This is a genomic window from Actinoplanes sp. NPDC049548 (genome assembly GCF_040676695.1).
Classification (GTDB): domain Bacteria; phylum Actinomycetota; class Actinomycetes; order Mycobacteriales; family Micromonosporaceae; genus Actinoplanes.
The window spans coordinates 171,901-284,057 of sequence record NZ_JBFAPM010000003.1 but is presented as its reverse complement, the minus strand read 5'-3'; the positions used below and the strand labels follow the sequence as shown (position 1 = coordinate 284,057).

111 protein-coding genes and 4 pseudogenes (2 of these 115 only partly in view) are annotated in these 112,157 nt (G+C 72.2%); 61 read left to right on the top strand and 54 right to left on the bottom strand.

From position 1 onward, the window contains the following. Together sucB and lpdA are read right to left on the bottom strand one after the other, a co-directional pair. Positions 1-598, bottom strand: partial view of a 2-oxoglutarate dehydrogenase, E2 component, dihydrolipoamide succinyltransferase gene (gene sucB / locus AB0J80_RS08505; RefSeq protein ID WP_364701917.1) — the 5' end (the start) only. It extends 1,337 nt beyond the left edge of the window; the window shows 598 of its 1,935 coding nt (coding positions 1-598); the start codon lies at positions 596-598; its stop codon lies beyond the left edge, outside the window. A gap of 83 nt (positions 599-681) precedes the next feature. After that, the gene (gene lpdA / locus AB0J80_RS08500; RefSeq protein WP_364701914.1) at positions 682-2,097 is read right to left on the bottom strand and encodes a dihydrolipoyl dehydrogenase; all 1,416 of its coding nucleotides are present in this window, start codon (positions 2,095-2,097) and stop codon (positions 682-684) included. A 132-nt stretch (positions 2,098-2,229) separates the two neighbouring features. On the opposite strand from lpdA, the gene AB0J80_RS08495 reads away from it, so the two are divergent. Continuing rightward, complete coding sequence (locus AB0J80_RS08495) at positions 2,230-2,550, top strand: hypothetical protein (protein WP_364701911.1); 321 nt, start codon at positions 2,230-2,232, stop codon at positions 2,548-2,550. 210 nt (positions 2,551-2,760) lie between these two features. Here AB0J80_RS08495 and AB0J80_RS08490 read toward each other — a convergent pair whose 3' ends face one another. Then, positions 2,761-4,311, bottom strand: a complete 1,551-nt coding sequence (locus AB0J80_RS08490; RefSeq protein ID WP_364701909.1) for a leucyl aminopeptidase — start codon at positions 4,309-4,311, stop codon at positions 2,761-2,763. A gap of 143 nt (positions 4,312-4,454) precedes the next feature. Between AB0J80_RS08490 and gcvT the strand changes: the two genes are divergently transcribed. Together gcvT and AB0J80_RS08480 are read left to right on the top strand one after the other, a co-directional pair. Continuing rightward, complete coding sequence (gene gcvT / locus AB0J80_RS08485) at positions 4,455-5,558, top strand: glycine cleavage system aminomethyltransferase GcvT (protein ID WP_364701906.1); 1,104 nt, start codon at positions 4,455-4,457, stop codon at positions 5,556-5,558. Between the two features lies 1 nt (position 5,559). After that, positions 5,560-5,928: an MmcQ/YjbR family DNA-binding protein gene (locus AB0J80_RS08480; protein WP_364701904.1), complete on the top strand. Its 369-nt coding sequence runs from the start codon at positions 5,560-5,562 to the stop codon at positions 5,926-5,928. On the opposite strand, the gene AB0J80_RS08475 is transcribed toward AB0J80_RS08480, so the two are convergent. Together AB0J80_RS08475 and AB0J80_RS08470 are read right to left on the bottom strand one after the other, a co-directional pair. Beyond that, the gene (locus AB0J80_RS08475; protein WP_364701901.1) at positions 5,899-6,621 is read right to left on the bottom strand and encodes an adenosylcobinamide-GDP ribazoletransferase; all 723 of its coding nucleotides are present in this window, start codon (positions 6,619-6,621) and stop codon (positions 5,899-5,901) included. The genes AB0J80_RS08480 and AB0J80_RS08475 overlap by 30 nt on opposite strands. Further along, positions 6,614-8,392 (bottom strand): bifunctional adenosylcobinamide kinase/adenosylcobinamide-phosphate guanylyltransferase, encoded by a 1,779-nt coding sequence (locus AB0J80_RS08470; RefSeq protein WP_364701898.1) that lies wholly within the window; start codon positions 8,390-8,392, stop codon positions 6,614-6,616. The genes AB0J80_RS08475 and AB0J80_RS08470 overlap by 8 nt, the downstream gene beginning before the upstream one ends. A gap of 167 nt (positions 8,393-8,559) precedes the next feature. On the opposite strand from AB0J80_RS08470, the gene AB0J80_RS08465 reads away from it, so the two are divergent. After that, positions 8,560-8,757: a hypothetical protein gene (locus tag AB0J80_RS08465; protein WP_106126848.1), complete on the top strand. Its 198-nt coding sequence runs from the start codon at positions 8,560-8,562 to the stop codon at positions 8,755-8,757. Next, positions 8,754-9,581, top strand: coding sequence for a site-2 protease family protein (locus AB0J80_RS08460; RefSeq protein ID WP_364701895.1), 828 nt, complete (start codon positions 8,754-8,756; stop codon positions 9,579-9,581). The genes AB0J80_RS08465 and AB0J80_RS08460 overlap by 4 nt, the downstream gene beginning before the upstream one ends. Before the next feature lie 3 nt (positions 9,582-9,584). Here the strand turns inward: AB0J80_RS08460 and AB0J80_RS08455 are convergent, their stop codons facing one another. Both AB0J80_RS08455 and AB0J80_RS08450 read right to left on the bottom strand, forming a co-directional pair. Then, positions 9,585-10,583: an aldo/keto reductase family protein gene (locus AB0J80_RS08455; RefSeq protein WP_364701892.1), complete on the bottom strand. Its 999-nt coding sequence runs from the start codon at positions 10,581-10,583 to the stop codon at positions 9,585-9,587. Between the two features lie 4 nt (positions 10,584-10,587). Further along, positions 10,588-13,059: a WG repeat-containing protein gene (locus tag AB0J80_RS08450; RefSeq protein ID WP_364701890.1), complete on the bottom strand. Its 2,472-nt coding sequence runs from the start codon at positions 13,057-13,059 to the stop codon at positions 10,588-10,590. A gap of 637 nt (positions 13,060-13,696) precedes the next feature. On the opposite strand from AB0J80_RS08450, the gene AB0J80_RS08445 reads away from it, so the two are divergent. Further along, entirely contained in the window at positions 13,697-13,843 is a 147-nt protein-coding gene (locus AB0J80_RS08445; RefSeq protein ID WP_364701888.1) for a hypothetical protein, read from the top strand. A gap of 2,223 nt (positions 13,844-16,066) precedes the next feature. On the opposite strand, the gene AB0J80_RS08440 is transcribed toward AB0J80_RS08445, so the two are convergent. Continuing rightward, positions 16,067-16,624: an XRE family transcriptional regulator gene (locus AB0J80_RS08440; RefSeq protein WP_364701885.1), complete on the bottom strand. Its 558-nt coding sequence runs from the start codon at positions 16,622-16,624 to the stop codon at positions 16,067-16,069. Between the two features lie 66 nt (positions 16,625-16,690). Here AB0J80_RS08440 and AB0J80_RS08435 point away from each other — a divergent pair, with 66 nt between their 5' ends. Both AB0J80_RS08435 and AB0J80_RS08430 read left to right on the top strand, forming a co-directional pair. Next, the gene (locus AB0J80_RS08435) at positions 16,691-17,398 is read left to right on the top strand and encodes an AzlC family ABC transporter permease (RefSeq protein WP_364701882.1); all 708 of its coding nucleotides are present in this window, start codon (positions 16,691-16,693) and stop codon (positions 17,396-17,398) included. Then, on the top strand, positions 17,392-17,700 hold the full coding sequence (locus AB0J80_RS08430; RefSeq protein WP_364701879.1) for an AzlD domain-containing protein: 309 nt from the start codon (positions 17,392-17,394) through the stop codon (positions 17,698-17,700). Before AB0J80_RS08435 ends, AB0J80_RS08430 begins: the two co-directional genes overlap by 7 nt. A 5-nt stretch (positions 17,701-17,705) precedes the next feature. Here AB0J80_RS08430 and AB0J80_RS08425 read toward each other — a convergent pair whose 3' ends face one another. From AB0J80_RS08425 to AB0J80_RS08410, 4 genes are all read right to left on the bottom strand, one after another. Continuing rightward, a complete protein-coding gene (locus tag AB0J80_RS08425) occupies positions 17,706-18,338 on the bottom strand; it encodes a DUF3043 domain-containing protein (protein WP_364701876.1) in 633 nt (210 codons plus the stop codon). A gap of 119 nt (positions 18,339-18,457) precedes the next feature. Beyond that, the gene (gene murA, locus AB0J80_RS08420; protein WP_364701873.1) at positions 18,458-19,813 is read right to left on the bottom strand and encodes a UDP-N-acetylglucosamine 1-carboxyvinyltransferase; all 1,356 of its coding nucleotides are present in this window, start codon (positions 19,811-19,813) and stop codon (positions 18,458-18,460) included. Between the two features lie 217 nt (positions 19,814-20,030). Further along, positions 20,031-21,209, bottom strand: coding sequence for a quinolinate synthase NadA (nadA, locus tag AB0J80_RS08415; protein WP_364701871.1), 1,179 nt, complete (start codon positions 21,207-21,209; stop codon positions 20,031-20,033). A gap of 53 nt (positions 21,210-21,262) precedes the next feature. Next, positions 21,263-21,412: a hypothetical protein gene (locus AB0J80_RS08410; protein ID WP_364701868.1), complete on the bottom strand. Its 150-nt coding sequence runs from the start codon at positions 21,410-21,412 to the stop codon at positions 21,263-21,265. Between AB0J80_RS08410 and AB0J80_RS08405 the strand changes: the two genes are divergently transcribed. The 4 genes from AB0J80_RS08405 to AB0J80_RS08390 all read left to right on the top strand — a co-directional run bounded on the left by AB0J80_RS08405 (position 21,411) and on the right by AB0J80_RS08390 (position 24,667). After that, positions 21,411-22,574: a glycerate kinase gene (locus AB0J80_RS08405; protein WP_364701865.1), complete on the top strand. Its 1,164-nt coding sequence runs from the start codon at positions 21,411-21,413 to the stop codon at positions 22,572-22,574. The two genes, AB0J80_RS08410 and AB0J80_RS08405, sit on opposite strands and share 2 nt — an antisense overlap. Positions 22,575-22,676: 102 nt before the next feature. Beyond that, positions 22,677-23,051, top strand: a complete 375-nt coding sequence (gene erpA / locus AB0J80_RS08400) for an iron-sulfur cluster insertion protein ErpA (RefSeq protein ID WP_364701862.1) — start codon at positions 22,677-22,679, stop codon at positions 23,049-23,051. A gap of 135 nt (positions 23,052-23,186) precedes the next feature. After that, entirely contained in the window at positions 23,187-24,164 is a 978-nt protein-coding gene (locus AB0J80_RS08395; RefSeq protein WP_364701860.1) for a carbohydrate kinase family protein, read from the top strand. Between the two features lie 2 nt (positions 24,165-24,166). Further along, a complete protein-coding gene (locus tag AB0J80_RS08390) occupies positions 24,167-24,667 on the top strand; it encodes an ATP-binding protein (RefSeq protein ID WP_364701857.1) in 501 nt (166 codons plus the stop codon). Here AB0J80_RS08390 and AB0J80_RS08385 read toward each other — a convergent pair. Together AB0J80_RS08385 and AB0J80_RS08380 are read right to left on the bottom strand one after the other, a co-directional pair. Beyond that, positions 24,660-24,872, bottom strand: coding sequence for a sulfurtransferase TusA family protein (locus AB0J80_RS08385; protein WP_364701854.1), 213 nt, complete (start codon positions 24,870-24,872; stop codon positions 24,660-24,662). The genes AB0J80_RS08390 and AB0J80_RS08385 overlap by 8 nt on opposite strands. Next, the gene (locus AB0J80_RS08380) at positions 24,869-26,017 is read right to left on the bottom strand and encodes an aminotransferase class V-fold PLP-dependent enzyme (protein WP_364701851.1); all 1,149 of its coding nucleotides are present in this window, start codon (positions 26,015-26,017) and stop codon (positions 24,869-24,871) included. Before AB0J80_RS08380 ends, AB0J80_RS08385 begins: the two co-directional genes overlap by 4 nt. 240 nt (positions 26,018-26,257) lie before the next feature. On the opposite strand from AB0J80_RS08380, the gene coxB reads away from it, so the two are divergent. Both coxB and AB0J80_RS08370 read left to right on the top strand, forming a co-directional pair. Then, positions 26,258-27,124: a cytochrome c oxidase subunit II gene (coxB, locus tag AB0J80_RS08375; RefSeq protein WP_364702619.1), complete on the top strand. Its 867-nt coding sequence runs from the start codon at positions 26,258-26,260 to the stop codon at positions 27,122-27,124. 10 nt (positions 27,125-27,134) lie between these two features. Beyond that, positions 27,135-27,560, top strand: a complete 426-nt coding sequence (locus tag AB0J80_RS08370; RefSeq protein WP_364701848.1) for a cytochrome c oxidase subunit 4 — start codon at positions 27,135-27,137, stop codon at positions 27,558-27,560. Between the two features lie 152 nt (positions 27,561-27,712). Here AB0J80_RS08370 and AB0J80_RS08365 read toward each other — a convergent pair whose 3' ends face one another. The 4 genes from AB0J80_RS08365 to AB0J80_RS08350 form a co-directional block, all read right to left on the bottom strand. Beyond that, entirely contained in the window at positions 27,713-27,919 is a 207-nt protein-coding gene (locus AB0J80_RS08365) for a hypothetical protein (protein WP_364701845.1), read from the bottom strand. Between the two features lie 170 nt (positions 27,920-28,089). Continuing rightward, a complete protein-coding gene (trpD, locus tag AB0J80_RS08360; RefSeq protein ID WP_364701843.1) occupies positions 28,090-29,154 on the bottom strand; it encodes an anthranilate phosphoribosyltransferase in 1,065 nt (354 codons plus the stop codon). A gap of 46 nt (positions 29,155-29,200) precedes the next feature. Next, entirely contained in the window at positions 29,201-29,647 is a 447-nt protein-coding gene (locus AB0J80_RS08355; protein ID WP_364701840.1) for a hypothetical protein, read from the bottom strand. A 138-nt stretch (positions 29,648-29,785) separates the two neighbouring features. Beyond that, positions 29,786-30,772, bottom strand: a complete 987-nt coding sequence (locus AB0J80_RS08350) for a cytochrome c oxidase assembly protein (RefSeq protein WP_364701838.1) — start codon at positions 30,770-30,772, stop codon at positions 29,786-29,788. A gap of 106 nt (positions 30,773-30,878) precedes the next feature. Between AB0J80_RS08350 and AB0J80_RS08345 the strand changes: the two genes are divergently transcribed. From AB0J80_RS08345 to AB0J80_RS08320, 6 genes and pseudogenes are all read left to right on the top strand, one after another. Next, the gene (locus AB0J80_RS08345; protein ID WP_364701835.1) at positions 30,879-31,475 is read left to right on the top strand and encodes a heme-copper oxidase subunit III; all 597 of its coding nucleotides are present in this window, start codon (positions 30,879-30,881) and stop codon (positions 31,473-31,475) included. A gap of 51 nt (positions 31,476-31,526) precedes the next feature. Further along, positions 31,527-32,375 (top strand): c-type cytochrome, encoded by an 849-nt coding sequence (locus AB0J80_RS08340; protein ID WP_364701833.1) that lies wholly within the window; start codon positions 31,527-31,529, stop codon positions 32,373-32,375. Next, positions 32,372-33,475 (top strand): Rieske 2Fe-2S domain-containing protein, encoded by a 1,104-nt coding sequence (locus AB0J80_RS08335; protein ID WP_364701831.1) that lies wholly within the window; start codon positions 32,372-32,374, stop codon positions 33,473-33,475. The genes AB0J80_RS08340 and AB0J80_RS08335 overlap by 4 nt, the downstream gene beginning before the upstream one ends. Beyond that, complete coding sequence (locus AB0J80_RS08330; protein ID WP_364701828.1) at positions 33,472-35,091, top strand: ubiquinol-cytochrome c reductase cytochrome b subunit; 1,620 nt, start codon at positions 33,472-33,474, stop codon at positions 35,089-35,091. The genes AB0J80_RS08335 and AB0J80_RS08330 overlap by 4 nt, the downstream gene beginning before the upstream one ends. A gap of 107 nt (positions 35,092-35,198) precedes the next feature. Further along, positions 35,199-35,408 (top strand): annotated as a pseudogene (locus AB0J80_RS08325) (helix-turn-helix transcriptional regulator); the annotation flags it as partial. A gap of 202 nt (positions 35,409-35,610) precedes the next feature. Further along, positions 35,611-35,718: pseudogene (locus AB0J80_RS08320) on the top strand (hypothetical protein); the annotation flags it as partial. A 74-nt stretch (positions 35,719-35,792) separates the two neighbouring features. Here the strand turns inward: AB0J80_RS08320 and AB0J80_RS08315 are convergent. The 5 genes from AB0J80_RS08315 to AB0J80_RS08295 all read right to left on the bottom strand — a co-directional run bounded on the left by AB0J80_RS08315 (position 35,793) and on the right by AB0J80_RS08295 (position 41,194). Further along, positions 35,793-36,080 carry an Lrp/AsnC ligand binding domain-containing protein gene (locus tag AB0J80_RS08315; protein WP_364701825.1) on the bottom strand — a complete coding sequence of 96 codons (288 nt, stop codon included), beginning with the start codon at positions 36,078-36,080 and terminating at the stop codon, positions 35,793-35,795. A gap of 58 nt (positions 36,081-36,138) precedes the next feature. Beyond that, positions 36,139-36,990, bottom strand: a complete 852-nt coding sequence (locus AB0J80_RS08310; protein WP_364701823.1) for an NTP transferase domain-containing protein — start codon at positions 36,988-36,990, stop codon at positions 36,139-36,141. Next, on the bottom strand, positions 36,987-37,502 hold the full coding sequence (locus AB0J80_RS08305; RefSeq protein ID WP_364701820.1) for an NUDIX domain-containing protein: 516 nt from the start codon (positions 37,500-37,502) through the stop codon (positions 36,987-36,989). The genes AB0J80_RS08310 and AB0J80_RS08305 overlap by 4 nt, the downstream gene beginning before the upstream one ends. Positions 37,503-37,543: 41 nt before the next feature. Next, entirely contained in the window at positions 37,544-39,319 is a 1,776-nt protein-coding gene (locus tag AB0J80_RS08300; RefSeq protein WP_364701818.1) for an HD domain-containing protein, read from the bottom strand. Between the two features lie 75 nt (positions 39,320-39,394). Then, on the bottom strand, positions 39,395-41,194 hold the full coding sequence (locus AB0J80_RS08295) for a DEDD exonuclease domain-containing protein (protein WP_364701815.1): 1,800 nt from the start codon (positions 41,192-41,194) through the stop codon (positions 39,395-39,397). A 104-nt stretch (positions 41,195-41,298) separates the two neighbouring features. Between AB0J80_RS08295 and AB0J80_RS08290 the strand changes: the two genes are divergently transcribed. From AB0J80_RS08290 to AB0J80_RS08260, 7 genes are all read left to right on the top strand, one after another. Then, a complete protein-coding gene (locus AB0J80_RS08290) occupies positions 41,299-42,771 on the top strand; it encodes an NYN domain-containing protein (RefSeq protein WP_364701812.1) in 1,473 nt (490 codons plus the stop codon). Positions 42,772-42,880: 109 nt separating this feature from the next. Next, a complete protein-coding gene (locus tag AB0J80_RS08285) occupies positions 42,881-43,102 on the top strand; it encodes a hypothetical protein (RefSeq protein ID WP_364701809.1) in 222 nt (73 codons plus the stop codon). An 84-nt stretch (positions 43,103-43,186) separates the two neighbouring features. Beyond that, positions 43,187-44,443, top strand: a complete 1,257-nt coding sequence (locus tag AB0J80_RS08280; protein ID WP_364701806.1) for a M48 family metallopeptidase — start codon at positions 43,187-43,189, stop codon at positions 44,441-44,443. A gap of 7 nt (positions 44,444-44,450) precedes the next feature. Then, the gene (locus tag AB0J80_RS08275; RefSeq protein WP_364701803.1) at positions 44,451-45,575 is read left to right on the top strand and encodes a glycosyltransferase family 4 protein; all 1,125 of its coding nucleotides are present in this window, start codon (positions 44,451-44,453) and stop codon (positions 45,573-45,575) included. A gap of 83 nt (positions 45,576-45,658) precedes the next feature. Continuing rightward, a complete protein-coding gene (locus AB0J80_RS08270; protein ID WP_364701800.1) occupies positions 45,659-47,569 on the top strand; it encodes an ATP-binding cassette domain-containing protein in 1,911 nt (636 codons plus the stop codon). Between the two features lie 41 nt (positions 47,570-47,610). Continuing rightward, a complete protein-coding gene (locus AB0J80_RS08265) occupies positions 47,611-48,060 on the top strand; it encodes a thioredoxin family protein (protein ID WP_364701797.1) in 450 nt (149 codons plus the stop codon). A 75-nt stretch (positions 48,061-48,135) separates the two neighbouring features. After that, on the top strand, positions 48,136-48,543 hold the full coding sequence (locus tag AB0J80_RS08260) for a DUF4395 domain-containing protein (RefSeq protein ID WP_364701794.1): 408 nt from the start codon (positions 48,136-48,138) through the stop codon (positions 48,541-48,543). Between the two features lie 87 nt (positions 48,544-48,630). Here AB0J80_RS08260 and AB0J80_RS08255 read toward each other — a convergent pair whose 3' ends face one another. After that, a complete protein-coding gene (locus tag AB0J80_RS08255) occupies positions 48,631-49,299 on the bottom strand; it encodes a response regulator transcription factor (protein ID WP_023359837.1) in 669 nt (222 codons plus the stop codon). Positions 49,300-49,306: 7 nt separating this feature from the next. Next, on the bottom strand, positions 49,307-50,935 hold the full coding sequence (locus AB0J80_RS08250) for a sensor histidine kinase (RefSeq protein ID WP_364702617.1): 1,629 nt from the start codon (positions 50,933-50,935) through the stop codon (positions 49,307-49,309). Positions 50,936-51,211: 276 nt separating this feature from the next. Here AB0J80_RS08250 and AB0J80_RS08245 point away from each other — a divergent pair, with 276 nt between their 5' ends. From AB0J80_RS08245 to AB0J80_RS08210, 8 genes are all read left to right on the top strand, one after another. Continuing rightward, the gene (locus AB0J80_RS08245) at positions 51,212-51,664 is read left to right on the top strand and encodes an SRPBCC family protein (protein ID WP_364701791.1); all 453 of its coding nucleotides are present in this window, start codon (positions 51,212-51,214) and stop codon (positions 51,662-51,664) included. A gap of 37 nt (positions 51,665-51,701) precedes the next feature. Further along, positions 51,702-52,964 (top strand): hypothetical protein, encoded by a 1,263-nt coding sequence (locus tag AB0J80_RS08240; protein WP_364701788.1) that lies wholly within the window; start codon positions 51,702-51,704, stop codon positions 52,962-52,964. Between the two features lie 306 nt (positions 52,965-53,270). Then, positions 53,271-54,221, top strand: a complete 951-nt coding sequence (locus AB0J80_RS08235; protein WP_364701785.1) for an ROK family glucokinase — start codon at positions 53,271-53,273, stop codon at positions 54,219-54,221. Between the two features lie 10 nt (positions 54,222-54,231). Further along, the gene (locus tag AB0J80_RS08230; protein ID WP_364701782.1) at positions 54,232-54,915 is read left to right on the top strand and encodes an endonuclease/exonuclease/phosphatase family protein; all 684 of its coding nucleotides are present in this window, start codon (positions 54,232-54,234) and stop codon (positions 54,913-54,915) included. A 27-nt stretch (positions 54,916-54,942) separates the two neighbouring features. Further along, the gene (locus AB0J80_RS08225; RefSeq protein ID WP_364701779.1) at positions 54,943-56,289 is read left to right on the top strand and encodes an NAD(P)-binding domain-containing protein; all 1,347 of its coding nucleotides are present in this window, start codon (positions 54,943-54,945) and stop codon (positions 56,287-56,289) included. Beyond that, positions 56,286-57,068: an alpha/beta fold hydrolase gene (locus AB0J80_RS08220; RefSeq protein ID WP_364701776.1), complete on the top strand. Its 783-nt coding sequence runs from the start codon at positions 56,286-56,288 to the stop codon at positions 57,066-57,068. Before AB0J80_RS08225 ends, AB0J80_RS08220 begins: the two co-directional genes overlap by 4 nt. A 111-nt stretch (positions 57,069-57,179) precedes the next feature. After that, positions 57,180-58,928, top strand: a complete 1,749-nt coding sequence (locus AB0J80_RS08215) for a hypothetical protein (RefSeq protein WP_364701773.1) — start codon at positions 57,180-57,182, stop codon at positions 58,926-58,928. A 42-nt stretch (positions 58,929-58,970) separates the two neighbouring features. Next, positions 58,971-59,630, top strand: coding sequence for a response regulator transcription factor (locus AB0J80_RS08210; RefSeq protein ID WP_364701770.1), 660 nt, complete (start codon positions 58,971-58,973; stop codon positions 59,628-59,630). Here the strand turns inward: AB0J80_RS08210 and AB0J80_RS08205 are convergent. After that, positions 59,627-61,081 (bottom strand): trehalose-6-phosphate synthase, encoded by a 1,455-nt coding sequence (locus AB0J80_RS08205; RefSeq protein ID WP_364701767.1) that lies wholly within the window; start codon positions 61,079-61,081, stop codon positions 59,627-59,629. The genes AB0J80_RS08210 and AB0J80_RS08205 overlap by 4 nt on opposite strands. 70 nt (positions 61,082-61,151) lie before the next feature. Then, positions 61,152-61,988, bottom strand: a complete 837-nt coding sequence (locus AB0J80_RS08200) for a DUF308 domain-containing protein (RefSeq protein WP_364701765.1) — start codon at positions 61,986-61,988, stop codon at positions 61,152-61,154. A gap of 149 nt (positions 61,989-62,137) precedes the next feature. Here AB0J80_RS08200 and AB0J80_RS08195 point away from each other — a divergent pair, with 149 nt between their 5' ends. Together AB0J80_RS08195 and AB0J80_RS08190 are read left to right on the top strand one after the other, a co-directional pair. Next, positions 62,138-62,875, top strand: coding sequence for a lysophospholipid acyltransferase family protein (locus tag AB0J80_RS08195; RefSeq protein ID WP_364701762.1), 738 nt, complete (start codon positions 62,138-62,140; stop codon positions 62,873-62,875). Between the two features lie 11 nt (positions 62,876-62,886). Continuing rightward, entirely contained in the window at positions 62,887-63,288 is a 402-nt protein-coding gene (locus tag AB0J80_RS08190) for a ChaB family protein (RefSeq protein ID WP_364701760.1), read from the top strand. Positions 63,289-63,301: 13 nt separating this feature from the next. Here AB0J80_RS08190 and AB0J80_RS08185 read toward each other — a convergent pair whose 3' ends face one another. The 3 genes from AB0J80_RS08185 to AB0J80_RS08175 are packed head-to-tail and all read right to left on the bottom strand — an operon-like array spanning position 63,302 to position 64,939. Continuing rightward, the gene (locus tag AB0J80_RS08185; protein WP_364701757.1) at positions 63,302-63,529 is read right to left on the bottom strand and encodes a PLD nuclease N-terminal domain-containing protein; all 228 of its coding nucleotides are present in this window, start codon (positions 63,527-63,529) and stop codon (positions 63,302-63,304) included. Positions 63,530-63,534: 5 nt separating this feature from the next. Further along, entirely contained in the window at positions 63,535-64,041 is a 507-nt protein-coding gene (locus AB0J80_RS08180; RefSeq protein WP_364701755.1) for a polyadenylate-specific 3'-exoribonuclease AS, read from the bottom strand. Positions 64,042-64,057: 16 nt separating this feature from the next. After that, positions 64,058-64,939 (bottom strand): phosphotransferase, encoded by an 882-nt coding sequence (locus AB0J80_RS08175; protein WP_364701752.1) that lies wholly within the window; start codon positions 64,937-64,939, stop codon positions 64,058-64,060. Positions 64,940-65,206: 267 nt separating this feature from the next. On the opposite strand from AB0J80_RS08175, the gene AB0J80_RS08170 reads away from it, so the two are divergent. From AB0J80_RS08170 to AB0J80_RS08145, 6 genes are all read left to right on the top strand, one after another. Beyond that, a complete protein-coding gene (locus AB0J80_RS08170; protein WP_015620001.1) occupies positions 65,207-65,899 on the top strand; it encodes a Crp/Fnr family transcriptional regulator in 693 nt (230 codons plus the stop codon). A 67-nt stretch (positions 65,900-65,966) separates the two neighbouring features. Next, a complete protein-coding gene (locus tag AB0J80_RS08165) occupies positions 65,967-66,467 on the top strand; it encodes a pyridoxamine 5'-phosphate oxidase family protein (protein ID WP_364701749.1) in 501 nt (166 codons plus the stop codon). Positions 66,468-66,602: 135 nt separating this feature from the next. After that, positions 66,603-67,631, top strand: coding sequence for a 6-phosphofructokinase (locus AB0J80_RS08160; protein ID WP_364701746.1), 1,029 nt, complete (start codon positions 66,603-66,605; stop codon positions 67,629-67,631). Between the two features lie 76 nt (positions 67,632-67,707). After that, positions 67,708-68,514, top strand: a complete 807-nt coding sequence (proC, locus tag AB0J80_RS08155; protein WP_364701743.1) for a pyrroline-5-carboxylate reductase — start codon at positions 67,708-67,710, stop codon at positions 68,512-68,514. Positions 68,515-68,771: 257 nt separating this feature from the next. Continuing rightward, a complete protein-coding gene (locus AB0J80_RS08150; protein WP_364701740.1) occupies positions 68,772-70,181 on the top strand; it encodes a hypothetical protein in 1,410 nt (469 codons plus the stop codon). Between the two features lie 73 nt (positions 70,182-70,254). After that, on the top strand, positions 70,255-70,845 hold the full coding sequence (locus AB0J80_RS08145) for a hypothetical protein (RefSeq protein WP_364701738.1): 591 nt from the start codon (positions 70,255-70,257) through the stop codon (positions 70,843-70,845). Positions 70,846-70,854: 9 nt separating this feature from the next. On the opposite strand, the gene AB0J80_RS08140 is transcribed toward AB0J80_RS08145, so the two are convergent. After that, the gene (locus AB0J80_RS08140) at positions 70,855-71,532 is read right to left on the bottom strand and encodes a DUF429 domain-containing protein (protein WP_364701736.1); all 678 of its coding nucleotides are present in this window, start codon (positions 71,530-71,532) and stop codon (positions 70,855-70,857) included. 7 nt (positions 71,533-71,539) lie between these two features. Further along, on the bottom strand, positions 71,540-72,010 hold the full coding sequence (locus tag AB0J80_RS08135) for a glutathione peroxidase (protein WP_364701734.1): 471 nt from the start codon (positions 72,008-72,010) through the stop codon (positions 71,540-71,542). Between the two features lie 170 nt (positions 72,011-72,180). Between AB0J80_RS08135 and AB0J80_RS08130 the strand changes: the two genes are divergently transcribed. The 4 genes from AB0J80_RS08130 to AB0J80_RS08115 all read left to right on the top strand — a co-directional run bounded on the left by AB0J80_RS08130 (position 72,181) and on the right by AB0J80_RS08115 (position 76,589). Then, positions 72,181-73,644, top strand: coding sequence for a glycosyl hydrolase family 18 protein (locus AB0J80_RS08130; RefSeq protein WP_364701732.1), 1,464 nt, complete (start codon positions 72,181-72,183; stop codon positions 73,642-73,644). A 72-nt stretch (positions 73,645-73,716) separates the two neighbouring features. Further along, entirely contained in the window at positions 73,717-75,123 is a 1,407-nt protein-coding gene (locus tag AB0J80_RS08125) for a class II 3-deoxy-7-phosphoheptulonate synthase (RefSeq protein WP_364701730.1), read from the top strand. Then, positions 75,116-76,135, top strand: a complete 1,020-nt coding sequence (locus tag AB0J80_RS08120) for a GntG family PLP-dependent aldolase (RefSeq protein ID WP_364701728.1) — start codon at positions 75,116-75,118, stop codon at positions 76,133-76,135. The genes AB0J80_RS08125 and AB0J80_RS08120 overlap by 8 nt, the downstream gene beginning before the upstream one ends. Before the next feature lie 64 nt (positions 76,136-76,199). Continuing rightward, positions 76,200-76,589 carry a DUF3224 domain-containing protein gene (locus AB0J80_RS08115; RefSeq protein ID WP_364701726.1) on the top strand — a complete coding sequence of 130 codons (390 nt, stop codon included), beginning with the start codon at positions 76,200-76,202 and terminating at the stop codon, positions 76,587-76,589. Here the strand turns inward: AB0J80_RS08115 and AB0J80_RS08110 are convergent. The 3 genes from AB0J80_RS08110 to AB0J80_RS08100 form a co-directional block, all read right to left on the bottom strand. Beyond that, positions 76,576-77,427: a deoxyribonuclease IV gene (locus AB0J80_RS08110; protein ID WP_364702614.1), complete on the bottom strand. Its 852-nt coding sequence runs from the start codon at positions 77,425-77,427 to the stop codon at positions 76,576-76,578. The genes AB0J80_RS08115 and AB0J80_RS08110 overlap by 14 nt on opposite strands. A 53-nt stretch (positions 77,428-77,480) precedes the next feature. After that, entirely contained in the window at positions 77,481-79,439 is a 1,959-nt protein-coding gene (gene pknB / locus AB0J80_RS08105; protein WP_364701724.1) for a Stk1 family PASTA domain-containing Ser/Thr kinase, read from the bottom strand. A 153-nt stretch (positions 79,440-79,592) separates the two neighbouring features. After that, positions 79,593-80,366, bottom strand: a complete 774-nt coding sequence (locus tag AB0J80_RS08100; RefSeq protein ID WP_364701722.1) for a hypothetical protein — start codon at positions 80,364-80,366, stop codon at positions 79,593-79,595. 96 nt (positions 80,367-80,462) lie between these two features. Here AB0J80_RS08100 and AB0J80_RS08095 point away from each other — a divergent pair, with 96 nt between their 5' ends. The 3 genes from AB0J80_RS08095 to AB0J80_RS08085 are packed head-to-tail and all read left to right on the top strand — an operon-like array spanning position 80,463 to position 81,523. Continuing rightward, positions 80,463-80,837 carry an Rv2175c family DNA-binding protein gene (locus tag AB0J80_RS08095; protein WP_364701720.1) on the top strand — a complete coding sequence of 125 codons (375 nt, stop codon included), beginning with the start codon at positions 80,463-80,465 and terminating at the stop codon, positions 80,835-80,837. Positions 80,838-80,843: 6 nt separating this feature from the next. Further along, complete coding sequence (locus tag AB0J80_RS08090) at positions 80,844-81,176, top strand: lycopene cyclase domain-containing protein (protein WP_364701717.1); 333 nt, start codon at positions 80,844-80,846, stop codon at positions 81,174-81,176. Beyond that, positions 81,173-81,523 carry a lycopene cyclase domain-containing protein gene (locus AB0J80_RS08085; protein WP_364701714.1) on the top strand — a complete coding sequence of 117 codons (351 nt, stop codon included), beginning with the start codon at positions 81,173-81,175 and terminating at the stop codon, positions 81,521-81,523. The genes AB0J80_RS08090 and AB0J80_RS08085 overlap by 4 nt, the downstream gene beginning before the upstream one ends. 4 nt (positions 81,524-81,527) lie before the next feature. Here the strand turns inward: AB0J80_RS08085 and AB0J80_RS08080 are convergent, their stop codons facing one another. Continuing rightward, the gene (locus AB0J80_RS08080) at positions 81,528-82,583 is read right to left on the bottom strand and encodes a polyprenyl synthetase family protein (RefSeq protein ID WP_364702611.1); all 1,056 of its coding nucleotides are present in this window, start codon (positions 82,581-82,583) and stop codon (positions 81,528-81,530) included. Positions 82,584-82,648: 65 nt separating this feature from the next. Here AB0J80_RS08080 and metF point away from each other — a divergent pair, with 65 nt between their 5' ends. The 3 genes from metF to AB0J80_RS08065 all read left to right on the top strand — a co-directional run bounded on the left by metF (position 82,649) and on the right by AB0J80_RS08065 (position 84,884). Further along, entirely contained in the window at positions 82,649-83,575 is a 927-nt protein-coding gene (gene metF, locus AB0J80_RS08075; RefSeq protein ID WP_364701711.1) for a methylenetetrahydrofolate reductase [NAD(P)H], read from the top strand. A 3-nt stretch (positions 83,576-83,578) separates the two neighbouring features. Next, positions 83,579-84,229: a CDP-alcohol phosphatidyltransferase family protein gene (locus tag AB0J80_RS08070; protein WP_364701708.1), complete on the top strand. Its 651-nt coding sequence runs from the start codon at positions 83,579-83,581 to the stop codon at positions 84,227-84,229. A 211-nt stretch (positions 84,230-84,440) separates the two neighbouring features. Continuing rightward, complete coding sequence (locus AB0J80_RS08065) at positions 84,441-84,884, top strand: HNH endonuclease (RefSeq protein WP_364701705.1); 444 nt, start codon at positions 84,441-84,443, stop codon at positions 84,882-84,884. 46 nt (positions 84,885-84,930) lie between these two features. Here AB0J80_RS08065 and AB0J80_RS08060 read toward each other — a convergent pair whose 3' ends face one another. Then, entirely contained in the window at positions 84,931-85,656 is a 726-nt protein-coding gene (locus AB0J80_RS08060) for a DUF2306 domain-containing protein (protein WP_364701702.1), read from the bottom strand. 59 nt (positions 85,657-85,715) lie between these two features. On the opposite strand from AB0J80_RS08060, the gene AB0J80_RS08055 reads away from it, so the two are divergent. Beyond that, entirely contained in the window at positions 85,716-86,408 is a 693-nt protein-coding gene (locus AB0J80_RS08055) for a TetR/AcrR family transcriptional regulator (RefSeq protein WP_364701699.1), read from the top strand. A gap of 133 nt (positions 86,409-86,541) precedes the next feature. Here AB0J80_RS08055 and AB0J80_RS08050 read toward each other — a convergent pair. From AB0J80_RS08050 to AB0J80_RS08025, 6 genes and pseudogenes are all read right to left on the bottom strand, one after another. Further along, positions 86,542-86,647 (bottom strand): annotated as a pseudogene (locus AB0J80_RS08050) (FAD-dependent monooxygenase); the annotation flags it as partial. A 171-nt stretch (positions 86,648-86,818) separates the two neighbouring features. Further along, entirely contained in the window at positions 86,819-87,166 is a 348-nt protein-coding gene (locus tag AB0J80_RS08045; protein ID WP_364701696.1) for a hypothetical protein, read from the bottom strand. A gap of 5 nt (positions 87,167-87,171) precedes the next feature. Continuing rightward, positions 87,172-87,762: a cadmium resistance transporter gene (locus AB0J80_RS08040; RefSeq protein WP_364701693.1), complete on the bottom strand. Its 591-nt coding sequence runs from the start codon at positions 87,760-87,762 to the stop codon at positions 87,172-87,174. A 79-nt stretch (positions 87,763-87,841) separates the two neighbouring features. Then, positions 87,842-88,585, bottom strand: a complete 744-nt coding sequence (locus AB0J80_RS08035; RefSeq protein WP_364701690.1) for a succinate dehydrogenase/fumarate reductase iron-sulfur subunit — start codon at positions 88,583-88,585, stop codon at positions 87,842-87,844. Further along, positions 88,585-90,522, bottom strand: coding sequence for a fumarate reductase/succinate dehydrogenase flavoprotein subunit (locus AB0J80_RS08030; RefSeq protein WP_364701687.1), 1,938 nt, complete (start codon positions 90,520-90,522; stop codon positions 88,585-88,587). Before AB0J80_RS08030 ends, AB0J80_RS08035 begins: the two co-directional genes overlap by 1 nt. A 1-nt stretch (position 90,523) precedes the next feature. Then, positions 90,524-91,186: a succinate dehydrogenase cytochrome b subunit gene (locus AB0J80_RS08025; RefSeq protein WP_364702608.1), complete on the bottom strand. Its 663-nt coding sequence runs from the start codon at positions 91,184-91,186 to the stop codon at positions 90,524-90,526. 169 nt (positions 91,187-91,355) lie between these two features. On the opposite strand from AB0J80_RS08025, the gene AB0J80_RS08020 reads away from it, so the two are divergent. Both AB0J80_RS08020 and AB0J80_RS08015 read left to right on the top strand, forming a co-directional pair. Then, positions 91,356-92,279: a LysR substrate-binding domain-containing protein gene (locus AB0J80_RS08020; protein WP_364701684.1), complete on the top strand. Its 924-nt coding sequence runs from the start codon at positions 91,356-91,358 to the stop codon at positions 92,277-92,279. Positions 92,280-92,290: 11 nt separating this feature from the next. Next, complete coding sequence (locus tag AB0J80_RS08015) at positions 92,291-92,896, top strand: LysE family translocator (RefSeq protein ID WP_364701681.1); 606 nt, start codon at positions 92,291-92,293, stop codon at positions 92,894-92,896. Here the strand turns inward: AB0J80_RS08015 and crtI are convergent. Genes crtI through AB0J80_RS07980 form a run of 7 tightly spaced genes read right to left on the bottom strand, consistent with a single transcriptional unit; the run spans position 92,883 to position 99,518 of the window. Beyond that, positions 92,883-94,385, bottom strand: a complete 1,503-nt coding sequence (gene crtI / locus AB0J80_RS08010; protein WP_364701678.1) for a phytoene desaturase family protein — start codon at positions 94,383-94,385, stop codon at positions 92,883-92,885. The genes AB0J80_RS08015 and crtI overlap by 14 nt on opposite strands. Next, positions 94,382-95,476: a glycosyltransferase family 2 protein gene (locus AB0J80_RS08005; RefSeq protein ID WP_364701675.1), complete on the bottom strand. Its 1,095-nt coding sequence runs from the start codon at positions 95,474-95,476 to the stop codon at positions 94,382-94,384. Before AB0J80_RS08005 ends, crtI begins: the two co-directional genes overlap by 4 nt. Then, positions 95,473-96,216 carry a carotenoid biosynthesis protein gene (locus tag AB0J80_RS08000; protein WP_364701672.1) on the bottom strand — a complete coding sequence of 248 codons (744 nt, stop codon included), beginning with the start codon at positions 96,214-96,216 and terminating at the stop codon, positions 95,473-95,475. The genes AB0J80_RS08005 and AB0J80_RS08000 overlap by 4 nt, the downstream gene beginning before the upstream one ends. A 19-nt stretch (positions 96,217-96,235) precedes the next feature. Next, positions 96,236-96,817, bottom strand: coding sequence for a GNAT family N-acetyltransferase (locus tag AB0J80_RS07995; protein ID WP_364701669.1), 582 nt, complete (start codon positions 96,815-96,817; stop codon positions 96,236-96,238). Beyond that, positions 96,814-97,515 (bottom strand): monooxygenase, encoded by a 702-nt coding sequence (locus AB0J80_RS07990; protein ID WP_364701666.1) that lies wholly within the window; start codon positions 97,513-97,515, stop codon positions 96,814-96,816. Before AB0J80_RS07990 ends, AB0J80_RS07995 begins: the two co-directional genes overlap by 4 nt. Before the next feature lie 9 nt (positions 97,516-97,524). After that, on the bottom strand, positions 97,525-98,979 hold the full coding sequence (locus AB0J80_RS07985) for a glycosyltransferase family 39 protein (protein ID WP_364701663.1): 1,455 nt from the start codon (positions 98,977-98,979) through the stop codon (positions 97,525-97,527). A 50-nt stretch (positions 98,980-99,029) separates the two neighbouring features. Beyond that, complete coding sequence (locus AB0J80_RS07980; RefSeq protein ID WP_364701660.1) at positions 99,030-99,518, bottom strand: YbaK/EbsC family protein; 489 nt, start codon at positions 99,516-99,518, stop codon at positions 99,030-99,032. A gap of 25 nt (positions 99,519-99,543) precedes the next feature. Between AB0J80_RS07980 and AB0J80_RS07975 the strand changes: the two genes are divergently transcribed. Beyond that, positions 99,544-100,326, top strand: a complete 783-nt coding sequence (locus AB0J80_RS07975; RefSeq protein ID WP_364701657.1) for an inositol monophosphatase family protein — start codon at positions 99,544-99,546, stop codon at positions 100,324-100,326. Between the two features lies 1 nt (position 100,327). Here the strand turns inward: AB0J80_RS07975 and AB0J80_RS07970 are convergent, their stop codons facing one another. Together AB0J80_RS07970 and AB0J80_RS07965 are read right to left on the bottom strand one after the other, a co-directional pair. Then, complete coding sequence (locus tag AB0J80_RS07970; RefSeq protein WP_364701654.1) at positions 100,328-101,653, bottom strand: ferredoxin reductase family protein; 1,326 nt, start codon at positions 101,651-101,653, stop codon at positions 100,328-100,330. Between the two features lie 75 nt (positions 101,654-101,728). Next, positions 101,729-102,538 carry an SDR family NAD(P)-dependent oxidoreductase gene (locus tag AB0J80_RS07965; RefSeq protein WP_364701651.1) on the bottom strand — a complete coding sequence of 270 codons (810 nt, stop codon included), beginning with the start codon at positions 102,536-102,538 and terminating at the stop codon, positions 101,729-101,731. Between the two features lie 59 nt (positions 102,539-102,597). On the opposite strand from AB0J80_RS07965, the gene AB0J80_RS07960 reads away from it, so the two are divergent. Continuing rightward, positions 102,598-104,562: an amino acid transporter gene (locus AB0J80_RS07960; RefSeq protein ID WP_364701648.1), complete on the top strand. Its 1,965-nt coding sequence runs from the start codon at positions 102,598-102,600 to the stop codon at positions 104,560-104,562. Here AB0J80_RS07960 and AB0J80_RS07955 read toward each other — a convergent pair. After that, positions 104,507-106,078 (bottom strand): MDR family MFS transporter, encoded by a 1,572-nt coding sequence (locus AB0J80_RS07955; RefSeq protein ID WP_364701645.1) that lies wholly within the window; start codon positions 106,076-106,078, stop codon positions 104,507-104,509. The two genes, AB0J80_RS07960 and AB0J80_RS07955, sit on opposite strands and share 56 nt — an antisense overlap. Next, positions 106,075-108,279 carry an RNA polymerase recycling motor ATPase HelR gene (gene helR, locus AB0J80_RS07950; protein WP_364701642.1) on the bottom strand — a complete coding sequence of 735 codons (2,205 nt, stop codon included), beginning with the start codon at positions 108,277-108,279 and terminating at the stop codon, positions 106,075-106,077. The genes AB0J80_RS07955 and helR overlap by 4 nt, the downstream gene beginning before the upstream one ends. Before the next feature lie 872 nt (positions 108,280-109,151). Between helR and AB0J80_RS07945 the strand changes: the two genes are divergently transcribed. The 3 genes and pseudogenes from AB0J80_RS07945 to AB0J80_RS07935 form a co-directional block, all read left to right on the top strand. Beyond that, positions 109,152-109,658, top strand: coding sequence for an SAV_6107 family HEPN domain-containing protein (locus AB0J80_RS07945; RefSeq protein WP_364702605.1), 507 nt, complete (start codon positions 109,152-109,154; stop codon positions 109,656-109,658). A gap of 929 nt (positions 109,659-110,587) precedes the next feature. Next, positions 110,588-111,043, top strand: a pseudogene (locus AB0J80_RS07940) (hypothetical protein); the annotation flags it as partial. 233 nt (positions 111,044-111,276) lie between these two features. Continuing rightward, positions 111,277-112,157: the 5' portion of a DNA polymerase Y family protein gene (locus AB0J80_RS07935; protein WP_364701639.1), read on the top strand. The gene runs 877 nt beyond the window's last position; the window shows 881 of its 1,758 coding nt (coding positions 1-881); the start codon lies at positions 111,277-111,279; its stop codon lies off the right edge, out of view.

Here is a 112,157-nt window from a genome sequence, read left to right as displayed (position 1 = left end):
TGCCCGCGACCGGCGAGGGGATCTCCGTGTCGACCTTGTCGGTGGAGACCTCGAGCAGCGGCTCGTCGACGTCGACGCTCTCGCCGACCTGCTTGAGCCAGCGGGTGACCGTACCCTCGGTGACGCTCTCACCCAGGGCCGGCATCTTCACGGCGGTGCCCTCGCCGCCCGTGGCCTGGCCGGTCTGCGGCGCGGGCGCCTCCTCCTCGACCGGCTTCTCAGTGGAGGGGGTGTTCAGGGCGGCCGGCTCGGGGTCGGGCTGCTGCTCGGGCGCGGCCGGCTGCTCGGCCGGTGCCTGCTGGGCCTGCTCGGCGGGCGCCTCCTGCTGCGCGGCGGGGGCGGACGACTCCGCCTCCTCGCCGTCGCCCGCGATGACCGCGAGCTCGCTGCCGACGTCGGCCGTCTCGTCCTCGCCGACGACGATGCGCGAGAGCACGCCGGCGGCCGGCGACGGGATCTCCGTGTCGACCTTGTCGGTGGAGACCTCGAGCAGCGGCTCGTCGGCCTCGACCCGCTCGCCCTCCTGCTTGAGCCAGCGCGTGACGGTGCCCTCGGTGACGCTCTCACCCAGCCGCGGCATGGTGACCGATACCGGCATGTCTTCGAACTCCTTAACCGCGTGTGTGATCGGGCCTTTAGTCCGGTCAGGGGTGGTGGTGGGGTGGTCGGATGGGGGTCAGATCAGGCGTGTGCGTGCAGGGGCTTGCCCGCGAGCGCCAGGAAGGCCTCGCCGAGCGCCTCGTTCTGGGTCGGGTGGGCGTGCACGAGCTGCGCCACCTCCGCCGGGAAGGCCTCCCAGTTGTAGATCAGCTGGGCCTCGCCGACGAGCTCGCCCATCCGGGCGCCGACCATGTGCACGCCGACGACCGGGCCGTCCTCGACCCGCACCAGCTTCACGAAGCCCTGGGTCTTGAGGATCTGGCTCTTGCCGTTGCCGCCGAGGTTGTAGTTGTACGTCGAGACCTTGTCGGCGCCGTACTGCTCCTTGGCCTTGGCCTCGGTGAGGCCGACCGAGGCGACCTCGGGGTCGGAGTAGGTGACGCGCGGGATGCCGGCCTCGTCGATGACCGCCGGGCGCAGGCCCGCGATCTCCTCGGCGACGAAGATGCCCTGCTGGAAGCCGCGGTGCGCGAGCTGCAGGCCCGGGACGATGTCGCCGACCGCGTAGATGTTGCCGACGCCGGTGTGCAGCCGCTCGTTGGTGATCACGAAGCCGCGGTCCAGCGTGACGCCCTGCTCCTCGTAGCCCAGGCCCTGGGTCGTCGGGCCGCGGCCGACCGCCACCAGCAGGATCTCGGCCTCGACGGTCTCGCCGCCGGCGATCGTGGCGCGCACGCCGTTCTCGGTGTGCTCCACCTTCTCGAACGGCTTGCCGACCTTGAAGTTGATCTTCCGCTTGCGGAACGCCCGCTCGACGGCCTTCGAGACCTCCTCGTCCTCGGCGGCGACGAGCCGGGGCAGCGCCTCCAGGATCGTCACGTCCGCGCCGAAGGACTTCCACACGCTGGCGAACTCGACGCCGATGACGCCACCGCCCAGCACGATCGCCGAGCTCGGCACCCGGTCGAGCCTGAGCGCGTGCTCACTGGTCAGCACCCGCTTGCCGTCGACCTCCAGGCCGGGCAGCGAGCGCGAGTAGGAGCCGGTCGCCAGGATGACGTTGCGGCCGGTGTAGCGCTTGCCGTCGACCTCGACGGTGCCCTTGGCGACGAGCTTGCCGGCGCCCTGCACCACCGTGATCTTGTCGTTCTTGAGCAGGCCCTGCAGGCCCTTGTACAGGCGGGCGACGACGCCGTCCTTGTACGCGTTGACGCCGGCCATGTCGATGCCGACGAGGTCCGCCTTGACGCCGAACTGCTCGCTCTCGCGGGTCTGGTCGGCCAGCTCCGCGGCGTGCAGCAACGCCTTCGTCGGGATACAGCCGCGGTGCAGGCAGGTGCCGCCCAGCTCCGCCTTGTCGATCAGCGCCACCGAGAGGTCGAGCTCGGCCGCACGCAGGGCGGCCGCATACCCGCCGCTGCCCGCGCCGAGGATCACGATGTCGAAGGTTCCGCCAGGCTGGCTCACGTCTACTCCCAGATCGCGTCGTTGCCACATGGGTCACATGGTGGAAACGGTCACAGCTGTCCAGCTCATCTTGTCACTTGACGAACCGATGGATGCAGCCAGGTGCTCAACGACACGTGCGTACGAAGTACTCTTGCCGCAACTTACCCGAAGGAGTCCTCCGTGGCCTGGTTCCGGCGACGCAGGGAGCAGACCCGTACCAGCGGGCGCGCCGCGGACCGGGCCGACCTCGAGTATCTGGCCGAGTTCGTCCGGTCGCGCCGCGGCGTGGAAGCCTTCATCGAGCCCCGCACCACGGTCACGGAGACGACGATCCTCCTGATCGCCCACGACGGCGAGTGGACCCGGCGCCGCATCGAGTCGCCGGAGGCGGCCCGCCGCTTCGCCCACCAGCTCGCGATGCCCATCTACGACATCCGGCTGATGGGCTACCCCCAGCGCATGCGCGACTACAACGCCCGCCAGAAACGCCGCCCCGCCTGACCCACCGCGGGCGAGGGCAGGCGGCGGAAAGGCGGCGCGACCGGGCGGCCCTGAGCAACGAGCGGGGCCCATTCCGCCCCGCGGAAGCGGGCGGGGTGACCATCCACTTCCGCCCGGCGGCCGCGTGATCAGGCCGGGTTGGCAGGCGCGCGGCGTGTGCCAGCTGAGCCTGCTGTGCCCGTAGTCATCAAAAGCTGTTCAGTGAAAAGCTCAGCCGTTGGCAGCCACGTCGTCGATCAGGGTGAGGAAGGTCCGGACCGGGACGCCCGTGCCGCCCTTCGTCCAGTACCCCGTCGCCTCGCCGGTGTGGTACGACGGCCCGGCGATGTCGATGTGGGCCCACTCGACGCCCTCCGCGACGAACTCGCGCAGGAAGACGCCGCCCTGCAGCATGTGCCCGGCGCGGTCCATGCCGGCGTTGACCTGGCTGATGTCGGCGATCTCCGACTCCATGCCCTTGCGCACGTCGTCCGGCAGCGGCATCGGCCAGGCCGGCTCGCCGACCGCGTCGCCCGCCGCCTTGACGCGTTCGCAGGTTTCCGGGGTGCCCATGACGCCGGCGATGCGCTTGCCGAGCGCGACCACCTGGCCGCCGGTGAGCGTCGATGTCTCGAAGATGTAGTCGGTGCCGTCGGCGCAGGCGCGGGCGATGGCGTCGGCCAGGACCATGCGGCCCTCGGCGTCGGTGTTGAGGACCTCGACGCGCTTGCCGTTGAACATCGTGATGACGTCGCCCGGGCGGTAGGCGGTGCCGGACGGCATGTTCTCCGCCATGGCGAGGTAGCCGGTGACCGCCACCGGGGGCTTGAGGGCCGCGACCGCCAGCAGGGTGGCGCCGACCGCGGCGGCTCCGGCCATGTCCGACTTCATCTCCCACATGCCGGCGGTCGGCTTGATGCTGATGCCGCCGGTGTCGAAGGTGATGCCCTTGCCGACCAGGGCCACCCGCTTCGGGTTCTCGACGCCTTGGGGGGTGTAGGTGAGCTTGACCAGCCGCGGCGGGGCCTCCGAGCCCTGGCCGACCGCGATGATGCCGCCGTAGCCGCCCGCCTTCAGCTGGTCGGCGTCGAGCACCTCGACCTCGAGGCCGGTGCCCTCGGCGGCCGCCACCACCGCGTCGGCGAAGGCCGGCGGGCGCAGGTTGTTGGGGGCGGTGTTGACCCAGTCGCGGGTCAGCCGGACCGCCTTGGCGACGGCCTCGGCGCGGGCGACCTCGGACTGCGCGGCGGCGTCGGCGGCGTCCGGGACGACGACCTGCAGGGCCTTGACCGGGTCGCGGCGGGTCGGCTGCGGCTTGGTCTTGTAGCCGGCGAAACGGTACGAGCCCAGCAGCGCCCCCTCCACAATGCCGCGCAGCACCGAGGGCGCGTCGGCGTCGTCGGGCACCGGCAGGGCCAGCGCGACGGTCTCGCTGCCCGCGAGGGCGCGTACGGCGGCGCCGGTGCCGCGGCGCAGCGTCTCGGTGGCGGGCGCGGACCCCGACGGCTCGTCGCCGAGGCCGACCGCGACGACGAGCGGCGCCGCGACCGTGCCCAGCGTGGCCAGCTTGGTCACCTCACCGGGAGCGCCGGTCGCACCCAGCAGGGCCAGCGTCGCGGTCAGCTTGCCGTCGAAGGCGGCGGCGATGCTCTCCGCGCCGGCGGCCGGCAGCAGCGCGCCGCCCTCGTCCGGCTGGCTGTGCAGGCCGATGACGAGCGCATCGACGGCCAGCTCGGCGGGGTCGCTGTCGACCAGGCTCAAAGAGGGGACGGGGTGGGTCACTCGGGCTCTCCGCGGTCGACTGGGGCCGGCGCTCCCTCGTGGGCCGCTCCGGCAGCGTGGTCCGTGCGGCGCGGGTCGCGCCGCACGGCGGTGGTGTCCCGCCGATGCTAACCACATGCAAGGTCACGGGTAAGTTGCCACTCATGTCCACCGACACCACGCCCCTGCTCCGTTCACCCCTGCACGAGCGTCACCTCGCTCTGGGTGCCAAGTTCGCCGCCTTCGGCGGCTGGGAGATGCCGCTGGAGTACGCGGGAGGCGGTGTCCTGCGCGAACATGCCGCCGTCCGGGAGGCCGTGGGCGTCTTCGACGTCTCGCACCTGGGCAAGGCGCGGGTGACCGGCCCGGGCGCGGCGGAGTTCGTCAACTCCTGCCTCACCAACGACCTCGGTCGCATCGCTCCCGGCAAGGCGCAGTACACGCTCTGCTGCGACGACGCGACGGGCGGGGTGGTCGACGACCTGATCGCGTACCTGATCGGGCCGGACGAGGTCTTCCTCATCCCGAACGCGGCCAACACCGCCGAGGTCGTCCGCCGGCTGGTCGCCGCGGCGCCCTCCTCGCTGGTGATCACCGACCAGCATCGCGACTACGCCGTGCTCGCCGTGCAGGGCCCGCAGTCGGCCGAGACCGTCAAGGCGCTGGGGCTGCCGGTCGAGCACGAGTACATGTCGTTCTCCACGGCGACCCTCGACGGCGTCGAGCTGATCGTGTGCCGCACCGGGTACACCGGCGAGCACGGCTACGAGCTGGTGGTGCCGTGGGACGACGCGACGCGGGTGTGGGACGCGCTGGTCGCGGCCGGGGTGCGGCCCTGCGGGCTGGGTGCGCGCGACACGCTGCGTACCGAGATGGGCTATCCGCTGCACGGCCAGGAGCTGTCTCTGGAGATCACCCCGGTGCAGGCCCGCTCCGGCTGGGCGGTCGGGTGGTCGAAGCCGGCGTTCTGGGGCCGCGACGTGCTGCTCGCGGAGAAGGCGTCGGGCCCCCGGCGGTCGCTGCGCGGCCTGGAGCTGACGGGCCGCGGCATCCCGCGGGGTCACATGCAGGTGTACGCGGGCAGCACGCTCGTCGGCGAGACGACCAGCGGCACGTTCTCACCCACCAAGAAGGTCGGCATCGCCCTGGCCCTGCTGGACACCGCCGCCGGTCTGGCCGAAGGGGACACGGTGGAGATCGACATCCGGGGGCGGCGCACCGAGGCGCGCGTGGTGAAGCCGCCGTTCGTGCAGACCTCCGTCCGCTGACATGGCGGTCACCTGGGCGGACCTGCGCGAGTGGGTCCTGGCCCTGCCCGGCGGCCAGGAGGCGTACGTCGAGAACTGGGGCGACTGGACCCTCCGGTGCGGTGACAAGATGTTCGTCGTCGGCCGGCCTGACGCGTCCACCTGCACGGTCAAGGCGTCCAAGGAGGACCAGGCCGAGCTGATGAGTGCCGCCCCGGAGGTCTACTCGGCGGCGCCGTACGTCGGCCGGTTCGGGTGGGTCCGGGTCGAGCTGGGCAGGGCGGACCCGGGTGAGCTGCGGCAGGTCGTGACCGAGGCGTGGCGGCGTACGGCGCCGAAGAAGCTGGTGCGGGAGTACGACTCAGGCCAGGGCGAGGGCGACCAGGGATAGGGTCGTCGCCAGTTCGGCGGTCGCGCCGAGGACGTCGCCGGTGATGCCGCCGAAGCGCCGGACCGCGTGGCGCAGGAGCAGGGCGACGACCGCGACGACACCGGCCACCGTCGCCGGGCCTGCCCACGGCCGGTCCGGCACCGCCCAGATCGCCCCTGCGGCGACGGCTGCGGCGAGCGTGGCCACCACGGGCGTGGGCACGGTGGAGGCCACGAGGGCGCCGAGGCCGTCGGGGCGTGCGGCGGGGATGCCGCGGCGGCAGGCCAGCGTGACGGCCAGCCGCCCGGTGGCCCAGGCGGCCACGATCGCCCACGGGCCGGCCTCGGCCACGGCGGCGGTCTGCAGGAGCAGGGTCAGCGCGATGGCAGCCACGCCGAACGGCCCGATGTCCGGCTTTTTCATGATTTCTAGGGCCTTGTCGCCGGACCGGTACGAGCCCAGCGCGTCGACCGTGTCCGCCAAGCCGTCGAGGTGGAGTCCGCGGGTGAGAAGCACGCCCACGGTCACGGTGACAGCGGCGCCGAGCACCCCGGCCGGCAGCAGCTCGTGCACACCGGCGAGGGCCAGGCCGAGCAGGGCACCGACGAGCGGGGCGACACCCATGGCCACCGCCGCGGACCGGCGGTCGATCCGTCCCGCCCGTACCGGCAGGACGGTGAACGTGGTCAGCGCCAGGCGGAGCCCGTCAAGCACTCGCCGGGCCGGGGCCGTGCGGTTCAGGCTCGGCGAAGGAGGCGTCCTCGTCGCTCAGCCCCGCGTCGCCGGGTGCCGCGAGCAGCACCGGGTGCACCGGGAGCGCGCCCGCCAGGGCGATCGCCGAGCGCAGTAGCGGCAGCGCGACCAGGGCGTTCGCGCCCTCGCCGAGGTCGAGGCCCAGTTCGAGCACGGGGGTCAGGCCCAGCACGTCCGCGCCCTGGCGGACCAGCTGGTGGCGGCCCGCGTCGGCGAGCAGGCACCAGTGGCGGCTCTGCGAGGCCAGATCCCGGGCGACGAGGCCCGCCGCGATGCCCAGCGGGCCGTCGAGAAGCACCGGCATCCGACGCGCGGCCGCGCCGAGCAGCGCGCCGGTGGCCACGGCCAGGTCCGCGCCGCCGAGCTGGGCCAGGATGTCCTTGGCGCCGCGCGGCTCCTGACGGATGCGGTGCATGGCGTCGCGGACCGCCGCGCAGCGCCGCATCCACGCCTCGTCGTCGTAGCGGGCGCCGGGCACCAGCACCCGCGGCAGGATCGCGACCGGTTCTGCGCCGGTGGTCGCGGCGATCACGGCGGTGGCGACGGCGTCCGTACCGGTGCCGCACGCGCCGATGACGAGCGCCTCCCGGCCGTCCGCGGCGGCCGCGCCGGCGAGCTCCCAGCCCTGCCGCAGCCCCGCGTCGACGGCCGCCTCGTCCAGCACGGGACCGTCCTCCATCGCCCCGGACGCCGGAACCCGCACCACGGTGATGTCGGCGTCCGCGGTCGCGGCGAGCCGCGCGAGGGGGCCCTCGCCGGTCTCGGCCTCGGCGGCCCGGCGGTCGGACTCGGCGGGATCCGCCCCGGCCGCGGCGCCGCCGGCGTGCCGGCCGTCGAGCAGGAGCACGCGTACGGGACCCCACGGCCGTGGTGTGGCGGTGCCCTGGGTGCCGGCCGCGAACTCGACGGCTTCGAGCAGGACGCCGATGCCGGCGCCGGGGAGGTCCACGCGTTCGAGGCGGTCCCGGGCGTCCGGGCCGGCGTCGCTGTCGGGCAGCGGCAGGTCCATCCCGGCCTCGATGACCGTGCCGGGGTCGACCTCGGCGAAGGCGGCGCTCGGTTCGGTGGAAGCGGTCAGCGGGGCGGCCGCCGCGGCCGCGGTGACCCGCGCCTGCGGGGCCGCGCCTACGGGCTGCGGAGCCGTGCCCTGTTCCGCCTCGACATCGGTGACGATGCCGGCCTCGTCGGCGCCCGCCTTCAACCACGTCGGCCGGCCGGCGACCACGAACGCCACCCGGTCGCAGGCGGCGGCCAGGGCCTGGTTGGCGGTGCCGAGCGCGTCGGCGAACGCCCGCCCCACCGGCGTCGCGGGCACCAGCGACAGACCGACCTCCGGGCTGACCAGCACGACCCGCGCGGCGCAGGCGCGGACCGCCTCGGCCAGTGCGGTCACCGTCGCCACGTCGTCGTTGGGCTGGTTCGCCGGGTCGAGCAGGGTGGCCACCCAGCCGCCCAGGTCGTCGACGAGCAGCGTCTCGTCCGGTTTCGCCTCGGCCAGCACGGCAGCCAGCCGCCCCGGATCGGCGCCGGTCTCCTCGGTCGTCCAGGACTGCGGCCGGCGGCGCTGGTGCGCCTCGATCCGGCCGCGCCATTCCGGGTCGTCCTCGCCACCGGCGGCGGTGGCGACGTACCGCACGGAGGGCGCGCCGGCCACCAGGGCCTCGGCGAACGCGGACTTGCCGGACCGGATCCCGCCGAGCACCAGGACCGAACTCCACCCGTCAGCAGACATGCCCCGTACCTTAGATCCGCGCCCGGCGATCATGCGGCCCGACCCGGCCGGTACGCGCGCGGTTGTCGGCGTGGGTCGATCGGTTCGCGCGCGCCCGGGCGAGCGTCCGCGCGTGAACACCGTAGGGTGGGACGCAAGCACAGTCGGACACCGAGGAGGGCGACCGCATGCCGTGGAGTTGGCGGTACGAGGGCGTCGACGGGCAGCCAGTGGCCGGCCCGGCCGAGACGTTCAGCAGCCAGGCCGATGCCGAGTCGTGGATCGGCCAGGCGTGGCGTGAGCTGGCCGCCGCCGGGGTCACCCAGGTCACCCTGGTCGAGGACGACCGGGTCGACTACAAGATGAGTCTGCTGCCGGCCGAGTGAGCAGCTTCCAGCTCAGCCGCGGCACCCCGCGCAGCGCCTTCCTGCCGAGCCCGGTCTTCGTCGGCATCCTGGCGCTCGTCGCGGTCAGCGGGTGGATGACGTGGACCGGCTACGGCAACGTCCGGGTCGACGTCTTCCTGCTGGTCATCTCCGGCTGGGTGCTGTCGCTGTGCCTGCACGAGTACGCCCACGCGCTGGTCGCGTACTTCTCCGGCGACCGCGGTGTGGCCGACCGCGGCTACCTGCGTCTCAACCCGCTGAAGTACACGCACCCGGTGCTGTCGATCGTCCTGCCGCTGGTCGCCGTCGTGCTGGGCGGCATCGGCCTGCCCGGCGGCGCGGTCTGGGTGGACCACGCGCACGTCCGCAGCAAGCTCAAGGAGTCGCTGATCAGCGCGGCCGGCCCGGCCACCAACGTGCTGTTCGCCGTGCTGCTGGCCGTACCGTTCGCGTTCGGGGCCGGCGACGACGTCGGCTTCTACCGGGACGACTCCGGCCAGATCAGCGTCGCCGGGGCCCACGGCGCGTTCTGGCTGGCCCTCGGCGCATTGGCGTTCCTGCAGGTCACGGCCAGCGTGCTCAACCTGCTGCCGGTGCCGGGGCTGGACGGCGGCAACATCGTCCAGCCCTGGCTCAGCCCGCCGTACCAGCGCGCGTACAACCTGTTCGCGCCGTACGGCTTCATCCTGCTGTTCGTCCTGCTCTGGCAGTCGAAGATCAACGTGCTGTTCTTCGACCTCGTGGGATGGATCGCCGGGATTCTGGGCGTCCCCGACATCGGCCAGGGCGGCCTGTTCTACATGCGCTTCTGGTCGGACCTGTGAGCGTCAGGGCCGGCGCGCCGGGCTGACCGTCTTGGCGGGATCCCGCTCGGCGATGCCGCCGATGACCTCGTCGATCGCCTTGACCAGGTCCGCGTCGAGCCGCACCCCGGAGGCCTTGGCGTTGTCGTGGACCTGCTCCGGACGCGAGGCGCCGACGATCGCGGCCGAGACGTTCGGGTTCTGCAGCACCCAGGCGACGGCGAGCTGCGCCATCGAGAGCCCGGCCTGCTCGGCGAGCGGCTTGAGCCGCTGCACCGCACCGAGCACCTCGTCGGTCATCAGCCGCTGGATGAACTGCGCACCCGACTTCTCGTCGGTGGCCCGCGAACCGGCCGGCGGCTGCTTGCCCGGCTCGTACTTGCCGGTCAGCACGCCCTGGGCGATCGGTGAGAAGACCACCTGACCCAGGCCCAGCTCCTCGCACGTCGGCACGACCTCGGACTCGATGACCCGCCACAGCATCGAGTACTGCGGCTGGTTGGACACGAGCTGGATCTTCAGCTCCCGGGCGAGCTCCCACCCGGCCCGGATCTCCGCCGCCGTCCACTCGGACACCCCGATGTAGAGCGCCTTGCCGGAGTGCACGATGTCGGCGAACGCCTGCATCGTCTCCTCGAGCGGCGTCGAGTAGTCGTAGCGGTGCGCCTGGTAGAGGTCGACGTAGTCCAGCTGCAGCCGGCGCAGCGAACCGTTGATCGACTCCATGATGTGCTTGCGGGACAGGCTCCGGTCGTTGGGACCCGGACCGGTCGGCCAGAAGACCTTCGTGAAGATCTCCAGCCCCTCCCGCCGCTGCCCCTTGAGCGCGCGGCCGAGGACCTCCTCGGCGCGGGTTCCCGCGTAGACGTCTGCGGTGTCGAAGGTGGTGATCCCCACGTCGAGCGCGGCCTTGACGCATGCGTCGGCGGCCTCCTCCTCGACCTGGGAACCGTGGGTGATCCAGTTGCCGTACGCGATCTCACTGATCATGAGGCCGGAACGGCCGAGGTGACGGAACTCCATACCCTCACAGTACGGGCCGGGTGTCCGAGGACAGCCGGTCGATGTCCCGCACCACGTCCGCGGGCTTCGGGTGGGCCAGGTCGACGAGCGGTTCGCCCTGGCGGTCCAGCGCACCCCAGCGGCCCTGCTCGTCCCGGACCACGTACGCCGCCGGGTGGATGAGCAGCTCGGCGTGCACCGGCGGCACGAGCAGCCGCCCCGTACGGTCGACGACCCCGAACCGCCCGCCCGCGTCGACGACGGCGAGCCCCTCCTCGGTGAACCCGTCGACCGCCCCGCCGCCGGTCAGCACGGTGGCGAACCCCCGGTACTTCAGCTGCACCACGATCCGCCCGTGCCGGTCCAGGGCCCCCCAGCCGTTACGCCGCACCGCGGCCACACCCCGCCGGAACGGCCGCACCTCCTCGAACCCACCCGGCACGATCACCCGGTTGTGCCAGTCCACGGCGAACCACCCGCCGGCCGGCTCCCGTGACACCCACGCCAGCCCGTCCTCGAACGGCAGTGCCTGCAGGTAGGCGGACGAGTCGTCGAGCAGCTGCGTCCCCGACTCGTCGATCAGCTCCCACGCGGCGGCCTGCGGGCGGCGTACCCAGGCGGCGCCCTCCCGGAACGGCTGGGCCTCGGCGTAGACCTCGGGGATGACCACGTCGCCGTTGCTGTCGGCGTACCCGAAAAGGCCCGTGTCATGGTCCTGAGCCGGCTGCGGCGGACGGCTCTGCTGCAGAATCTCCTCCCGCGTCCGCGGATAGGGACCCCACCCGGTCTCCTGAACCCGCGCCATCACGGCATCGAGCGCCGCCTCCGTGCGCGCGACCAGATCGGGATCCTCGACCCGCCGCAACTCCAGCGCCAGCTCGAAATGGTTGCAGGCCTCGAGATACCGCCCCTGCTCGTAGCACGACCTCCCGGCATGGACGTGCATCTCGGCCCGCAACCGCCCGGGCAGCTCGACGGAGTTCGCCTCCTCGTACAGCCGGTCGGCCTCGGCGTAGTCACCCCGCCACTGCTGCACGTGCGCCAGCCGCGCCTGCACGACGGCGATCAGCCGCAGCTCCCCGGTCGCCTCGGCATGCCGCAGCGCCTCCCGCCCGTCGGCCACGGCCCGGCCGTACTCACCGAGCACCCGGCTCACCACGGCCCGCAGGCTCAGCAGCCGGGCCCGGACGGCGTCCCGCTCGGCGTACTCCAGCTTGTCGGTCAGCCGGTCCCGCACAGCCCGCAGCGGCTCCAGCTCCCCGGCGGTCTCCCGCAGGGTGACCGGATCGACCTTCCACGGGTACGCCGAAAGCACGTGTTCCGGATCGGCGAGGCGGCGTTCGGGCTCGAGCTCCGGCTCCGGCGGAGGAGCGACGGAGACGGTGGGCAGCTGCATGCTGGGAGCCCGGACCGCTTTTTCGGTACGCACGGAAGCAGCGTCCTGAACCGGCTGCTCAAGCGCTGGGAGCGTGGTGAGGGTCGTCGCCGCCTCGTCGGCAGTAACTGCTCCGGTCGGCGTCGGGTCTTCCTCGGCCGGCGTCTGGCTTTGCTCGGCCGGTATCGGGTCTTGCTCGGCCGGCGTCGGGTCTTCCTCGGCCGGCGTCTGGCTTTGCTCGGCCGGTGTCGGGCCTTCCTCAGCCGGTGTCGGGTCTTTCTTGGCCGGCGTCTGGTCGGTGGTCTCGTGTGGCGGCTCGGCCTCCGGTGAGGGCGCGGTGCGTGGCTCGACGACCCCGGTCTCCATGGAGGGCGAGAACCAGTCGGTCCGCACCGGGGCGGCGCCGCTCACCGGGGCGTCCGCGCCGGCCGGTGGGCTGACCGGAACCTCCGCTGCCGGCGAGACGGGAACCGGGTCCGGCTCCGGGGTGACGGCGCCCAGGCCGCTCATCGACAGCAGCCAGCCGAGGCCGCGGCCCTCCTCAGTGCCCTGCTGCGTGGCGACCTCGCTGCTTTCGGCGGTTTCTCCTTTTTCGGTCTCCTCGACGACTTCGACGTCCAGAGGCTGCTCGACGGCGGTCGGCTCGGCGTCCGTGCCGAGCTGCTCGTCGACCTCCCCCTCCACGACGTCGACGCTTGCCTCCACAGGCTGCACACTGATCGGCGCGCCGACGATCACGTCCGCGACGATCGGCGCGCTGTCAGCAGGTTCGGCGTCAACGGGCTCCGGGCCGCCTGCGTCAGCGCGGTCTCCGGGATCGAGTGCCTCTCCTACTGCGGCCACACTGTCGGTTGCTGCGGCCTTGGCCTGGTCCACATCCGCGGTGACGACCGGGTTCTGCGCCTCGGGAGGGAGGTCGTCCGCCACCTCGGGAAGCGCGGGTGGAGGACCGTTGACGACGGCGACCTCGGCCGGCTCCGGAACGATGCCGGCCGCCGGCTCGAGCGCGGGAAGGGCGGAAGGCTGGTCGGCAGCCGGCTCGACGGCCTCCACGTCGTCGCGGATGACGCGGGCGCCAACCGGGGGCGCAGCCGGCTCACTGCCGACCACGTCCGACGACATCTTCGCGTCATGGACGGACGCTGCCGGCTTAGCTTCGACTTCCGCGTCCGGCGCACGTTCAGGCGTGCCGGAATCCGCTTGCGCCGTAGCCCCGCTGGGCGCGTCGGCCTCCTGAGTGACTTCCGGGTCGGCGGGTTCCTCCTCGACTGTCCACGACGTGCGCGCATCGGGTTCCTCAGAGGAAGCCTGGTCGCTCCCGGCGGCTTCGTCGTGCGGGGTCGCGGCGGGGACGGACTCGTTCCGCGGCGGTGCAGCGAGGGCGGCCTCGTCCTGTGGCGATGTAGCCGGGAAGGCCTCAGCGGAGACGCGTTCGTCGTTCGGGGAGCTACCTGGGACGGGCTCGTCGCGCGAGGGTCCAACGGGGACGCGTTCGTCGTGTACCGGCGCAACGGCGACAGGCTCGTCATGCGGAGGCGCGGAAGGAACCGGCGCCTCGACAGCCGGAGGCAGCGATACGGGTGCCGCGAACGCAGCGACCGCGGGCGACGAGGTCTCCTCCGGCGGGATCGCGGGTGTCACCGGCGCCGTTGGTGACACGGCCGGCCGCGGCTCGTAGGGATAGGTGGGCGGAGCCGCGCGGTAGAGCGCCGGCTGAGCGGACGTCGGCCGGACAACGGGTGGCACGGGCTGGACCGACATGGGACGCACAACCGGCGCAGGAGGCTGCTGCGCGGCAAGCGGCGGCGTCGGCGACACCGACTGCGACGGCACGATCCGCTCGGGCGGGGCGGGCCGCGACGACACGACAGGCTCCGATGCTGCCGGGGGAGTGGAGGTCGGCTGAGCCCAAGGCTGCGCCACCTGGGGAGCCGGGGTCGGCTGTGCCCATGACGGCGGAGTCGGTGTCGGCTGGGCCCACGACGGCGAAGCAGCGGCGGCGGGATGGGGCCGAGCCCACGACGGCGACGCAGGCTCCGGCTGAGCCGACGATGGCGCGGTGGACGGAGCCGGTGTCGGCGGGGCCCACGGCGACGCGTGCGATGCCGCAGCTGGCGACGGGTGCCCGGGGGCCGCGTAGGGCGGCGGAGGCAGCGGCTGGGTGGTCTCCGGACGCTGTCCGGCCGCCTGGGAAGGTTCAGGTTGCCGAACGGGATGAGAAGTGCGTCGCCCGTCCGGCACGGCCTGCAGCGGCGCCGGGAAGCGGGGATCCGTCGGCGGCTCGGCGCTGTGGCTTCCGCGGGCGGGTGCGGCGCGGCGCTCGTCCGGGGGCGAGGCCGGAAATGCCGGCTGGTGCGGGCCTGCGGGGTGACGCGGCTCCGGTTGGACCGAGAAGGGCGCGGCCTGCCGGTTCTCCGCCTGCGGTGAGAACGGCGAGTACCGGCCCTCCGGTCCCTGCGGAATGGACGGCAGGTCCGAGTGGGAAGGCCGCCCGGCCCGCGGAGGCTGCGCAGTATCCGGAGACCGCTCGAAGTGCGCAGCTTGGCCGGGGCGCGGCGACTGTCCGGCGTGCGGGGGTTGGCCGGGGCGCGGCGACTGTCCGGCGTGCGGAGGCGGGCCGGGGCGCGGTGACTGTCCGGCGTGCGGAGGCTGCCCGGCCCGCGGAGGCTGACCTGCACCCAGCGGCTGCTCGGCCCGGCGAGGCTGACCCGGCTGCACATGCTGGTCGGGGCCCGAGGACTGTCCCGAAGGGGCACCCTGACCGGGACGCGCGGGCTGGCCGGAGTGCGGAACCCGCCCCGGGTAGGGCTGGGCCGGATACGCCGCCCCGCGCTGAGACGCGGCCGGCTGCCCCGGATACGGCGGTGAGGGCGGACCCCCCGCGGGGCGCGGCGCGCCGAAGGGCGCTCCCGACCGCGGCGACTCCGGCTGCGAGCCTCGGGTTTCCGGCGGTGTCACCGGCCGGGAGTCCATCGGCGGCGCCCAGGCGGAGTCCGCCGGCATCGGCCGAGGCGTCCGGTAGGGCCCGTCGGGGGCGTCCGGTCGCTGGTCCTGCCAGGAATGATCCCGCCGCTCACTTCCCGGGAGACGGTCCGGCAACGGCACCGGCCGGTTCCATGACGGACCGGGCGTGTCCGACGGCCCGGTCCAGGAGGGAGGCCGCTGCGGCGGACGACTCACGGTGGCCCGGCCCGCGCCCGGGGAGACGGGTCGAGACGGTGTCGAGGAGCGGCCGGAAGCAGGCGACATCGGACGGCCCGACCCGGGCGCCCCGGACACCGGATGACCAGACCCGGACCCGGGATCGAACCCGGACCCGGGACGACCGGACCCGGGATCGAACCCGGACCCGGGACGACCGGACCCGGGCCCGGGCTGACCAGGTCCGAACCCGGGCTGACCAGGTCCGAACCCGGGCTGACCAGGTCCGAACCCGGGATGACCGGGACCGGACACGGAATGAGCAGGCCCGGGCGGCCCCGACACCGGATGACCGTGGGCAGGTGGCCCGGACACCGGATAGCCGGGCGCCGGCGGCCCGGAGACCGGATGACCGGGCGCGGGCGGTGCCGAGATCGGGTTACCAGGTCCGGGCGGGCCGGAAGCCTGGGCGATCGTCTTGAAGTCCGCGTCCCAGGAGGCCGCCGCTTCGGCTGCCGCGGCCGCGTCGTACACCGGGTGGTGGACCGCTCGGCGGCGGCCCGGGTCGCCCGGGTAGCGCTGGCCCGGCTGGGGTTCCCATTCCCAGGTGATCTCGTACACCCATGCCGGTTCGTCGTCCCAGCCGCCCGCGCCGAGGTGCGAGCTCCAGCCGTTCATCGGGCGCCCGGGAGGGGGCCGGATGCAGGGCTACGGTGCGTCACGACGGCTTTCCACCTTGTTCGGAAATTGCTCGTGGCAGGGCGGTACACCGGGGACTGTCGCCCGGCTCCACTGCGGGGTTGTGAGTGGAGATTAACGGCGGGGGTGGGCTCGACGCCAGGGTGCCTGTGATCTCTCCCCGCCGTCCGTTCCGGGACTTCGTCACTACGTTCGGTGCGCTTTCCTCGTCGGGTTTCCGGAGGCACGTGACCTACCGGCAGGCGACCTTAGCCGGATCGTCGGTGGAGATCGTCCGCGGGTTCCGTCGCTAGCGGTGTTCCATCACCAGCACGGCCCAGGTGCCGGGTTCGAGCGCCTCGTAGTGGTGCGGGACGTCTCCCGGGAACGCCACGTAGTCGCCGGGGCCGAGCTCGACGCGTTCGCCGGCCGGTCCTGCGCTGAGCCGTCCGGCGGCGACGACCACGTGCTCGACGCTGCCCGGGATGTGTGCCTCGGCCTCGCGGGGCTGTCCGGGTTCGAGCTCCATGACGTACAGGTCGCGCCGGGCGTGGGTGGAACCGGCGGCGAGCAGGCTGGCCGCGAAGTCGGCTTGGTCGGCCCGCAGCCGGGGTTTGTCGCCGGCCCTGATCACCCGTACGGACGGAGTCGGCGGCTCGACGAGTCGGCTGAACGGCACGCCGAGTGCGACGCCGAGCGACCAGAGCGTCTCGATGCTGGGGTTGCCGGTGCCGTTCTCGAGCTGGGACAGCGTGGACTTGGCCAGGCCGGCGCGCCGGGCGAGCTCGGCGAGGGAGATGCCGGCGCGCTCTCGTTCGCGGCGCAGGGCCGCGGCGATGGTGGCCAGGGGCGAGGCCGGCTGCGACATGTTCGCTCCGTCGGTCGATCCGTTCGGTTTGACGAACGAGGCGCTCGTCGTTCATTATTTTGAACCATGCGTACGCCACGCCGAACACCGGATCGCGCCCTGCTGCGGGACGCGGCCGCGATCGCCGCGGCGATGGTGGCGGTGGGTGCGTCCTTCGGTGCCATCGCGATCGCGTACGGGCTGCCGACCTGGGTCCCGTTCGTCATGTCGACGGTGGTGTTCGCGGGTGGGGCACAGTTCCTCGCCGTGGGGTTGATCGCGGCCGGCAACCCGCTGGCGGCGGTCTTCGCGGGACTGCTGCTCAACGCCCGGCACCTGCCGTTCGGGCTGGCGGTCGCCGCGACGGTCGGTGACCGGTGGCGGGACCGGCTGATCGGCAGCCATCTGATGACCGACGAGGTGGTGGCGTTCACCCTGCGCGAGCGCGACCCGGCCCGCCGCCGGCGCACCTACTGGCTGATCGGGGTCACGCTCTTCACCTCGTGGAACGCGGGGACGGCGCTGGGCGTCCTGCTCGGCGGGGCGACCGGTGACCCGGCGGCTCTGGGGCTCGACGCCGCCTTCCCGGCGGGGCTGATCGCCCTGATCCTGCCGTCCCTGCGCGACCGGGCGACGCGCACGGTGGCCCTCACCGGCGCGGCCCTGGCGGTGCTGGTGACGCCGGTGCTACCGGCAGGCCTGCCAGTGCTCTGCGCGCTGCTGGGTCTGTTCGCGCTGTTCGTGCCGCGCCGGCGTCGCGAGGAGCCGAGGAAGCTGGAGGAGGTCCCGTGCTGATCGCGTCGATCGTGGTGCTGGCCGTCGGTACGTACACGATGCGGCTGAGCGGTGTCCTGCTGCGCGACCGGCTCGAGCTCTCGGACCGCTTACAGCGCCTGCTTCCCATGGCCGCGACCACGCTGCTGGCGGCACTGGCGGCCACCGCCGCGCTGATGGAGGGCGCTGCCTTCGCGGGAGCGGCACGCCCGGCCGGGGTGGCCGTGGGCGCCCTGCTGGCCTGGCGCAAGGCCCCGTTCGTGGTGGTGGTGCTGGCCGCGGCGCTGACCGCCGCCCTCCTGCGCCTCGCCGGCGTGCCGTGAGCGGATCAGACCTTCTCGCCCAGCGCGACCTGGGGCTTCGGTACGCGCATGCGGCGGAAGGTGAGGGCACGCATCATGCCGTACAGGTAGAGCGAGCCCATCCGCTGCGTCGTCTTCGGGAAGCGCTCGGACACGAGCTTCTTGATCCGGCGCGAGATCAGGATGCTGTCGAGGACCACGGCGAACGCCAGGATCGCCCACAGCAGGTTGGCGGCGAGTCGCACCTGCATGGGCATCCCGCCCGTCGAGCCGATGAAGACGATGATGGCGCCGACGAAGAACCAGGTGCCGGCCGTGCGGCGGGAGTCCACGATGTTGCGGACGAGCGCGCGCTCGGGGCCGCGGTCGCGGGCCAGCAGGTAGCGCTCGTCGCCCGCCCGCATGCCGGCCGAGGCCTCGGCGCGTTCGGCCCGCTGCCGTTCGCGCATCTGCTTCATCGCCTCCCGGCGGTTCGCAGGGGCCTGCGCCGTGTCGTGCCGCCGCTGGACGCGCTGCCGTTTCGGGGTCTGGAGGCCGAGCTCCTTCTTCGACGGCGTGTAGCTCTTGGGCTTGGCCGTGGTCGGCTCGGACTCGGGCGTCACCTGCTCGACGGCATCGGCGACGAGATCAGCGGACTTGCGGCGAAACAGCGAGGGCACCCCAGCAGCGTAGCCAAGTGCGCAGCCAAAGCTGAAACCGCGTAGCCGAAGTGCCGCATAAGCGGACCGCGCCGCCGGTCGGGGTCGATCGGCGGCGCGGGTCGTGCGGTCGGCGAGGCTCAGAGGCGTTCGACGTGGGCGCCCAGGGCGGCCAGCTTGCTTTCGAAGTCCTCGTAGCCGCGGTTGATGAGGTCCACGCCGTACACCCGGGAGGTGCCCTCGGCGGCCAGGGCCGCGATGAGGTGGCTGAAGCCCGCCCGCAGGTCCGGGATGACCAGGTCGGCCGCGTGCAGCTTGCTGGGGCCGGCGATCACCGCGGAGTGCTTGAAGTTGCGGCGGCCGAAGCGGCACGGGGTGCCGCCGAGGCAGTCGCGGTAGACCTGGATGGTCGCCCCCATCGAGTTGAGGGCCTCGGTGTAGCCGAGGCGCTGCTCGTACACCGTCTCGTGCATGATCGACAGGCCCCGGGCCTGGGTCAGCGCGACGACGAGGGGCTGCTGCCAGTCGGTCATGAAGCCGGGGTGGACGTCCGTCTCCAGGGCCACGGCCTGCAGCTCGCCGCCCGGGTGCCAGAACTTGATGCCGCCCTCGACGCCGGTGACGCCGGGGCGGGACACCCGGGCGTCGGTGACCTCGAACTGACCGCCGATGGAGCGGAAGACGTTGAGGAACGTCATCATGTCGGCCTGCTGGGCGCCCAGCACCTCGATCTCGCCGCGGGTGGCGAGCGCGGCGGCGGCCCAGCTGGCGGCCTCGATGCGGTCCGGGATCGGCTTGTGGCTGTAGCCGTGCAGCTTCGGTACGCCCAGGATCTCGATGACCCGGTCGGTGTGCACCGTGATGATCGCGCCCATCTTCTGCAGCACGCAGATGAGGTCGATGATCTCCGGCTCGATGGCGGCGTTGCGCAGCTCGGTGACGCCCTCGGCGCGTACGGCGGTGAGCAGCACCTGCTCGGTCGCGCCGACGCTCGGGTACGGCAGCTCGAGCTTGGTGCCGTGCAGACCGTTGGGGGCCGTCAGGTGCATGCCCTCGGGGGTCTTGTCGACGACCGCGCCGAACTGCCGCAGCGCCTGGATGTGGAAGTCGATCGGGCGCGGGCCGATGTGGCAGCCGCCCAGATCGGGGATGAACGCGTGACCGAGGCGGTGCAGCAGGGGACCGCAGAACAGGATCGGGATCCGGGACGAGCCGGCGTGCACGTTGATCTCGTCGCTGCTGGCGCTCTCCACGTTCGTGGGGTCCATCACCAGCTCGCCGTCGTCGGCGCCGTCGGACACCTTGACGCCGTGCAGGCCGAGCAGGCCGCGGACGACCTCCACGTCGCGGATGCGCGGCACGTCGAAGAGACGGCTGGGTGACTCGCCCAGCAGGGCGGCCACCATGGCCTTGGAAACCAGGTTCTTGGCGCCACGGACCCGGATCTGCCCGTGCAGCGGCGCACCGCCGTGTACGGCCAGGACGTCGTCGGTCAACGCAACCTCCAGAGGCGGGCGTCCGGTGCACGCCCGAAGCGAGTGAGGGGAGCTGCAACGGGAGGGGGACCCGCGGCAGCCGCCGGGGAAGCATAGCCCTGCGTGACCATTCCAGAAATCATCACAACGCCCAGGCGGCACGAATTGCTGATGATTAAGGCAACAAAAAGGTACGGCAGAGCTGAGGGCTCAGCGGTAGTCACCCAGAGTGATGAAATTAGGGGAGGGCCAGCATCTGGTCGAGGGCGATGCGGGCGTACTTGGCGGTGTCCTCGTCGACCGTGATCTGGTTGGGCACGCGACCGGCCACGAGCTCCTCGAGCGCCCACACGAGGTGCGGGAGATCGATGCGGTTCATCGTGGAGCAGTAGCAGACGGTCCGGTCGAGGAACATGATCTGCTTGTCCGGGTGGGCCAGCGCCAGGCGGCGTACCAGGTTGAGCTCGGTGCCGACCGCCCAGGCCGAGCCGGCCGGCGCGGCCTCCAGGGCCTTGATGATGTACTCGGTGGAGCCGACCTGGTCGGCGGCCCGCACGACCTCGTGCCGGCACTCCGGGTGGACCAGGACGGTGACGCCGGGCACCCGCTCGCGGACCTCGCGGACGCTGTCGAGGGTGAAGCGCCCGTGCACCGAGCAGTGGCCGCGCCAGAGGATCATCTTGGCGTCGCGCAGCTGCTCGGGAGTGAGCCCGCCGTGCGGCTTGTGCGGGTCGTAGAGCACGCAGTCGTCGAGCGAGAAGCCCATCTCGAGCACCGCGGTGTTGCGGCCGAGGTGCTGGTCGGGCAGGAAGAACACCTTCTGGCCCTGCTCGAACGCCCAGGTCAGGGCCCGCTTGGCGTTGGACGAGGTGCAGACCACGCCGCCGTTGCGGCCGACGAAGCCCTTGATGTCGGCCGAGCTGTTCATGTACGTCACCGGGACGACGTCGTCCGCGATGCCCAGGTCGGTGAAGTGGTCCCAGGCCGTCTCGACCTGGCCCAGCACCGCCATGTCGGCCATCGAGCAACCGGCGGCGAGGTCGGGAAGCACCACCTTCTGGGCGTCGCCGGTCAGGATGTCGGCGCTCTCGGCCATGAAGTGCACGCCGCAGAACACGATGAACTCGGCGTCGGGCCGCGCGGCCGCCTCGCGGGCCAGCTTGAAGGAGTCGCCGGTGACGTCGGCGAACTGGATGACCTCGTCGCGCTGGTAGTGGTGGCCGAGCACGAAGACGCGGTCGCCGAGCGCGGCCTTGGCGGCGGTGGCCCGGGCGACCAGGTCGGGGTCGCTGGGCGCGGGCAGGTCGCCGGGGCAGTCGACGCCGCGCTCGCTGGCGGGGTCGGTGCCCTTGCCGAGCAGCAGCAGCGCGAGGGGGGTGTTCGCGGGTTCGGTCCAGGTCGACGTCACGCCAACCATGTTTCCACAACGTCGCCGCCCGTCAGCGCGGTCGATGCGGTGTTGTGGACCACTCAGCGGCGGCGGTTCTGCACCCGCGTCACCAGCTTGCGCAGCCGCGCCTGGTTCTCCGGCTTGGCGAGCTGACGCTGCCCCTCGCGGATCAACCGTTGTCCCTGGGGGCTGCGCAGGAACTTCTGCAGTCGCTGCATGAGAGTGGCCATGGTTCCAACGTTGCCAGGGGTGCCTGTGCGAAACCTGTACTTTCTCCTCGTGCGCGTACTCATCTGCCCGGACAAGTTCGCCGGAACGCTCACCGCCTCCGAGGTGGCGGCCGCGGTCGCCGAAGGGTGGCACGAGGCCGCCAAGGACGACGAGTGCGTGCTGCGCCCGCTGTCCGACGGCGGCCCCGGCTTCGTCGAGGTCCTGGGCGCGGCGCTGGACGGCCGGCGCATCCCCGTGGCCACCGTCGATCCGCTGGGCCGCCCGGCCCGGGGCGAGGTCCTCCTCGTGGGCACCACGGCCTACGTCGAGAGCGCCCAGGCCTGCGGCCTGCACCTGCTGACGAAGCAGGAGCGCAACCCCAACACCGCCACCTCGTACGGGCTGGGCCTGCTGCTCGCCGCCGCGGTGGAGGCGGGCGCGGCCGAGGTCGTCGTGGGCCTCGGTGGCTCCGCCGTCAACGACGCCGGTGCCGGAATGCTGGCCGCGCTGGGCGCCGGGCCCGTCGACGAGAGCGGGTACGCGCTGCCGTACGGGGGAGCGGTCCTGGGCGCCGCGGCCCGCCTCGAAGGTCCCCCGCAGCTGCGCCAGGTACGCCTGGTCGCCGCCACCGACGTCGACAACCCGCTGCTCGGCCTCCACGGCGCCAGCAACGTGTTCGGCCCGCAGAAGGGCGCGACCAGGGAGGACGTGCTGCGGCTGGACGCCGCCCTGGAGCACTTCACCGGCGTGCTGGAGCGGGCGTTCGGCCTCGAGGGCATCGCCGCGATGCCCGGCGCCGGTGCGGCCGGGGGGATCGGCGCCGCCCTGCTCGCGCTCGGCGGCCGGGTGGTGTCCGGTATCGGCCTGGTCACCGGCCTCACCGGTCTCGAGGAACAGCTCGACCGGGCGGACCTGGTGATCACGGGGGAGGGCTCCTTCGACCACCAGTCGCTGCGGGGCAAGGTGGTGGCCGGGATCGCGAACGGCGCCCGCGACCGGGGCCTGCCCTGCGTGGTCATCGCCGGGCGCAACGAGACCGGCTACCGCGAGGCCGCCAACGCGGGCGTGACCGAGACATACGCCCTGGTCCAGCACTTCGGCTCGGAGGAACGCGCGCTCGCCGAGCCGGCCCGGGGGCTGCGGGAGGTCGCGAGCCGCCTCGCCGGCCAGTGGAGCAGGTGAGGGCGGTGTCGGACATCTCGCCGCACCGAATTGGGAATATGCCCTGGGAGAGCTAGCGTTGGCCGGTACGGCACATCACCGGACCGGCAGGGAGAACCGCACGTGTCTACTGAAGCGCACACCGAGTCGACCGAGGCCGCCCAGGCCGCGCCGACCGGCGTCATTTTGACCGATGTCGCGGCGACCAAGGTCAAGGCCCTGATCGAGCAGGAAGGCCGCGACGACCTGCGCCTGCGCATCGCCGTGCAGCCCGGCGGCTGTTCCGGCCTGCGGTACCAGCTGTTCTTCGACGAGCGCTCGCTCGACGGGGACATCGTCAGCGACTTCGGCGGCGTCGAGGTCGTCGTCGACCGGATGAGCTCGCCCTACCTGGCCGGCGCCACGATCGACTTCGCCGACCGCATCGACGCGCAGGGCTTCACGATCGACAACCCGAACGCGCAGAACTCCTGCGCCTGCGGCGACTCCTTCCACTGAGCCGCCCCGCACGGACTTCGAGGGCCGTCCACCCCTGCCCGGGGTGGGCGGCCCTCGCCCGTGACGCGGGGATGTCCCCGGTGCGGACGGCCGGTAGGCTCCGGGGGTAATCGCACCCGACCCCCGAGGGCCGACATGAAGATCGCCGTCACCGGCTCGATCGCCACCGACCATCTGATGCACTTCCCCGGCAAGTTCGCCGAGCAGCTCATCGCCGACCAGCTCCACAAGGTCTCGCTCTCGTTCCTCGTCGACGACCTCGTGGTCCGCCGCGGCGGCGTGGCGTCGAACATCGCGTACGGCATGGGCAAGCTGGGCCTGCGGCCGATCCTGGTCGGGGCGGTCGGCGTCGACTTCGCCGACTACCGCTCGTGGCTCGAGCGGCACGGGGTCGACTGCGACTCGGTGCACGTCAGCGAGGTCGCGCACACCGCCCGCTTCGTGTGCACCACCGACGACGACCTGAACCAGATCGCGTCGTTCTACGCCGGGGCGATGTCCGAGGCCCGCAACATCGAGCTGGCCCCGGTGGCCGCCCGGGCCGGCGGTCTCGACCTGGTGCTGGTCAGCGCCAACGACCCGGCCGCGATGCTGCGCCACTCCCAGGAGTGCCGCGCCCGCGGCTTCGCCTTCGCCGCCGACCCGTCGCAGCAGCTCGCTCGCATGGACGGCAGCGACGTGATGGCGCTGATCGAGGGCGCGGAATACCTGCTGACCAACGACTACGAGCGCTCGCTGCTGGAGACCAAGGCCGGCCTGAGCGCCGACCAGGTCCTCGAGCACGTCAAGATCCGGGTCACCACGCTGGGCAAGGACGGTGTGGAGATCACGGGGCGCGGCATCGAGCGCATCCACGTACCGGTCGCGCGCGGCGTGGTGCCGGACGACCCGACCGGCGTCGGCGACGGCTTCCGGGCCGGCTTCTTCTCCGCCATCAGCTGGGGGATCGGCCTCGAGCGTGCCGCGCAGGTGGGCTCCCTCGTCGCCGCCCTGGTCCTGGAGACGGTCGGCCCGCAGGAGTACGACGTCCGGACCGACGAGTTCCTCAAGCGCCTCGCCGACTCGTACGGTGACGAGGCCGCCGCCGAGATCCAGCCGTACCTTCCCGCCTGACGATGGTCCTCGCCGTCTTCGCCGGGCTGCCAGGCGTGGGCAAGAGCACGCTCGCGCACAGAGTGGGGGCGGCGCTGCCCGCCGCCGTGCTCGCCGTCGACACCGTCGACTTCACCCTGCAGGCCTACGACGTCACCGAGCCCCGTCCCGGCTACGCCGCGTACGGGGTGGTGGCGGCGCTCGCCGAGACGCAGCTCACCATGGGCCACAGTGTGATCATCGACGCGGTCAACCCGGTGAAGGCGGCAAGGCAGCTGTGGATCGAGCTCGCCGAGCGCCTCGGCGTCCCGCTGCGGGTCGTCGAGGTGGTCTGCGGCGACGACGCCGAGCACCGCCGCCGGGTCGAGGCCCGGTTCGCGGCCCGCGCCCACGACGGCATCCCCGACTGGGTGCGGGTCCTCGAGCGGCAGGGCGAGTACGAGCCCTACCTGGGTCCCCGCCTGGTCGTCGACACGCACCTGGCACAGGACCCGGTCGGGCCGGTCGTCGACTACCTCAGCTGAGCCGGCGCACGTCGTAGGCGTCCGGGGCCGGGCTGCCGACGTACTCCTGGCCCTTCATCCGGCACCAGGCCGGGATGTCGTTGGCCGCCGCCGGATCGTCGGCCAGGACCCGCACCACCTCGCCGACCGGCACGGTCGGCATCCGCTTCGCCAGGTCGATGACCGGCAGCGGGCAGCGCCGGCCGCGGGAGTCCACCTCGATCACATCCCCGCCTCCTTCCGGATCTCCTCGACCACCCCGGGCAGCACCGCCAGGAACCGGTCGATGTCGGCCTCGGTGGTGCCCCGGTGCAGGGAGACCCGCACATTGCCGTGGCTGAGCACCCCCATCGCCTCGAGCACGTGACTGGGCCGCAGCGTCGACGCCGTGCAGGAGCTGCCGGACGACACCGCGAAGCCGTGCCGGTCCAGGGCGTGCAGCAGCGCCTCGCCGTCGGCGTACAGGCAGGAGAACGTCACGAGATGCGGCAGTCGGTTCACCGGGTCGCCGACGATCTCGACGTCGGGCACGGTCGCCGCGACGGTCGCCCGGATGCGGTCGACCAGGGCGGACAGGCGTACGGCCTCGGTCTGCGCCTCGGCCAGCACGGCCCGCAGGCTCGCCGCGGCCGCGACCACCGCGGGCAGGTTCAGCGCGCCCTGGGGGCGCGGTCTGTGAAGATCATCACCAGGGTACGGGGACAGCCAGCGCGTGCCCTTACGAACCACCAGCAGCCCCACCCCGGGCGGCCCGCCCCACTTGCGCGCGCTGGCGGTGAGCAGGGACCAACCCGGCGGCACCGGCGCGTGCCCGACCGACTGGGCGGCGTCCACGTGCAGCGGCACCCCGGCCTCCGCGCAGGCCTCCGCGGCTGCGGCGACCGGTTGGACCGTGCCGACCTCGTGACTGGCGCTGATCAAGCTCGCCAGGGCCACGCCCGGACGGGACACCGCGTCCCGCCAGGCGTCCACGTCGAGGCGGCCCAGACGATCCACACCGACCTCCGCCGACGTGCCGTGCCGGGCCGCCGCGTGCAGCACCGAGGAGTGCTCGATCGCCGAGTGGACGAACGTCTGACCAGCTCGGACACGTCCGGCGAGGCCACCCAGGACGGCGGCGTGCACCGCGGCCGTACCCGAGGAGACGAAGGTCAGCTCGTCCGGGCGTACCCCCAGGGACTGCGCCGCGGCGGCCGTCGCCGCCTCCCTCAGCTGCTGGGCCCGCCGGCCCGCGGCGTAGAGCCGGTCCGGATCGGCCCAACCGTCGTCCAGGGCGGCGACCAGCGCCTGCCGGGCCACCGGGTGCATCGGTGCCGTTCCGGCCGCGTCCAGGTAGGCGGGCGCACCAGCTTGTTCCGCCGTGTATTCCACCTCCGGAACGGTATCGTCCACAGAATCGGGGGTATGCACGCCCAAGTGAAGATCCGACCCCCGGTAACCGGACACCCGGGCCAGGTCGAGTAGTGTGCGACCGTCGGTGACACCTTGCCGCCGGTGTCCGGATTCACTGCACCGGGCGGTGCTCTAGGGAGGCAGGAGCAGGTGGTCTCAAGGAGTTCGGTCGCACGACCCCGCGTCGTTCGGCTCGCCGGGCTCGGTGTCGGCGGTGCCATGCTGCTGGCCCTGCTGTCCGGCTGTTCCGCCAACGCGATCGGCGACAAGCTGGGCGGCTTCGGCTGGCCCCGCCACGGCATCACGCTGCAGGCCCACAAGATGTACGACATGTGGATCGCGTCCACCATCGCGGCCCTGGTCGTCGGGTTCTTCGTGTGGGGCCTGATCTTCTGGTGCGTGATCCGCTACCGCAAGCGCGGCGACAACCTGCCCGTGCAGACGCGGTTCAACATGCCGATGGAGGTCCTCTACACGGTCACTCCCGTGCTGATCGTGGCGGTGCTCTTCTACTACACCGCGATCGTGCAGACCGATGTGGACAAGCTCTCGGCCAAGCCGGACCAGACCGTCGAGGTCGTCGCGTTCAAGTGGAACTGGCAGTTCAACTACCGTGACGCGCCCGGCGAGGACGCGAAGACGGTGGCCTCCACGCTGGGCTCCAGCGACGTCATCCCGCTGCTCGTGCTGCCCACCGGCCGCAAGATCCGCTTCGAGGAGACCAGCCGCGACGTCATCCACTCGTTCTGGGTGCCCGAGATGCTGTTCAAGCGGGACGTCTTCCCCGGCAGTGTGCGCAACACCTTCGAGGTCACGCTCGACCGCGAAGGCCGGTACGTCGGCCGCTGCGCCGAGCTCTGCGGCACGTATCACGCCTTCATGCAGTTCGAGCTCGTGGTGGTCTCGCCGGAGCGGTTCGACCAGTTCCTCAAGGCCAAGCAGGGCGGCGCCAGCACCCAGGACGCGATGGGCGCGATCGGCTACACCGGCGACGAGCGTTTCGCCGTGACGACGCGCCCGTTCGACACGCGCCGCCAGGGCCACTCGTGGAACCAGTCCGGCGACACCCGCAGCGCACAGAAGTAGGGGAACCGAGTTGAGGACCGAATACAAGATCTTCGCGGGCGTCTCCGCCTTCCTCTTCGGCGCCGCGATCGTCTACGGCTTCTACACCCGGGGCACCGGCGTCCACACCGAGTGGGTCGGCACGGTGGCGCTCATCCTGTCCGGCCTGCTGTGCGCGATGTGCGGTGGCTTCTTCTGGTTCGTCGCCCGGCGCATCGACCTGCGCCCGGAGGACCGCGAGGACGGCGAGATCGCCGAGGGCGCCGGCGAGATCGGCTTCTTCAGCCCCGGCAGCTACTGGCCCTTCGGCCTGGCGCTGGCCGCGGCGTTCGCCGCCATGGGCCTGGTGTTCTGGCAGCTGTGGATGATCGGTGGCGGCCTGGTGATGGTGATCTTCGCCGCGTGCGGGCTGCTGTTCGAGTACTACTCGGGTAGCCGGCACCCCGCCGAGCACTGACCCGGCGACTGTCGTCGAAAGGCCCGCACCATCGGTGCGGGCCTTTTCCATGGGCTGAGGGCCCCGCTCCGGGGCGAAGACTGCCGACGCCGGACCCGTGGGACGGTGTGGCGTTCAGCGCCCTGAACGAGTCCTCAGGGGGTTGCCGGCGCTCAGGCGGCGCGGCGCTGCAGCGGGGCGACGCGGTCGCCGCTAGGGCGCAACCAGACCCGGATCTCCAGTGGGGCCAGGATCTCCGCGGCGCCGCAGCGGGTGCAGACCAGCTCGGGGCAGTCCTTGTCGTGCCCGTCGCCGCACGGCGGGACCTCGAACGGCATCTCCGCGTCGCAGATGATGCAGCGCAGCTCTCGTTCCTCCACGGGTGGCTCCTCTTCGTCGGAAGGTGGAATTACCCGAATGTCATTCAAACGTTGTCACGGGTTGGCCGGACAGCGGTGGACGCGCCCCGGCGTGTTGGGACAAAAGCCGGTCACACTTGCGGCGCGGCTTGATGCGGCTCGGGCGCGCTTAGCGGGGCCGCTCGCTCTGCTTATGCCGTCTCGGCGGCTTTGGCGGCCTTCGCGGCTTCGACCCAGCGGCCCAGCAGGGCGGTGGCCGCGCCCGAGTCGACGGTCTCCGCGGCCCGGGCGATGCCGGCCCGCATGGCGTCCGCGAAGTCGCCCGGGAACCTGGCGTGAGCCGCGAACGCCGCCGCCGCGTTGACCAGCACCGCATCGCGGATCGGCCCGCTCTCCCCGGCGAACGTCCGCAGCGCCGCATCGGCGTTGAAAGCCGCGTCGCCGCCACGCAGGTCGCCGGGGTTGCTGCGCGGGATGCCGAAGTCGACGGCGTCCACCACCGACTCGGTGACCGTGCCGTCCTTGACCATCCACACCCGGGTCGGCGCGGCCGTGGTGAACTCGTCCAGGCCGTCCTCGCCGCGCATGACCAGCGCCGAGTCGCCGCGGCGGGCGAAGACCTCGGCCATCACCGGGGCCATGCGCGGGTCGAAGCAGCCGACCGCGGCGGTGCGGGGGCGGGCCGGGTTGGTGAGCGGGCCCAGCACGTTGAAGAACGTGGGGTGGCCCAGCTCACGCCGGGTCACCGCGGCGTGGCGCATGCCGGGGTGGAAGCGGGCGGCGAAGCAGAAGCCGATGCCGGCCTCGGCCACCGTGCGGGCCACGCCCGCCGGGCCCAGATCGAGCGGGATGCCGAAGTGCTCGAGCAGGTCGGCGGTGCCGCAGGCCGAGGAGGCCGCGCGGTTGCCGTGCTTGACCACCTTGACGCCGGCGGCGGCCACGATGATCGCCGCCATCGTGGAGATGTTCACCGTGTGGGCCCGGTCGCCGCCGGTGCCCACCACGTCGACCGCGTCGGCGCGTACCTCGTCCGGGAGGTCCACGACGGTGGCGTTGGCGAGCATCGCCTCGACCAGGCCGGAGAGCTCGGCCGGGGTCTCGCCCTTGGCCCGCAGCGCCACGGCGAAGCCCGCCACCTGGACCGGCGTGGCGTTGCCCGCCATGATCTCGCCCATCGCCCAGGCGGTGTCCTGCGCCGGCAGCTCCTCGCCCCGCAGCAGGGCGCTCAGCAGATCGGGCCAGGTAGGTGCGCCCATGGGGGCCTCCGGGGGGCGAGGGGGTACGTGCGGGGAAGGTGAGCCGTCAGCCCAGCGTGCCGAGGGTGCCCAGCGGAACCGCGCCGTTGCGGCGGGCCCGGAGCATGCCGGCGATGGTCTGGCCCGTGGTCACCGGGTCGAGCGGGTAGACGAGCGTCTGGTCGACCTGGGCGAACGCCGCCAGCCAGCGGTCGGCCGCGCGGGCGATCACCACGCAGGTGGGCGGGGGGTCCGCGTACTCGTCCTTGGTCTGGCGGGCGATGCCGAGGCCGCCGGCGGGGGAGGCCTCGCCGTCGAGGACCATCAGGTCGATCTCGTAGTCGTCGAGCAGGCGCCGGCACTCCTCCCAGGTGGAGGCGTCGACGAACTCGACCGACAGGTCGGCCGCGGGGCGTACGCCGATCGCCAGCCGGATCTTGTCCCGGACCTTGATGTCGTCGCTGTACAGCAGGACCGTGTACTTGTCCGGCTCGCGCTTGGTGACGTCGCTCATGATTACGCCTTTAGTCCGGTCATGGGTGGTGGGTGGGGCGGTCGGATGGGCCTTTGATCCGGTCATGGGTGGTGGGTGGGGCGGTCGGATGGGCCGGGTTCCCACGCTCGTAGGTGCTTGCTGATCGTACCCAACCGGTCATTCGCCGTCGGGCCGTGGGCGTACCGTCGGGATCTCGGTTGTGATCTTGGTCGCGGCCGGCCGGGCCGCGGCGCGTTCCTCGGCCTCCGCCCGGTCCAGGGCGCGGTCGATCCGCTTGGCCTCGCGCTCCGACTGCTTGATCCACTGCAGCACCAGGATGCCGAGCATCGTGACGCTGACGATCTCGCCGCCGGCCCACAGGATGCCCCCGGCCGTGACCTGGTCGTCGAAGGGGTCCATCCAGCTGAGGTGCAGGTTCGGGTACCAGTCGCCGCCGAGCAGGGTCTTGCTCTGCATGATCGTCAGGCCCAGGACCGTGTGGAACGGCACGGACAGCACCATGAGCAGGGCGCGTGCCGGGTACGGCCACCGGTTGGGCAGCGGGTCGAGCCCCAGCAGCGGCCAGAAGAACAGGCATCCGGTCACGATGAAGTGGGCGTGGACGAGCTCGTGCAGCCAGGCGTGCTCGAGCGTCGACCGGTACACGCCGGTGAAGTAGAGGACGAACGGGTTCGCGATGAACAGCCCGAACGCCACCAGCGGAAACGTCACCACGCCCACCACCCGGCTGTGCAGGACGGCGAGCAGGGTCTTGCGGTGGTGCACCGGCAGGGTGCGCAGGGCCAGCGTGACCGGCGCGCCCAGGGCCAGGAAGATCGGTCCCACCATGGACAGCACCATGTGTTGCACCATGTGCACGCTGATCAGCGTCGTGTCGTACGCCTCGATCCCGGTGACCGTGACGGCTGCGATCGATCCGAGGCCGCCCGCCAGGAAGGCCACCGTGCGCCCCGCGGGCCAGTGGTCGCCGCGCTGCTTCAGCCGGTGCACGCCGTACAGGTAGGCGGCCGCGGCGATGAGCAGGAACAGGGCGATCAGGCTGGTCAGCCGGATGTCGGTGAAGATCCGGGCGACGCTGAACGGCGGCGGGACAGTATCCCCCGCCGCGGCGGCGAAGAGGGGCGTTTCGGCGAGCTGCACCATTCGAGGCTAGGCCCATCCCGGGGGCCGGGCCGTCACCGGGCGCCGACACATGCCGGATTAGGCCCCCCGCGACATGTTCAGGTGATCGCGGGGCAATAATGAGCCCGTGACAGCGGCAGCCATCGACAAGAGCCGGATCCACTCGCTGACCCGACCCAACATGGTCAGCGTCGGGACCATCGTGTGGCTCTCCAGCGAACTCATGTTCTTCGCGGCGTTGTTCGCGATGTACTTCGCGATCCGCGCGGCGGACTACAGCATGTGGGAAGAGCACACCGAGGTCCTGAACATCCCGTACGCGACGACGTTCACGGTGATCCTCGTGCTGTCCTCGGTCACCTGCCAGCTCGGCGTGTTCGCGGCGGAGAAGGGTGACGTGTTCGCGCTGCGGCGCTGGTTCACCATCACCTTCGTCATGGGCCTGATCTTCGTGCTCGGCCAGGCGAACGAGTACCGCAACCTGGTCGCCGAGGGCGTCAAGATCAACGGCGACGGCTACGGGTCGATGTTCTACCTGACGACCGGGTTCCACGGCCTGCACGTCACGGGCGGTCTCATCGCCTTCATCGTCTACATGATCCGCACCACCATGGGCCGGTTCACGCCGGCGCAGGCGACCTCGGCGATCGTCGTGTCGTACTACTGGCACTTCGTCGACATCGTCTGGATCGCGCTGTTCGCCATGATCTATTGGCTGCAGTAAGTACGCCGCCGTCCGTGAGTTTCAAGGTCAAGACCCAGAGGGACACAGCCCATGACTTCTGACACCCCCGCCGGACGGCGTCTCCGGGTGTTCAACCGGCGGCGGTCCGCGCCCAGCCGGGCGCGGCGGCGCCTCGGCGCGGCGGTCCGCATGCTCGCCGCGCTCGCGCTCGCCGGCGGCGTCTACACCGCCTTCGCCCCGGGCGCGTCCGCCGAGGACACCCGCCAGCTGTCCACCGCCGCCCAGGAGGGCAAGGCGCTCTTCGACAACAGCTGCATCACCTGCCACGGCCGCAACGCCGAGGGTGTCGAGGGCCGCGGTCCGAGCCTCATCGGCGTCGGCTCCGCCTCGGTGGAGTTCCAGGTCGGTACCGGCCGCATGCCGATGACCCGGCAGGAGGCGCAGGCCGAGCAGAAGCCGCCGCAGTTCGACGAGGCGCAGACCAAGCAGCTGGGCCAGTACATCCAGGAGCTCGGGGGCGGTCCCCAGATCCCCAGCGGCGAGCTGACGGACGACCTGAAGCAGAACCCCGACGCGCTGGCCAAGGGCGGTCAGCTCTTCCGGAAGAACTGCACCTCCTGCCACCAGTACACGGGTGCCGGCGGTGCGCTCTCGTCCGGCAAGTACGCGCCGGCCCTGCACGACGCCACCGAGCAGGAGATCTACGCGGCGATGCTGACCGGCCCGCAGAACATGCCGGTCTTCGGGGACAACGAGATCACCCCGGACGAGAAGCGCGAGATCATCACGTACGTCAAGTACCAGCTCCAGGACGAGAAGGACCCGGGCGGCCTGTTCAACCTCGGCGGATACGGCCCGGTCACCGAGGGCCTGGCCATCTTCCTGGTGGGCATCACGGTCCTGGTGTTCACGGCGCTGTGGATTGCGGGGAAGTCATGACCGTTACGAAGCACGGGGCGCACGGGTCCGGCACCGAGCCGGTCGACGTCAACGACCCCCGGCTGTCCCGCTTCGACATCGTGCGCGAGGGCGCCCGGCGCGACGACATCGAGATCGTCACGTACGAGTCGCAGTTCGAGGGAACGAACTCCAAGGCGGAGAAGCGCATCGTGCGCAACATCGCCCTGCTGTTCATCATCTCCGGGCTGGCCGCCGCGGCGTTCGTCGTCTTCTACATCGTGTGGCCGTTCGAGTTCGAGCTCGGCATCGGGCGCAGCGACTACTACACCCCGATCCTGGGCATCACGCTCGGCATCTCGCTGTTCGCGCTCGGCCTGGCGATCCTGGCCTGGGCCAAGAAGCTGCTGCCGCACGAGGTCTCGATCCAGGACCGGCACAACAGCCCGTCCAGCGACGACGACCGGCTGATCGCCGGGCAGACCCTGGCGTACGTCGCCGACGAGCTGGGCGTGCAGCGCCGGCCGCTGCTCAAGGGTGCGATCGCGCTCGGCATGGCACCGCTGGGTGTCGCCGCGGCGGCGCCGCTCATCGGCGGGCTGATCGAGAACCCGCACAAGGACCCGCAGCCGATGATGTTCCACACCGGCTTCGACCCGGTGCCGAACAACGGCAAGCCGGTGCGGCTCACCCGCGAGGACGGTTCCCCGATCCGGCCCTCCGACGTCAGCGTCGGCGGTCAGATCACGGTGTTCCCCGGGGTTCCGGGCGGCGCCACCAACCAGTACGCGGACTCGCCGACCCTGCTCATCCACCTGCGCGCGGACGACGCGGCCAAGGCCCGCCTGGCCATCGAGTCCGACCCGGTGAACAAGGGCGTGATGTACGGCAACTACGTCGCGTACTCGAAGATCTGCACCCACGCCGGCTGCCCCGCCAGCCTGTACGAGCAGCAGACCAACCGCCTGCTCTGCCCGTGCCACCAGTCGCAGTTCCTGATCATCGACAACGCCCGTCCGATCTTCGGTCCGGCCAGCCGCCGCCTGCCCGCCCTGCCTCTCGAGGTGGACGCGGAGGGCTACTTCGTGGCAGCGTCTGACTACCGGGAGACCATCGGACCCGACTTCTGGGAGCGGCCATGAAGCGCCGAAAGCTGGACCTAGCGCAGGTCCCCGCTGCCGTCGGCAAGGGAGTTGACGACCGTTTCCAGGCCGCCACCCCGCTGCGGGGCCTGCTGAACAAGGTCTTCCCCGACCACTGGTCGTTCCTGCTGGGCGAGATCGCGCTGTTCTCGTTCATCGTGCTGCTGCTCAGCGGGGTGTTCCTGACCCTCTTCTTCGACCCGTCGATGAAGGAGGTCGCCTACGACGGCCCGTACGCCGCACTGCGCGGCGTCGAGATGTCGGCGGCGTACGAGTCCTCGCTGCGCCTGTCGTTCGAGGTCCGCGGCGGCCTCTTCATGCGGCAGATGCACCACTGGGCGGCGCTGCTGTTCATGGCGTCGATCGTCGTGCACATGGCGCGCATCTTCTTCACCGGCGCATTCCGCAAGCCGCGTGAGGCCAACTGGGCGATCGGCGTCGCGCTGTTCCTGCTCGGCTTCCTCGCCGGCTTCACCGGCTACTCGCTCCCCGACGACGGCCTCTCCGGCACGGGCCTGCGCATCGCTTCGGCGATCATGCTGTCCATCCCGGTCGTCGGCTCCTGGCTCTCGTCCTCGGTCTTCGGCGGTGAGTTCCCCGGCGAGCTGATCATCGGCCGCTTCTACATCGCGCACGTCCTGCTCATCCCGGGCGGCCTGCTCGCGCTGATCAGCGTCCACCTGGGCCTGGTCTTCAAGCAGAAGCACACCCAGTGGCCGGGCCCCATGCGGACCAACGACAACGTCGTGGGCGAGCGGATGTTCCCGCGCTACGCGCTCAAGCAGGGCGGCTTCTTCATGGCCGTCTTCGGCGTGATCGCGCTGATGGCCGGCCTGTTCCAGATCAACCCGATCTGGCTCTTCGGGCCGTACCTCGCCTCCGAGGTCTCCGCGGCGAGCCAGCCGGACTGGTACGTCATGTTCATGGACGGCCTGGTCCGCCTCATGCCGGCCTGGCAGATCGACATCCCGATCGGCGACGGCTACGTGATCCCGCCGCTGTTCTGGCCCGCGGTCGTCGGCCTCGGTGCGCTCACGACGGTCCCGATGTTCTACCCGTTCATCGAGGCCCGGCGCCTGAAGGACACGCGGTCGCATCACCTGCTCCAGCGGCCCCGCGACGCACCCGAGCGCACCGGCGTGGGCGCGATGGCCTTCACGTTCTTCATCGTCGCCACGCTCTCCGGCGGCAACGACGTGATCGCCGACAAGTTCCACATCAGTCTCAACGCGATGACCTGGGCGGGCCGCATGGGCCTGGTGATCCTGCCGCCGCTGGCGTACTACATCTCCGTGCGCATCTGCCTGGGCCTGCAGCAGCACGACCGCGAGGTCCTCGCCCACGGTGCGGAGACCGGCATCATCAAGCGCCTGCCCGACGGCCGGTTCGTGGAGGTCCACCAGCCGCTCGGCCCGGTCGACGATCACGGCCACCCGCTGCCGCTGGACTACGCGGGCTGGGTCGTCCCGAAGAAGATGAACCGCCTCGGCGCCCTGGCGCCCGCGGTGAAGGGCTTTTTCTTCCCGGTCGAGAAGCCGGTCGAGGCGCCGGTGTCCCCGGCGGTCGGGCCGCTGACCAGCCGGGAAGACCGCGAGGAGATCACGTCCGGCCGCTGAGCCGAAGCATCGCTGAGCAAAAGAAAGGGGCCCCCTCGGGGGGCCCCTTTCTTTTGCGGATGCAGGCCTGCTCAGCCGCTGAATGACAGGGCGTGGCCGCCCGCCGCATGATCGAGGATGAGCCGGCGGACACGACGCTGGATCGGGATGGCCTGGGGCACTTCCTGTGCGCCCGCCGAGCGGCACTACAGCCGGAGGACGTCGGGCTGCGCCGGCGCACCAGTGGCCTGCGCCGGGAGGAGGCCGCGGAGCTGTGCGACATGTCCGCCGACCACCTCGCACGGCTCGAGCGCGGCAGCGGCTCCCAGCCGTCTGAGCAGATGGTCGCGGCCATCGCCCGCGGGCTGCGCCTCACCCCGGACGAACTCGACCATCTTTTCCTGCTCTCCGGGCACCGCCTGCTGGCCCGGCACCTCCGCGGCGAGCACGTCAGCCCCGGCCTCATGCGCGTGATGGACCGGCCATGCTCGCAGTGCGACGTACCGTTGGTTCACCGATCCCGAGGCCCGCGACCGCTACCTTGCCGAGGACCACGACCTGCACAGCAGGGTCAATGTGGCGCTTCTGCGGACGGCCGCCACCGCGCAGGGCCCACGCTCGCCGGCCGCAGCGATCGTCTCCGCCCTGCACCGCGCCAGCGAGGAGTTCACGGCGCTGTGGGACCGCCAGGAGGTCGGCGTGAGCTGGAGTGCCCGCCGGCCTCAGTCGGCGTCGGGGAGGCCGATCGCGAAGGCGTCCTCGAGGTCGTGCTTCGAGTACGCCCGGAACGCGATGTGCGACTCCGTGTTGAGCACGCCCGGCGTCTTCGAGATCCGCCCGGCGATCACCTCGGCGATGTCGTCGAACTTCGGGACCCGCACGATCGCGATGAGGTCCACGTTCCCGGCGACGGAGTAGACCTCGCTGACCCCGGGCAGCGCGGCCAGCGCCTCGGCGACCTCCGGGATCGAGTCGGTGGCGCAGTCGATGTGCACGATCGCGGTGTTCAAGGAAGCTCCCTCGGGTCGGCGTCGGTTCATGCTAACGATCGCCGGCGGCGGCCCGGGATCAGCTTGCGGGTGTCGGTGCCGGCACGGTCATGTCGGTGCCGGCCCGGATGACGTCGGTCAGGTTCTCGCCGGCTGCCACGCGGGCTCCCGGCCAGATCACGCAGCCGCTCACCCGGCCCTCGACCACGGCTCCGGCACCGATCACCGAACCGTCGGCGTGCCCGGTGACCGTCGCCGCCGGATCGACGAGGCTGCCGCCGGCCGCGTGCAGGTTTGCCGCGAGGTACGTGGCCGGGGTGCCCGTGTCGATGTAGACGCCCTCGTACGGGATCAGCTCCAGGTCACCCGCGGCTTCCGCCGGCCGCCACACCGTACGGACGAGGTCGGAGAACTCCGGGGCGAGGTCGCGCACGTAGCGCCACGGCAGCAGCGAGAAGCCCGCGAAGCGGCGCCCGCTGAAGCCGCCCGTGTCGCCCGGGGGGACGGGCTTGGTCAGCATGCGCACGGTGTCGCCGTTCCAGCCGTCGAGCAGGGCGGCGATGTCCTTGCCGGGCTCCCGCTGCGGGTCGGCCAGGTAGGCGTCGGCGTTGCCGACCAGCGCGCCCCGGCCGTCGATCCAGCCGCGGAGCCGGCCGACGCCGCCCGACGTGCCCAGCGGCCCGTCCGGTTCGTGCGAGACCTGGGCGCGCTCCCCGACGTGGGCGATGACCTGGTCGGCGAGATACGCGGCGTTGACCGCCACGCGGGACGGTCCGCTGAGGCCGAGCCCGGCCACCCGTGCCAGGGCCCGGTCGAGCAGCGCGACGTTCGCGACGGGACAGAGGGCCTTCGGTACGAGCGTCGTCAGCGGCCGCAGCCGTTGCCCCTCGCCCGCGGCGAGGATGAGGGCGGCGACGGAGGTGCCGCTCACGACGCCTGCCGGGTGGCGTGCGGGCCGATGCCGTAGACGCCGAGGACGAGGGACGTGTTCGGGGTCAGGGGCGGGAGGTCGTCGAGCGGGAACCAGTTCGCCTCGAGCACCTCGCCGCCGTCCACGACCAGGTCGGTGGTGGACGCGGGCACCGTACCCATGAAGATGGTGTCCACCCAGCCCTTGGGGTGGACGATGGCGTTCGGGACCGCCGGTGTGAGGTCGGACGGGTCGATGACGACACCGGACTCCTCGCGAAGCTCGCGGGCGGCGCCGACGGCCGGGGACTCGGCCTTCTTGAGCAGGCCGGCGGGCAGGCCCCAGCCGCGGCCCGGCGGCTGGCGCAGCAGCAGGAGGCGCCCGGGCTCGTCCGCCTCGGCGTCGCGCACGATGCAGACCGCACCGACCAGGTATTTCGGGACGATGAGCCGCACGATCCGCCGGCGCACCCGGTGCGGCAGCCGGTAGAACGCCTGATATGCGGCGCCGCGCAGTCGCCGAGGGATTTTCACGCCACCAGGCTAGCGGGACTGCGCCCGGGGCCGTGCCGGGGTCAGTCCGGGTGGTCGACCAGGGCGATGAGCTGCTCCACCACCTGGTCCGGCTCGAGGTTGCGCTCGGTGACCGCCACGAGCATCGTCTCGAGGTCCGGGTAGCCGAGCTCCTCCGCGAGCCGGCGCAGCGGCACCTCGCTCGCCAGTCCCCGGTCGTGCTTGCGCAGCGTCAGGCCGATGGTCGCGCGGCCGAGGCGGACCTTGTCGGCGATGCTGATGCCCGGCGCGTTCTCCTCCGCGAAGTAGCGGTTGATCTGCATCTGGGCCTGCGTCGACTTGACGAAGCCCAGCCACTCCTTGCGCGGGCCGCGCGGGGCGATGTTGGGCTCGACCTCGACGTGCCCGTCGGTCTCGGTGAAGATCTCCACCACGTCGCCGTCGCGGAGCTGGGAGCTGAGCGGTGCCAGGCGGCCGTTGATCGTCGCGGCGAGCGTCTGGTCGCCCTTGTCGGGATTCAGCTCGTACGCGAGGTCGACCGGAGTCGACCCGGCCGGCAGCTCGATGGTGCGGCCCTTGGCGAAGACGGTGATCTGGGCCTCGGCCAGGTCGCAGCGCAGCGAGTCGAGGAACTGGCCCGCATCCGTCGTGTCCTGCTCCCAGTCGAGCACCCGCTTGAGCCAGGTCAGCTGGTCGGTGCCGGGCGCCGTCTCGGAATCCGACTTCGGGTAGCGGTAGCCGGTGGCGACGCCGTACTCGGCGCAGCGGTGCATCGAGACCGTCCGGATCAGCACCTCGACCAGGCGGCCTTCCGGGCCGGTGACCGTCGTGTGCAGGGACCGGTAGAGGTTGTTCTTCGGGGAGGCGATGAAGTCCTTGAAACGGCCGGCCACCGGGCGCCAGTGGCCGTGGATCGCGCCGAGCGCCGCGTAACAGTCGGTCTCCGGGCCGTCGACCACGACGACGATGCGAGGCAGGTCGAACGGTACGGAGTGGCCGCCGGCGACCGTGTCCTTCCAGATCGAGTAGTAGTGCCGGGGCCGCGGCTTCACGTCGGCGCTGACCCGCAGGCGGCGCAGCGCCCGCTGGGCCTGCGCGGACACGGACTGCAGGTATTCGTCCCAGCCGGGCCTGTTCTTCACGTGCTCGTCGATGCGGGCGTACGACTCCGGCTCCAGGTGGTAGAGCACCACGTCGTCGAGGTCGCGCTTGAGGGCCTGGATGCCGAGCCGGTCGCAGAGGGGGACGAGCACGTCCAGCGTGGCCGTCGCGATGCGGGCGCGGGAGGCAGGGGAGCGGGCATCCAGGGTGCGCATGTTGTGCAGCCGGTCGGCCAGCTTGATCACCAGCACCCGGACGTCCTTGCCGGCCGCGACGATCATCTTGCGGATGGTCTCCGCCTCGGCGGCCTTGCCGTAGAACGCCTTGTCGAACTTGGTCACGCCGTCGACGAGGTGGGTCACCTCGGGGCCGAAGTCGCCGTGCAGCGTCTCCAGGGTGTAGCTGGTGTCCTCGACGGTGTCGTGCAGCAGCGCCGCCACCAGCGTGGTGGTGTCCATCCCCAGCTCGGCGCAGATCTGCGCGACCGCGAGCGGGTGGGTGATGTACGGGTCGCCGCTCTTGCGGAACTGGCCCCGGTGCATGTTCTCGGCGACGGCGTAGCTGCGGCGCAGGATGCCGGCGTCGGCGGACGGGTGGATCGCGCGGTGGGTCCGGGTCAGCGTGGTGACCGGGTCGTCGTCGTTGCCCTGGAAGCTGAGGAACGACTTCAGCCGCTGCGACAGCGGCGCAGGAAGGGCACGTCCAAGGGCGGCGCCGTGGCCGGCGTCGACGTCCACTCGGACACCCCCTCACCGATCGACCGCACATTACGCGCGGATCCCACCGATTTCTCGGCTTTGCAGCCGCGTGCCCTACAGCCTAAGCGAGCGAGCGTCATCCGAACGGTCAGTTACCGATGAGCGAACGTACGAGTCTCGTCTCGACGCTGCCGCTTCCGCCCTGGTGAGAAGGGTAGTGAAGCGCGCTGCGCCACGGGCTGGTGACACCCAGTCGCCAGAAGTTTCCACCAGCCGGGTGTCGGGCCGTTCGAGCCACGCCAGGATCCGCTCGGTCTCCTCGGCCGACGCGGCCGGGACGGGGCCCGGTCCGGGTAGGACCGTCTCCGCGGTCGCCCGCGCCATGTCGAGGGTCGGCCGCGGGTGCAGGCGCGGCGGTGACGTGGCGGCCGCGGCGAGCCGGCCGTGCCGCACGACGATGATCTCCCATCCGTACGCGTCGTTGCGCCGCGCCGCCACGAGCTCGCCGAGCCGGGTGAGCGCCCCCAGCTTCTGCATGCGCACGGTGGCACGCAGCAGCGCGACGAGGCGGGACCGGACGACCGCCGCCTCCTCGTAACGCTGCCGGTCCGACAGGGTCTCGATCCTCGCCATGAGGGCTTCCACCAGGGGTTCCGGGTCGCCGTGCATGGCGGTGCGGAAGGGGAGGGCGGCGCTGTGGGCGTACTCGTCGGGGGTGATGCGGTGCTCGCAGGGCGCCGGGCATCTGTCCAGCTCGGCCAGCGCGCAGGCCGGCGTCGTGGTGCGCACGGAGAGCTTGTGGGTGCACTGGCGCAGCGGCACCGCGTCGTAGACCCCGGCCGCGGCCAGCTCGGCCGTGCGCCGCGACGAGAACGGGCCCAGGTAGGCGGCGTCGTCGTCGGCCAGCTGCCGGACCACCGACAGGCGCGGATACGCCTCCGCGGTGAGCTTCAGCCACACCACCCGCTCCGGATACTTCGACCGGCGGTTGTACGGCGGGGCGTGCGAGGCGATGAGCCGCAGCTCGCGCACCTCCGCCTCCAGCGAGTGGGCGCACTCGACCGCCTCCACCCGGGTGGCCGCGGCGATCATCTCCGACATCCGGGCCCGCTTCTCGCTCGCGGTGAAGTAGCTGCGCACCCGGGTGGCGATGTCGACGGAGGTGCCGACGTAGAGCGGCCGGTCGTCGGCGGCGCGGAACACGTAGACGCCGGGGACGTGCGGCAGGTCGTCGGCGAGGTGCCGTTTGCGCCGCTGGGCCGGGGTCACCGCCTTGGCGAACTCGATCGCGTCGCCCAGCGTGTGCACCTTGAAGCTGCCGAGCCGCTCGATCAGCCCGTGCAGCACGTCGACGGTGGCCTTGGCGTCGTCGAGGGCCCGGTGGGTGGGCTGGACCCGGGCGTGGAAGAACTGGGCCAGCGTGCCGAGCTTGCGGTTGGGCACCTCGTCGCGGGTCAGCGCACGGCGGGCCAGGGCGGCGGTGTCGAGCACGCGCAGCTGCGGCCAGACATGCCCGTGCCGGGCGCACGCGGCCTTGAGGAACCCGACGTCGTAGGGCGCGTTGTGGGCGACCAGCACCGAGCCGCGCAGGAACTCCAGCAGGCTCGGGAGGACGGCCTCGATCGGCGGCGCGGGGGCCAGCATCGCCTCGGTGATGCCGGTCAGCACGGTGATGAACGGCGGCAGGCGCTCACCGGGGTTGACCAGGGTGCCGAGCACGCCCAGCTCCTCGCCGCCGCGCACCTTGACCGCACCGATCTCGGTGATGCCGCCGCCGTCCGGCGCCCCGCCGGTCGTCTCCAGGTCGAGGACCACGAACGTCGTGTCCCGCAGCGACAGGGCCGCCGGATCGACGGAGCCGTCGGCGCTCAGGAGGGTGTCCAGAGTGCCTTGGACATATGCCGGTTGTGCCACGGCGGGCAATCTAGGGCGGGGGTACGACATTCTCCGGGTCCGTACCCGAAAAGATCACTTGGCTCCACGGGCCTTTCCGCTGCCCACGGTGGGAGAATAGAAAAATGTCGGCGCCGCACGAGTTCCACGACCGCCCCTCCGAGGAGGCGGCCGTCAGCGTGCCCGGCCCCGACGACCAGGTGAGGGCCGCCGCCGTGGACGGCGGCGCCGATGCCGGCCAGGGCGGTGATGACGGCGCTGACCACGGCGAGGCCGGGACTGACGACGCCGGCGCACCGGAACCGGTGCTGCCGGAGCCGGTCCGGCAGCGGATCACCGCGCTGACCGCGGCAGCCCTCCCGGGCATGCCCGCCGACGAGATCCCCGTCGCCCTGCGTCGCGTCGCCCGCTTCGCACCGAACCGGCGTGCCCGCCTCGGCGGCGCGGCGCTCGCCGCGCAGCTCACCGCCGACCCGCTCTTCCGGCAGCGCATCGGCGGCCGGGTGGTCACCGAGACGGGTGATCTGGGTGCCGCGGTCGCCGCCGGGATGGCACCGGCCGCGGCGGATCCGGTGGAGGTCGCCGCGCTCGCGTATCTCGCCAGGCCGAGCGGCTGGCGGGAGCTGATCGAGGCCGCGGGGGAGTCGGTGCGCGCCGAGGCCGACAGCGCGGCCGTGGTCGGCCAGATCCGGGAGGCCGAGCAGCGTGCCGCCCGTGCCGAGCACGACCGGGCGGTCGCCAAGGTCGAGGCCGACAAGCTGCGCGACGAGCTGGCGCGGGTGCGTGAGGAGCTGGGCCAGCTGCGCGAGGAGGCCCGGACCACCGCGCGCGCCCTGCGCGAGTCGCAGACCGCTCACAAGCGGGCCAGCGACCTGCTGGCCACCGAGAAGGGCCGCGCGGCCAAGGTGGCCGCCGACCATGATGCCGAGGTACGCCGGTTGCGCACGCGCCTGGCGGAGGCGGAGGCGGCCGCGGCCTCGGGGAAGCAGAGCGCGAAGGACGCCCGGGCCGCCGACGACGCCCGCCTCTGGCTGCTGCTGGAGACGATCGGGCAGGCGGCCTCCGGGTTGCGCCGCGAGCTGGCTCTCGGACCCGCCGACAAGCTGCCCGCGGACTTCGTCGCCGACACGTCCGCCGAGCGGCCCGGCGCGCAGGAGCGGTCCCGGCCCCGGGCGCAGGACACCGACGACCCCGGCCGCCTCGACCAGCTCCTGGCACTGCCCCGGGCCCACCTGATCGTCGACGGGTACAACGTCACCAAGCGCGGCTTCGCCGAGATGTCGCTGGAGCAGCAGCGCAAGCGGCTGATCACGGGCCTGGGAGGCATCGCGGCGCAGACGGGCGACGAGGTCACAGTGGTCTTCGACGGCGCGGAGCGCGTGCACGGCCTGCCGCCGGCCCCGCGCGGCGTCCGCGTGCTGTTCTCGCGCAAGGGCGACACCGCCGACGAGCTCATCCGCCAGCTCGTGCGGGCCGAGCCCGCGGGCCGCCCGCTGGTGGTGATCTCGTCGGATCGCGAGGTCGCCGACGGGGTTCGCCGGCACGGGGCGTACCCGATGGGAGCGGACTCACTGCTGCGCCGGCTCGCCCGGTCCTGATTTTTGTCGTACCCCCTCCATAGCGTGACTGTCACCGATGGTGGTCGGTGCGCGACAGGCACTTCCCCCGGATCGCGGCCGCACCACCGTCGGGCACGAGGAGGAAGTGATGATCATCGACTGCGGCCGCTGCCCCGGTAGGGGACGCGGATGCGAGGGATGCCTGATCAAGGCCATGGCGGAGACGCCGGACGGGATCAGCGACCTGACCCCGGGCGAGCTGCGCGCGATCGAGGTGTTCGAGGCGGCCGGCTTCGACGTGGAGCTGCTGGAGACGCCCGAGCCGCCGGTCGTCGTGCCCCTGGTCCGCCGCCGGGGTCACGTGGCGTGATCATGGGAGTGGCGGCCCGCCGGCCTGCGGCGGGCCGGACCTAGGATGGGCGCTCACCACCCAGCAGGACGGAGGAACCGGCGCTTGACACCTCGGCTGTGGGCCGCCTGCACGCTGGCCGTGCTTCTGGTCGCCCTGGTGGTCTACGCCGCCGTCACGATCCCCTGGCAGCGCCCGCCCGCGCCGCGCGCCGACCAGCTCGCCGCCCTGGGGCAGTTCCCCGCCGACCAGGTGGCGCGGGCCCGCGAGTTCCACTCCGCGCTGCGGCCGGGGGCGTATGGCGGGTTGCTCGTCGGCCTGGCCGGTGCGTTGGTGCTGGGGTTCACGCCGCTGGGCTCGCGCCTGGTGGGGTGGGCGGGGCGCCCGTTCGGCGACCATTGGATCGCGCAGGCGGTGCTCGGCGGGCTGCTGGTCGTCCTCGCCGCCGAGGTGCTCACCCTGCCGTTCGCCGCGTGGCGGCACACCGTCGTCGTCCGGTACGGCATCTCGACCCAGACCTGGGGTGCCTGGGCGGTCGACGTCGCCAAGTCGTTCGCCGTGGGGGCGGTGATCGGGGCGCTGGCGCTGCTCGGATTCTTCGCCGTCACGCGCCTGGCACCGCGGTGGTGGTGGGCCTTCGGTGCCGTGGGGGCGGCCGTGCTGGTCGTGCTCCTGTCGTTCGTGCTGCCCGTGGTGGTCGAGCCGATCTTCAACAAGTTCACCCCGATGGCCGCCGGCCCGCTGCGGACGGAGCTCATGGACCTGGCCGCGCGCGACGGCGTACCCGTGAAGGACGTCCTGGTCGCCGACGCCTCCCGCCGGACCAGGGCGGTCAACGCCTACGTCTCGGGTTTCGGGCCGACCCGGCGGATCGTCGTCTACGACACGATGCTCGACGAGGCCACGCCGGACGAGGTGGTGTCCGTGGCGGCGCACGAACTGGGCCACGCCAAGCGCAACGACGTCCTCACCGGAACGATCATCGGTGCGCTCGGGGCGGCCGCGTCCGTGATCGCGCTGTATCTGCTCGGCTCCCTGGGCTGGCTGCTGCGCTGGGCCGGTGCCGACGCGATGGGGGAGCCGAAGGCGATCGCCCTGCTCATCGCCCTGGTCACCCTGGCCGGTCTGGTGGGCGGGCCGGTGCAGGCGCTCGTCTCACGCCGCGTCGAGGCCCGGGCCGACGCCCACGCCCTCGAGCTCACCGGCGACCCTGCCACGTTCGAGGCGATGCAGCGCCGCCTCGGCACCGTCAACCTGTCCGATCCCGACCCGCCGGCCTGGGAGTACGTCATGTCCGCCTCGCATCCGTCCACCGTCGAGCGCATGGCCGCGGCCCGCGCGTGGGCGAGGGGCGAGCGGTGAGGCACTGATGGGACGCACGCTGCTCGTCACCAACGACTTCCCGCCGCGGCCCGGCGGGATCCAGCAGTTCGTGCACAATCTCGCCGTGCGTCAGCCGGCGGACTCCGTCGTGGTCTACGCCTCGACGTGGCGGGACGCCGGCAAGTTCGACGCCGAGCAGCCGTTCGAGGTCGTGCGGGAGCGGGCCGGCGTGCTGCTGCCCACGCCCGCCGTGGCGCGACGGGCCGCGGAGCTCGCACGGGCGTACGAGTGCGACAGCGTCTGGTTCGGAGCCGCCGCCCCGCTGGGGTTGCTGGCCGACGGGCTGCGCCGGCGCACCGGGATCGACCGGGCCGTCGCACTGACCCACGGGCACGAGATCGGGTGGGCCGCCCTGCCCGGCGCCCGGCAGCTGCTGCGGCGGATCGCCCGCGGCAACGACGTGGTGACCTTCCTGACGGAGTTCCAGCGGGTACGCCTCGACCGGGCGCTGCCCGGCCTCACGACGCTGGAGCGGCTGACCCCCGGCGTGGACGTGGACGCGTACCACCCGGACGTGGACGGGTCCGCGGTGCGGGCGAAGCACGGGCTCGGTGACCGGCCGGTGGTGGTGTGCGTGTCGCGGCTCGTCGCGCGCAAGGGCCAGGACATGCTCATCCGGGCGCTGCCCGCCGTCCGGCGGCGGGTTCCGGGGGCAGCGTTGCTGATCGTGGGCGGTGGGCCGTACAGGGACAAGCTGCAGGCGCTGGCCCGGTCGGAAGGGGTGGAGGCCGATGTGGTCTTCACCGGCTCGGTGCCGTGGGAGGAGCTGCCCGCGCACTACGCGGCCGGCGACGTGTATGCGATGCCGTGCCGCACCCGTGGCGCCGGACTCGACGTCGAAGGGCTCGGCATCGTCTACCTCGAGGCGTCGGCCACCGGGCTGCCGGTGCTCGCCGGCGACTCGGGAGGCGCGCCGGACGCGGTCCGCGACGGGGAGACCGGATACGTGGTGGGTGGCCGGGATGTGCCGGCGATCGCGGACCGGCTGGCCGGGCTGCTGTCCGATCCGGAGGCCGCGCGGCGGATGGGCGCAGCCGGCCGGTCCTGGGTGGAGCGGGAGTGGCGCTGGGAGACCAAGGCCGCCCGGCTGACCGAGCTCCTGCATGAGTGAGCAGTCACTCGCGGTATATGCATAGACACCTTCCGTGTCGCGGGGGTAGGAACGGCTGAGAGCCCACGGGACGGGAGCCGTTGATGGACGACGCCACCCCAGAGACCCCGCCCGCTGAAGAGGAGCTCGGCGAGACGGGTGAGCTGGCCCTCCCGTACTGGCTCACCAGCACCGAGGAGGCCGCCAACACCAGCTTCCTGCGGATGTTCCAGCGACTTCCGGGGCTCCTGGGCGCCGCCTGGTCGCTCGCGTGGCGCGCCAGCCCCGGCACCACCACCGCGCTCGTCGTCCTGCAGCTGCTCGGCGGGCTCGCCAGCGCCGCCGGGCTGATCAGCGTCGTCGGGGTGTTCGACGGGCTGCTGCGCGAAGGGCCGACGCCGGAACGGGTGCGGGCCGCCGTGCCGTCGCTGATCCTGCTGGTGTCCGCCGTGGCCGTGCGGGGCGCGCTCACCTCGGCCGCCGCCGCGGCCAACGGCCGCCTGTCGCCCAAGGTCTTCGAGGCCGCCGAGATGCAGTTGCTCGAGCTGACGACCAGCGTGGAGCTGTCCACCTTCGACGATCCCGGGTGGCGCGACGCCATGGAACGCGCCCGGGACCGGGGCATCGACGCCGCCCAGATGCTCGTCGACCGCGCGATCGAGCTGGGCACCAACTTCATCGGGCTGGTCGCCGCGGCCGGGGTGCTCGCCGTGCTGCATCCGGTGCTGCTGCCCCTGCTCGTGCTCGCCGTCGTGCCGATCGCGTGGGCCGCCGTGCGCTCCGCCCGCCTCGGCTACCGGCAGGTGCTGCGCTTCATCGCCGTCTGGCGGCGCCAGCGGATGCTCGCCCAGCTGCTCGCGGCGCGCGAACCCGCCGCCGAGCTGCGGGCGTTCACGGTACGGGGATACCTGCTGGCCGAAATCAAACGCCTGCTGTCGGCCGCCACCCTCGAGGAGATCAGGCTCGCCGAGCGTCAGGTCCGCACCACCCTGGTCGGCAACACGCTCAGCGGCATCGCGACCGGGTTCACCTACGCGGTGCTGCTCTGGCTTTTGTGGACCGGCCGGATGGAGCTGGCGGCCGGGGGCGCTGCCGCGTACGCGATCAGCATGGGAATCTCCAAGCTGACCGAGCTCGCCTACAGCGCCAACCGGGTGTTCGAGCAGGGCCTCTACTTCGCCGACTTCCAGGGCTTCTGTGACCTGTCCCGCGCCCGCGACGAGGGCGCGACGGGACGTGCCGCGCCCGCCGGGTTCACCGAGCTGCGCCTGGAGGACATCACCTTCAGCTATCCGGACGCGGACCGCCCGGCCGTCCGCGACGTCAGCATGACCCTGCGCCGCGGCGAGATCATCGCGCTGGTCGGCGAGAACGGCTCGGGCAAGTCCACCCTGGCCGGCCTGCTCGCCGGCCTCTACCGGCCGCAGTCGGGACGGATCCGCTGGGACGGCCGGGACGTCAGCACCTTCGACCCCGAGTCGGTGCGCCGGCGGGTCGCGGTGGTCATGCAGGAACCCACCCGATGGCCGCTCTCCGCGCGGGTCAACATCACCATCGGACGGTACGAGCGCAGCCCGCACCTGCCCGAGGTGCAGGAGGCGGCCCGGGCCGGCGACGCGCACGACTTCGTGATGGAGCTGCCCCGCGAGTACGAGACGCTGCTGTCCCGCCACTTCACCGACGGCGCGGATCTGTCCGGCGGCCAGTGGCAGCGGCTGGCCGTGAGCCGGGCCTTCTACCGGGACGCGCCCCTGCTGATCTGCGACGAGCCGACGGCCAACCTCGACGCCCGCGCCGAGCACGACGTGTACCTGCGGCTCCGGGAGCTCGCGGCCGGCCGTACGGTCGTCCTGATCACCCACCGGATGGCCAGCGTCCGGGAGGCGGACCGGATCTACGTGCTGGACCACGGCGCGGTGGTGGAGGAGGGGGACCACCGCAGCCTGATGGCGGAGGACGGGATCTACGCCCAGCTGTTCACGCTGCAGGCGAGCGCGTACCAGTCGGCGTCGTAGCTCACATCGCGACGCCGGGGAGCGCGTGCGAGAGTGGGCTCATGGACACCGCCGGGCTGATCACCGCGGGTGCGGTCGTCGCGCTGGGTGTCGTCATCGGGTGGTGGCGCAGCCGGACCGACGGCCGGTTCCGCGCGGCCGCCGAGCCGGAGGTTGCCATGACTTCGCCCGAGCGCATCGATCCCACGCTGCTGACCGCGCTCGGTGTGGGGCCGGCGAAGGCCACGTTGCTGCAGTTCTCCTCGGCGTTCTGCGCACCCTGCCGGGCGGTGCGGCGGATCAGCGGCGAGGTCGCCGGGATGCTGCCGGGCGTGCAGCACGTGGAGGTCGACGCCGAGAGCCACCTCGACGCCGTGCGGGCCCTGGGGATCTGGAAGACGCCGACGCTGCTCGTGCTCGACGCGGACGGGCGCGTGGCGAAGCGGGCCACGGGCGTGCCGGGCAAGCCACAGCTCATCGCCGTGCTGGGCGAGCTGCTGCCGGCCCGCTGACCAGGGAATCTGCACCTCGCCGCCGGTGATGCACAACACCGTCGCGAGACGGCCACGGCGTGCGAGAGTCCAAGCATGCAGCTCGACCCCCGCGGCCCGCGCTTCGCCGCGGCACTGACCAGCGTCGTCCTCGTCGCCGTCCTGGCGACCGGATGGGGCTGGCTCGCGTTCGCGCAGGCGGTCGTCTTCGCGATCACCGCCGCGGACCCGCGCCGCGGCCCGTATGCGCTGGTCTACCGGGCTCTGATCGCCCCACGCCTCGGGCCCCCGGCCGAGCGGGAGGACGCCGCACCGGTGCGCTTCGCCCAGCTGGTGGGCTTCGCCTTCCTGGCCGTGGCGGCGGCCGGCTACCTCAGCGGGGCGACCACCATCGGCGTGGTGTTCGCGGCCTTCGGCCTGCTCGCCGCCTTCCTCAACGCGGCCTTCGGGCTCTGTCTGGGCTGCGAGGCCTATCTGGCGGTCCGCCGCCTGAAGACGCCGTAAGAAATTCTGGTTCCCGAGACGCCGAAATCGCCGGGATGACGCCGAACGCCCGCCGCTCCAGCGGAGCGACGGGCGCGGCGGCTTCGATCAGAACTTCGGTGCGTCGGGCGCCTCGAGCAGGCCCAGCCGCAACGCCGTCATCAGCGCCTGCGCCCGGTTCGCCGCACCGAGCTTCTCGTACAGCTTCGAGATGTGGGTCTTCGCCGTGGACTCCGACACGAAGAGCTGCTTCGCGATCCCGGCGACGCTCATCCCATCCGCGAGCAGGCGCAACACCTGCCCCTCGCGGGGCGACAGCTGCGGGCCCGACGGCGCGAGGCGACGCTTCATCGCCTCGGCCAGGTCGGCCGCCGTGAACGCGCTGGGCGCGGACGCCGCGTGCCGGGCCGCCGCCACCACCTCGTCCGCCGGGGCGGTCTTGGGCACGAACGCGCTCGCCCCCGCCTCCAGGGCGCCGAAGAGCTGGTCGTCGCCCGCGTACATGGTGAGGACCACGATGCCCATGTTGGCGTTGTTCTTGCGCAGCGCGCGAGTGGCCTCGAGGCCGCTGCCGTCGGGCAGGCGCAGGTCCATGATGACCACGTCGGGCTGGAGCGCGCCGGCCTGGCGGACGGCCTCGGCGGCCGTGGCGGCCTCGCCGACCACCTCGAACTGCCGGTCCCGCTCGAACGCGTGCCGCAGCCCCTTACGGATCAGGTCGTGATCGTCGACGAGGAGCACCTTGGTGCGGGTCGTCGGCATCGGACTGGTCGACATGCTCGGGTTACTCCCCTTCTGGTGCGGAAACGCTATCCCGCACGCTATCGCGCCGAGCGGAGGTTCCGAGCACTACCGCAACGGTTGTCCCGCTGGGGTGTCGCGGTCTGATCTCCAGCCGGCCTCGGATACGTTCCGCCCTCTCGGCCATGATCGCAAGGCCGTAGCGCCCGTCCGGGCGGTCGTCGGCGAAGCCCTTGCCGTCGTCGGAGACCTCGATCTCCGCGTACGGCGGGTCGACCGTGCAGGTGACCCACAGGTTGGACGCGCCGGCGTGTTTACGGGCGTTGGTGATCGCCTCCTGGGCGATGCGCAGCAGCTCCGCCTCGGTCGCGGCGGGCAGGCGGGCGGTGGACTCGTCGAACGTGAAGTGCACCCGCAGGCCCGCGGAGGTGCCCAGGGTGCGGGCGTACTCGGCGATCGCCGCCGCCAGGCCGCCGTTGCGGTCCACCTCGGAGCGCAGCTCGAACAGGCTCAGCCGCAGCTCGGTGATGACCCGCGTGACCTCGCCGCGCAGCGTGCGCAGCTCCTCGGCCGTCTCGTCGGCGCCTTCCGGCAGGGTCGCCTGCGCGTTGTCGATGCCGTACCCGACCATCACGAGCTCCTGGGCGACACCGTCGTGGATCTCGCGGGCGAGGCGCTGACGCTCCTCATTGGTCGCCAGCGAGCGCACCTCGTCGAAGAGCAGGGCGGCCTCCAGCCGCAGCGCCGCCGGGCCGGTCACCTCGGTCACCCTGGCGATCACCGCCGACGGGTACGCGCTGGGCACGTCCGCCTCGAGGATCACCAGCCCGATCGTACGGACACCGGCGACCAGCGGCACGACGAGCGACGACGCCTCCCCGCCCTGATGCGAACGGGCCTGCGAGCGAGACGCGGTCTGCGGCTGCTGGGTGGCCCAGGCATCCGCGATCGCCGAGTCGGCGTCGAGCGTGACCTCCCAGTCGACCCGGTCGGCCCCCGTCTGGGCGAGCACCACGAGGCGCCCCCCGCCGCTGGCCGACAGCACCGCCGCCCGGTGCCCGGGGGCGACCACCCGGAGCTCCTCGAGCAGGTGCTCGGAGATGCCGCCCGGGTCGAGGGTGGCGCCGGGCAGGGACCGGGCGACGCTGCGCAGCTGGGTGAGCAGCCGGGTGGCCTCCGCGTACGGCTGGGGCTTGTTCTCGGCCGGAGCCATCAGCTGCCGCATGGTGTCGGCGGCGAAGGTGACGATCGCGCCCAGCACGAGCCACTGCCCGCCGGCGGCAAGATAGCCCGGCTGGGTGATGATCGACTCGCCGTCCTGGACGATCACCCCGCCGATCACCATCGCCACCGCCGCGACCCCCAGCAGGGCTGCCCCCTCGGTCGGCCGCCGGCGCAACGCCGCGGTCAGCAGCGGTACGGCCAGATACGGCAGCACCGCCTCCGCGCCGAACCCGGCGTCGACGGTCCCCGAGATGTTCGCGGCCGCGGCGACGGATCCGGCGGCCAGCCCGGTCACGGCCACCTCGGCGCACCGCCCCAGCGGCGCGGCGATCCGATGGGTCGGGGCGAACAACGCCGGTAGGGCCGCGACCAGCAGCAACGCGATCCAGCGCAGCTCCCCGGCGTCCTGCGTGGCGATCAGAGTGAGCGCCGCGACGAGCGCGAGCATGACGAGACGGGCGGCCACCGCGAGCGGGTGGACGCGCACGGGAGCGCTGGCTGAGGCGGGCACGTGACGGATCGTAGCCGGACGCCCGCGGATCGGCCCATCGCCCTTTGCGCCCGCAGACCCGGCCGACGCGGCCGTCCCGCGATGTGTGCGGGTTGTGCCGGGCTGTCGTCCGGCGGTGTGCGGAAGGCCGGTGCGGCGGCGTGCGGGACCGTTGTCCACAGATGCGGCCGGGGGTCGTCCGGATCGGGCCCCGCACGGGGTAGCCTGCCTGCCATGGCGGACACCTCGACGCAGTCGATCCAGGTCCAGGCGCCCCTCGACCAGGTCGCCGCGGTGATCTGCGACTTCCCCCGCTATCCCGAGTGGGCGGACGCGATGAAACGCGTGGAGGTCCTCGAGGAGTATGAGGACGGCTACGCGGCCCAGGTCCGATTCGTGCTCGACGCCGGGCCGCTCGCGGACGACTACACGCTGGAATACGCGTATGCCGACGACCTGTCGCGCATCGAGTGGCATCTCGTGGCACCGTCGAAGATGCAGAAGACGCTGAACGGCTCGTACGACCTCACCGACGCCGGCGACGGCACGACCACGGTGACGTACACGCTCGAGGTGGAGCTCAACATCGGCATGCTCGGCATGTTCAAGCGCAAGGCCGAGAAGATGATCATGGATACGGCGCTGAAGGAGCTGAAGCGCCGGGTCGAGAGCCTCGCCCGCGCGTGACAGCCGTTCGCACCACGGCGCGGGAAGGGCCCGGACGATGACAGGCACCACGGGAACGGCACGCCAGGAGGCGGAACGGCTCGTCGCCGCCCTGCTCGCCATGGCATCGCAGAGCGGCCGCGACGGCGAGGGCGGCGGCCTCGGCGACATGCTCACCGGAGTCGTCGGCCAGTTCCTCTCCGGTACGGGGTCACGCCCGCACCAGAGCACGACGGGCTGGGCGACCGGCACGGCCGAGTGCTGCGTCTGCCCGATCTGCCGGGCCATAGCCGCGCTGCGCGACCCGACGCCGGAGACCGCCGAACGCCTGGCCACCGGGGCGGGCGATCTCGCCACCGGAGTGGCCAGCATGATGCGCGCCTTCTCCACGATCGCGTCCGCGACCGCCCCCAGACCCAAGCCGAAGACCACCCCGCGTCCCCAGCCGACCCCCGACCAAGCCTGGTCCACCGCCACCCGCGCCCAGACAACCCCGCCCACCCCTCACCAACCCGACCAGGCCACGGACCCCTGGGGCGCCGCCACCCACACCCCACCCCCCACAAACACCGCAGAACCGGCGGCCCCGCCGGCCGCCGACCGGGGGACCGCGCCGGCTGCGGAATGGGCGGATTCGCCGGCCGCGGACCGGGGGACCGCGCCGGCTGCGGAACGGGCGGGCTTGCCGGCTGCGGAACGGGCGTACTCGCCGGCCGCGGAACGAGCGACCCCGCCGGCCGCAGAACCGGCGACCCCGCCCGGCGCTGAGGCTGCGACCTCGCCGTCCGGGGAACCGACGACCCCACCCGCCGCAAGGCGGGAAGCGCCGTCCGTGACCGGCCTGTCGACCCCGACCGCGACCCCGGCGGGCACCGATGCGACGGAGCGCCCGTCCGCCCCGCGCAAGTCGGGTGACAAGGTGGACCCATGGGCAGCCGCGACCTCAGCGGCCGCGGAGCGTCCGGCTGCCCGGCACAAGGCGGACGAGCAGGCCGATCCGTGGACCGCCGCCCCCTCGGGCGGTGCTGGTGCGGCAGAGCGTCCGGCCGCCCGGCGCAGGATGGACGAGCAGGCCGATCCGTGGGCCGCCGCGACCCATACGCCTCCCACCGCCGGACCGGGGAAGGTTGGCGCGACGGGACGCCCGGCCGCTCAGGACAGGGTGGGCGGCGACGCCGACGTCCGGGGTGCCGGCACCGGCTCGGCCCGGCACGAAGCTGAGGCGCGTCCCGGAGCCGGTGATGACGCGGAGGCCGCGTCCACGGGAGGCATCCAGCCCGCCGCTGCGGTTGGCGAACCGGACCCGCGTATCGAAGAATGAAACAACGACCCCCACATCGAAGAACCGACTCCGCGCAGCGAACGGGATGTGGCACAACACACCCCCTATCCGATCCGGACAGCTACACCGTAAAGCGAAGGAATCACTTCTCGGAGTTCCGGGCGGCGGCGGTCGCGAACTACGCAAAGGGGGAGTCGCCGCGCGAAACCGGCGTGGTGGGATCCGGCGGCGTAGATCATGATGTGGCGGCACAAGGGACACCGGCTGCGGCCGAGGACCACGGTAGCCGGACGGGCGACGACGCCCCAGGCGACGTGGTGTGACACAACAGAGGGGGCGGGCAGCGTGACGCTGACCATCGGAGTCGACGTCGGCGGCACGAAGGTGGCCGGCGGGGTGGTGGACGACCAGGGGGCCGTGATCGCGCATGCGCGCCGCGACACCCCGGCGCACGACCCGGCCGGCACGCGGGACACCATCGTGGCGGTTGCCGCCGAGCTGGCGGCCTTGCACCCCGGGGTCAAGGCGGTCGGCATCGGTGCGGCCGCGTGGATCGACGCTGCCGGTGCGACGGTGTTGTTCGCGCCGAACCTGGCGTGGCGGGACGAGCCGGTGCGGGACTACGTGGCCAAGGCGGTCGGGCTGCCGACCGTGCTGGAGAACGACGCGAACGTGGCCGCGTGGGCCGAGTTCCGGTACGGCGCGGCCCGGGACGCCGACGACTCGATGGTGATGATCACCGTGGGGACCGGGATCGGCGGCGGGATCGTGCTCAACGGCGCGCTGTGGCGCGGGGCGAACGGAATCGCCGGTGAGCTGGGGCATATCCAGTCCGTGAACGGCGGCCATCCCTGTGGCTGCGGCCGGCTGGGGTGTCTGGAGCAGTACGCCAGCGGCAACGCGCTCGTGCGTTTCGCGCGGGCGGGTGCGCGGCAGGAGCCGGAGCGGGCGCGGCAGCTGCTGGAGCTGGCCGGCGGTGACCCGGAGCAGATCAGCGGCCGGATGATCACCGAGTCGGCGCAGGCCGGGGACGGGGTGGCCCGGGACGCGTTCGCCCAGATCGGTTACTGGCTCGGGGTCGCGATGGCTGACCTGGCGCAGGCGTTCGACCCGCAGGTGCTCGTGGTGGGCGGTGGTGTCATCGACGCGGGCGAGCTGCTGATGGGACCGACCGAGCGGACCTACCGCGACCAGCTGGCCCAGCGTGGGCGGTTCCCGGTCGCCGAGATCAGGGCCGCCGAGACGGGCAACACCGCCGGGGTGCTCGGCGCAGCGGACCTGGCCCGCCGGATCTGAGGGAGACGACGTGTCCGGGGTCCGGCTGCGGGTGCTGAGCTACAACGTGCACGGGCTGCGCGACGACCGGGCGGCCCTGACCGGCCTGGTCCGCGAGCTCGCCCCGGACGTCGTCATCGTGCAGGAGGCGCCGCGGCGGTTCCGGTGGCGGCAGAAGTGTGCCACTCTCGCCGACGACTTCGGCATGGTGGTCGCGGCGGGCGGCATGCCGTCGCTGGGCAACCTGCTGCTGGTGAGCCTTCGGGTACGGGTGCACGAGACATGGTGCCTGCGGTATCCGCTCACACCCGGCCGGCACCTGCGCGGCGCCGCCTTCGCGCGGTGCTCGGTGCCGGGCGGGCAGTTCACGGTCTCCGGCTCGCACCTCGCCACGGACCCGGCCGAACGGCCCGACCAGGCGGCGATCTGGAAGGAGGCGCTGTCCTCGGTGGAGGGTCCGCTCGTCGCGGGCGGTGACCTCAACGAGGGGCCGGGCGGGGGAGCCTGGCGTACGGTCGCCGACGGCCTGGTCGACACCGCGTCCCACGGCGGCGGCGCGACCCTGACGTTCCCGGCGACGCTGCCGCGCCAGCGCCTCGACGCGCTGTTCGTCTCGCCGGACATCGGCATCGAGCGTTACGAGGTGGTCGAGAACGAGGCGGCCCGCCGGGCCAGTGACCACCTTCCCGTGCTCGCGGAGCTCGCCCTGTCGTAGCGGCCCGCGTTCTGCGAGGATTTGCCGGTGCCCGACACCCCTGACATCGCGGACCGGCACGACGCGGTCTGCGTGATCGGCGCCGGCGGCAGCGGCCTGGCGGCGGTCAAGAACCTGCGCGAGCAGGGCTTCTCCGTCGACTGCTACGAGCGGGAGACGTCCGTCGGCGGGGCGTGGAACTGGCGTCACGACCGCAGCCCGGTCTACGCGAGCACCCATCTGATCTCGTCCCGGCCGCTGACCGAGTTCCCCGACTTCCCGATGCCGGACGACTGGCCCGACTACCCGCACCACAGTCAGGTGCTCGCGTATCTCGAGCGGTATGCGGAGCACTTCGGCCTGCGGACGAGCATCTGGTTCGGCACCGAGGTGGTGGCGGTGACTCCGGTCGGCGACGGCCGCTGGGACGTGACGACGCGCAGCACCGGCGGCGGCGAGGAACGGGTGCAGCGCTATGCCGCCGTCGTCGTGGCGAACGGGCACAACTGGGCGCCGAAGCCGCTGTCGGTGGACACCTCGGCGTTCCGGGGGCGGGTGATGCACGCGTCGGCGTACAAGGATCCGGCGCAGCTGCGGGGCCGGAAGGTCCTGGTGGTCGGCGGCGGCAACACCGGCTGCGACATCGCGGTCGAGGCGGCGCAGCAGGCCGCCACGGTGTGGCACTCGACGCGGCGCGGCTACTGGTACGCCCCCAAGTACGTCCTCGGCCGCCCCGCCGACCAGGTCAACGACAAGCTGCTCCAGCTGCGTCTTCCGCTGCGGCTGCGGCAGTGGCTCTACCACCGCACGGTACGGCTGACCGTCGGCGACGTCACCCGCTTCGGCCTGCCCGCTCCCGACCACCGCCCGTACGAGAGCCACCCGGTGGTCAACAGCCAGCTCGTCTACTACGTGGGCCACGGGCGGATCACCCCGGTCCCGGACGTCGCCCGGCTCGAGGGGTCCACCGTGGAGTTCGCCGACGGCCGGCGCGCCGAGCCGGACCTGGTCATCACGGCCACCGGCTATCTGCCGCGGTTCGAGTTCCTGGCACCGGAGCTGCTCGACATCGACGAGGACGGCAAGCCGGACCTGCACCTGCACGCGTTCGCCCGGCGGCATCCGACGCTGGCGGTGGTGGGGCTGGTGCAGGCCGACGCGGGGCTCTTCCCGCTCGCCCACTGGCAGAGCGTGGCCGTCGCCCGGTGGCTGCGGCTGCGCGCCGGCGACCCGGACCGGGCGGCCGCGGTGCAGCAGAAGGAGTCGGCGCGGCCGTTGCGGTCCTGGACCCGGCTGCGGACCGTCCCGTCGTCGCGGCACTGGTTCGAGGTCAGCCACACCGACTACCTGCGCGCGGTGGAGGACCTGCTGAAGCAGATGGAGCCCGCGGCATGAGCTCGCAGCTGTTGCGTTTCCAGGACTGGACCGACCCGGTTCCTCCGGTACGCCGCGAGGTGCTCAGCGCCCTGCCGCATCCCGACGACGGGCAGCCGCCGCTGCTCTTCGTCCCCGGACTCGGCCACGGCGCCTGGGCGTTCCGCGAGCACTGGCTGGGCCACGTCGCCTCGCGGGGGTTCGCCGGGTACGCCCTCAGCCCCCGCGAGCAGGGGTCGCTGCGCGCGTACGTGCACGACGTGGTGCAGGTGGCCGTCGGCCTGCCGCGGCAGACCGTGCTGGTCGGCCACGGTGTCGGCGCGCTCGTCGTCGCGCACGCGCTGGCCCGCTACCCGGCGCGGGCCGCGGTCCTCGTCGCGCCGGTGCTGCACGGCTGGTCGGCGCTGGGTGCGGCCCTGCGCGCCAACCCGCTGGGCACCCTGCCGGTGTTCTTCGGCGGCGGGCTGAGGCTGGACCGCAGGCAGCTGTTCGGCGCCGAGCTGCCCGCCGCCGACGGGTACGTCGACCGCCTGGTGCGCGCCCCGTCCCGCGTCTACCGGGCGCTGCTGACCGCTCCCGAGCCGGCCGGGCCGGTGGGCGCCCCGCCGACGCTCGTGGTCGGCAGCCCCGACGACCGGGTCGTCACCCGCAAGGCGCTGGACCGCACGGCGGCCCGCTACGGCGGCGCGCCGCTGCTGTTCCCCGGCATGGGTCACGACCTGATGCTGGACGCCGGGTGGCAGGAGCCCATCGACGCGATCCTCGACTGGCTCGTGAAGGAGCTCGCCGACCGCCCGTAGCGGACGCTGAGGTGCCCCTGAGGTCACCCTGGGTGAGGGTTTGAGTGATGTTCGCCTTTTTGCTCAGCCTTTATGCGGGTCTTACTCAGCGACCCTGTACGGTGGCCGGTCATGGTCAACACACCCACTCTGACTCCGGCGCGCCCGGCGGACCCGGCGGACCCGCCCGCGGCCCCGTCGCGGTGGCGCCGCGTCCGCCCGCATCTCTCCGCGGCGGTCGTGTACGTCGGACTGGGACTGCTGGTCATGGGCGGGTACCTGGCCGACCCCGGCAGGACGATCTCGGGGCATCTGGCCGGCGACAATACGTGGTTCCAGTGGCTGCTGTCGCACGGGGCGTACTCGGTGCGGCACCTGTCCAACCCGCTGTTCTCGCAGCAGCAGAACGCCCCCGAGGGCGTGAACATGATCGCCAACACCTCGGTGCTCGGCGTCACGCTGCCGATGGCGCCGGTGACGATGCTGCTCGGGCCGCGGTGGGCGTACCTGATCTGGATGGTCGGGGCCTCCGCGGGCACGGCGTTCAGCGCGTACTGGGTGCTGCAGCGTCACCTCGTGCGCTCCCGGGCGGCGGCGTTCGTCGCGGGCGCGTTCGCGGGCTTCGCGCCAGGCATCATCCACCACGCGAACGGCCAGCCGAACTTCGTCTCGAACTTCGCCCTGCCGCTGATCGTCGCCCGGATCGCCCGGCTCGGCGTGGACGGCCGGTGGCGCCGGGACGGGCTGATCCTGGGCGGGCTCGTCACCTACCAGCTCTTCATCAACGAGGAGCTGCTGCTGATCACGGCCGTCGCCGGGCTGATCCTCACCGGGGTGCACGCGGCGATGCGGCCGGCCGAGGCGCGGCGGCGGGCGGGGGCGTTCCTGCGGGCGATCGGGGTGACCGCGGTCGTGGCGGGGGTGCTGTGCGCGTACCCGATCTGGTTCCAGTTCCACGGGCCGCAGTCGTTCTCGAGCATGCCGTACTTCACCGACTGGGGTGAGGACCCGCTCGCGTACCTGACGTTCGCCCGGGACACGCTCGCGGGCACCCCGGCGTCCGAGGCGACGGTCGGGCACAGCGAGCAGAACAGCTACTGGGGCTGGCCGCTGACGCTGGTCGCGCTGGTGCTCGCGGTCATGCTGTGGCGGCGGTCGGTGGTAGCCCGCGTGGCCGCCGTGACCGCGGTCGTGGGGGCGGTGCTCTCGCTCGGGCCGGTGCTGCGCATCGGCGGGCTGCTCACCGACACCCCGGGCCCGCTGGCCGCCATGCCGGAGGAGATGCCGGTGTTCGGGCTGCTCATGCCGAGCCGGCTGACCTTCATCGTGATCGGTGCCATCGTCGTGCTCCTCGCCGTGGGCTGGGACAAGCTGAAGGCGCCGGCCTGGCGGGCGCTGATGGCGGCGGCGCTGCTGCCGCTCGTGCCCACGCCGGTGCCGGCCATCCCCGATGCTCCGCCGCCGGCGTTCATCACCTCCGGCGCGTGGCGCCCGTACGTCCCGGCCGGGCACACGCTGGTGCCGGTGCCACTGCCGGACTCCATGCGCGGACGCGACGCGCTGAGCTGGAACGCCGCGGCCCTGCACGAGTTCGCGATGCCCCAGGGCTACTTCCTCGGCCCGGACGTCAACGGCAAGGGGCGGATGGGACCCGCATGGGCCACCACCCTCGGCCGGCTGGTCGACGAGACGTACAAGGCCGGGACCGCCCCGCAGGTGAGCGCCGAGGACCAGGTCGCGGTGCGCGGTGAGGTGGCCCGCTGGCGGGGTTCGGTCCTGGTCGTGCGCGCCGACGCCGCGCACGAGCCGCTGCGCGGCCTGGTCGAGCAGATCTTCGGGCCGGCGCGCCAGGACCACGACGTCTGGGTGTGGACGCCGTGATGCTTTACTCCGGTTTTATGCCGCGGACCCGATAGTGACGCCGTGCGCATCCTGGTAGCCGATGACGAGCGCCTGCTCGCGGACACGATCGCGGTCGGACTGCGGCGGGCGGCCATGGCCGTCGACGTCTGCTACGACGGGGACGCCGCCCAGGAGCGGCTGAGCGTCAACCGCTACGACGTGGCGGTCCTCGACCGGGACATGCCTGGGCGTACGGGCGACGACGTGTGCCGCTGGGTGGTCTCGGAGGGCATCGCTACGCGCGTGCTGCTGCTCACCGCCGCCTGCGGGATCTACGACCGGGTCGAAGGGCTGGGGCTGGGCGCCGAGGACTACCTCACCAAGCCGTTCGCGTTCGCGGAGCTGCTGGCCCGGGTGCAGGTGCTGGCCCGGCGTACTGCCCCCGCGCTGCCGCCGGTGCTCGAGCGTGACGGCGTGGTGGTGGACGTGGCGGCGCGTACGGCGACCCGCGACGGCCGCCCGCTGAACCTGACCGTCAAGGAGTTCGGGGTGCTGCACGCCCTGATGCGCGGCCAGGGGCAGGCGGTCACCACCGAGGATCTGCTCGAGCAGGTCTGGGACGAGCACACCGACCCGTTCAGCAACGTCGTCCGGGTCACCGTGATGAACCTGCGCCGCAAGCTCGGCGAGCCGTCGATCGTGCAGACCGTGCCCCGGGCCGGTTACCGGATCGGCGGTTAGGACAAGGTCCTGGCAGCGCGGCCGCGCGAACCCGCGGAGCGGCGCAGGCCGGCCGCCATCCGGCCGGTGCCGTCCAGCGCGGTGAGGTAGGCCCGCGCCCACGCGACGATGTCGTGGCTGCGCAGGTGGGCCCGCATGGCGGCCATCCGGCGGCCGAGGTCCTCCGGGTCGGCCTCCATCGCCTGCAGCAGTGTCTCCTTCAGCCCGTCGACGTCGTGTGGGTTGACCAGGAAGGCGTCCTCGAGCTCCGCGGCGGCGCCGGCGAACTCGCTGAGCACCAGCGCGCCGGAGTTGTCGGCGCGGGCTGCCACGTACTCCTTGGCGACGAGGTTCATACCGTCGCGCAGCGGCGTCACCACCATCACGTCCGCGGTCTGGTAGAGCGCGGCCAGGTCGGCGCGGTCGAACGGCTGGTTGAGGTAGTGGATCGCGGTCTCGCCCACCCGGCCGTACTCGCCGTTGATCCGGCCGACCTCGCCCTCGATGCGGTCGCGCAGGACGCGGTAGCTGTCGACCCGCTCGCGGCTCGGCACGGCGACCTGCACGAGCACCGTGTCGCGGACCTTCACCCGGCCGTCGCGCAGCAGCTCGTCGTACGCCGTCAGCCGGTGCTCGATGCCCTTGGTGTAGTCGAGCCGGTCGACGCTGAGCAGCACCCGCCGCGGGCGGCCGAGGTCGGTGCGCAGCTGCCGGGCGTGGTCGCGGACGTCGGGGCGGGCGGCCAGCGCCTGCATCTCGGCCACGTCGATGGAGACGGGGAACGCGCCGGTGCGGACCGTGCGGCCGGCGACGGTGATCTGGTCGTTGGCCGTCACCTCGGCGCCGAGCAGCTTCACCGCGAGCTGCGCCACGTTGTGCGCCGCCTGCGGACGCTGGAACCCGACGAGGTCCGCGCCGAGCATGCCCCGCAACAGCTCGTTGCGGCGGGGGAGCTGCATGAACAGCTCCGGCGGCGGAAACGGTACGTGCAGGAAGAAGCCGATCAGCACGTCGGGGCGCAGCTCGCGCAGGAGCCCGGGCACGAGCTGGAGGTGGTAGTCCTGGATCCAGACGGCGCCGCCCGGCTCGACGACCTCGGCGGCCGCCTCGGCGAAGCGCCGGTTGACCTCCTGGTAGGTCTCCCACCAGCCGCGGTCGAAGACGGGCTGCTCGACGGCGTCGTGGTAGAGCGGCCAGAGCGTCGAGTTGGCGAAGCCCTCGTAGTAGCCGCGCAGCTCCTTCTCGGACAGTGGCACCGGCCGCAGGCGCAGGCTGCCGATGTCGGGCAGGGTCGGCGCGGCGCCCACCCCGCCGGCCCAGCCCACCCACGTGGCCGGGGTCTGCTTCAGGATGGCGTGCAGGGCGCTGGCGAGGCCGCCGGGGCTGCGTCTCCACTCGCAGGCCCCGTCCGGCGCGGTGCTGTCGTCCAGCGGGAGGCGGTTGGCGACTACCACGAGCGAGCTCTGACGCATTCACGAGAGGTTAGTGGATGGTTACCGAGCGAAACAATGCTGGTGGTCTATGTCATGGTTTGCGGGCGTGTCAGACCACGGCGCCGTCGTCGAACTCGTCATCGTCATCACCGGAGCGCAGCCGCCACACCAGCGTCACCGCGCCGCCCACGATCGCCGCGAAGCCGATCAGCGTGACGAAGTTGCGCTCGATGGGCAGCAGCCACGGGAACAGGAACAGCACGAAGCCGAGCACCACGCCGAGGACGCCGGCGATCGCGTACTTGGAGATGTGCGGCAGCGGGGGCGGGGGCGGCGGCACGTAGCGTTCGTCGTCCTCGTCGTCGTCCAGCCCGGTGCCGAAGGTGTCCAGGCCGTCCAGCACCGAGGGCTCGTCGACCCGGTCGGTGCGGCGCCGGTTGAGCTGGATGCCGGTCAGGTCGGTGGCCGAGGTGAGCTTGTCGCCGGGCTGCGGCGGGGGCGACGGCTGCTCCGGGGCGCGGGTGGGGTCGATGCCCTCGGCGGCCGGCCACGGCGGCGCCGTGGGGTCGACAGAGGTGTGGAAGCCGGCGACGATCTTCGCCCACTCGGCGTCGACGTCGCTCTGGTCGCCGCCGGCGCGGGACTCCGGGCGCGCGGCCGGCGGGAACGGGCCGGTGCCGCCGGTCAGCTTGTGCAGGTGCTCGCGAGCGGTGGCCAGGTGGGTGCGGTCGACGTACAGGCGGTCGGTGGGGCGGGCCGGGAACGTCGTCGCCCGCAGGATGGGGTTGAGGTCGGCCGAGGGCTGCAGGTACGCCGCGATGCCGCCGGCCGCCAGCACGTCGAGCAGGTGCTCACCCACACGCGGATCCACGTCGCCCGCGGCCGCGTAGTCGGCCGCGTCGAGCCCGTTGTCCCGCCGCCCGCGACGGGCGCCACCCGCAGACACCCTGCACACTCCTCGCCCCGCGCTGCACGCGCGCGTGCCTTGAATGGTGACACGACAGGCACCGCTTGCGGGAGTGCGTTGTGGCGTGCCGCTCCCGCTTCGTACGCTTTCCCTGCCCCACGGTCTGCGGTGAGCGGGAAAGGACGTCGGTGTTCTACTGGCTGCTGAAGTACGTGGTTCTCGGACCCGTCCTGAAATGCCTCTTCCGCCCCGATGTGGAGGGATTGCACCACGTCCCCGCGACCGGTCCGGTGATCCTCGCCTGCAACCACCTCTCGTTCTCGGACTCGATCTTCACACCCCTGATCGTGAAGCGGAAGGTGACATTCGTCGCCAAAGCGGAGTACTTCACGGGTAAGGGGATCAAGGGCTGGCTGATGCGCCAGTTCTTCGTCGGCACCGGGACGATCCCGGTCGACCGATCGGGCGGCAAGGCGGCCCGGGCGGCCCTCGACACCCAGCTGCGGGTGCTGCGCTCGGGCAACATCGCCGGCATCTACCCCGAGGGCACCCGCTCGCCCGACGGCCGGCTCTACCGCGGCAAGACCGGCGTCGCCCGGCTCGCCCTGGAGAGCGGCGCCCCCGTCGTCCCGGTCGCCCTGCTCAACACCGACGAGATCCAGCCGACCGGCAAGCTCATACCCAAGATCAAGCGGGTCCGGTTGCGCTTCGGCGCACCCCTCGACTTCTCCCGGTACGCGGACAGAGTCGGCGACCGCTTCGTCGAGCGCGCGGTCACCGACGAGATCATGTACGAGCTGATGACCCTCACCGGCCGCGAGTACGTCGACGTCTACGCCGCCACCCTCAAGACCGCGGTAGTCGCCCCCACCCCGGCGTTTGAGCCGCTGGGGGACCGGGCAGGGAGATCGGCGACACCGACGTGAGGAGGTTCGCCATGCCGGCAAGCAAGGACCTGCCCGGGACCCTGAAGCGATCGCCGAAGAAGGCGCAGCGCACCTACATCAAGGCGCACGACAGCGCGGTGGAGGAGTACGGCGAGGGCGAGCGGGCGCACCGCACGGCCCTGGCCGCCGTCAAACACTCGTTCGAGAAGGTCGGCGACCACTGGGAGGCCAAGGCGAAGAAGGGCCCCAGCGACAAGAAGGCCGCCGGCGGCCGCGCCACGAAGGCCGCCACCAAGGGCGGGGTCGACGCGAACGCCAGCAAGGAACACCTGCTCGCGGTCGCCAAGAAGCTCGACATCAGCGGCCGGTCGAAGATGAAGAAGCCGGAGCTGGTCGACGCCATCCAGAAGGCGAACGCCAAGAGCACCCGCAAGGCGAGCGCCAAGAAGTAGCCGCGCGGCTCGGTCAGGCCCCGGGCCTGGCCGAGCGGCCCCACTTCAGGTAGGCGATCGGCCCCAGCGGCTGCACGAAGATGCCCGCCCACCACAGCGCCTTGGGGCCGCGCACCTGCGCCGACGGGCGCCGGATCAGGTCGATCGCGGCCAGGGTGGTCAGGACGATCTCCGCCGGGGCGACGATCAGCGCGCCGGCCTTCTGCCAGCGGGGCAGGTCACTCCAGTGCTGGTTGGCCACGCCGATCACCCTACCGGGCGGCCCTGCTCCTCCATGACCTTCCAGCGGGCGAGATTGTGCTTCGCGTCGACCAGCGCGTCGTGGCGCCCGTGGGCGGTGGGCAGCGGCGGCCGACCCAGGTCGTCCCAGCGCTGCCGCAGGTCCTTCGTGAAGCGGGGGATCTCCCGGGGCAGCGCCGGCATCGCCCCCCACAGCTGGGCGAGCGCCACGTGGTCGTACGCCGCGTACCAGGCCCAGAGCTCCATCTGCTCGTCGCGGCCTCGCAGCGGCTCGACGAGGAAGGCGTACAGGTCGTCGCGGATGCGTTCCCGGGAGCGCCACGCCGGGTCCGCCGGGGACGGGAGCTTGTCCAGGACGTTGCGGCGCACCCAGGGAGCGGCCCGGGAGTCGTCGAACTGGGTGGACACCGCGTAGAACTCGCGGCCGTACTCGTCGACGACGCCGATCGACACGAGATCGACCGTCCGGCCGTCCTCGATGAACTCGCAGTCGTAGAAATAGCGGTAAACCATCGCCGCCCATCCTCGCCTACCCCGGGTCGGCCGCCGCGACCAGGGCCTCCTGCGCCCGGCGCAGCGCCTCCTGGTTCCCCTCGCCGACCCCGGTGGCGAGCCGCCGGGCCACCCGGTCCGCCTGCACCGCCCACCGGAAGCGCACCATCACCGGCAGGGCCGCCCGCAGCTCGTCCTCGTCCACCGGGCCGGCCGCGAGATAGCCGTCGAGCAGCTCCGCGGCGGTCTCCGGCCCACCCGCGTAGACCACCGCGGCCGCGACGTCGTAGAGCAGCGGACCGGTCCCACTGGCCCCGCAGTCCAGCAGCCCGGCACGGCCGGTGGCCGGGTCGACCAGGAAGACCTCCGGCGCCGGGTCCCCGTGCAGGACGCCGTACGTGAGCCGGTCGGTGACCGTGAGCCGGGTCATCGCGGTGAACGCGCCGGTGACCGCCTCCCGCAGCCACGGTTCGACCGCCAGGTGCGGGGCGTCCGGGTCGAGCAGGTTCCAGCGGCGCAGCCCCGGATGCTGGAACGTCTGCAGCACCCGGTGCACGGCGCCCAGGCGGTCGCCCCAGAACTGCTGGTCGATCGGGTCCCTGCCGTCGAGGGTACGGCCGGGCGCGCGGCGCAGGACGGCCATGGCACCGCACGGCGTCTCCGCGGTCAGCCCGCCGGAGAGGGTGCGGACCGGCTCGCCTGCCTCGACCCCGGTGCTGCGCAGACGCTCGGCCGCCGCCAGCCCGGCCTCGACGGGCTGGCGCGCATCCGGCTCGGCAAGCCGCGCGACGAACCGCTCACCCCCGGCCGTCACATCCCACCCGTGCGACAGCAGCCCACCCGGCAGCGCCGAGATCTCGGTAGGCACAAGGTGCCACTGCTCCCGCAGAGTCGATCGAAGAAGGTCGTGGTCCGGCACGGCCGCGATTATCCAGCAACGGAACGGAATGGGAACGGACACCGTGGGTGATTGTTGCCCATGCTGGTCAGTGGTCAGGATGCATCGTGACTGACGGCATTTGGGGGGTGTACAGGGCGCGACATACGCGAAATGATCGAAAGGCAGGCGCTCGAGGTATCAAATGGCGTTGATGGCGCTCTTCATGCTAAGAGTGATCGTTCGCGTCGAGGGGCCGGCGTCGGACAGGGGTGCCGGCGGTGGCCCCGACCGGGGGAAGGACTGACCGTGGACCATCGGCTGCCGGAGCCGGGTGACGCGCTCACGGGCGTGGAGATGTTCGCCGGGCTGGAGCCCGACGTGCGGCAGCGGGTGATCGCCGCCGCGGTGCCGCGCACGTACCGGAAAGGGCAGATCCTCTTCGTCGAGCACGACCCCGGCGACTCGCTCATAGTGCTGCGTCGCGGGGCGATCGCGGTGTTCCGCACCGCGCCCACCGGCGAGCGGGCGGTGCTGACGGTGGTCCGGCCGCCGGACGTCCTGGGTGAGGTCTCGCTGCTCGACGCGTCGACCCGGTCGGCCAGCGCGGAGGCGATCGAGGACAGCCAGGCGCTGGCGTTGTCCCGGGTCGCCTTCATGGATCTGGTGCACTCCAACCCGCGCATCCTCGACGCGGTGATGCGCTCCGTCGGCGGCCTGATCCGGCGGCTGACCGAGCAGAACGCCGACCACGTCTTCCTGGACCTGCCCGGGCGGGTGGCCAAGACGCTGGTGCGCCTCGCGGGGGACAGCCAGGCGCCGATGATCACCATCGAGCTCAACCAGAGCCAGCTCGCCGAGATGGCCGGCGGCTCGCGGCAGAGCGTCAACCAGGCCATCGGCTCGTTCGCGACGCGCGGCTGGCTGCGTACCGAAGGACGCCGGATCGTGGTCACCGACGTCTCCGCCCTGCGACGCCGGGCCGGCATGGCCGAAAGGTAGGAACCGTTCGTTTCGCCGGTGGGCCCCCGGGAAGTTTCCGGGGAACACCGGACGAAGGGAGCGTGCCATGGCCGAGCACACCGAGCAGGAGAAGCGCGAGAAGCTGAAGGAGCTCGTGAAGGACGCCCGGATCGGGATGCTGACCACGATGACCGCCGACGGGCGCCACGTCAGCCGCCCGATGGCGTTGCAGGACGTCGAGTTCGACGGTGACCTCTGGTTCTTCACGTACTCCGACTCCGACCTGGTCGCGCAGATCAGGGCCAACCCGCAGGTGAACGTCGCGTTCAGTGACGCCAAGCAGCACGCGTGGACCTCGGTCTCCGGCGCCGCGGTGCAGACGGACGACCGGGCGAAGGCCGAGGAGCTGTGGAACCCGGTGCTCAAGGCCTGGTTCCCGGACGGCCTGGAGACGCCGAACCTGACCCTGGTCAAGGTGCACGCCGAGTCGGCCGAGTACTGGGAGTCAGCACACAGCTCGCGGGTCGTCACGCTGCTGGGATACGTCAAAGCGGCCGTGACCGGGACGACTCCGGACGCCGGGGAGAACGAAACCGTGCGCTTGTAGCGGGGCGTTTTGGTCCGGGGTGGCCGCGGCGACTACAGTGCGCATGCGGCCCGCCCTGGACCCGGCAGTGACGCCGGACGACGGATTCCCATGGTGCCGGGCATCTCGCGACCCGATCAGGGAGGACGAGCAATCATGCGTATCGGCGTGCTCACCGGCGGCGGCGACTGCCCCGGTCTCAACGCCGTGATCCGGGCGGTGGTGCGCAAGGGCGTAGCCGTCTACGGTCACGAGTTCGTCGGCTTCCGGGACGGCTGGAAGGGCCCGCTCGAGGGTCTGACGAAGCCGCTCGGCATCGCCGAGGTCCGCGGCATCCTGCCCCGCGGCGGCACCATCCTGGGCTCCTCCCGCACCAACCCGTTCAAGATTGACGGCGGCGTGGAGAAGATCAAGGCCAACCTGGCCGAGCAGGGCGTCGACGCCCTCGTGGCGATCGGCGGCGAGGACACCCTCGGCGTCGCCACCAAGCTCAACGACCTCGGCGTCAAGGTCGTCGGCGTGCCGAAGACCATCGACAACGACCTCAACGCGACCGACTTCACGTTCGGCTTCGACACCGCCGTGAACATCGCCATGGAGGCCATCGACCGGCTGCACACCACGGCCGAGTCGCACCACCGCACCCTGGTGGTCGAGGTCATGGGCCGGCACGCCGGCTGGATCGCGCTGCACGCCGGCCTCGCCGGTGGCGCCAACGTCATCCTGCTGCCGGAGCGCAACTTCGACGTGGAGCAGGTCGCCACGTACGTCACCAAGCGCTTCCAGGTCGAGTACGCGCCCATCGTGGTCGTCGCCGAGGGCGCCCAGCCGCTCGAGGGCCAGATGGTCCTGCACAACCAGGAGCTGGACGCGTTCGGTCACGTCCGGCTCGGCGGCATCGGCCAGTGGCTGGCCGAGCAGCTCGAGGAGAAGACCGGCAAGGAGGCCCGCACGGTCGTCCTCGGTCACATCCAGCGCGGCGGCACCCCGACCGCGTTCGACCGCGTCCTCGCGACCCGCTTCGGCCTGCAGGCCATCGACGCGGTCCACGAGGGCGACTTCGGCAAGATGATGGCGCTGCGCGGCACCGACATCATCCGGGTCCCGCTGATCGAGGGCACCGGCGAGCTGAAGACCGTGCCGATCTCGCGGTACGACGAGGCCGAGGTCTTCTTCGGCAGCTGAGTTCAGTCTGGTTCGGTGAAGGGGCGGGCGTCCGACGCCCGCCCCTTCGTCGTTGCTTCGTCGTCTGGGAGGACGAATGACTGTCGTCGCGGTGCTGGGCGCCGGCAAGATCGGCGAGCTGGTGCTCTCCGGCCTGCTGCGCGCCGGCTGGCCGGCGGGAAAGCTCCTGGTCACCACCCGTCGTGCGGCGAGAGGTGACGAGCTGCGGGAGCGCTACGGCATCCGGGTGGTCGACAACCAGGCCGCGGTGGCCGAGGCGGACGTGCTGGCGGTCGCCGTCAAACCGCAGGACGCCGAAGCCCTGCTCGCCGAGATCGGTCCCAAGATCCCGGCCGACAAGCTGATCATCTCGCTCTGCGCCGGCCTGCCGACCGGCTTCTTCGCCGCCCGCCTGCCCGAAGGCACGCCGGTCGTGCGGGTCATGACGAACACCCCGGCCCTGGTCGACGAGGCGATGACCGCGATCTCCGCGGGCCCGCACGCGACCGGCGAGCACCTGGCGGTCGCGGAGGAGATGTTCAAGCCGCTGGGCGCCACCATCCGGGTGCCGGAGTCGCAGCAGGACGCGGTCACGGCCCTGTCCGGCTCGGGTCCGGCGTACTTCTACCTGCTCGTCGAGGCGATGATCGACGCCGGGATCCTGCTGGGGCTGCCGCGGCAGGTCGCCCACGAGCTGATCGTGCAGACGGCGATCGGCTCGGCGGTCATGCTGCGCGACTCCGGGGAGCATCCGGTCAAGCTCCGGGAGGCGGTGACGTCCCCGGCGGGCACGACCATCTCGGCGATCCGGGAGCTCGAGAACCACGGGGTCCGGGCCGCGTTGCTGGCCGCCCTGGAGGCGGCCCGGGACCGGGCCAGGGAGATCGCGGAGCAGAGCTCCTAGGGCGCTACAAGCTGTCCTGGGAGTCGCTCAGCCGCCCACGCGCCCGAGCGACTCCCAGGCCCTGACCCTGACCCTGACCCTACTGCGGAGGTCTCCGCTCCTCGAGGCCGCGCTGACCGGTGGTTTGGGGGCCTGCGCCTTGCCTGCGGTACAGCCAGACACCACTGGTTGCTCTCTATACGACAGTCACGGTCCTTAAGCCAGTCGCGATGCTCCAATTGATGGATATCAATTAATTGGAGCGGAAGGACTGACGCATGTACAGCAGACGGTTCCGGGACCGCACGATCATGGTCTTGGCGGGCCCCATCGCAGTGATCCTCGCCGCTGCAGGCCCAGCCGTGGCCGATTCTGACTGGCATCTGCCGGAATTGCGTCCCGCCGGAGAGCCCGCTGCTAGCCGCCTGGCGAACGCGGACGAGACGATCGGGAGTATTCCGGGACTGACTACCGAGTCCGCCGCCAGAATGAGACGAGAGCAGCGAGTCGGCCAAGTCGCAGCGCAGATTCGATCGATCCCGACGACACGCAACTCGGGCGTCGCCGGAATGAGACTGGGACCCGACGGCGACCTGCAGGTTTACTGGCACGGTGGTGTGCCGGAGGTCGTTGACAAGCGCATCGGCCAGGCGCGCCTCGAAGGGGTTGCTGTCAAGCTTCTGTCGGCGCCGTACACCGAAGCCGAGCTGCTCTCCGAGGCGGACCGTATCTCGCGACTGCCGCTGCACGACGGCAAGCCGACAGGTCAGCGTGCCTTGCGGGTGTTCCCCAGATTCGACGGCACAGGCTTGGAGGTTGGCCTCGCCGGCCTCCCTGTCGGAGTCGAAGGTGACGCCGCCCGTCGGCTGGTACCGGCGCTGCGAAGCCACGTGCCGTTGAACATCACTGGTATGGGCGGCGCCAAGTTCGCCTACCGCTACATTGATGACGTTCCCTATTTCGGTGGCGCTCTGATGGTCTCCGCCACTCGGGGCAACTCTTGTAGCACAGGCTTCGGCGTCACAGGCCTGAACGGAGCGGCGACCTATCTGATCACGGCGGCGCACTGCGGCGAAGGCAGATGGGACACCGGCACAGTGGTGCTCGCCGACGGCAGTACCTATTCCAGGACTTTCGGTAACACGATCGCCGCAGGGCGCAGCACCGGACGTGATGCCGAGTTGATTCTCACCCCCGGAGGAGCCGGTGCCGGTGTGTACTGGGGCGCATCGATCAATCCGCCGAGTGACCCCGGAAGCAACAGCTATGTCGCAGTCTCCGGCGCCGGCACCAATCTCGTAGATCGTACGATCTGCGCCTCGGGCGCCTTCTCTGGCACGCAATGTGGGGCTACTATCCGGGCTACGAATGTCATCGTCGTCTACGATCCCCCCACGAACGGGGTGGGCCGGGTGACGAATCTGGTATGGGCGCAGAACCTGCCCGCGAACAGCAGCTCTGCGTTCGTCGGACAGGGCGACAGCGGTGGACCGATCACCAGTCTGGCTTCCGGCGGCAGGGTTCAGGCTCAGGGAATCATCAGCGGTATCGAGACCGGATCGGATGGCGCGGACCTGCGAACTTGCAAGGGATACAACTACCCAGGCCGCCAGTGTTCCTACAGCTTTTACTACGCCGACTTGTCCGGGGCGATGAGCGCCGTCGGGGTGCGAATCAACACCCAGTGAGCACACGGGCGCGGAGAATGCATGCTCAGGTGTCTCAGGGAACGTCATCGGTCGCCCGCACGTCGAAGGAGCCATGAGCGTGATGTCACGTTTGCGGTTGCCCATCACTATTGCGATCATGGTGTTACTCGGTGCGATCAGTGGATGTGCCTCCGGCGGCCGATCCGCAGGGGGCAGTCCGCCCGATCCGGACCTCGAGGCCGCGGTTTCCACGTTGGTGCCCGCCCTGGAGAGCTCCTTCGGCACCAAGTACGCGGGATCGCGTATCGATGACGGCACGCTCGTCATCTACCGTGTGCCCGATCCGGATCTGGACGCCTTCGTGGCCGAGAGGGCGGGCCGGGCGAAAGTTGAGCTCCGGGCTGCGGCGTACTCCCTCAGTCAGATGAAAGCGGTCGCCGACTCGATCATCGACGATCGCGACTACTGGGCGGGCCGGGGAGTCTCGGTCAACGGTGCCGTGCCGGCCGTCGATGGTTCCGGTGTGCAGGTCATGGCGACCGGGCAGAAGGCGGATACCGAAGCGCTGCTGCGTCAGCGTTATCCCGCCGTGCCGGTCACCATCGGGCAGGATTCAGGACCCATCGTGCCGTACGCGACGGTGAGCCTTCCACCCATCGAGATGTCGGCCCCTCCGTCTTCGAGTCGGACTCCGGAGAAGTGATCAGGTGAGCTAGTACCAGATGGCGATGCGGGCGCCGTTGTTCTCCTCGGGTGGGCTGGGGTGGCTCTGGGCGGCGCCCGTCGCCATGCGGTGGGCGCTCCAGGCGACGGCGGCCGCGTCGAGGATGTCGTCGGGTGGGGCCTGGCCGGCCGGTCCGAGCTGGTCGGGCAGGACGATGCCGTGCTTGGCCAGCAGCTCCCGGCGGCGGGCCTGACCGGTCCAGGTCTTCTTCGCGTACGCGAGGGGCTCGCCGGCCATCTCCCGGAACGAGACCTCGGGGTGGGCCTCGAAGAGCAGGCCGGGGTGGCGTTCCCAGATGGCGTTCGCCTCGAGCAGCTTGGGGCGCAGCGCCCACGACTGGCGGCTGAGCCCGGCGCCGGTGAGCTCGCGGCAGACCCTGTTGGCCGCCGCGAAGTCGGCCTCCTGCCACACCGCGCGTGGCGGTACCCGGAAGACGCTGCTGCGTCGCGGGCCGAGGTGGTCCGCGGCGACGGCGTCGGCGGCGCGCCAGCGGTCGGGGAGCATGCCGAGGGGGATGTCGACGCCGATGACGGCGGCGCCGGAGCTGCCGGCGACGATCTCGTAGAGGGTGGAGGCGAGCATGGCCCGGCCGAAGTGGCCGTCGCGCAGCTCGACGCCGACCCAGCCGAGGGCGTAAGCGTCGACGCCGATGACGTGAATGCTCATGAGCCGCTCAGCGGGGGAGCAGCTTTTCGATGGCGGCGACGAGGCGTTCGTCCCTGGGTTCGGTGCCCGGGTCGAAGCGTGCCTCCACTGTGCCGTCGGGGGCGACGAGGAACTTCTCGAAGTTCCACTGGATGTCCTCGCCCTCGCCGACGAGCTCGCGGTAGAGCGGGTGCCGGCCGGGGCCGTTGACGTCCACCTTCTCCGTGAGGGGGAACGTGACGCCGTAGTTGACCTCGCAGAACGTCTCGATCTCGGCGGCGGATCCCGGCTCCTGGCCGGCGAACTGGTTGCAGGGCACGCCCAGCACGACGAGGCCGCGGTCGTGGTACGTCCGGTAGAGCTCCTCGAGTCCGGCGTACTGCGGGGTGAGGCCGCACTGGGAGGCGACGTTGACCACGAGGACGACATTGCCGCGGTACTGCCGCAGATCGGCGGATCCGCCCGGAAGTGCGTCGATGGCGACGTCGAAGATGGTCATGACGGCAGACTACGCGTAGTGCCTGTACGAGTGCACGCTGTGGCGCCCAGACTCGAAAAGTTAAGAGGTCCGTTAAACCGCAGAGACCTTCTTGACTGATGTTCATAGATGTGACTACCGTCTCTTCAACTTCCCTTTGGAAAGTTTCCTAACTGTTCTGAGGAGACGCAGTGAAGAAATCCCTCCGTCGCGCCTTGTGGGCCGGGGCGATCGTGGCGGTGGCCTCCGCCGCGGTCCCCATGGTTCAGGCGTCCGCTGCCGCCGCCTGTGCTCCCGCGTGGAGCTCCTCTGCCGTTTACGTCAAGGACAACACCGCTTCACAGAACGGGCACAACTACACGGCCAAGTGGTGGACCCAGAACGAGTCCCCGGCCACGCACAGCGGCCAGTGGGACGTCTGGATCGACAACGGCACCTGCGGCGGGGGCACCGACCCGACGACGCCGCCGACCACGCCTCCTACGACTCCTCCGGACACCCCGCCCACCACGCCGCCCACCACGCCCCCGGGCAACGGTGGCAAGAACGTCGTCGGCTACTTCGCCGAGTGGGGCGTCTACGGCCGCAACTACCACGTCAAGAACATCGTGACGAGCGGCTCCGCCTCCAAGCTGACCCACATCCTGTACGCGTTCGGCAACACCACCGGCGGCCAGTGCTCGATCGGTGACTCGTACGCCGACTACGACCGCGCGTACACCGCCGCGGAGAGCGTCGACGGCGTTGCGGACACCTGGGACACCGGCGCGCTGCGCGGCTCCTTCAACCAGCTGCGCAAGCTCAAGAAGGCGTACCCGAACATCAAGGTGATCTGGTCGTTCGGCGGCTGGACCTGGTCCGGCGGCTTCACCCAGGCCGCGGCGAACCCGACCGGCTTCGCCAACTCCTGCTACAACCTGATCAAGGACTCCCGCTGGTCCGACGTCTTCGACGGCATCGACATCGACTGGGAGTACCCGAACGCCTGTGGCCTGTCCTGCGACGCCAGCGGCCCGGCCTCGTACAACAACGTGATCACCGCGCTGCGCAACAAGTTCGGTCAGAACTTCCTCATCACCTCCGCCATCTCGGCCGACGGCTCGAACGGCGGCAAGCTGGACGCGGCCGACTACGCCTCGGGCATCGCGAAGCTGAACCTGGTCTTCCCGATGACCTACGACTACTACGGCGCGTTCAACCCGCAGGGCCCGACCGCCCCGCACTCGCCGCTGACCTCGTACGCCGGCATCCCGCAGCAGGGCTTCTGGTCCGACGCGGCGATCCAGAAGCTGAAGAGCAAGGGCGTCCCGGCGAACAAGATGCTGCTGGGCATCGGCTTCTACGGCCGCGGCTGGACCGGCGTCACGCAGACCGCCCCGGGCGGCACGGCGACCGGCGCAGCCCCCGGCACCTACGAGGCCGGCATCGAGGACTACAAGGTCCTCAAGAACAGCTGCCCGGCCACCGGCACCATCGGCGGCACCGCGTACGCCAAGTGCGGCAGCAACTGGTGGGGCTACGACACCCCGGCCACCATCGGCGGCAAGATGACGTACGCCAAGCAGCAGGGTCTCGGCGGCGCCTTCTTCTGGGAGTTCTCCGGCGACACCAGCAACGGCGAGCTCATCACCGCGATCAAGAACGGCCTCGGCTGATCGAGTCCTAGCAAGTGGGGCGTCGGGGATCCTCCCGGCGCCCCTTCGCGTTGTCTGGTTAGGCTTCGAACCATGCGCCGAGAGTGGCATCAGCTCAGTCATCCGGGGGTCGGAGCGACGGCCCTGCAGACCTCCCGTCCGTCCACCGACTCCGCCGAGGACTCGGCGCTGGGCCTCGACCGCTGGCGCGAGCTGCCGCGGGTGCAGATGCCGCCGTGGGCGGACCCGGACGAGGTCGCCTCGGTCTGTCAGGTCCTCGACAACGTGCCGTCGATCGTCGCGCCGTACGAGGTCGACCAGCTGCGGCACAAGCTCGCCGAGGTGTGCGAGGGGCGGGCGTTCCTGCTGCAGGGCGGCGACTGCGCCGAGACGTTCGCCGACAACACCGAGAGCCACCTGCTCGCCAACGCGCGCACGCTGCTACAGATGGCGGTGGTGCTGACGTACGGCGCGTCGATGCCGGTCGTGAAGGTGGCGCGGGTCGCCGGGCAGTACACCAAGCCCCGGTCCGCGCCGACGGACTCGCTGGGGCTGCCGGCGTACCGCGGTGACCTGATCAACTCGCTCGAGGCGAACGAGGCCGCCCGGGTCGCCGATCCGCAGCGCATGATCCGCGCGTACGCGAACAGCGCCGCGGCGATGAACATGCTGCGGGCGTACCTGTCGGGCGGTCTTGCCGATCTTGCGGGTCTGCACGACTGGAACAAGGACTTCGTCCGGGCGTCGCCCGCGGGTGAGCGCTACGAGGCCATCGCGCGCGAGATCGACCGGGCGCTCGACTTCATCCGTGCCTGCGGCATGACCGACGACGAGGCGCTGCGCACGGTCAGCCTGTACTGCTCCCACGAGGCGCTCGCGCTGGAGTACGACCGCGCCCTCACCCGGGTCTCGGGCGGTCGCGCCTACGGGCTCTCCGGCCACTTCCTGTGGGTGGGGGAGCGCACCCGCCAGCTCGACCACGCCCACATCGACTTCGTCAGCCGCATCGCCAACCCGATCGGCGTCAAGCTGGGCCCGGGCACGTCCCCGGAGACCGCCATCGAGCTGTGCGAGAAGCTCAACCCGGAGAACGTCCCGGGCCGGCTCACGTTGATCAGCCGGATGGGCAACGGCAAGGTCCGCGACGCGCTGCCGCCGATCGTCGAGAAGGTGACCGCGGCCGGCGCGAAGGTCGTGTGGCAGTGCGACCCGATGCACGGCAACACCCATGAGTCGTCCAACGGCTACAAGACCCGGCACTTCGACCGGATCGTGGACGAGGTGCTCGGCTACTTCGAGGTGCACCGCGGCCTCGGCACCCACCCGGGCGGCATCCACGTGGAGCTGACCGGCGAGGACGTGACCGAGTGCCTCGGCGGCGCGCAGGGCATCGAGGACCTCGACCTGCCCGACCGCTACGAGACCGCGTGCGACCCGCGGCTCAACACCCAGCAGAGCCTCGAGCTCGCCTTCCTGGTGGCGGAGATGCTGCGTGGTTGACCTGCGGTCGGACACGGTCACCCGGCCGACCGCGGCGATGCGCGAGGCGATGGCCACGGCCGAGGTGGGCGACGACGTCTTCGGCGACGACCCGACCGTCAACGCGCTCGAGGCGCGGGTCGCCGCGCTGTTCGGGCACGAGGCGGCGCTGTTCGCCCCGTCCGGCACGATGGCCAACCAGATCGCGCTGCAGGTGCTCGTCCCACCCGGGGAGGAACTGCTCGCCGGGGCCGACGCGCATGTGGTCACGTACGAGGTGGGTGCCGCCGCCGCGGTCGGGGGCATCTCCACCCGTACCTGGCCCTCGGTGGGCGCGGCACTGGACCCCGAGGCGATCGCGGCGATGATCCGGCCCGCCGGCTACCCGTCGCTGCCCACCCGGGCGATCGCGGTCGAGCAGACCCACAACCTCGGCGGCGGAGGCATCGTCCCGCTGGCGACCCTGCGGCGGCTCCGCGAGGCGACGGCCGGGGTGGCCCTGCACTGCGACGGTGCCCGCATCTGGCATGCGCACGTCGCTGACGGGGTGCCGCTGCTCACCTACGGCCAGTTGTTCGACACGCTGTCCGTTTGTCTGTCCAAGGGACTGGGCGCACCCGTCGGGTCGCTGTTCGTGGGTTCGGCGGAGCGCGTCGCCCGGGCCCGGGGCATCCGCAAGCGGATGGGCGGCGGCATGCGCCAGGCGGGCATCCTCGCGGCGGCCGGCCTGCACGCCCTCGACCACCACATCGAGCGGCTCGCCGACGACCACGCCCGGGCCCGCCGCCTCGCCACGGCCCTGGAGCCGTTCGGCGTCGTGGAAGCGGCCGCGGTGCAGACCAACGTCGTGCTCCTCGACCTCGCCAAGACGGCCCTGGACGCGCCGACGCTGGTGGCCCGGGCCGCCGAGCGTGACGTCCGCATCGTGGCGATGCTGCCCCGGACGGCCCGGGTGATCACCCACCTCGACGTCGACGACGCCGGCATCGACCGCGCGGGGCAGGTGTTGTCGGATCTCCTGCGCGCCGCCTGAGCCGGGCGCCCGCCGTCTGGTTACATCGGAGTCCGAGGCCGTCCCGCACCGCTGAGGAGTTCCGATGACCCGCCGCGCCACCGGCACCTTCACCACCGTCTTCGACCCGCTGCCGATCGACGACGACGCGATCGGCCGGATGCGGGTGGACAAGACGATCGAGGGCGACCTGACCGGGACGGGCCGCGCCGAGATGCTCTCGGTCGGCACGCCGATCGACGGCTCGGCGGGCTACGTGGCCATCGACCGCATCACCGGCACGCTGCACGGCCGCAGCGGCAGCTTCGTCCTGCAGCACTACGGGCTGATGGACCGCGGCGCGGGGACGCTCATCGTCCAGGTCGTGCCCGATTCCGGTACGGACGAGCTCACCGGCCTCGTCGGCACGTTCCAGATCGACAACAGCTCAGAGGAGCACCGCTACATCTTCGACTACGACCTCAAGGTGCACTGACGCGAAGGCCCTTGAGCAGCGCGATGTCCGCGGCGTGGCCCTCGTGCTCCTTGGTCGGCGTCTCCACGATCACCGGTACGCCGTCCGTGGCCGGGTGGGCCAGCAGCTCCGCGAACGCCGCGGCGCCGATGCGTCCCGCGCCGATCGTCTCGTGGCGGTCTCGGGTGGAGCCGCACTCGTCCTTCGAGTCGTTGGCGTGGATCAGCATCAGGCGCTCCCGGCCCACCGTCGCCACCAGCGCGTCCAGGGTCTCGGTCATGCCGCCCGGGCGGGCCAGGTCGTGGCCCGCGGCCCAGGCGTGGCAGGTGTCGAAGCAGACGCCCAGCCACGGGTGGTGCTCCACCGCCTCCAGGTACGGCCCGAGGTCCTGCACCTTCGAGGCGAGACTGCGGCCGCCGCCCGCGCTCGGCTCCACGAGCAGCTTCGGCAGGCCCTGGGCGGCCGCCGTGTCCAGCAGCGGCAGCAGGGCTTCCCGGAGCTGGTGCATGGCCTTGTCGTCGTGGGCCGGGTCGACCGAGCTGCCGGCGTGGTAGACCACCGCTGTCGCCCCGATGGCCGCGCCCCGGCGCAGGGCGTGCTCCAGGGTCTCCACCGAGCGGGCGACCGTCAGCTCGGTCGGTGAGCCCAGGTTGACCAGCAGGGACGCGTGAATGTACGCGGGCAGCCCCCGCTCACCGCACCCGTCGCGGAACAGCGTGTCCTGCTTCGGGTCGCCCGGCGGCAGCGCCCAGCCCCGCGAGTTGGACACGTACACCTGGACCGCCTCGGAGCCCGCCGCGTCGGCGTAGGGCAGGGCTGCCTTGGCCAGCCCGCCCGACGTCTTGGTGTGGGAACCGATCGGGCGGCCTTCAGTCCGTTCGTGGGTGGCGGCGGGGTGGTGGGACTGGGGGCTCACAGACAATTGAGCACGACCTCTGTCTGCGTCGGCACGGGCGTGTTGGGCGCCGGGTTCTGCTGGCGTACCAGCCCGTTGGGGTTGAAGTTGAGCCGCGGCGTGAGGCCCATGCCCTGCAGGGTCTGCGCCGCCTGCTGGCACGGCTGGTTGGTCAGGTCCGGGACGGTCACCTGCGGCGGCCCCTTGCTGACCTCGAGCTTGATCTCGTCGTCCTTCTCCGCGCCGGTCTCCGGCCCGGGGGACTGGCCGATGACCGTGTCGGCGGGCTGGTCGCTGTCCTTGTACTGCTCGACGACCACCAGGCCGAGGCCCTGGAGCTGGTTGCGGGCGTCGTTGATGTTCTTGCCCTTGACGTCCGGCACGGTGATCGGGGCCTTGCCCTTGCTGATCACCACGGTGACGGTGGCGCCGGGCTTGAGCGACTCGCCGGCCTTGGGCTCCACGGAGATCACCACGCCCTGCGGCACGTCGTCGCTGTACTTGCCCTCGCCCTCCCTGAACTTGAGCTTCGTACCCTCGATCTCGCCCTTGGCGGCGGCCTTCTCCATGCCGACGACGTCCGGCACCGGGTAGCGCTCGGGACCCAGGGACAGGGTCAGGGTGAGCAGGCCACCCTTGACCAGCCGCTCCTCGGCCGGCGGGTCCTGCCCGAGCACGACGTCCTTGGGGATGTTCTCGTCGTAGCGGCCGTCGTCGAAGGCGAGCGAGAAGCCCTTGGCCTTCGCCTCCTGCTCGGCCTGGACGCGGGTCATGTTGACGAGCTGCGGCGCATCCGTGTAGCGCCCGGCCGTGACCCACCAGGTGCTGAAGACGACGGTCAGCACCATCAGCGCGACGGCGCCGATGATGAACAGGCGGCGCCGGTCGCCGAAGCGGCCGGCCGTCGGGCCGTCCGGGAACGGCGGCGGAGTGCTCCGGCGGCGCTGGGCGCGGGGGTTCTGCTCCGGCAGGCGGGCCCAGGTGGGCCGGTCGGCGGCGGCCGGGAAGACGGAGGTGACGGCCGGCACCAGCGCGGTGGCGTCGGCGGCGGGGTGGCGGGCCGGCACCTGGCGCAGCAGCGCGGTCTCGACGTTGGCGGCGCCCAGGTCGTCGCGGACCACCTGGACCTCGGCGAGCAAGGCGCCGGCGTCGGTGGGTCGCGCGCCCGGGTCGCGGCGGGTGGCCCGGGCCACGAGGTCGTCGAGGACCGACGGCAGGCCCTTGACGATGCTGGACGGGGCCGGCACGTCGTTGTCCACGTGCTGCCAGGCCACCTCGACGGGCTCGCCACCGTCGTACGGGACCCGGCCGGTGAGCATCTCGAACAGCACGATGCCGGCCGAGTAGACGTCGGTGCGGGCGTCGGCGTGCCCGTCGGTGACCAGCTCGGGTGCCACATACGCGACTGTGGCCATCAGCTGGCCGGAGTCGTCGGTGCTGCTCGCCTCGACGGCGCGGGCCAGCCCGAAGTCGGCCACCTTGACCACGCTGTCGACGAGGTTCGCGATGCCGCCGCTGGGCGCCTCCGCGACCAGCACGTTCTCCGGTTTGACGTCGCGGTGGACCAGGCCCGCGCGGTGGGCGGCGGCGATGGCGGCGAGCATCTGCTCGAGGATGGCCAGGGCCTCGACGGGGTTCAGCCGGCGGCGCTGGGTGAGCAGGTCGCGCAGGGTGCGGCCCTGGACGTACTCCATGACGAGGTAGGGCAGGCCCTCGTGGCGGCCCTGGTCGTAGACGGCCACGACGTTGGGGTGGGTGAGCCGGGCGATCGTCTTGGCCTCGTCGGTGAACCGGTCGACGAAGTGGACGTTCGTCGCCTGCGACGGGTGGATGATCTTCAATGCGACCGTACGCTCGAGCCGGTCGTCCACGGCGGTGTAGACGGTCGCCATGCCACCACGGGCGACGCGCCCGGTGATGCGGTAGCGCCCGTCAATCGTCGTGCCGATCAACGTGTCGGCGACAGTCGTGTCCATCGGCGTGAAGTGTATGTGCCCTTCCGGGAAAGGCGGACCAGGATGTCTCAGCTGAGACCTAACGGGTACTGCGGGACGTGCCGACCTGCGCTACAAGGAAGAAATCGGCCCGCGGTGCCGGGCACCGCGGGCGCTATATGGTGACAAATCGGATCAGTGCCCGCCAGCGCGGCGCGCCCTTTCCGTCCTGCCGCCCCCGCTTCCACCGCTGCCCGAACCCGCAGACTCCGACGAAGTGGGCGAGTCGCTCGGCGACGGCTCCGGAGAGTCGTCGGTGGACGCACTGGGTGAGGGTGTAGGGGACGGGCTGTGCGGCGGGGACGGCGCCGCGGTCGGTGTGGGCACCGGAGGCGCCAGGCAGCAGTCGGTGGGATCGGGCTCCGGCGCGGTGCCCGCCACCGTGGTCCGCCGCGGCTTCGGCGCGGTCCGCGTCACGGGCGGCGCGGCCGTCGCCCCGGCGGGGTTGGGCAGCACCCTGATCGTGCCGGCGGTCGGCTCCGGCGCCGGCACGGTCTCCTGCGCCGACCCCCGGCCGAGGCCCTCGTGCGAGAGCTCGCCGTGGTCACCGCCGGGCGCCGCCGCGGCCAATGGGTACGGCTCGGCGCCGCCCTGATCGCTCAGCAGCGCACCGAGCCCGTTGACCACGGCGAAGTAGCTGCCCGTGGCCCCCGCGACCGCGAGCACGCCGAACGCCGTCACGGCGACCAGGCGGCGGGGATGACGGGCCTGGTCGTGGGAGTACGAGGTCCGCAACCCGTCCGTGATCCCCGCCCCGCCGAACGTGCTGAAGCCGGTGGCGGTCACGTCCTGGAACGCGGGCGCGGCACCGGTGTGCGCCGGCTGCGGCTCCGCGTCACGCCGGCCCAGGTCGTAGCGCAGCGATCGCCACGCTCCGGCGACCTCGTTGCGGGTCCTCCGCCAAATCATCGGGTCAGTTCTCCGCTCTCGCAGGACCGGGCCGCTCCCGGCTCCGTCAGGGGTTCCGCGTGGTGGCGTGGCAGCACGGCATGGCACGCTGGTCGGGTGACCGATTCCGTGACAACGAGCCCGCCGGCCGGCCGGCCGACCGGCCCGGCCGAGTGGATCAACCTGCCCGACGTGGCGGACCGGCTCGGTGTGTCGATCAGCAAGGTGCACCAGATGATCCGCGACGGCGCGCTGCTGGCCGTCAAGCGCGACGGCGTCCGGGTGGTGCCCGCTGAGCTGGTGGCCAACAGCACCGTGCTCAAGCACCTCCCCGGCATCCTCACGCTGCTCCACGACGCTGGGTACAACGACGAAGAGGCCCTCGGGTGGCTGTACGAACCCGACGAGACCCTCGGCGGATCGGGCGCCGTGGCCCTCGGCGGCGACCGCGCCCGTGAGGTCAAGCGGCGCGCGCAGGCGCTCGGTTTCTGAGCCCGGATGCGCCACCTGGCCTATCTGGGCGTGCTCGCCGGCTGCCTGGTGTGCGCCCTCTGGCTCGAACCCGTGCTGAAGGTCAACGTCCTGCGCCGGTGGCGGCGCCTGCTGCTGACGCTGCTGCCGGTGGTGGCCGTCTTCGTGCTCTGGGACCTCGGGGCGATCGCGGCGGGCCACTGGACGTTCGACCCGGAGCAGACCACCGGGGTCCTGCTGCCCGGCGGGCTGCCGCTGGACGAGGTGCTGTTCTTCGTGATCGTGCCGGTCTGCGCGGTGCTCGGGTTCGAGGCCGTGCGGGCGGTGCTGGGCCGGCCGGCCGGGGACGGTGACGAGTGACCTACACGGTGGCGGCCCTGCTCGGCGTCGCCGGCGCGATCGTGGTCGACCTCTTCGTGCTGCGGACCCGGCTGGTGCGGCGGGTGGTGTTCTGGGCCACGTACCCGATCATCATCGCCTTCCAGCTGCTGTCCAACGGCATCCTGACCGGGCGGCGGATCGTGGTCTACGACCCGGCCGCGATCCTGGGGTGGCGGATCGCGTACGCGCCGGTCGAGGACCTGCTCTTCGGCTTCGCGATGGTGCTGCTGACGCTCTCCGTCTGGGTGTGGCTGGGGCGGCGCGGGGTGCAGCCGGAGCCGCGGGCGGGCAAGGGCAGCGTGCTGGTGCGCCGCCTGCGCGACTGACCCGTCACACGGTGCGGCGCACCGCCGCGTCGGCGAGCTCGAGCAGCACGCCCCGAGCCTCTGCCTCCAGGTCAGCGGTGTGCAAAGCGGCCAGCGCCTCGTCGGTGAGGGCGGCGATCCGCGCCTCCGTCCGGGCCAGGGCGCCGCTGTCCGTGATGATCTCCCGCAGCCGCCCGACCCGGGCCTCGTCCAGCCCCGCGTCGCCCAGCCCGCGCTCGAGCTCCGCGCGCCCGGCCTCGGACACCGTCTCGTACGCCGCCGCGATGAGGTACGTGCGCTTGCCCTCGCGCAGGTCGTCACCGGCGGGCTTACCGGTGACCACCGGGTCGCCGAAGACGCCGAGCACGTCGTCGCGGAGCTGGAACGCCTCGCCCAGCGGCAGCCCGAAGGCGGAGTAGGAACCGGTCAGGGCCGGCGTCGCGGCGGCCAGCGCGGCGCCGAGCAGCAGCGGCCGCTCGATGGTGTACTTCGCCGACTTGTAGCGGGCGATCTTGCCCGCCCGCTCCAGCGATGTGTCACCGGTCACCGGAGTGAGCACGTCGAGATACTGCCCCGCGGTCACCTCCGTACGCATCCGGTCGAAGACCGGCCGAGCCCGCGCCAGCTCCTCCAGGCCCACCCCGGAGCTGTGCAACAGCTCGTCGGACCAGACCAGCGCCAGGTCGCCGAGCAGCACGGCCGCGTTGTCGCCGAAGGCCTCCGCCGGGCCGCGCCACGCCGCCGCGGCGTGCCGGGCCGCGAACCGCTTGTGCACCGACGGCTCCCCGCGCCGGGTGTCGGAGCGGTCCATGAGGTCGTCGTGGATCAGCGCGCTGGCCTGCACCAGCTCCAGCGCCGAGACGGCCGTGACGACGTGGTCGGAGTCGATGCCCCCGGCGCCGCGGTAGCCCCAGTACGCGAAAGCGGGCCGCAACCTCTTCCCGCCTCGCAGCACGAACGCCTCGAGCGCGTCCGCCACGTCCGCCAGCGCCTCGTCGATCGACAGCAGCCGGGTGCGCTGCGCCGCGAGGAAGGCGGCGAGGGCCTTGTCGACACGCGGGCGCAGCCCGGCGCGTTCCAGCGGGGAGGTCACGGCGCCAAACCTAGCGGGTCGCTCACCGGGCGCCAGCCGGTAGAGTCACCGGTGTGTCTCTCGGCCTTCCTTCCCGTCTCCCGGCGTCCCCGTCGATCGGCGATCTGATCCGCCGTCCGGCGCCGACGTTCTCGTTCGAGTTCATGCCGCCGAAGACCCGCGAGGCCGAGCAGCTGCTGTGGCGCACCATCCGCGAGCTCGAGCCGTTGCGGCCCGACTTCGTGTCGATCACGTACGGCGCCGGCGGCAGCACCCGTGACACGACCGTCGAGGTGACCGAGCGGGTCGCCACCGAGACGACCCTGCTGCCCATGGCGCACCTGACGGCGGTCAACCACTCGGTCGCCGAGCTGCGCAACGTCATCGGGCGGCTGGCCGGCGCCGGCATCCGCAACGTGCTCGCCGTGCGCGGCGACCCGCCCGGCGACCCGAACGGCGAGTGGGTGCGCCACCCGGAGGGTGTGCTCTACGCCGAGGACCTGGTGCGGCTGCTGCGCGAGGCGGGCGACTTCAGCGTCGGCGTGGCCGCGTTCCCGTACAAGCACCCCCGCTCGGACGACATCGAGAGCGACACCCGCAACTTCATCCGCAAGTGCCGGGCCGGTGCCGATTTCGCGATCACCCAGATGTTCTTCGAGGCGGACGAGTATCTGCGGCTGCGCGACCGGGTGGCCGCCGCGGGCTGTGACACGCCGATCGTGCCGGGCGTGATGCCGGTGTTGCGGATGGCGACCATCGCGCGCTCCGCGCAGCTCTCCGGCGCGCCGTTCCCGCCTGCGCTGCTGGCGCGCTTCGAGCGGATCGCCGACGACGAGGCGGGCGTGCGCAAGCTGGGCATCGAGCTGTGCAGCGAGATGTGCCGCAAGCTGCTCGACGAGGGCGTGCCGGGCATCCACTTCATCACCATGAACCGTTCTCCCGCTACGCGCGAGGTGTGGCAGCAGCTGACCGGCGCGACCGCCGCTCCCGCCGCCGCCTGACCGGTGACCTGGGAGCAGTACGCGGCCGCCTGGTCGGCGCTGCACGGCGGTTTCGACCCGCGGACGGCCTCGCCGGTGATCCGCGGCTGGGTCCGCCTGGCCTATCGGGGCGGGAGCCTGCTCGGCCGGCTGCGCGTCGGCCCGATGGCGGTGACCGCCGCCGGTCTGCTGCTGTGCGCCGGGGTGCCGTTCGTGCCGCTGCTCGTCGGCGCCGCGCTGGTGCTGCTGGCCGGTTTCGCCGATGCCCTGGACGGGGCGGTGGCCGTGGTGACCGGGCGCGCCACCCGGCTGGGTTTCGTCTACGACTCGGTGGCGGACCGGCTCGGTGAGCTGGCCTGGCTGGCCGCGTTCTGGATGGCGGGCGCCCCCGGCTGGCTGGTCGTCGCCGGCCTGGCGGTGAGCTGGCTGCACGAGTACGTCCGGGCCCGCGCGGCGGCCGGCGGCATGGACGGGCTGGGCGTCGTCACGGTGGGGGAGCGCCCGACCCGCGTCTCGGTGGCGGTCGCCGGGCTCCTGCTGGGCGGCGTCGCCGGCCTGGTCCACCCCGGGTGGGACCGGACGGTCGTGGTGGGCGCGGTGCTGGTCTGGGTGGCCCTCGGCCTGATCGGCCTCGGCCAGCTGCTGCACGCCGTACGCCGGGCGTTGATCGATTAATTGCGTTGTCCGGTACGGCCCCCGCGCCCTACCTTGTGTCTCGACGACGTGGCCCGGACCGGGCCGAGGGAGATGACATGACGACCTTCCGGCTCGGAAGCAGGGGTCCGCGACACGGTTGACGCAGCTGCGCCGACCGTCGCCGCTCGCCCCGTGCTGTCCGGGGCCGGGCGGCTTTTTCATGCGCAGACCACAGGGGAGGTGACCCGCCATGAGCGTGGTCCTCGTTCTCAATGCCGACTACGGGCCGTTGCACCGGGTCAGCGTCCGGCACGCGATCCGCATGCTCTTCCGCGAGGTCGCCGTGGTGCAGGAGGCCCGCCCGGACGCCCGCATCGGCGTCTTCCCGATCCCGACCGTCGTCCGGCTCGTCAGCTACGTCGTGACGCGCTGGCGGCACAGCCGCGGCCCGGCCTGGTCGCGCGGCGGCGTGCTGACCCGCGACGACCGTCGCTGCTGCTACTGCGGCAAGCCGGCGTCCACCATCGACCACGTCCTGCCGCGTTCGCGGGGCGGGGGCAACACCTGGGAGAACACCGTCGCCGCGTGCGGGCGCTGCAACCAGCGCAAGGGGGACCGAACGCCGGCGGAGGCGCGGATGCCGCTGCGCTGGGCGCCGAAGGCGCCGAGCTGGGCGGATCTGGCCGCGCGGTGAGGACGGCGGCCGGCGGGACCACACGGGGGCCCGCCGGTCGTCCACCTCACCGGTCGCCCGCCACCGGCTGCGGGACGCTCGCCGCGGTGCGCCTTCGGGGTACGGCCGGCGCGGTGCCACGGGGCCGCCGGTCGCGGTCGAGCCACCACTGGGACACCAGGAGCGGCAGGGTCCAGCCGAGCCACGACGCGAACCCGGAGACGATCCACGCGAACAGCATCGGGTCGCCGTGGAAGGTGGTGTCGAGCTGGGGTGCGAGCGTGACGGCCGCGATCGCACCCCAGATCCGGTTGCTGATGATCGAGGCGGTCAGCGCGAAGCTGCGGATCATCCAGCGGCGGTGGTCGGCGTACCGGCGCTGCCGCGCGCGCCGCCAGCCGGTGACCGTGCACCCCAGCCAGAGCAGCGCGAGAAGCACGTTGCTGGCTCGCGTGACCGGTCCGAACGGGGTGAAGGCCCCGACGACCAGCGCGGTCAGCCCGGCCGGCAGCACGCCGCCGAAGACGTAGACCCGGCCCGCCCGGCGGTGCCAGGCCGGATGCCGCTGCCGGAACCACGGCCAGATCTGCAGCACGGCGGTGGCGAGCGCGACGCTGCCGAAGAGCACGTGCGGCACGAGCGTCCAGTAGTGCGCCACCCCGAGGGTGTCCGGCTGCGGGACGCGGGAGCGGCTCGGGTCGAGGCTGAGGTAGGGCGGCAGCGAGAACGCCAGGAAGATCACCACGAGCGCCCCGAGCGGGAAGATCCACGGGCGACGGAATGCGTATGCCATACGCAAAAGCGTACGACATACGCACCAGGGCTGACAGAGGCTGTCCGTACGATGGCCGCGTGACCCGCGAGATTCCCCGTACGCTCCAGATCCTGTGGGGTGAGGCCCCGCGGCCCGGCGGCCGCGGGCTGAACCGGGAGCGGATCGTTGCGGCCGCGATCGAGATCGCCGACGCGGACGGCCTCGCCGCCCTCTCGATGGCCCGGCTGGCCGAGCGGCTGGGCAGCGCTCCGATGTCGCTCTACCGGCACGTGGCGAACAAGGACGAGCTACTGGCGTTCATGCTCGACGCCGCGCCCGGCTCGCCGCCCGAGCTGCCCCGCGGCTGGCGGCCCGGCCTCGAGGCGTGGGCGCGGGCACTGCGCGACGTCTACTACGCGCACCCGTGGATCCTGCAGGTCAGCGACGGCCGCCCGCCGCTGGACCCGGGGCAGCTCGCGTGGCTCGACCGGGGACTCGCCGCGCTGGACGGCACTCCGCTCAGCCAGCGCGACCGGTTCGAGGTGGTCACCGCGGTGCTCTACTTCGTCCGCGGCGAGGCGCAGATCGGTGCGATCCTCATGCGCGGCGGCTCGATGGAGGACTACGCCGGCCTCATCGCCCACTTCGTCCGGCCCGAGCGGCTCCCGGCCCTGGCCGCCGCCTCGGACGCCGGAATCTTCCGGCCCTCCGCCGACGCCGCCGAGTCCTCGTTCGCGTACGGCCTGGCGCGGGTGCTCGACGGAGTCAGCGTCCTGTTGGCAGGCGATTGAAGGGGAGGGAGAGGGCGGCCGGGTCGTCGGCGACACAGCCGAGGTAGTTGTCCGGCCGGACCAGGAAGTAGGACGGGCCGCGGACGTCGTAGGCGCGGTGCGCGTGGCCGTGGGTGTCGACGACGGCGCCGTGCAGCTTCCACCCCAGGTTGTACCTTCAAGCCCTGCCCGCCCGCGGGCGAGTGCACACGGGCGGCATCGCCGGCGAGAAGGACCCGGCCCACCCGGTAGCGCGCCGACGACGTACCGGGCTCGTGCTGGCCACGGCGTTCACCACGCTGGTGCCGTCATTCGCCGCCCTCTGGCAGTCCGGCGGCGGGCCGGCACTGGGCCGGGAGCTTCCCGACGAGGAAGCGATCGAGACGCTGACGTCCTTCATCTACGCCGGCATCGGCGGCTCATGACCGAGCTCAGGAGGCGTGCGGAAGCGCATCCCCCGGGAAGCCGAGACACGCGTGCGCCTCGTACGTGAAGACGCCCGCCTTGACACCCGGATCCTCGTCCATGACCGCCCGGGTTGCCGCCACGTCGAGGTTGAAGATCGCAATGCCGGAGACATCGCTGCCGTCGGTGACCGGGCAGACGATCGCCAGGACACCCTCGGCCCGCAACCCGAAGTTCCGCCGGCCGTGCTCCCACACGATCGACCCGGCGTCGGGCGACCCGCGGTTCGGGCCGGCCTTGAGGATCACCGCGGTGAAGGGACGAGTCGTGGGCAGCAGGGCCCGCATCTCGTCGTCGGAGATGTGTGTCGTCACGGCGGTCAGAGTAGCCGCCCCAGCACCCCGGACTCGATCACGATGACGAGGCCGATCGCGACGAAGACCAGTGGGACGAGCCAGTGCCCGTACCGCTCGGCGACCGCGATGACCTGCCGATGCGACCCCAGCCACGCCGCCGCCGCGCACCAGACGGCCACGAGGGCCGCGAAGACGACGACCGTGACCACGCTGCCGCCGATCCCGAGGGTGCGGAAGACCGGGGTGTAGACGGCTATGTTGTCTGCCCCATTGGCCACCGTCACGCCGGCGACCGCGAACGCGTTCCCGGCGGCCACCGTCTCCGGTGCGCCGTCGTCGCTTCTCCCGGCGGCGACCAGTCCCCTCACCCCCAGGGCGATCGGGACGAGGCCGAGCAGCCCGGTCCAAGGGTCGGGCACGATCGTCAGCCCGAGAGCCGCCAGCGCCGAAACGGCCACGAGGACGGCGATGCCCGCGTACTGGCCGGCCCAGATCTGCCAGGGCCGCGGCCGCCCGGTGGCGCGGGCGGCGAGGAACAGGACGGTGAGCACGATGATGTCGTCGACATTCGTGCCCGCGAAGATCCCTGCCGCGGCCAGAACGATCTCACCCATGAGAGCCGAGGGTACGGCCGCCGGAAAAGACAGACGGCGGCGCGCCCGAAAGGACGGCCGCCGTCGTGGTCGGTCGGCGTCAGTTGTTGCGGAGGGCCTTGCGGTAGTCGTTGTTGAGGCGGCCGATGAGCGTCAGCGGGATGCCCTTCGGGCAGACCGTGGTGCACTCGCCCATGTTCGTGCAGCCGCCGAAGCCCGCCTCGTCCTGGGCCTCCAGCATGTCGACCACCCGGCTGTCGCGCTCCGGCTGGCCCTGCGGCAGCAGGCCGAGGTGGGCCACCTTCGCGGCGGTGAAGAGCATCGAGGAGCCGTTGGGGCAGGCCGCCACGCAGGCGCCGCAGCCGATGCAGGTGGCTGCTTCGAAGGCCGCGTCCGCGTCGGGCTTGGGGACCGGGGTGGCGTGGGCGTCCGGGGCCGTACCCGTCGGCGCGGTGATGTAGCCGCCCGCCTGGATGATGCGGTCGAAGGCGCCGCGGTTGACGACCAGGTCCTTGATGACCGGGAAGGCCGCCGCGCGCCACGGTTCGACGTCGATGACGTCGCCGTCGTTGAAGTGGCGCATGTGCAGCTGGCAGGTGGTGGTGGCGCGTTCCGGGCCGTGGGCCACGCCGTTGATCATCATGCCGCACATGCCGCAGATGCCCTCGCGGCAGTCGTGGTCGAAGGCGATCGGGTCGTCGCCGTCGAGGATCAGCTTCTCGTTGAGGACGTCGAGCATCTCGAGGAAGCTGGCGTCGGGGGAGATGTCCTTCACGTCGTACGTGACCATCCGGCCCTTGTCGGACGGGCCGGACTGGCGCCACACGCGTACCTGGATGTCCATTACTTGTAGCTCCGCGTGCTCGGGTGGACGTACTCGAAGTCCAGCTGTTCCTTGTGGAGGGTGGGGGTCTCGCCGTACTCCCAGGCCGCGACGTAGCTGAACCGGTCGTCGTGGCGCAGCGCCTCGCCGTCGGGGGTCTGGCTCTCGGCGCGGAAGTGGCCGCCGGCCGACTCGGCGCGGTGCAGGGCGTCGATGCACATCAGCTCGCCGAGCTCGAGGAAGTCCGCGACGCGGCCGGCCTTCTCCAGGTTCTGGTTGAGCTGCTCGCCGGTGCCGGGCACCTTGACCCGGGTCCAGAACTCCTCGCGCAGGCCGCGGATCAGGCCGATGGCCTTGGTCAGGCCCTCCTCGGTGCGCTCCATGCCGCAGTACTCCCACATGATGTGGCCGAGCTCGCGGTGGAAGGAGTCGACCGTACGGTCGCCGTCGATCGAGAGCAGCTTCTGGATCCGCTCCTCGACCTGGGTGCGGGCGGCGACGACCTGCTCGTGGTCCGGCGAGATCTTCTCGTACGGGCCGGAGGCGAGGTAGTGCGCGAGCGTGTGCGGCAACACGAAGTAGCCGTCCGCGAGGCCCTGCATGAGCGCCGACGCGCCGAGCCGGTTGGCGCCGTGGTCGGAGAAGTTGGCCTCGCCCACCACGAACAGGCCGGGGATCGTGGACTGCAGGTCGTAGTCGACCCAGAGGCCGCCCATCGTGTAGTGCACGGCCGGGTAGATGCGCATCGGTACGACGTACGGGTCCTCGCCGGTGATGCGCTGGTACATCTCGAACAGGTTGCCGTACTTGGCCTCGACGGCGTCGCGGCCGAGCCGGGCGATGGCGTCCGCGAAGTCGAGGTAGACGCCGAGGCCGCCGGGGCCGACGCCGCGGCCCTCGTCGCAGACGTTCTTCGCCGCGCGGGAGGCGATGTCGCGGGGAACCAGGTTGCCGAACGACGGGTAGATCCGCTCGAGGTAGTAGTCGCGGTCCTCCTCGGCGATCTCGGCGGCGGGCTTGCCGCAGTCCTCGCGGCGCTTCGGGACCCACACCCGGCCGTCGTTGCGCAGCGACTCGCTCATCAGCGTGAGCTTGCTCTGGTGCGTACCCGATTCCGGGATGCACGTCGGGTGGATCTGGGTGTAGCAGGGGTTCGCGAACAGCGCGCCCTTGCGGTGCGCGCGCCAGCTCGCCGTGACGTTGCAGCCCTTGGCGTTGGTGGACAGGAAGAACACGTTGCCGTAGCCGCCGGAGGCGAGCACGACCGCGTCGGCCAGGTCCGTGGTGATCTCGCCGGTGACCATGTCGCGCACGACGATGCCGCGGGCCTTGCCGTCGACCACGATCAGCTCGAGCATCTCGTGCCGGGCGAACATCTCGATGTTGCCGAGGCCGATCTGCCGCTCCATCGCCTGGTACGCGCCCAGCAGCAGCTGCTGACCCGTCTGCCCCCGGGCGTAGAACGTCCGGGACACCTGGGTGCCGCCGAAGGACCGGTTGTCGAGCAGGCCGCCGTACTCGCGGGCGAACGGTACGCCCTGGGCCACGCACTGGTCGATGATGTTCACGCTGACCTGGGCAAGCCGGTACACGTTGGACTCGCGAGCCCGGAAGTCGCCGCCCTTGACGGTGTCGTAGAACAGCCGGTAGATCGAGTCGCCGTCGTTGCGGTAGTTCTTCGCGGCGTTGATGCCGCCCTGCGCGGCGATGGAGTGCGCGCGCCGCGGGCTGTCCTGGTAGCAGTACGAGCGGACCTTGTAGCCCGCCTCCGCCAGGGTGGCCGCCGCCGAGCCGCCCGCCAGGCCGGTGCCGACCACGATGACGCTGAGCTTGCGCCGGTTGGCCGGGTTGACCAGCTTGGCGGAGAACTTGCGGCGGTCCCAGCGGGTCTCGATCGGGCCGTCGGGCGCCGCCGTGTCGGCGATCGGGTCGCCCTCGGTCCAGTAGGAGTCGGTCATGTCAGTCCACCAATCCGGTGAGCACGGCGAACGGCACCGCGAGGTAGCCGGCGACGAGGACGACGGAGAGCACCAGGGCGGTGGCACGGGCGATGCGCTCGCCGCGCAGGGTGCGCTGGCCCAGTGTGCGGACGGCGCTGAACAGCCCGTGCCGCAGGTGGAAGCCGACGCTCACGATGGCCAGCGTGTAGAAGAGCGTCACGTACCACCGGCCGGGCGCGAAGTCGGCGACCACGTTCGCGTACGGGTGCTGCGCGTCCGCGTTCGGGTTCAGCGTGCCGGTGGTCAGGTCGAGGATGTGGTAGATGACGAACAGCAGGATGATGACGCCGCCCCAGCGCATGGTCCGCGCCGCGTAGCTGCCCTGGACCTTGGTGCGGTGCACGTAGCGCACCGGCCGGGCCTTGCGGGCGCGCCGCGCGAGGATCGTGGCCGCGACGATGTGCCCGACGACCGCGACGGTGAGTCCGGCCCGCTGGAGCCACAGGTACCAGGTCTCCGGCAGCAGCGGTACGCCGATGGTCCGCAGCCAGTGCGCGTAGTGGTCGAAGCTCTCGGCACCCAGGAAGATCTTCAGGTTGCCGATCATGTGCGCGTACAGGAAGGCCACCAGGAGCAGGCCGGTGACCGCCATGAAGATCTTGAGCGCCACCGACGAGCGCAGGCCCCGCGGCCGCCGCTTCGCGGGCGCCTTCTTGTCGAGGGCCTTGCGCGCGGGCTGAGCCGTCGCCTTCGGGGGAGGAGTTCTGGTATCTACCGCCACACCTGGACGGTAGGAAGGTTCGTGCGATTCGTCTAATGCATGATCGAGTGGGTACCCATAGACGTAGGCTATGGAAGTGCAGCTCCAACAGCTCCGATACTTCTTATCAGTGGTCGAAACCCGGCATTTCACCCAAGCGGCCGACGCCCTGGGCGTCTCACAGCCGACTTTAAGTAAGCAGATTCACACCCTCGAACAGACGCTCGGTGCGCCCCTCTTCGAGCGCGCCCGCGGCGCCGTGGCGCTCACCGCGGCCGGCGAGACCCTCCTGCCCCTCGCCCGCCGGATGGTCGCCGACGCCGACGCGGCCCGCGACGCGGTCCAGGAGATCGTCGGCCTGCGCCGCGGCCGGGTCCGGGTCGGTGCCACCCCGAGCCTGTGCTCCTCGCTCGTGCCGACGGTGCTGCGCCGGTTCCGTACGGAACATCCCGACATCGCCCTGCACGTCAACGAGGGCAGCTCCCAGGACCTGATCGCCGACCTGCTCGCCCGCGACCTCGACCTCGCCCTGATCGTCCAGCCGGAGCACGGCGTCGACCCGTCCCTGCACGCCGCCCCGGTGCTGCGCGAAAGCCTCGTGGTCGCCTCCGTGGCCTCCGGTCCGCCCCCGACAGCCGCGCCCGAGCTGGCCCTCATCGAGCTGCGCGACACCCCGCTGGTGATGTTCCGGCCCGGCTACGACCTGCGCGACGTGACCCTGGAGGCGTGCCGGCGGGCGGGCTTCGCGCCCCGGTTCGCGGTGGAGGGCGGCGAGATGGACGCGGTGCTGGCGTTCGTGGAGGCGGGGCTGGGGGTCGCGCTCGTGCCCAGCATGGTCCTGGTCAACCGGCCCCTGCTGCGCGCCACCCCGCTGGCGCCGCCGGGGATGCGCCGGACGATCGCGCTCGCCCACCGCCGCCGGGCGGTGCTGCCGCACGCGGCCGAGGCGCTGCGCGCGACCCTGCTCGATCACATCGCCACCGGCGAGCTCCCGTTCGGCGTCCAGCCCTTGTAGGTTGATCAACCGTGACCGTCATCGGTGCCCTGCTCTCCTTCACCGTCGTCGTCGGGCTGCTCACCCTGACGCCCGGAATGGACACCGCGCTGATCCTGCGCACCGCCGCCGTCGGGCAACCGCGCCGGGCCTGGGGTGTCGTGCTGGGCATCCAGACCGGCACCCTGGTCTGGGGAGTGCTCACCTCGGCGGGCGTCACGGCGCTGCTGACCGCGTCGCATCTGGCGTACGAGACGCTGCGGTGGGCCGGGGCCTGCTACCTGGTGTGGATCGGCGTCCGCATGCTGCGGGCCACGCCGCCGGCCGGTGAGCCGGTTGCCGCGAGCGCCGGGTGGCGGCGCGGACTGCTCACCAACCTGCTCAACCCGAAGATGGGCGCGTTCTACGTCGCGCTGCTGCCGCAGTTCATTCCGCAGGGCGCTCCCGTCTTCGCGTTCGGGGTATTGCTGACCTGCATCCACATCGGACTCGGCACCGCCTGGTCCGCGGCGCTTGTGCTGCTGGCGCGCCGGATGCGCCGGGTGCTTCAGCGGCCGGTCGCGCGCCGGGTCCTGGACCGGGTCGCCGGGACGGTGATCGCGGGCTTCGGCGTCCGGCTGGCTCTCAGCGGTCGGTGAGCGCCGGCCCGATGCCGTCGGTGGGCGCGGACCCGATGCCGTCCACGGGCGCCGGCCCGATGCGGTCGGCGACGATCTTCGCCGACAGGGTCACCATCGGCAGGCCGCCGCCCGGGTGCGCCGACCCGCCCACGAGGTAGAGCCCCTGGACCGGCCCCCGGTTCGCCGGGCGCAGCAGCCCACCCGCCGTGCCGTAGATCGCCCCGCCCGGCGCGCCCGTGGCGTCCGCGAGGTCGGCCGGCGTCCGCGTCTCCATGAACGCGAGCCGGTCGCGGACGTCCAGGCCGCGGCGGGCCAGGACGGCGAGGATGTGCTCGCCGTACGAGGACGCCAACCCCGGCCGCCGCCAGTCGACCGCGCCGAAGCCGGTGCCGTGCCGCGGCGCGTTCACCAGGACGAACCACGCCTCCGCGCCGGGTGGGTGCACCGCCGGGTCGTGGGCTCGGGTGATGAACACGGCCGGGTCGGACGGCGGGCGGGCGCGGCGGCCGTGGGCGGGGTCGCCGAAGACGGCGTCGAACTCCGCGTCGTAGTAGCGGGGGAAGAAGACCGTGTGGTGGGCCAGCTGCGGCGTCTCGCCCCGTACGCCGAGCAGCAGCACGAATCCCGCCAGGCTGCGGTCGGCGAGGCCGGACAGCCGAGCCGGTGAGGGCAGCAGGTCCCGGTACAGGGTGGCCGCGTCCACGTCGGAGACGACCAGGTCGGCGGGGACGCCGGCGCCGGAGGACAGCTCGACCCCGGTGACGCGGCCCTCGGCCGTGCGGATCGCCGTGACCGCCGAACCGGTGTGGATGGTGACGCCGAGGGCCGTGCAGCGCGCGACCAGCGCCGACGCGAGGACGCGGAGGCCGCCCGGGAGGTACCAGCCGCCGAAGGCCAGCTCCGCATACGGGATCGCGGCGAGCGCTGCGGGGGCGCGCCGGGGGTCGGTGCCGGTGTAGGTCGCGTACCGGTCGAGCAGCATCCGCAGCCGCCGGTCGCGCAGGTAGTGCCGGCCGAGGGCGCGCAGTGAGCGGCCCGGTGCGATCGCGGCGAGGTCGCGCACGCGCCAGGACAGGCGGGCCAGCGTCGCGGGGGAGACCTCCCGTTGCAGCACCGATCGCCAGGACGCCGCCCAGATGCGTTCGGCGCGGTGCCAGAAGCGGGTCCAGTCGGCGGCCGCCGCGGCGCCGAACGCGTCGGCGATCCGTTCGGTGAACACCGCCGGGTCGGACGACGAGTCGAGGGTGCTGCCGTCGGGGAACACGTGGCGCACCACCGGGTCCAGCGGCTCCGGGTCGAGGTCGATGCCGAGGTCGGTGAAGACCTGCGGCAGGGTGAGCAGGCTCGGGCCCGTGTCGAACAGGAACCCGTCGCGCTCGTAGCGGCCGAGCTTGCCGCCCACCTCCGCGGCCCGCTCGTGCACGGTGACCTCGTGGCCCGCCGACGCCAGGCGTACCGCCGCGGCCAGCCCGCCCACGCCCGCTCCCACCACCACGATCCGGCTCATACAGGTCGTCCCCGCCAGCTCAGGCGGCCCTGCCGGCGCCGCGCGAACGAGCGCGCCACGAGGGCCGCGAAGACCATGATCGAGATCGGCTGGGCCAGCGGGTCGGGCCAGGTCCGCCCGCCCGTCGCGGCCGCGGCGATCACCCTTCCCAGAACCCCGATCAGGTACGCGCACACACTCACCAACGCAAGATCCACCGTTGCGGACATCAGGGCGAGGACCGCGGTCACGGGCGGCGCCACGTACAGCAGCATCAGCAGGAGCACGACGGCGGCCGCACCGGCCGGCGACCCGAACGAGGCCCACAGCGACTTGCTGTAACCGTCGGCCAGCTCCCGCCACGACGCGTACATGTGGCAGGCGGCCAGCCGGGATCCGTCCGCGAGCGCGATCCGGCCGCCGGAGCGCTTGACCGCCCGGGCCAGCCCGATGTCCTCGAGGATGTCGTCGCGCACCGCCGCGTGCCCGCCCGCGCGCTCGTAGCCGGCCCGGTCCACGACCAGCCACTGCCCGCCCGCCGCGGCCAGCGACGGCCGGGGGGAGCGCTCCATGAGCCGCAACGGCAGGAACGTCAGCCACGACCACTGCAGCAGCGGCTGCACGAGCCGCCCCGCGCCGGTGATCCGCGGGTACGGCGACAGCAGCGTGACCTGCGCCGACCGCAGCAGAGCCACGCCACCGGCGACGGCGTCCGGCGCGAGCACCACATCGGCGTCGACGAAGACGAGCACGTCCCGCTCCCCGGCCGCGACCGCCAGCTGCGCGCACGCGTGCGGCTTGCCGAGCCAGCCGTCCTCAGGAGCCGCACCGGTCAGGAGCCGCACCTTGTCCCCGGCGATCGCTCGCACCACGTCCGCCGTGCCGTCCGTCGAACCGTCGTCGAGGACGATGATCTCCAGCTCGGGAACGCCCCGCTGACCCAGCAGCGACTCCAGGCACGGTGTCACCCGGGCGGCCTCGTCACGCAGCGGCAGCAGCACAGCCACGCGTTCAGTGACCGTTGCGGCCCGCGGTGGCCGGCGCAGCAGCGCGGCGTTGACGAGGGTGTGACCGGTCAGCGCGACCCACGGCAGGAGGGCGAGCCACATCATGGGGATCGCCGCAGCGCGGGAAGCAGCGGCAGCACCACCGCGCCCATGAGGATGCCGCCCCAGACCGCGGACCAGGGCAGCCCCAGGAAGACCGCATGGGCGAGCACGGACGAAGCGTACGTCCACAGCCAGAGGGCCATCATGGGGGCGTCCCGGTCGCCGGGGCGGTTCCCGGACGGGCCGGCCGCGACCGCCAGCACGCTCATCAGCAGCAGCGCGAAGCCCAGCCAGCCCAGGTAGTTGCCGACCGGGATGCCGGGCACGCCGGGCAGCGCCGGGGTGGGGGAGTGCCAGCGCCAGTAGCCCTCGGCGACCATCTGCGGGTCGAGGAAGAGGTCCCACGCGGCGAGCCCGGCCGCCGCCAGCGCGACCCGGGCCGGCCGCGACCGGGCCAGGCGCAGCGCCGCCAGCCACGCGGGCCACGCCATCCAGGTCCAGGCCAGCGGGATGATCAACGGTACGCCGAGCACCTTGGGCCCCAGCTGCCCGGAGTAGTCGTACGTGCCGAAGGGGAAGCCGGTGGCCACGCCGACCGCTTCGACCGCGAACCCGCCCAGTGTCGCCGTCGCCACCAGCGCCAGCGCCGGCCGGGAACCCCGGCTGAGCCAGGCGTGCGCGACCGAGGTCACGTAGCCGAGCACGACCGTGGTGATCGTCAGCCCGGCCCGGGTCCCGCCGCTTGTCAGCGGGTAACAGATCTGCACCAGCACCAGCGCGCCGAGCAGGACCCAGAGCGGCACGGAGTGGTCGGACCGGCGGTCAGATGCCGACAATGCCGGGGGCGCCCTCCGCGGGGGCGCGCTCGGTCAGCGGCAGGCTCCGGCCCAGGATCGCGAAGGCCCGCTCGTCGCCCGGGAAGTAGAAGTCGCGCAGGACGTCCTCGAATCCGAAGCGGCGGTACAGCCGCCAGGCCCGGGAACGCTGCTCGTCGGCCTCGGGCGTCGACAGCAGCACGGTCGAGCCGTCCGCCATCGACAGCAGCGCCCGCAGCTGGCGGGCGCCGATGCCGTGGCCCTGCGCGCTCGGTCGCACGTGCAGCTCCACCACCTCGAAGCAGCCGGTCAGCCAGCGCCGCCGGTCGGTGTCGCCGAGCGCCGACCGGACCTGGTCGTGCCACCACTGGCCGGGGCCGGACGCGTAGCCGTACCCGAACCCGGCGAGCTGGCCGTCGGTGGTCAGCGTGGCGACGGCCCGGAAGCCGGCGCGGCGCACGTGCGCGCCGATGTAGCCGCGGCGGGTCTGCAGCAGCTCGGCGCGGTAGCCCATCGCCTCGCCGTACACGCTCACCACGTCGTCCAGCCGCCGGAGCATGTCGTCCGGCTGCCAGGGGACGAGCCTCATCGCTCTCCTTCCCGCCAGCCCAGCACGGCGTGGTCGCCGCTGATACCGAGCACCGCGAACCGGGCGAACAGCTCCTCGGCGTACCAGTCGACCGCCGCCGTGCGCGCGATCACCGCGCGGTGCTCCGGCTGACGGTACGCGAAGCGGGTCAGGTCCGCCGCGCTGCGCCACACACTCACCGTGCCCTGCCAGCCGACCGGGGCCTCGCCGACGCCGAACCGGGCGAGCAGGCCGGGCGCGGCGGCGAGCTCGCGGGCCACCGGCGGCACCGCCCGCCAGAACGTCAGCATCCTCGCCGGGCGCAGCCGGGCCCGGGTCAGCGCGAGCACCCGGCCGTCGGCGCGCCCGTCGGACGGCTCGCCGAACGGGGTGACCCCGGACCACCGGCCCCGGCTGGTCAGCGGTCTCAGGTCGGCGCGGGCGGCACCGGCCGCGATCGCGTCCCAGGCGGCCCCGACCGGGCCCAGGTCGCCACCGCCGGCGTCGTCCCAGGCGACCACGGCCGCGTACCGGGTGAGGTCGGCGTCGCCGGGGCCGAAGCTCGTGCCGGTCCCGGTGCCGAGCAGCTTGCCGAAGCGCACTCCGGGCAACCGGCGCAACCGGCGCGGATCGGTGGCCATCCGGAGGAAAGCCCGGCCGACGGCCCGCCGCGGCACCCGCCACACGTGCAGCGTGACCAGCGGCGGGACGGGAGTCATCCCGCCACGCTACTTGCCCGGCTCCCGGATGAGCTCGGTGACCCGCAACCGGTGGAAGACGGCCTGCGACCCGACGCCGTACCGGGCCTGCACGGCGCCCTCCTGGTCGGCCGGCAGCGGTGCCAGCGGGCCGCCCTCCGGGTCGGAGGAGACCAGCCAGATACGCGGGGTGTCGCCGAGGCAGACCGCCGGGTCCGCGCAGGGCCGGTGCACCCACGAGTACGCGTCGGCGGGGTCCTGGTCGACCAGGACCTCTCGCGGCTGCTCGGCGAGCGGCTGACCCCGCCACTCGTAGCGGAAGCCGCGGTGCAGGTAGGGGTAGCCGGTGAAGATGACACCGTCACCGGGCCGGTCGCGGGCGGCGATGTAGGCGGCGGCCTCGCGGAAGGCGAACTCGTTCTCGACCGCGTCGCTGCGCACGGCGCGCTGCTCGTCCCAGCCGGCGTAGGCCACACCGGCTCCCGCCACCATCGTCACCAGCAGGACCTTCGCGGTCGCCGCCTTGGCCAGGGCCCGGCGGATCGCCCAGCTCGCGAGCAGGATCCACGCGGGCACGGTGAAGAGCAGGTAGCGCGGCAGGAAGAAGTGGAACCTGTCGAACGTGGAGTACGCGAGCACCGGCGGCAGCAGTGCCCAGAGCGCCAGGAATGCACCGGTCCACCGCCGCTTGCCGCTGTCCGCGACGACCAGGGCGACGATCCCGGCGAGCCCCAGCACCAGGAAGAAGCCGGCGATCGAGGGGCTCAGGAACAGCTCGCCGGGGAACGCCCGCACCCGGCGCCACGTGGGGTCCGGGATCCAGGAGATCTGGCGGCCCTGCCGCTGCCCGGCGACCAGCACCGGCAGGAACGCCGACAGCGCACCGACCACCGCGACCGGCCACCCGACGAGAATGCGCAGCCGCTCACTGCCCCGGGCGCGCAGGACGGCGGCCAGAGCGGCGACGCCATGGGCGGCCAGGGCCATGAGCGCGACGACGTGGCTGCACCCGACCCACAGCACCGCGACCGCGTATCCGAGCCAGTGCCACACCGTCGGCCGCTCCAGGGCGCGCAGCAGCAGCCACACCGCGACCACCGAGGCCAGCACCGCCATCGCGTACGGGCGCGCCTCCTGGCCGTACCGGCTGATCACCGGGACGGCCGCCACCAGCAGTCCCGCCGCCAGGCCGGCCGTCGCATCGAAGAGGCGCCGGCCGATGAGGGCGACCACCGCCGCGGACAGCGCCATGAAGATCGCCGACGGCATCCGCAGCGCCGTCTCCGAGTCGCCGAACAGGTTGGTCCACCCGTGCATGAGGACGTAGTACGGGAACAGGACCGCGTCCACGACCTCGACCAGCTTGCGCAGGCCGTCGACCGACTGGGAAGCCGCCCACCAGGTCGCGTTCTCGTCGCGCCACAGCTGCCGGTCACCGATGCCGACCAGCAGCACGGTCAAGGTGATCAGGAACGGCGGCACCACCAGCGCCGAGGTCCGCAGCAGCCTGCTGCGGGCCGGCGGCTCGTCGCGGTTCAGGCGACGTCCATCGGCGTGCCGTTGGTGACCCGGAGCAGCTCCGCGTACGTGATCGGGAACACCGCCCGCGGCACACCGCCGGCCGCCCAGATCTCGTCGTACTGGGCCAGCGCGGTGTCGACGATCGTGCGTACCGGCTTGGGGTGACCGAGCGGAGCCACCCCGCCGATCGCCTGACCGGTGTGTTCACGGACGAACTCGGGCGTGGCCCGGCCCAGCTTCGCCAGCCCCAGCGCGGCGGCGACCTTGGCGGTGTCGACCCGGTGAGCGCCGGAGGTGAGCACCAGCAGCGGCTCACCGCCCGCGTCGAAGATCAGCGAGTTGGCGATCTGCCCGACCTCGACCGACAGCGCCGCGGCGGCCGCAGCCGCGGTGTGCACACCCTCGTCGAAAAGCACCATCTCGGGCGCGGACCCGGACGCCGTGCGCGCGTCCGCACCGTCCAGCGCGGCCCGCACCGCCAGCACGTTGGGATGATTCTCCATCGGCCCATTGTCTATCCTTCGCCGCATGTCGATCACCGACGGGGAACTCGCGATCTCGGCAGCCCGGGCCGGCGCCGCGGTGGTACGGGCGAAGTACGGCACACCGCTGACACGGATGGAGAAGGGAGCCGGCGACTTCGCCACGTCGGCCGACATCGAGGCCGAACAGGCCGTGCTCGACGTGCTGCGCACCGCCCGCCCGGACGACGGCGTGACCGGTGAGGAAAGCGGGCGCACCGGGACCGGCGACGAGGCGCGCCGGTGGCTGGTCGATCCGCTCTGCGGCACGCTCAACTTCGCCGTACGCTCCATGCTCGTCGCCGTGAACGTCGCCCTCCGGACTCCTGCGGGCATCACCGCCGCCGCGGCCGCCGACCCGTTCACCGGAGAGGTGTTCTGGACTGACGGTGAGCGCGCTGCGGTACGCCGGGACGGCGTGAACGAGCCCCTGACGCCGTCGCCCGCCTCCACCCTCGTGGACGTCAACCTCGATCCGCCGTTCCCCAACGCCCCCCGTTTCCGGGCCGCCGAGCTGCTCGCCGATCCCCGGTTCGCCGAACGTTTCCGACCGCGGGTCCTCTCCACCACCCTCGCCGTGCCCTGGGTGGCGGCCGGGCGGCGCGCCGCCTACGTCACCGACGGGCACGGGGAGGAGAGCGTCCACTTCGCCGCCGGGATCGCGGTGTGCCGGGCCGCCGGGTGCGTGGTCACCGGCATCGACGGCCGCCCGCCGCACGCCGGGGCCGGTGGCCTCGTGATCGCGGCCGACGCGCAGACGCACGCCGCACTCCTGGCGCTGATCGGCTGAGCTACCAGCCGAACCGTTCCTGGTGCACCTGGGCGGCCGGGACGCCCGCCGCGCGCGCCGCCGCCCGGACGGCGTCCGTCCACTGGTCCGGGCCGCACACGTACAGATCGTGCCCGGCGATATCCGGGGACAGCTCTCGCAGTGCCTCCGCGTCGGTGTAGTCGGCGAACTCCGCCGACAGCCACGAGCCCGGCCGGGCGCGGGGGCCGATCAGCGGGACCAGGCGGACGCCGCGCTGCCCGGCCAGCCACTCGAGCTCGTCGAGGAACGCCACCTCGCGCGAGTGCCGGGCCCGGTAGATCAGGGTGGCCTGGCCGTTGCCGTAGGGCAGGTCCCAGAGCAGCGCGAGCAGCGGGGTGATACCGACGCCACACGCCAGCATCGTCACCGGGCCGCCGCGGTACGACTCGGCGGTGAGCCGCCCGTACGGTCCCTCGATCAGCGCCCGCGTGCCCGGGGCGAGCCGGGCCACCCGGGCGCTGCCGTCGCCCAGCCCCTTCACCGTGATCCGCAGCTGGTCGGCGCGCGGCGGGCCGGAGAGCGAGAACGGGTTCCCGCGCGACCATCCCGGCCCGTCCAGGAACCGCCAGACGAAGAATTGACCCGCGCGGACCGGCAGCCGGTCCAGGCGGCGGCCGCGCAGATACACCGAGACCAGGCCGTGCGCCTCCGGTACGACGTGGTCGACCACCAGCCGGTGCCGCGCCGTACGCCACAGCGGCATGCCGAGGCGGAACACGAGCACGCTGCCGGCGGCCACGGCGTACAGGCTCCACCAGTACGCGCGCGCCACCGGATGGTCGACGAAGTCCCCGCCCGCCCACAGCTCGTGGGGCAGCGCCAGGCCGACGCCCAGGTACGCGTACAGGTGCAGGAGATGCCATGACTCGTAGCGCAACCGCCGCCGTACCCTGCGCACCGAGGAGACGGCGACCGTCACGACCGCCGCCGTGGCGGCGGTGGCCGGCAGCATGCCGGGATAGTGGGCGAGGAAGCGGGCGAACTGGCGGAGCGGATCGTCTCCGGCCGCGACGGTCGCGAGGACGACGTGGACCAACATCAGGTGGAACGACGCAAACCCGATCCAGCGGTGCCACCGGGTGAGCGTGTCCTGGCCGAAGGAGCGCTCCACCAGGGGGATGCGGGCCATCAGCACGACCTGGATCAGCATGAGATCCGCCGACCACAGTGCCGCGAGCCGGCCGGCCGGACCCCATCCTGTGCCGGCGCCGCCCGCCCACAGCGCGGTGACGGCGAGCAGGCTGAGACCGGCGGCGGTCCGGGCGGCGCCGGCCCACCAGCGAGGGGTGGGGGAGACGCGGGTCACGGGGTCAGAAAGTACAAAGCCGCCGGACGCGGGGGCAGACCTCCGTGAGAAAGGTAATGATATTCCGACTATCTGTTATGCAGCCGTCGCTTCGGCGCTCGAATCCCACAGCCGGGCGGCGAGACCCGGGTCCGCCAGCCGTTCGTCCGGCGCGACCACCCGGTGGCCGACATAGTAAGCACCGTTGCGCAATTCCTCCGCGGGCGCGGTCGCCAGCCAGGTCAGCAGCTCGCCCGCCTTCTCCGCGCTCGTCAGGAACGGATTGACCCTGAAGAAGGCGCGCGTGACCGGCCCCACCCCGAAGTTGGTGCGCACCACACCCGGGTGGAACGCCACCGACAGGATGTCCGGCCAGCGCCGCGCCGCTTCCGCCGTGAACAGGATGTTCGCGGCCTTGCTCGCACCGTAGGACCGCCACTTGTCCCACGAGGCCGGGTCGCCGGCGAAGTCGTCCGGGTCGACCGTCGCCCGCCGATGGGCCCGCGAGGAGGTGTTCACCACCCGGCCGCCGCGCAGCGCGTCGCGCAGCAAGTTGGTCAGGAGAAAGGGCGCGAGGTGGTTGCTCGCGACGGTCGCCTCCAGGCCGTCCACCGTCTTCCGGTACGCCCTCAGCATGCCGCCGGCGTTGTTCGCGAGGACGTCGATGACCGGGTACGCCGTGAGCAGGTGACCCGCGAGCGTGCGTACCTGTGCCAAGGACTCGAAGTCGGCCCGGAACTCCTGCGGCTCAGGGCCGGTCGCCGCCGCCCGGATCGCCGTCATCGCGGCGCCCAGCCGGCGGGGATCGCGCCCCACGACCACCACCTGGTCGCCTCGCGCGGCCAGGTCCCGCGCCGCGGCCAGGCCGATACCGGAGCTCGCCCCGGTGATCACGATCGTGCGCATGAGACCAACCTCCCATCCGCCGGTGCGGGAGTCGTACCCATGGTGCATCCTGACAACCGATGAGCTCCGAGATCAGCGTGCCGGCGTCGGTCGACAGCCCGGCGCAGACGCCCGCCCCCGCCCACCGGGTGACCCGCTGGCTGCTGGCCCACCGGGTGCAGCCGGTCGGGCCCGAGGCGGCGGAGAACGAGGCCCATCAGCAGCCGTGGTGGAAGGTCATGGCGCTGACCGGCGTCGACTACTTCTCCACGCTCTCCTACCTGCCGGCCATCGCCGCGCTCGCCGCCGGTGCCCTGTCGCCGCTGGCCACCCTGCTCATCGTCGCGCTCACCCTGCTCGGCATGCTCCCGATGTACCGGCGCGTCGCCAAGGAGAGCCCGCACGGCCAGGGCTCGGTCGCCATGCTCGAGGACCTGCTGCCCTTCTGGTACGGCAAGCTGTTCGTGCTCGTGCTGCTCGGCTTCGTCGCCACCTCGTGGATCATCACGATCACGCTGTCCGCGGCCGACGCGACGGTGCACATGTCGGAGAATCCCCACCTGGCGGGATTCCTGCACGGGCACGCGGTGCCGATCACCGTCGCGCTGCTGCTGATCCTCGGGTTCGTGTTCCTGCTCGGCTTCAGCGAGGCCGTGCAGGTCGCCATCCCGCTCGTGGCGGTCTTCCTCGGGCTCAACGCGGTGGTCACGATCGTCGGCCTGATCGACGTGTTCACCGTCCCGCACGCCTTCTCCCAATGGCTGGACGGGATAGCCGCGGGCGGGCTCGGCACGGTGTCCTCGGCGTTCCTCGCCTTCCCGGCGCTGGTGCTCGGCCTGTCCGGCTTCGAGACCGGGGTCAGCATGATGCCGCTGATCGCCGCCTCCGGGAAGTCCCCGGCCGAGCGGCTCGAGGCCCGGATCCGTAACACCCGCAAGCTGCTCACCGTCGCCGCCCTCATCATGAGCGTCTACCTGCTGCTCACCAGCTTCGTCACCACCGTGCTGATCCCGCACGAGGAGTTCGAGCCGGGCGGCGCGGCCAACGGGCGGGCGCTGGCCTACCTGGCCCACGAGAAGCTCGGCGAGGCGTTCGGTACCGCGTACGACATCAGCAGCATCCTCATCCTGTGGTTCGCGGGCGCCTCCGCGATGGCCGGCCTCATCAACATCGTGCCGCGGTACCTGCCCGGCTACGGCATGGCCCCGGAATGGGCCCGCGCGGTACGCCCGGTCGTGCTCGTCTACACCGCGATCAGCGTCGGCATCACCATCGCGTTCGGCGCGGACGTCAACGCGCAGGCGGGCGCGTACGCGACGGGCATCCTGGCCATGATGGTGTCGGGCGCCGTCGCGGTCGCGATCTCCGCCGCCCGGCGCCGGCAGCGCGGTGCCACCATCGGCTTCACCGCGCTCACCCTCGTCCTGCTGTACGCGCTCGGCGACAACATCGTCGAGAAGCCGGACGGCATCGCCATCTCGGCCGTGTTCGTCGGCGGCATCATCGTCGTCTCCCTCATCTCCCGGGTGAGCCGCACCACCGAGCTGCGCGCCGACCGCATCGAGTTCGACGAGGCCGCCCGCCAATTCATCGCCGACTCGATCGCGTACGACGGCGCGCTCACCCTCATCGCCAACCGCCGCCAGGCCGGCGACGAGGACGAGTACAGAGGGAAGGAGAGCGAGCAGCGCGGCATGAACCCGGTCCCGGGGAAGGCCGACCTGATGTTCCTCGAGATCGACGTGGCCGACCCGTCGCAGTTCAGCAACGTCCTGACCGTCCACGGCGTGCAGGTCGGCCCGTACAGGATCCTGCGGGTGCAGAGCCCGGCCGCCCCGAACGCGATCGCCGCCGTCCTGCTCGCCCTGCGCGACGCCACGGGCGTACGCCCGCACTGCCACTTCGAGTGGGCCGAGGGCAGCCCGCTGGTCCACCTCTTCCGCTACCTGCTGCTCGGCCGGGGCGACACGGCGCCCGTGGTCCGGGAGATCATCCGTAAGAGCGAGCCGGATCCGGCTCGCCGTCCCGGGATCCACGTGGGCTGACCTCGGCGGCCTCCTCCCGCGCCCGGCGTTCGTCGCCGCTCAGGGTGTGCAGCGGCTTCTCCTGGATGAACAGGACCGCGACCACGGCGAGCAGCGCGATCGGGGTGCCCACCAGGAACAGGTCGGCGGTCGCCTCGCCGTAGACGTCGCGGACGACCGTCAGCACCTGCGGCGGCAGGGCGGCCAGGTCGGGCACCTTCGCGGTGCCGCCAATGGCAGCCGCGCCGAAGCGCTCGGTGAGCAGCGAGGTGACCCGGCCGGCGAGCACGGCACCCAGGGCGCTGACGCCGATGGCGCCGCCCATGCTGCGGAAGAACGTCAGCGACGACGTGGTCGCACCCAGCTCCTGGGCGGGAACGTCGTTCTGGGCGGCCAGCACCAGGTTCTGCATCAGCATGCCCACGCCGGCGCCGAGCACGGCCATGAACACCGCCAGCGTCACGACGCCGGTGTGCGCGTCGATCGTGCTGAGCATCAGCATCCCGCCGGTCATCACCACCGAGCCCGCCACCAGGTACGCCTTCCACCGGCCGTACCGGGTGATCAGCCGGCCCGCGACCGTCGACGACACCAGGACGCCGAAGACGAGCGGAAGGCTCATCAGCCCGGCGACCGTCGGCGACTTGCCCAGTGAGATCTGGAAGTACTGCGACAGGAACACCGTGCCGCCGAACATCGCCAGGCCCACGAGCACGCTGGCGACGATGGTCAGCGAGACGGTCCGGTTGCGGAAGATGCCCAGCCGGATGATCGGCTCCGCGGCCCGCGACTCCACGTACAGGGCGAGGGCGAGCAGCAGAACCCCGCCCGCGACGAAGACCGCGGTCGGCGCCGACGCCCACGGGAAGCGATGCCCGGCCAGCGTCGACCAGATCAGCAGATCGCACACGCCCGCAGTGATCAGCAGGGCGCCCAGCCAGTCGATCCGGACCGGCCGGCGAGGCGTCGGAGGCAGCCGCAGCGTCTTCTGCAGCAGCGCGATCGCGGCCAGCGAGAACGGTACGCCGATGAGGAAGCACCAGCGCCAGCCCAGCCACGACGTGTCCACCAGCAGGCCGCCGATCAGCGGGCCGGCGATCGTCGCGGCACCGAAGATCGCACCGAAGACACCGGAGTAGCGGCCCATCTCCCGCGGCGGGATCATCGCGGCCATCACGATCAGCGCGAGCGGGCCCATGCCACCCGCGCCCACGCCCTGCACGACCCGGCTGACCAGGAGCATCCCCACGTTCGGCGTGAGGCCGGCGATCAGGGAACCGACGACGAACAGGCTGAGCGAAGCCTGGATCAGCAGCTTCCTGGGATAGAGGTCGGCCAGCTTGCCCCACAGCGGCACGGTCGCCGTCATGGCGAGCAGCTCGGTGGTCACGATCCACGTGTAGACGGACTGCGAGCCGCCCAGATCGGCGATGATCCGCGGCAACGCGGTCGACACGATCGTGGAGGCCAGAATCGTCACGAACATGCCGAGCATCAGCCCGGACAACGCCATCTTCCTGCTGCTTACCGCCGTCATCGGGCATCCTCCGTGGTCGAGGTCAGAATGACGAGCTGCTGGGTCGCCCGGGTCATCGCGACGTAGCGGTCGACCGCACCCTCGATGCCGTCGCTCAGGAGGACCACCAGATCGAACTCGAGTCCCTTGGCGAGCTCGGGAGTGAGCGAGCGGACCCGGGACGTCCCCCGGAACGACGGATCGCCGATCACGCAGGCGATCCCCTCCGGGTGGCCGGCCTGCCAGGTCTCGAGGATCGAGTCCAGGTCCGAGGTGGACCCGTGGACGACCGGGATGCCGGTGCTGCGCACGGAAACCGGCACGTTGGCGTCGGGGAGCACGGCCCGGATCACCGGTTCCGCCTCCGCCATGACCTCTTCCGGCGTCCGGTAGTTGATGGTCAGCGAGGCCAGGCGTACCCGGTCGATCCCGACCCGCTCGAGCCGCTCCCGCCACGACTCGCTGAACCCGTGCCGCGCCTGGGCGCGGTCCCCGACGATGGTGAGACTCCGGGAGGGGCAGCGCAGCAGCACCATCTGCCACTCCGCATCGGTCAGCTCCTGCGCCTCGTCCACGACGACGTGCGCGAACGGGCCGGCGAGCAGGTCCGGGCTCGAGCTCTCCGACACGGTGCCCTCGACCAGCGCCTCCCGCAGGTCCTGCTGGCGCAGCATCGTCAGCAGACCCTCACCGTCGTCGTACGTGTGCGCATCCAGCAGATCGTCGATGACCCGGGACATCTGCTCGCGCTGCACGGCAGCCCCCGCGTCGTGCCGGCGCCGGCGCCGAACCGCCTCCGGATCACCCAGCCGCTGCCGCGCCGCATCCAGCAACGGCAGGTCCGACACCGTCCACGCCTGCGGGTCCGCGCGCTGCAACCGCCGTACGTCCTCAGGGCCGAGCCAGGGCGCACACCTGCGCAGATAGGCCGGCACCGACCACAGATCCGCGACGAGGTCCGCCGCCTCGACCAGTGGCCACGCCCGGTGGAAGGCCGCCGCCAGCTCCCGGCTGCGCAGCAGAGCCTCGCGCGACCCGTCCCCGTCCAGCTTGTCCAGCAGGATCGCCAGCAGCTCCTCCCACACCTGGTCCCGCGCCTCGTTGTGCGCAGTGCCGGGGTCGGGCGCCGCGAACGCCTCCGCCCAGTCGTCGGGGCTCAGCCAGACGCCGGCCTCGTCGGTCGCGACGGTCATCCCCTTCGCGGGCGGCTCCTCGTAGAACCGCACGGCCGCCTCGATCGCGTGCACCATGCCCGCGGACGACTTCAGGCGAGCCACCTCCGGATCGGCCTCGACCCCCGCCGCCGCCCCCTCCGCCACGAGGTCCCGCAGCGTGCAGGTCTGCACGTCCTCCTCGCCGAGGTTGGGCAGGACGTCCGCGACGTACGCCAGATAAGGCTGGTGCGGCCCGACGAACAACACCCCACCCCGGCGATGATGGAACCGGGGATCGGAATACAGCAGGTACGCGGTGCGGTGCAGGGCGACGACCGTCTTGCCCGTACCCGGACCGCCGTCGACGACGAGAGCGCCGCTCGACCCCGCCCGGACGATGGCGTCCTGGTCGGCCTGAATGGTCCCCAGCACATCCCGCATCCGCCCCGACCGGTTCGCGCCCAGGCTCGCGATGAACGCGGACTGGTCGTCGAGCGCGGCGGCATGCCCCTCGAACCCGTCCGAGGTGAACACCTCGTCCCAGTAGTCGCCGACCCGGCCGTGGGCCCAGCGGTACCGGCGGCGGCTCACCAGCCCCATCGGGTTGGCGTGGGTCGCCCCGAAGAACGGCTCGGCCACGGGGGAACGCCAGTCGACCAGCAACCGGCGGCCCGTGCGGTCGGTGAGGCCGAGGCGTCCTACGTAGACGGGCTCGCCGCCGTCCGCGGGAACCATGTGGCCGAGGCAGAGGTCCAGGCTGAACCGGCGCAGCGACCGCAGCCGGGCGGTCAGCCGGTAGACCTCCTCATCCCGGTCCACCGCCTGCCGCCCCTTCCCGGCAGGCGCCTTGCGCACGGCGTCGAGCCGGTCGGAGAGATCGGCGAGAACGTCCTCGAGACTCTGCGCGATGGCGGCGAAGTGCTGCTCGTCATCGGCGATCAGCTGGGGATCGGCCTTATGGGACAGGTGGTCGGGAAGGTCGAACACGCTGGTGGTCAACGGAGGGTTCACGCCATCAGCTCCGATCCGCGCGTCGATGGCAAAGACGGCAAAGCCCGCATTTCGCATCCCCCAATTGCGAAGAATCCGGCATCGAGCGACGATTCTGCGGCATGACCCGGGTCTTGCGGCAAGCCCGGGGGTCTGCTATATGTTGAAAGTGGCGGGAGATTGTGCTCCTGCCTTTTTCTTTGCCCGGGGTCGGATCTGCGCCGGTCTCGCGGGCCTGCCGCCCTTGTGAGGGTGCGCCTTGTTGCCACTCCTGGTCCAGTAGTTCGCCGCTCGCCTGTCCGCGCTCGCCTGTCCGCGCTCGCGCCGCCCGCCCGCTTATGCCCGCGACCAGCGGGCTCGAAGATCACCTCCGACCTGCGGCGTTCGACGTTGCGTTTTTGTCAGAGGGGGGTGTTACTCTCTCCGGTAGTTAGAACGAGTGTTCGATTGGTTCGAACGGCTGTTCCCCCGGGCCGACACCGATCCACCGGCTGCCCCTCCTGGCGCCGGCGATCGGATCGTCCCGCGGGCGGCCCGGACGACCGGCGCTCGTGCTGACCGATCGGGAGCCGCGTTCGCGGCGTGGCTCCCGGGTGTGGTGCCCGCGAAGCACCGCACGCAAGGTCCGGGCATTCGCGGGTCCGGGCCTGCACCAGGCAGGACCGTCGTCCGCTGCCCTCGACCCCCGGGCAACGGACGACGGACCCGCCGGCGAAGTCCGGCCGGGTGTGGTGTGGGGAAGCTTCACACCCGGCCGGCAGCCCCAACCCGCTGTGCCTTCCTCCGCAGCGACCCGGTTCGACCAGCACGTCGGATGCGACACACGCGAGGAGAGACCCATGGTGAGCAACGCGGCACCGGGCCTGAGACCACCAGTCCCGCACCCGGGCCGTCCAGACCCAGGCCCCCGGGTCGCGGACGAGCCCACCGGCCTCCCCGGTCCCCGGATCATGGGCGAGCCTGAGCCCACCGGCGCCCCCAGCCCGCAGGCTTACGGTCTGGCGCACGCCCCGACGGCCGGAACGCAGGCGGCTCCCACGGTTCCCGCCAACCTCCTGCCCAACCGCACTCCGGCGCAGTTGCTCACCATCGCCCGCCAGGGCTTGATGGAAGCAGCCCGCACCCGCCCCGACGGCCTGCGCTACGCGGCGGCCCACCTGGCCGCCCTCCGAGCGGCCGCGGCCGTCCTCGCGGCCCGTGCCAGACCGGCCGCCCCCACTCGCCGCAACCGCGTCACCAGCGTCTGGTCCCTCCTCGTCCTGGTGGCCCCGGAGTTCGGCGACTGGGCCAGCTACTTCGCCCTCGGCGCCACCAAGCGAGCCGCAGCCGAAGCCGGCATTCCCCGCGTGGTCACCGCCCGCGAGGCTGACGACCTCCTGCGAGCGGCGGAAACCTTCGTCTCCCTGGTGCAGTCGACGCTGGGCCTGGCCTACCAGCCCACCTTCGAAGCCGCCTGACCCCAGGCGGCGGCCGCCCGGGTCACCCGGACCGCCTCGGACCCCTGTCGAGCTTCGTCGGGGCCTTGCCGGCAAAGGTGGCGAGGGTGGCCTGCTGTCGAGGCGCCAGGTCCCTTCGCCCGGGCGCCGGCTGGCACCGGATCGTCGAGCTGGACGACATTCACGACGTTTCTGGCTCCTCGGGTAGCGGGCGACAGCCAGAGCGGCGAGGGCGCAAAGGCGGCTGGGTGTTCGGGACGGTCGTTGTCGGGCCCATCCGGAACGGCGCCGTCCATGGCCCGGCGAGCTGCGACCTCGTGGAGCTGGAACAGGGGCCGGATGACGTCGACGTCGGCGTGCATGTCACCGCCCTCATCGGCGACCGCCGAGCCCGCGACGCACTGCTTCGGGTCTCTGAGCCGGTGCGGCGTCAGGCCTCCAGGCAGGGATGTGCCCTTGCCGGCAGATCCATGAAGATCAACTTGAGTGAACGTGTACAGCGGGGCGGGGCGATGGCCGGGCGCATGATCAGTGGGGCTGCGGCTCTTGCTGAGCTGGTTCGCCCAGCCGGGGAGACCGACGAGGGCGGGATGCACCGGGTGCTGCCGGTGCATCCCGAATTCGAGCGGTTGCTGCCTGGGCGCGGGCTGCGCCGGGGCAGCACCGTGGCGATCGGACTCGCCGCCGCCCCGGGTTCTGCGCAGGAGCCGTTGGGTCCGGGTGCTGCGCAGCCGGCGGGTTCCGGCTCTGCGGGGGGCCCGGCGGGTTCCGGTCTGGCGCGCCCGTCGGGATACGGCTGGAACCGCGGCGATGCGGGTCACGGTGACGCCCGGGATGTTTCCGGGCGGCGTAACCGGACGCCGCTCGATCCGGCGCCGGACCGGGGTGTGCGCCGCAGCGGCGGCCGGGGTCTCGAGCGGTGGCAGGAGAACGGGCTTGCGCGGGCCGGTAGCGGAAGCACCTCACTCCTTCTCGCCCTTCTCTCCGCCGCTTCCCGTGCCGGGTCGTGGTGTGCCGTGGTGGGCGTACCCGCGCTCGGGGCTTTGGCCGCTGCGGAGAGTGGGGTGGCGCTCGATCGGCTGGCGTTGGTGCCCAACCCCGGTCCCGAGTGGCCCACCGTGGTCGCCGCGCTCATCGACGGGGTTGATGTCGTGGTCGTCGCGGTTCCCGGGCGGGTTTCCGCCTCCATCGCCAGCCGGCTTGTCGCCCGGGCTCGGCAGCGGGGGTGTGTGCTCGTGCCGTACGGGCGGTGGGACGGGGCCGATGTCACCTTGCAGGTCACCCAGGGGCGGTGGGAGGGGCTCGGTGCCGGGCGGGGACGGTTGCGGCGGCGGGAGGTCACCGTGGTCGCCCGGGGGCGGGGTGCTGCCGCGCGGCCCAAGGAGCTGACCGTGTGGATGCCGGGGATGGCCGCGCTGCCCGCGCCTCCGCCGCCGGAGTCCGGGCGGGACCTGGCCGAGGAGGTGGGCCGGGCGGCGAAGGCTGCCGAGGAGGCGGGCCGGGCGCGGTGGGCGGTCGTGGAGGGCGGCCGGACGATGCCGGCCGAAGAGGATTCGGTTGCGGAAGGCGGTCGGAGGGGGTCGGTCGGGGACGGCCGGGAGCCGGAGCGGCGGTCGCATCTGTCCATGGTGGAGTTCGGATGAGTGCCGGTTCCGTTCCTCGTACCCTGCTCGTCTGGTGCCCGGACTGGCCGGTCATCGCCGCGGAGATCGTGGAGGGGGTCTCTGCTGACGGGCCTGTTGTCGTGGTGCGGGCGAACCGGGTCGTTGCCTGTTCCGAGGCGGCTCGGGGGGAGGGGATCCGGCGGGGGTTGCGGCGGCGGGAGGCTCAGGGGCGTTGTCCTCGGCTGGTTGTCGTCGAGCATGATCCGGGGCGGGATGCGCGGGCCTTCGAGCCCGTGGTGGCCGCCGTGGAGGAGGTCGCCGTCGGGGTCGAGGTGGTGCGGCCCGGCGCTTGTGCGCTGGCCGCGCGGGGGCCGTCTCGGTACTTCGGGGGTGAGGAGCGGGCCGCCGAGCGGATCGTCGAGCAGGTGGCTCAGGCGTGCGCCGTCGAGAGTCAGGTGGGGATCGCCGACGGGGTGTTCGCTGCCGGGCTGGCGGCCCGGGCGGGGCGGATCGTGCCCGCCGGGGGGACGCGGGAGTTTCTCGCCTCGGTGACGGTCGAGGCGCTGGAGCGGCCCGAGCTGGCCGATCTGCTGCGCCGGCTGGGGGTGGCGACGCTGGGGGACTTCGCCGCGTTGCCCGCCTCCGATGTGCTCAGCCGGTTCGGGTTCGACGGGGCGCTGGCGCATCGGCTCGCTGCCGGGCTGGATCATCGGCCGCTCGCCGTGCGGAAGCCGCCGCCCGATCTGGAGGTGACCGGCACCTACGACGAGCCGCTCGAGCGGGTGGACGTGGCCGCGTTCGCCGGGCGGGTCCTGGCCGAGCGGTTGCACGAGCGGCTGGCCGCGTACGGGCTGGCGTGCACCCGGCTGGGCATCGAGGCGGTCACCGCCGACGGGCAGGAGCTGCACCGGGTGTG

Coding starts and splice junctions, on each gene's coding strand:
- lpdA (WP_364701914.1), bottom strand. CDS start 2,097: ATGTGGCAACGACGCGATCTGGGAGTAGACGTGAGCCAGCCTGGCGGA.
- gcvT (WP_364701906.1), top strand. CDS start 4,455: ATGTCCACCGACACCACGCCCCTGCTCCGTTCACCCCTGCACGAGCGT.
- AB0J80_RS08480 (WP_364701904.1), top strand. CDS start 5,560: ATGGCGGTCACCTGGGCGGACCTGCGCGAGTGGGTCCTGGCCCTGCCC.
- AB0J80_RS08470 (WP_364701898.1), bottom strand. CDS start 8,392: ATGTCTGCTGACGGGTGGAGTTCGGTCCTGGTGCTCGGCGGGATCCGG.
- AB0J80_RS08465 (WP_106126848.1), top strand. CDS start 8,560: ATGCCGTGGAGTTGGCGGTACGAGGGCGTCGACGGGCAGCCAGTGGCC.
- AB0J80_RS08455 (WP_364701892.1), bottom strand. CDS start 10,583: ATGGAGTTCCGTCACCTCGGCCGTTCCGGCCTCATGATCAGTGAGATC.
- AB0J80_RS08450 (WP_364701890.1), bottom strand. CDS start 13,059: ATGTCGTCGGACGTGGTCGGCAGTGAGCCGGCTGCGCCCCCGGTTGGC.
- AB0J80_RS08445 (WP_364701888.1), top strand. CDS start 13,697: ATGGGACGCACAACCGGCGCAGGAGGCTGCTGCGCGGCAAGCGGCGGC.
- AB0J80_RS08440 (WP_364701885.1), bottom strand. CDS start 16,624: ATGTCGCAGCCGGCCTCGCCCCTGGCCACCATCGCCGCGGCCCTGCGC.
- AB0J80_RS08435 (WP_364701882.1), top strand. CDS start 16,691: ATGCGTACGCCACGCCGAACACCGGATCGCGCCCTGCTGCGGGACGCG.
- nadA (WP_364701871.1), bottom strand. CDS start 21,209: ATGGTTGGCGTGACGTCGACCTGGACCGAACCCGCGAACACCCCCCTC.
- AB0J80_RS08405 (WP_364701865.1), top strand. CDS start 21,411: ATGGTTCCAACGTTGCCAGGGGTGCCTGTGCGAAACCTGTACTTTCTC.
- AB0J80_RS08410 (WP_364701868.1), bottom strand. CDS start 21,412: ATGGCCACTCTCATGCAGCGACTGCAGAAGTTCCTGCGCAGCCCCCAG.
- AB0J80_RS08395 (WP_364701860.1), top strand. CDS start 23,187: ATGAAGATCGCCGTCACCGGCTCGATCGCCACCGACCATCTGATGCAC.
- AB0J80_RS08390 (WP_364701857.1), top strand. CDS start 24,167: ATGGTCCTCGCCGTCTTCGCCGGGCTGCCAGGCGTGGGCAAGAGCACG.
- coxB (WP_364702619.1), top strand. CDS start 26,258: ATGCTGCTGGCCCTGCTGTCCGGCTGTTCCGCCAACGCGATCGGCGAC.
- trpD (WP_364701843.1), bottom strand. CDS start 29,154: ATGGGCGCACCTACCTGGCCCGATCTGCTGAGCGCCCTGCTGCGGGGC.
- AB0J80_RS08355 (WP_364701840.1), bottom strand. CDS start 29,647: ATGAGCGACGTCACCAAGCGCGAGCCGGACAAGTACACGGTCCTGCTG.
- AB0J80_RS08350 (WP_364701838.1), bottom strand. CDS start 30,772: ATGGTGCAGCTCGCCGAAACGCCCCTCTTCGCCGCCGCGGCGGGGGAT.
- AB0J80_RS08340 (WP_364701833.1), top strand. CDS start 31,527: ATGACTTCTGACACCCCCGCCGGACGGCGTCTCCGGGTGTTCAACCGG.
- AB0J80_RS08335 (WP_364701831.1), top strand. CDS start 32,372: ATGACCGTTACGAAGCACGGGGCGCACGGGTCCGGCACCGAGCCGGTC.
- AB0J80_RS08330 (WP_364701828.1), top strand. CDS start 33,472: ATGAAGCGCCGAAAGCTGGACCTAGCGCAGGTCCCCGCTGCCGTCGGC.
- AB0J80_RS08290 (WP_364701812.1), top strand. CDS start 41,299: ATGTCGGCGCCGCACGAGTTCCACGACCGCCCCTCCGAGGAGGCGGCC.
- AB0J80_RS08285 (WP_364701809.1), top strand. CDS start 42,881: ATGATCATCGACTGCGGCCGCTGCCCCGGTAGGGGACGCGGATGCGAG.
- AB0J80_RS08275 (WP_364701803.1), top strand. CDS start 44,451: ATGGGACGCACGCTGCTCGTCACCAACGACTTCCCGCCGCGGCCCGGC.
- AB0J80_RS08270 (WP_364701800.1), top strand. CDS start 45,659: ATGGACGACGCCACCCCAGAGACCCCGCCCGCTGAAGAGGAGCTCGGC.
- AB0J80_RS08265 (WP_364701797.1), top strand. CDS start 47,611: ATGGACACCGCCGGGCTGATCACCGCGGGTGCGGTCGTCGCGCTGGGT.
- AB0J80_RS08260 (WP_364701794.1), top strand. CDS start 48,136: ATGCAGCTCGACCCCCGCGGCCCGCGCTTCGCCGCGGCACTGACCAGC.
- AB0J80_RS08255 (WP_023359837.1), bottom strand. CDS start 49,299: ATGTCGACCAGTCCGATGCCGACGACCCGCACCAAGGTGCTCCTCGTC.
- AB0J80_RS08250 (WP_364702617.1), bottom strand. CDS start 50,935: ATGCTCGCGCTCGTCGCGGCGCTCACTCTGATCGCCACGCAGGACGCC.
- AB0J80_RS08245 (WP_364701791.1), top strand. CDS start 51,212: ATGGCGGACACCTCGACGCAGTCGATCCAGGTCCAGGCGCCCCTCGAC.
- AB0J80_RS08240 (WP_364701788.1), top strand. CDS start 51,702: ATGACAGGCACCACGGGAACGGCACGCCAGGAGGCGGAACGGCTCGTC.
- AB0J80_RS08220 (WP_364701776.1), top strand. CDS start 56,286: ATGAGCTCGCAGCTGTTGCGTTTCCAGGACTGGACCGACCCGGTTCCT.
- AB0J80_RS08215 (WP_364701773.1), top strand. CDS start 57,180: ATGGTCAACACACCCACTCTGACTCCGGCGCGCCCGGCGGACCCGGCG.
- AB0J80_RS08205 (WP_364701767.1), bottom strand. CDS start 61,081: ATGCGTCAGAGCTCGCTCGTGGTAGTCGCCAACCGCCTCCCGCTGGAC.
- AB0J80_RS08190 (WP_364701760.1), top strand. CDS start 62,887: ATGCCGGCAAGCAAGGACCTGCCCGGGACCCTGAAGCGATCGCCGAAG.
- AB0J80_RS08180 (WP_364701755.1), bottom strand. CDS start 64,041: ATGGTTTACCGCTATTTCTACGACTGCGAGTTCATCGAGGACGGCCGG.
- AB0J80_RS08165 (WP_364701749.1), top strand. CDS start 65,967: ATGGCCGAGCACACCGAGCAGGAGAAGCGCGAGAAGCTGAAGGAGCTC.
- AB0J80_RS08160 (WP_364701746.1), top strand. CDS start 66,603: ATGCGTATCGGCGTGCTCACCGGCGGCGGCGACTGCCCCGGTCTCAAC.
- proC (WP_364701743.1), top strand. CDS start 67,708: ATGACTGTCGTCGCGGTGCTGGGCGCCGGCAAGATCGGCGAGCTGGTG.
- AB0J80_RS08150 (WP_364701740.1), top strand. CDS start 68,772: ATGTACAGCAGACGGTTCCGGGACCGCACGATCATGGTCTTGGCGGGC.
- AB0J80_RS08145 (WP_364701738.1), top strand. CDS start 70,255: ATGAGCGTGATGTCACGTTTGCGGTTGCCCATCACTATTGCGATCATG.
- AB0J80_RS08140 (WP_364701736.1), bottom strand. CDS start 71,532: ATGAGCATTCACGTCATCGGCGTCGACGCTTACGCCCTCGGCTGGGTC.
- AB0J80_RS08135 (WP_364701734.1), bottom strand. CDS start 72,010: ATGACCATCTTCGACGTCGCCATCGACGCACTTCCGGGCGGATCCGCC.
- AB0J80_RS08125 (WP_364701730.1), top strand. CDS start 73,717: ATGCGCCGAGAGTGGCATCAGCTCAGTCATCCGGGGGTCGGAGCGACG.
- AB0J80_RS08115 (WP_364701726.1), top strand. CDS start 76,200: ATGACCCGCCGCGCCACCGGCACCTTCACCACCGTCTTCGACCCGCTG.
- pknB (WP_364701724.1), bottom strand. CDS start 79,439: ATGGACACGACTGTCGCCGACACGTTGATCGGCACGACGATTGACGGG.
- AB0J80_RS08100 (WP_364701722.1), bottom strand. CDS start 80,366: ATGATTTGGCGGAGGACCCGCAACGAGGTCGCCGGAGCGTGGCGATCG.
- AB0J80_RS08090 (WP_364701717.1), top strand. CDS start 80,844: ATGCGCCACCTGGCCTATCTGGGCGTGCTCGCCGGCTGCCTGGTGTGC.
- AB0J80_RS08065 (WP_364701705.1), top strand. CDS start 84,441: ATGAGCGTGGTCCTCGTTCTCAATGCCGACTACGGGCCGTTGCACCGG.
- AB0J80_RS08060 (WP_364701702.1), bottom strand. CDS start 85,656: ATGGCATACGCATTCCGTCGCCCGTGGATCTTCCCGCTCGGGGCGCTC.
- AB0J80_RS08040 (WP_364701693.1), bottom strand. CDS start 87,762: ATGGGTGAGATCGTTCTGGCCGCGGCAGGGATCTTCGCGGGCACGAAT.
- AB0J80_RS08035 (WP_364701690.1), bottom strand. CDS start 88,585: ATGGACATCCAGGTACGCGTGTGGCGCCAGTCCGGCCCGTCCGACAAG.
- AB0J80_RS08030 (WP_364701687.1), bottom strand. CDS start 90,522: ATGACCGACTCCTACTGGACCGAGGGCGACCCGATCGCCGACACGGCG.
- AB0J80_RS08020 (WP_364701684.1), top strand. CDS start 91,356: ATGGAAGTGCAGCTCCAACAGCTCCGATACTTCTTATCAGTGGTCGAA.
- crtI (WP_364701678.1), bottom strand. CDS start 94,385: ATGAGCCGGATCGTGGTGGTGGGAGCGGGCGTGGGCGGGCTGGCCGCG.
- AB0J80_RS08005 (WP_364701675.1), bottom strand. CDS start 95,476: ATGATGTGGCTCGCCCTCCTGCCGTGGGTCGCGCTGACCGGTCACACC.
- AB0J80_RS07995 (WP_364701669.1), bottom strand. CDS start 96,817: ATGAGGCTCGTCCCCTGGCAGCCGGACGACATGCTCCGGCGGCTGGAC.
- AB0J80_RS07990 (WP_364701666.1), bottom strand. CDS start 97,515: ATGACTCCCGTCCCGCCGCTGGTCACGCTGCACGTGTGGCGGGTGCCG.
- AB0J80_RS07980 (WP_364701660.1), bottom strand. CDS start 99,518: ATGGAGAATCATCCCAACGTGCTGGCGGTGCGGGCCGCGCTGGACGGT.
- AB0J80_RS07975 (WP_364701657.1), top strand. CDS start 99,544: ATGTCGATCACCGACGGGGAACTCGCGATCTCGGCAGCCCGGGCCGGC.
- AB0J80_RS07965 (WP_364701651.1), bottom strand. CDS start 102,538: ATGCGCACGATCGTGATCACCGGGGCGAGCTCCGGTATCGGCCTGGCC.
- AB0J80_RS07960 (WP_364701648.1), top strand. CDS start 102,598: ATGAGCTCCGAGATCAGCGTGCCGGCGTCGGTCGACAGCCCGGCGCAG.
- AB0J80_RS07955 (WP_364701645.1), bottom strand. CDS start 106,078: ATGACGGCGGTAAGCAGCAGGAAGATGGCGTTGTCCGGGCTGATGCTC.
- helR (WP_364701642.1), bottom strand. CDS start 108,279: ATGCGAAATGCGGGCTTTGCCGTCTTTGCCATCGACGCGCGGATCGGA.
- AB0J80_RS07945 (WP_364702605.1), top strand. CDS start 109,152: ATGGGCGAGCCTGAGCCCACCGGCGCCCCCAGCCCGCAGGCTTACGGT.